This window comes from Azotobacter armeniacus, from assembly GCF_054779355.1.
The window spans coordinates 1-83,467 of the sequence record NZ_BAAGYK010000040.1 but is presented as its reverse complement, the minus strand read 5'-3'; the positions used below and the strand labels follow the sequence as shown (position 1 = coordinate 83,467).

Genomic DNA, 83,467 nt, shown 5'->3' with positions numbered 1-83,467 from the left:
TGAGCTGGCTGGCCAAAACCCCGGAGCGGGTAGTTGCCTATTTCCAGCATGCGTCGGTGCGTTATGCCACTTAGATTGGGTATTTGATTGCCGGGTTAATAACCGCTGCCGGTGAGGATGCTCCATGGCAAGAAGCCTTCATGGCTCAGCCAGAACAACGCTGAGAGTCGAGCCGAGCTCCCAGTGTGGCCTGCCTCAACGATAAGCAGTATGGCGATTCGCTCAAATTCTCCAAGCGGTTCCCGCACTGTCCGTAGATATCCTCAAATACTCCTCTCAAACTAGGGTCTCAACACACCTCAATCTGCGGATATAAGCTGCGCAGCTTGACCCTTGCACCCTGGGTGGTGAACTGCCATCGAGGTGGTTGCGGCGTTGCTGCCATGTGGCGACCTCCTTACGCATCAGCTCGAGGGAGTCGATGCGCCTATCAACATGCGTCGAGAGGTTCAAAACGGAGCAGGAAAAAATATCGGTCGGAGAGGGCGGCTCGCTGGCGAGCCACCCCCTCAAGCGAACCGCTCAGTGATGAGCAGGCTCACTCCTTGGCCTGAAGGTCCGGAACCCAGGCGGCCAGGTAGCCCTTTACATCCACGTTCTGGGTGCCCTTCACCTGGACGGTGAGGCGGCCGTCCTTGTCGGTCTTGAGCCGCTCCGCGTGGTAGCCCATGGCGTCGACGAACCACTGGTTACGGTGCTTGGCACCCATGTCGATGGTGATCGTCGTGTCCAGCGCCGGGTTGTTGCCGGCGACCACGGCCACACCTGTCTTGCGGTCATTGCCGAGACGAATGTTGCTGACCAGATCCTCACCGTTGGTGCCAGTGTTGCTGTCCTCGTAGCGAATCACCTGCTCGCCCTTGGCGAACTGCTTGCGCATATTGAGGATATTCACGATGTCGTCGCGGTACGGTGTCGGGGTCGACATGTACGGCTTCGAGGACATGAACATGTCGCCGTAGAAGACGGTCGGCACGGTGTCCTTGGTGGTCAGCAGGACGGCATACATGGCCGGGACGTTGTGGGGCGCCCACTGCTTCTCGACGCTGTTGCGGTCCATATCATACTTCTCCAGCTGGCGCAGCTCGTAGGGCTGTGTACCCCACTCGTGGCCGCCGGCCTCTTCTTCGGTCAGCGGGACGGTCACCAGGATGTTGTGCTCCTGGTCGTGGTTGTTCACGAACGACCAGTTGGGCAGGGCCGGACCGCCGTTGACCCGGTCGATCAGCGATGCCTCGAAGGCGTAGCGCAGCGGCGCCCAGTCACGGCCGAAGGAGAACATCAGGCCCGAGAAGGGACCGGCGTCCATGGCCATCTGGCCGTAGTTGTTGGACTGCTCGAAGTCGACCTGCTGGTCCACGTAGGACTCGATGTAGCTCAGGTGCTCGTTGACGTCCTCGCCGGCGAAGTAGTTGAGCCTCTGGCTGACTTCGTCGCGCAGCATATCGGTGTTGATATGGGAGGCGGCATCGATGCGGAAGCCGTCGAAGCCGAAGTCGAGCAGATACTTCTGCCAGTTCAGTTGCTCCTGCTGCACATCTTCGCGGATGGTGTCGAGGTCGTTGCCCACCAGGTACTCGAAATCGAGCACGTTGGTACCGATGTGCGACGGGTCGTTCTCGGGACCGTCGTAGCGCAGAACGCCGGCCTGGGCGTCCTCTTCCGACTTCTTCGAGTAGCCGGGCTGGGCAGCCAGGTAGTCGTCCATCAGCGGGCCGATGGGGTTGGGGGTCATGCGCAGCTCGGCCAGCATGGTTTCGCGAATCTCTTCGTCGCTGCCCGTGTAGCCGTTCTCGCGCACGAAGTCCATGAAGGTCTGGACGACGACATCGGCGCGCGGCTCTTCGTAGTACAGGAAGAGGGGCGCGTACACGGCGTCGGCTTCGCTGTCGGCGTTCTCGACTGCGAACCAGGTGTCGGCCAGCAGATAGTTGTCGACGGTGTTGATCGTGCCGTACTTGGCCGCGTCGCTCTCGGCCAGCCACTGCGGCAGGTAGTTGTCGGGATGCTGCGGACCGAAGTAGCGCCAGGGCACATTGCTCGCATCGGTGAGCACCCGGAACATGCCCTGGTACTGCGTCGTGGTCCCGTGGAAGTGGAAGTAGTCCCACTCCTTGATCACACCGTGCTCGGCCTGCCCCGGCGCTGAGCCCTTGCTGTAGGTCGAGTAGAGGTACTTGTCGATGGAGGGGTTGTTCGGGTTGCCGTACATGTCGACGCCCGTCACGGGCAGCACATGGCGTTCATTCAGGCCGATGATCTGGTTCGGGACCACGTCGACCTGGATGCGGATGTCGTTGTTGTGCAGGGCGTTGATGGCCGCCTTCAACTCGTCGGCAGTACCGTATTTGGTCGGGCCCTTGCCGTAGGCGCCGAGGTCGTAGCGGTCGGCGATCGCGTAGCCTTCGCCGTATTTGGAGTCGGAAGCAGCGCGGTAGGGGGGCGGCGACCAGACATCGGTGATACCCCACTGCGCCAACTGCGGAGCATTGTTGGCCAGGGCGTTGTAGGTCGCATTGTCGTTCGGCTGATAGAGTGCGAACGCCTGGAAGATGACATGCTCGTCGAGTTTCTCGTTGGAGACGAATACGTCACTCGACGTGGACTCCCGGACCTTGCCGTCGTACTTGTTCACCTCGACCTTCACGCCGTCCGGTCCGGTGGTGATCGCCTTGATACCAAGGAGCCCTTTTCCGCCCTTGTCCTGCTGTTTTTCCTCATCCGACTCGCCAGGCTGCGCTTCGCGCCACTTCACGCTGCCCTTGCCATCGCGCACCTGCTCGAGCGCCGTAGGGGCCGGTGCCGCAACCGCCGTGCCTGACAACAGGCCCGAAATCGCGATGCTGAGTAGGGAAACTGCAAAAAACTGGCTTGGTGATGTTCTCATATGGAGTTCGCTTTACCATGGGTGATGAGAAGTCACGACAGGGGGGCTGCCAGGGGCAACCTCCTGCTTGCCAGGGTGGCGTTGGGTGTGCTCATGTCGATACCCCTGGCTCTTCTCTGTTGAATGATCCATCAGAAGAGGACATGCGCAGTCTTGCCAGACATTGCTGCATCAACTCGGGTGCGCCTGATCCGCACGCGGTGCAGGCGCACTGCATGCACGGGGCAACACCGCACTGCGTGATGCCCATGGCATCAGCAGGGACGAGTGAAATGGCAATAGTTCAGAATGCGAACACGAAAAACGTGCCGGCATACAAAACTGGCAGTCCCGCTATCATCGGAAATTTCCGTTAGACCGGAGACTTTGCGTCGCCATCTTTCGATGGTTTTGCCTTTTTCAGTTCAGCTACCGCTCACAGAGGGAGGGTTAACCAGGTGGGCGTGAGCTGGGTAGTGCCTCTAAAGACAGCGCTGTCTTTATAAGCAGGCTAACGATAACATACAAAAATGCATTCGTTCACTAAATTGATGGCGGTTTGAGTCAGTCGAGATGTTTTCGACCTGTACGACGGCTAATTGCGCAGAAAACAGCAATTCAGAAGTGATCTTGCTCAGCCTCTGTGGACGCCCCGTTAAGTGACAGGCGGATTCGTCCGACTGTGCCCGCCCTTGGCTGGGCGGCAGGTCTTGGTGGTAGCGCTCAGGCCCCGCCAGCCTGGATGCTCGCCTGGTAGGCGGCGACGAAGTCGTCGAAGTTGCCGCTGTCCCGGCGTTCCAGTTCGGCCTGTTCCGCCAGGGAGGCGCGGGTCTCGGCCTCGAAGGCCTGACGTTCCTCCTCGCCCAGCGGGCGGGCGCGGAAGGTTTCGGCGTGGGCCAAGCTCTGGCGCAGGGCGAAGGCGCGGAAGCTTTCGCCACGTTCGCGCAGGGTCGTCAAGACCCGGGCCGAGGGAGTGAGATCGGGGTTGGCGACCTTGGCCTGCTGGGCGTGCAGGGCGCTCCGGTAGGCGTCGCCGCCGTAGGCCCGGTCGAGCAGTTCAGCGAAGGGCTGCAGGCATTCGAGCAGCTCGCCGGCCCAGGCCGCGAACGGTACCGTTTGTCCCTGGCGCTGCAGGTGCAGGCCGGGGCGGCGGCCCTCCCTGACCACCTTGAGGAAGTTGCCGGTGCAGCTGGCGCATTCTACCGGGGCCAGGCAGGGGCTGTCCTCGAGGGCGCAGAACAGCAGGAAGGCATCGAGGAAGCGCGCCTCGTCGAGGTCGATGCCCAGCGGCAGGAAAGGGTCGATGTCCAGGCAGCGCACCTCGATGTATTGCACGCCGCGGGCGACCAGCGCCTGGATCGGCCGCTCGCCGCTGCCGGTGACGCGTTTGGGGCGGATGCTCGAGTAGTACTCGTTTTCGATCTGCAGCACGTTGGTGTTCAGTTGCAGCCATTCGCCATCACGCTGGGTGCCAATCTTGGCGTAGGGCGCATAGGGGGTGGAGACCGCCCGGCGCAGGCTGTCGGTGTAGCTGGTCAGGTCGTTGTAGCAGGGGGTCAGGCCGGCCTGGGCGTTGTTCTGGTAGCCCAGGTCGCTCATCCGCAGGCTGGTCGCCCAGGGCAGGTAGAGGGTGTCGGCGTCGAACTCCTGCAGTTGGTGCGGGCGGTCACGCAGGAAGCTTCGGTCCAGCGCCGGCGAGGCGCCGAACAGGTACATCAACAGCCAGCTGTAGCGGCGGAAGTTGCGGATCAGCGCGATGTAGCGTTCGGACTGGAAGTCACGGGCGCTGCGTGTGTCGCCCTCGGCCTGCTGCAGCCGCGGCCAGAGGGATTCCGGCAGGGAGAAGTTGTAGTGGATGCCAGCGATGCACTGCATGGTCTTGCCGTAGCGCAGCGCGAGTCCCTTGCGGTAGACGTGCTTGAGCCGGCCGATGTGCGAGCTGCCGTAGCGGGCGATGGGGATGTCATCTTCCGCCGGCAGCGGGCAAGGCATCGATGGGCTCCACAGGTATTCGCCGTCGAGCTTGGCGCAGGCGAAGCGATGGATGCGCTCCAGTGCGGCGAGGGTCGCCGCCGGGTCGGTCTCGGCGGGAGTGATGAACTCCAGCAGCGCCTCGGAATAGTCGGTGGTGATCCGCGCATGGGTCAGCGCCGAGCCCAGCGCCGCCGGATGGGGCGTCTGGGCCAACTGGCCGGCGGCATCGACGCGCAGGCATTCCCGCTCGATGCCGTGCAGGCAGTGCCTGAGCAGGGACTGGTTGGCGGGCTCGCCCAGCAGGGCCAGGCGACGGGAGAGAAGCTCGCTCAAGTTCGGATTCCTCAGGCACGATCGGCCCAATATGGGGGCTGACAGGAGGCTATACAAGTATTGTTGGCCCTGGGCCGAAGGGAAAATCGCAGCGGCGGGACAAGCACATGCGCGGGGCAGGGCAGGGAGGTGGCCCCGGCGGCGACAAGAGCGTCGCGGCCCGGGCCGCTCCCGGCGGCGGAGGCCTACAGGCGGGCGAAGGTAGTCAGTGCCTTGGCCACCAGCTTGCCCGCTTGGTGCACTTCGGCCTCGATCACCTGGGTGCGCTTGCCATTGTGCTCGACCCAGGCGCGGCAGGTCAGTTCGCCCGCGCTGACTGGGCGGATGTAGTTGACCTTGCACTCCGGGGTGACGCTGTCCGGCGTGCCGTCGCCCAGGCTGTGGCTGGCCTGACCCATGGCGCTGTCGATCAGCGAGAACAGCGCGCCGCCGTGCAACTTGCCGTGCAGGTTGCGCAGGCCGTCGTGCATGGCCAGGCGCACCGTCGCCTCGCCGCCGCCGGCGGCGAGGGTCTCCAGGCCGAGCAGGCGCCCGAAGGCGCTGCTCTTGCCGACCTCTTCCGCTTGCATGCTCACGGGGTTCACTTCCTCAGGTGCTTGGCGTTGGCGAACAGCGCGGCCATGGCGTTGTTCGCCGGTGCCGGCTTGTCCTGGCCGGAATGGCGCTCGCTGCGCGGGGCATTGCCGCGCGGCTTGCCGCCGCCACGCGGGCCCTCGACCTTCTCGCCGGGGGTGTCGCCCATGCGCATCGACAGGCCGACGCGGTTGCGCGGGATATCCACCTCCATCACCTTGACCTTGACGATATCGCCGGCCTTGACCACCTCGTACGGGTCCTTGACGAATTTCTCCGACAGCGCGCTGATGTGCACCAGACCGTCCTGATGCACGCCGATGTCGACGAAGGCACCGAAGTTGGTCACGTTGGTCACTACGCCCTCGAGGATCATCCCGGGCTGGAGGTCTTTGATGCTCTCCACACCTTCCTGGAACTCGGCGGTCCTGAACTCCGGGCGCGGGTCGCGGCCGGGCTTGTCCAGTTCCTTGAGGATGTCGGTGACGGTGGGCAGGCCGAAGGTCTCGTCGGTGAATCTGGCAGGATCGAGACGCTTGAGGAAGCTCGAATCGCCGATCAGCGAACGGATATCGCGGCCGGTATCGGCGGCGATGAGCTTGACCACCGGATAAGCCTCCGGGTGCACCGCCGAGGCGTCCAGCGGGTTGTCGCCGTTCATCACCCGCAGGAAGCCGGCGGCCAGCTCGAAGGTCTTGTCGCCCAGGCGCGGCACCTTCTTCAGCTCGGCGCGGGTCTTGAAGGCGCCGTTGGCGTCGCGGTAGGCGACGATGTTGCCCGCCAGGGTGGCATTGAGGCCGGAGATGCGCGCCAGCAGAGCGGCCGAGGCGGTGTTGACATCGACGCCGACGGCGTTCACGCAGTCCTCGACCACCGCGTCCAGCGAGCGCGCCAGCTGCAGCTGGGAGACGTCGTGCTGGTACTGGCCGACGCCGATGGCCTTGGGCTCGATCTTCACCAGCTCGGCCAGCGGGTCCTGCAGGCGCCGGCCGATGCTGACGGCGCCGCGCAGCGATACATCCAGCTCGGGGAACTCTCGGGCGGCCAGCTCGGAGGCCGAATACACGGAAGCGCCGGCCTCGCTGACCATGATCTTGGTGAGCTTCAGGGTCGGGTGCTTCTTGATCAGCTCGCCGGCCAGCTTGTCGCTCTCGCGGCTGGCGGTGCCGTTGCCGATGGCGATCAGTTCCACCGCATGCCTGGCGCACAGCCTGGCGAGGGTCGCCAGGGTTCCGTCCCAGTCGTGGCGCGGCGCGTGGGGGTAGACGGTGGCAGTGTCCAAGAGCTTGCCGGTGGCATCCACCACAGCCACCTTGCAGCCGGTGCGCAGGCCTGGGTCGAGGGCCAGGGTCACCCGTGGGCCAGCCGGGGCGGCGAGCAGCAGATCGTGCAGGTTGCGGGCGAACACCGAGATGGCCTCGGTTTCGGCCGCCTCGCGCAGCTCGCCGAAGAGGTCGGTTTCCAGGTGGGTGTAGAGCTTGACCTTCCAGGTCCAGCGCACCACCTCGGCCAGCCACCTGTCGGCGGCGCGGCCGCGGTTGTCGATGCCGAAGCGCTCGCCGATCATGCCTTCGCAGGGGTGCATGGCGCCCGGCAGCTCCTCGCCGACCTTGAGGGCGACGCTCAGCACGCCCTCGTTGCGTCCGCGGAAGATCGCCAGGGCGCGGTGCGAGGGCACACTCTTGAGCGGCTCGTCGTGCTCGAAGTAGTCGCTGAACTTGGCGCCTTCGGTTTCCTTGCCGGCGACCAGGCGCGCGCTGAGGGTGGCGTCCTGCTTGAGGAAGCCGCGCAGGCGCTCGAGCAGGGTGGCGTCCTCGGCGAAGCGTTCCATGAGGATGTACTTGGCGCCCTCCAGCACCGCCTTGATGTCGGCGAAACCCTTCTCGGCATCGACGAAGCGCGCCGCTTCGCTTTCCGGGTTCAGTTCAGGGTTGCCGAACAGCGCGTCGGCCAGCTCGCCGAGGCCGGCCTCCAGGGCGATCTGGCCCTTGGTGCGGCGCTTCTGCTTGTACGGGAGGTAGAGGTCTTCCAGGCGCGTCTTGGTGTCGGCCAGCCTGATCTCGCGCTCCAGCTCCGGGGTCAGCTTGCCCTGTTCCTCAATGCTGGCGAGGATCGCCGTGCGACGCTCTTCCAGCTCGCGCAGGTAGCGCAGGCGCTCTTCCAGGGTGCGCAGCTGGGTGTCGTCAAGGCTGCCCGTCACTTCTTTTCGATAGCGGGCGATGAAGGGCACGGTGGCGCCCTCGTCGAGCAGCGCCACGGCGGCGGCGACCTGTTGCGGGCGGACGCCGAGTTCCTCGGCGATGCGGGCGTTGATGCTGTCCATATGACTTCCTGCTTGGGCGGGGGAAGGTGGCCGGCAGCGGCCACAGGGGAGCGCGATTATAACCGTGGCCCAAACGGGGAGCCGAAAGTTACGCAGCGATGACAGCCTGATGGCCTGCCTGGCGGTTTCGATCAGGCAATTTTGGTATCCGAGGTTTTGTTATTGCGTTGTTGCCGCCCCCTGCTGCGACTGGACTTTCGCGGCAATGACGTAGGCGGGAAGCGACGATGAATGGCCTTAGTCATGAGTAGGTGTCATTTTTCCGACTTTCTCTGGAGCATTACAGTGAAATATGCTGTGCTAGCAAAATGCTGGCATTGGGTATTTTAATGCTCCGCTATTTTATTGACGAATTTCGCTTCGAATAATTGTCATGCGAATCCGCAGCACAGGGTGTGCAGTAAGGAGTCCTTGTTTGAGTCTTTTCTCCCTGTCCATCCCGCATCTATGGGAAGAGTGGGCGCAGATGCGTTGCGGCGGTCTGTACTGGCTGGTCTGCGAGCAAGCGGACGAGGTCGACAGATTGTGCCTTCAGGTATTGGCCGGCATGAGGTGCAGCCAGCGTGTCGTCTTGCTGGTGTGTGGCCGAAGGCCGGATGCGATCCATGCCGCTCTCGACGATCACGAGGGGCCGGGTGAGCTGATTCCCTACGAATTCGCGGAGCCTCGCGCAAAGGCGGCTCTGAACACGATGCCGCGGGATCTGCAGCGCCTGCTCGCCCCGCGCGGAGTGTTGCTGATGCTGGTGGTGCCCTCTTCAGTCTGGAGCGAGTTCGGCGACCGGGAGCTCCATGACTGGTGTCGCCGGCTGCGTGAGTGGCTGGATCGCCGGGCCTGCACTCTGCTGGTCGTCAACTCCGGCAAGTCACAATCCATCGCTTCCCGCCTGTTGGCGTGCAACGATTCCCTGGCAGGTTTGGCGCAGCTCTATCACGGACGCGGCGGGATTCGCTATCTCCTGCATTTCTGGCGCAATGCGCTGGGCGTGCGAGCTGGCGGCGAGGTCGGTTTCGAGCGCGTGGGTGACCGCTTCGTCTGTCGACCGGAGACAGAGCAGGGCGGCTCGGGGCCGACAGCCAGCGACCAGCATCACTATCTGGCGCCGCGGGCCGTGCTGGAGGGGGCGCCGCCGCTTTCCGAGCACTGGCGGCTGTTCGACGATGTCGCTGTCCTGCTGGCTGCGGCCATGCGCTCTACCGCGTCCAGTGTCGTTCTCGGCATTGGCAGCAACGAGCAGGTCAGCGAACTGGCCCGCCATGTGTACGCGCTGCGCCGACAGCGGGGCAAGGCCCTGAAGCTGGTGGTGCGTGAGCTGGCACCCTGCCTGCGTTATCTGGACGAGCAGTTGCTGCTGATCTGCGGGGCTTCTTTGATCGTGCCGCACGGAGTCGGACTGTCGCGCTTTTTGACCATGCTTGACAGCGTGCAGGGACAGACATGGACACGCACCTTGCCAACCGATTTCGAGGGTGCGCTCGACTACCTGCGGCCACCGAGCCTCCGCGGCCTGTTGCCGACCCCGAAGTTCGTCGCCGTGGTGCGGGATATCATCGAGCAGGCTCCGGGCCGGGAGGTGAGCCATCTTCTCCTGCGCCTGCGGGTGGCAGCGGGGTTGGACCTGTCCCAGGTGCTCGGTCAGTGCCGTCTGCGCCGGTACGGGGACATGGCCTGCGTGGCGGGCGGCGATCTCTATCTGTTTCTTTTCGCCTGCCGGCCGAATGCGTTGGACAGTGCCTTGGGCAACATCTTTCGCCTGTCCTGGCGCGAGCTGTTCGCCAGCCATGAGATTCTCGACGGGGTGCAGGGCATTTCCCCGGATGTCGTGGCCAACGACTGCACGGTCCTGCCATCCGTACCTGTACGGGGCGGGGCGCAGTCGGCCGCCACCGGCCCGGTCCGTCTGGCGCCGGTCCGGGTCAGTCTCGGCAAGCCGGCGGCTGCGCCATGAGCTCGTCGCAGCACTTTCAGCTGTTGATTGCCGGCGCCGTGCTGGGCATGGCGCTCGGTCTGCTGCTGCCGCACGCCTGGCGGGTCCTGGGGCGGGTGGTCGGGCGCCTGCTGCCGTCCCGGCATTTCAAGGCCCATCCTCGGCGGCGACGTGCCGAGCCACCTAAAAGAACCTCCTCATGAGCAGCTCCGAGTCGATGGAGCGTTGGTCGGCAGTGGAGCGCTGTCCCGGCCTGGGTGTCTGGAATCTCTATTTCCTCGGCAAGTTCATTTTATTGTGGGCGGGGGCGCTGAACTTCCAGCTGCTCCCGAACCTGTTGTTTGCCGCCGTCCTGCTCCTGCCGCTGCCGCGCTGGGTCCGGTATCTGCGTACCGCGCTGGCGGTGCCGGCGGCCGTGGCGCTGTTTTATCACGACACCTGGTTGCCGCCCTTCCGGCGCCTGCTCGAAGCGCCGGGCGTGCTGGACTTCTCCGCCGACTATCTGCTCGAGCTGGCGGAGCGCTTCATCGACTGGCAATGGCTGGGGGGAGCGCTGCTCCTGGTGTTCGCCTACCTGCTGCTGGCGCCCTGGCTGCGCTTCACCACGTTGTCGGTGGCCGGCCTGCTCTGGTTGTCGATCCTGGCCCTGCCGCTGCCGGCCCCGCGGATTTTCGGTGACCCGCCGGTCATCCAGGCGCCAGCCGGTGCCGCGACGGCTGCCGGCAAGAATGCGGCGGTCGCGCACGACGCTCCCGATAATGTCACGCTGGAATCCTACCTGAGCGACTTCTATCGCAGTGAGGCGGCACGGCACGTGCGTTTCGAGCCGGCGGAGAGGGGCGGTCCGTTCGATCTGCTGGTGATCAATGTCTGTTCGCTGTCCTGGGACGACCTGCGGACCGTGGGGCTGAACGAGCATCCCCTGTTCAGGCGCATGGATATCCAGTTCGACAATTTCAACTCTGCCGCTTCCTACAGCGGACCGGCCGCGATCCGCCTGCTGCGCGCCAACTGCGGACAGAACTCCCATGCCGGGCTGTACCAGCCGGCTGGCGACCAGTGCCTGTTGTTCGACAACCTTGCCCATCTCGGTTTTTCCAACGAACTGGCCCTTAACCACAACGGTCGCTTCGACGGTTTCCTCGAGGAGATTCGCAGCCAGGGGCGGCTGCCGGCACCGCTGTTCGGCGCCGAGCGCTTCCAGCGCTCGCTGGTCGCTTTCGACAGTTCGCCGATCTGGCGCGATCGCGAGGTGCTGGAGCGCTGGTGGCGCCAGCGCCAGGAGAGCGCCGCCGAGCGCGTATCGCTGTTCTACAACACCATTACCCTGCATGACGGCAATCGTGTGGTGCAGGCGGATGGCTCGACCCGTTCGGCCGATTATTCCGAGCGTGCCCGGCGCCTGCTGGACGATTTGAATGCCTTCATCGACCGCCTGGAGAGCAGCGGTCGGCGGGTGGTACTGGCCCTGGTTCCCGAGCATGGGGCCGCCTTGCACGGCGACCGCCTACAGATCGCCGGCATGCGCGAGATCCCGGCGCCGTCGATCACTCATGTGCCGGTTGGCGTCAAGCTGATCGGCCTGCCGCTGGCCGAGAGAAAAGAGCCGCTGCAGATTGCCACTCCCAGCAGCTACCTGGCGCTCGCCGAACTGATCGCCCGCCTGCAGGCCGGGCCGACGGAAGGGCAAAACGCCTACGACCTGGCGAACCTGACACGTGATCTGCCGCAGACCGCCTGGGTTGCCGAGAGTACTGGCGGCGTGGTGCTCGATTACGCCGGAACCTACTACCTGCGCACCCGGGAAGGTGGGCAATGGGCACCCTATCCGCAGGACAAGGGCCGATGAAAGAGGCAAGCAGGCACGGAAACGACATTGCCGCCGTACGGACGGCGCTTGGCCTGGACGATTTCGCCTATACCGACCTGGCGGTCCGGCGCGAACTGGGTCTCGCCCAGGCGCGCTGGCCGTTTTTGACTGAGTCTTTCGCACCGCGCATCGATCATGGGCGCGGCGCGCAGGGCGACGGCGCGTCCCGACCCAGGCGACTGGCGATGCAGGGGCTGCGCGGCGGTTGTGGCGTCACCGTACTGGTCGCCGCGCTCGGGCACGCGTTGCAGAGTCTGGGGCAGCGCGTGCTGATGGTGGACATGAGCCCGGAAAACCTGTTGGGCCAGCATTGCAACCTGCCGACGGAGGAGCCCGGTGGCTGGGCGCGCTCGGCCTTCGACCGCCAGCCCTGGACGGAAAGCGCATGGCGCGTGCTGCCCGGTCTGCACATCATGCCCTACGGGCGCCTGCGGGAGGTCGAGCAGGAACGCTTGGAACTGTTCCTGCGGAGGGCGCCGCATTTCTGGTCGAAACGCCTGACGGGACTGGCTTGGCAATTCGACTGGGTGATCTTCGACCTGCCGCAGCGCTTGCCCGGTCATGCCCACATCGACGAGTGCGATCTGCGCCTGCGGGTCCTGGACGCCGATCCGGCCTGTCACCTGCTGCTGCAGCGGCGGGACATCGGCGACGAGTGGCTGTTGGTCAACCGTTTCGATCCGACCCGTTCCCTGCAGCGCGACCTCATGCTGCTCTGGCAGAGCAGGCTCGAGGCCTGCCTGATACCGCAGTACGTGCACGATGACGAGGCCATGCGCGAGGCCCTGGCGCACAAGTCGCCATTGGGGGTGCATGCGCCACACAGCCTGGCTGCCGAGGATGTGCTCAGCCTGGCGACCTGGTGCCTGGCCCGTGGTGCCCGGCACGAGCGGCAGGCAGCGGCAATGGCGATGGACGAGGCCATGGCCGGCGCATGATTCGAACGCAAGCCTCAAGCGGATTTCCGGGCACGCAGCGACGCCTTCTGGGCATCCTGCCATGGTCCTATGCCGAGCTGCGTCTGCGGCGTGGCGCCGGCCCGACGATCGCCGCCCTGTGCAGCCTGCTCATCGCCCTGGCCTGGCTCCTGCTGCGCCTGGAGTCGCCGGTCTGGCAGCGCCTGATGCATCGCCATGCCGAACTCTATCCCCAACTGGCCGGAAAGCGGCTGACCTTCGGCGATCCGCTGCGCTATGTCGTGCAGACGCTCTGGCTGCTGCTCTGGCATCCCGGCAGGGCCGGCAAGGGCTGGCTGTTCGCCGGCTGGCGGAGCCTGGGCAGCGGCTGGGCGGCGGCGATGGGGCAGAGCGCCCGGCTGGCGCAGCGCCTGACGGCATTCCCTTGGTCGCGTTTCGAAGGCTGGTTGGAGCGCTTGCCGCTGTCCCTGCGCCGCGCCCTGCTACTGGCGCTGGGACTGGCGGCCGGACTGATGGCCCTGGTGTGCATCACCGCGCCGTTCGGCCTGATGGCGCAGACGGTGTTCGTCCTGCTGCTGTGGGGCGTGGCCATGCTGGCGAGGTGCCTGCCAGGGCGTTTTGCCGCGTTCCTGCTGATCCTGCTGTCGGCGATCGCCTCATGCCGCTACATCTGGTGGCGCTATACCTCGACCCTGAACTGGGATACGTCCCTGGATCTGTTCTGCGGCCTGGTCCTGCTGGTGGCGGAAACCTATTCCTGGCTGGTGCTGATGCTCGGCTACCTGCAGACCTGCTGGCCGCTCGGCCGCCGTCCCGTACCCCTGCCGGCCGACACGGCGCAGTGGCCACGGGTGGATCTGCTGATTCCCACCTACAACGAGAGCCTCGCGGTCGTGCGCAACACCCTGTACGCCGCCCTGGCGCTGGACTGGCCGCAGGACCGTCTGAACATCTACATCCTCGATGACGGGCGGCGCGAGGCGTTTCGCCGCTTTGCGGACGAGGTCGGGGTCGGCTATATCGTTCGTCCCGACAATCGTCACGCCAAGGCCGGCAACCTCAATCATGCGCTCCGGCGCATCGACGGCGAGCTGATCGCCATCTTCGACTGCGACCACGTGCCGGTACGCTCCTTCCTGCAGCTCAGCGTGGGCTGGTTCCTGCGCGATCCCAAGCTGGCGCTGGTGCAGACTCCGCACCGCTTCTTCTCGCCCGACCCGTTCGAGCGCAACCTCGGCACTTTCCGTTGGCGGCCCAACGAGGGCGAGTTGTTCTACGGGCTGGTGCAGGATGGCAACGACCTCTGGAACGCGGCCTTCTTCTGCGGCTCCTGTGCGGTGTTGCGCCGTTCCGCGCTGGAGGAGATCGGCGGTTTCGCCGTGGAGACGGTCACCGAGGATGCCCACACGGCGCTGCGCCTGCATCGCCACGGCTGGAACTCCGCCTATCTGCGCATTCCCCTGGCGGCCGGCCTGGCCACCGAAAGCCTGTCCGCCCACGTCGGCCAGCGCATCCGCTGGGCACGCGGCATGGCGCAGATCTTCCGTACCGACAACCCGCTGCTGGGCAAGGGACTGAGCCTGCTCCAGCGGATCTGCTATGCCAACGCCATGCTGCACTTCCTGTCGGGGCTGCCGCGGCTGGTGTTCCTGACCGCGCCGCTGGCCTTCCTGCTGCTGCATGCCTACATCATCTACGCGCCGGCGTCGATGATCCTGCTCTACGTGCTGCCGCACATGACCCATGCCAGCCTGGCCAACTCGCGCATGCAGGGGCCATTCCGCCACAGCTTCTGGAGCGAGGTGTACGAGACGGTGCTGGCCTGGTACATCGCCTGGCCGACCACCCTGGCGCTCATCGACCCGAGCAAGGGCAAATTCAACGTTACCGCCAAGGGCGGCCTGATGGAGGACAGCCAGTTCGACTGGCGGATCGCCCGACCCTACCTGATCCTCGCCCTGCTCAATGTCTGCGGGCTGGGGTTCGCCGCCTGGCGCCTGGCCTACGGGCCGGCCACTGAGATCGCCACCGTGCTCGTCAGCTCGCTGTGGGTGATCTACAACCTGCTGATCATCGGCGGTGCCGTGGCCGTCGCCGCCGAGGTGCGGCAGGTCCGCGAAAACCACCGCGTGCAGGTCCGCCAGTCTGCGGCCCTGCGTCTGGCGGACGGGCATCTGTATGCCTGCGAGCTGATCGACTACTCCAGCGGCGGGGCGGGGCTGGAGCTGCCCCGGGAGCTGCCCCTGGAGTCAGGCGCCCGAGTCTGGCTGTTGCTGCGGCGCGGCACCCGCGAATTCGCCTTCAAGGGGCGGATCGGCCGTTGTGCCGGGCTGCAGGTCGGAGTGCGCTTCGAAGCTCTTACCCAGCAGCAGCAGATCGATCTGGTGCAATGCACCTTTGCCCGTGCCGATGCCTGGCTGGACTGGAATGCCCAGCATATGGAGGAGCGCCCGCTGCGCAATCTCATCGATGTGCTGAGCCTGGGCGGGCGCGGCTACATGCGCCTGCTGGAGCATTTCCCGCGCTGGCTGCGAGAGCCGTTCCTGCGCCTGGGCGCCCTGTTGCGCTGGCTGGTCAGTTTCCTGCCGCGCAGCGTCGTCGTTTCCCCTCGACAAAGCCTGCGAGCCGTACCTTCGCCATGAGTCTATCGATCAAGCCCTGGATGGCTATCCTTTCCCTGTCCATCGCTCCGCTGGCGATTGCCGCTCCCCAGGCCGTCGCCGCTCCAGCCGCTACCGTGCAACCTGTCACCGCGATGGACGAATTGCCGCCGCCCTCCTGGCAAAGCCGGCGTTCGTTCGGCGATCTCGGCCGCGCCGACGATCTCATGCTGCTGGGCATCCGCAACACCGAGCGGATCGATTTCTCCATGCGGCGCGACCGTCTGGCCAGTGAAGCCGTCCTGGAGCTCGAATACACGCCATCACCGTCCCTGCTGGCCAACCTGTCGCACCTGCGCGTCTACCTCAACGAGCGGCTGATGGGTGTGCTGCCGGTCGCCCAGGACCGGCCAGGCCAGCCGCTGCGCAATACGCTGAGTCTCGATCCGCGCCTGGTCGCCGACTTCAACCGCTTGCGCCTGGAGTTCGTCGGCCACTATGCGGACCTCTGCGAGGACCCGGCGAACAGCGCGCTGTGGCTGAACGTCAGCCGCGCCAGCGAGATCCGGCTGCACGAGCAGGCCCTGCACACCCGGAACGATTTGGCGCGCTTTCCAGCGCCCTTCTTCGACGCGCGCGACAATACGCGCCTCGACCTGTCGATGACGTTCGCCGCGGCGCCTACGCTCGGCGAGCAGCAGGCCGCGGCCATCCTCGCCTCCTACTTCGGCAGCCTGAGCGGCTGGCGGGGCACGCGCTTTCCCGTCCTGTTCGATCGGCTGCCGCATGCCGCCAGTGATCGGCAGCCCCCGCTGGGCGTAGTCTTCGCCACCAATGACCGGCGCCCGTCGTTTCTTGCCGATCTCGAGCATTTCCCGCCGGTGGCGGGCCCGCAGATCGAATCGATCGATCACCCGGACAACCCTTATGGCAAGTTGCTCCTGATCCTCGGGCGCGACGAGGCGGATCTGCGGCGCGCCGTCACCGCCCTGGCCCTCGGGACTCCGCTGCTGCGCGGCGCGCGCGTGACCATCGGCGAGCTGCCGCCGCTGGCACCGCGCAAGCCCTACGATGCGCCGAACTGGATACCGACCGACCGACCGGTGCGCTTCGCCGAACTGCTGGAGTACGAGCGGCAACTGCAGGTCAGCGGCCTGCAGCCGGACCCCATCACGCTCTCTCTCAATCTGCCGCCGGATCTGTTCGTCTGGCGCAACCAGGGCATCCCGCTACGGGTCAACTTCCGTTACAACGCGCCGGGCAACAACGACGACTCGCGGCTCAACATCCATCTCAACGACCAGTTCATCGCCAGCCTGGAACTGCGCAGTCACGACCGGCAAAGTGGCTTCGATATCTTGCGTCTTGCCTTGCACGAAGAGACAGGAGGCGCCCGCGAGAAGCTCCTGGTGCCGGCGCTCAAGGTGGGGGACCGCAACCGCCTGAGCTTCGACTTCGATTTCGCCGCCACGCTGGCCAGCGCGCAGCGCGACCGCTGTCAGACCGTGCTGCCGGTCAATGTGCATGGCGTCGTCGACGAGGATTCGAGCATCGACCTGTCCGGCAGCCATCACTACATGGCCATGCCCGACCTTTCTGCTTTCGCCCGCAGTGGCTTCCCCTTCAGCCGCATGGCCGACCTTTCCGAAACCCTGGTGCTGGTGCCGGCCCGGGCCGGCGAGCAGCAGGTGTCGACGCTGCTCGAAACCCTGGCGGGGCTGGGAGCGCAGATCGGCTACCCGGCCTTCGGCGTACGACTGGTCGACGACTGGCAGGCGGCGAGTGGCGTGGATGCGGACCTGCTGATCATCGGCCAGTGGCCGCAAGCCCTGCGCGACGGGATGGATCTCAGCCTGCGCCTGGCCGCTCCCCACGCCCGTCTGCTGGTCGGCCAGCCGGCGCCGGCGGTACGCAGCGCCGCGCTGCCGGTGATCCGCGCGGCCCCGCAGGCCCGGCTCGAGGTCGCCGCCGAGGCGCCCATCGCCGCGCTGGTCGGGATGCAGTCGCCGATCCATCCGCAACGCAGCATCGTCGCCCTGCTGGCCTCGACCGCGGACGACCATGCCCTGCTGCGGCAGACGCTGGCCGATCCCGGCAAGCGCGAGGCGCTGGACGGCTCGGTGGCGCTGATCCGCAGCAGCGGGGTCAGCAGCCAGTTCGTCGGCGAGCCCTATTACATCGGCCATCTGCCCTGGTGGCTGTTGCTGTGGTTCCACCTGTCCGGGCATCCGCTGCTGCTGGCTTCGCTGGCGGTGTTGTGCGTGTTGTTCGGTGCGTTTCTCGCTTGGCGCCTGCTGCGGGCGATCGGGCGCCGTCGTCTGGGAGAGGGGTAACGGCATGCGGTGTCTTTTGCTGTGTCTGGCACTGGCCTGTCTGCCGCTGCGCGGCTGGGCCGCCGGCTGTGACTGGCCGGCCTGGGAAAGCTTTCGCCGGACGCTGGTCAGCGAGGACGGGCGGACCATCGACCGCTCCTCGCCGCGCTTTGTCACCACATCGGAGGGACAAGCCTATGGGCTGTTCTTCGCCCTGGTGGCGAACGATCGGGACAGCTTCGCCCGCCTGCTGCGCTGGACACAGAGCAATCTTGCCGCCGGCGACCTGGACAACCATTTGCCGGCCTGGCTGTGGGGACGTGGGGATGATGGGCAGTGGGGCGTGCTGGATCGCAACAATGCCAGCGATGCCGATCTGTGGCTGGCCTATGCCCTGATCGAGGCGGGGCGCCTGTGGGAGGTGCCGGCCTATACCCGCCAGGGACAGGCGCTGCTCTGGCGCAGCGCCGCCCAGACCGTGCGCAAGCTGCCGGGACTCGGCCTGATGCTGTTGCCCGGCGATTACGGTTTCGACGATGCCGAGGGCTGGCGGCTCAATCCCAGTTACCTGCCGCCGCAATTGTTCGACCGCTTCGCAGAGTTCGCGCCGATCTGGGCCGAGCTGGCTGCCGGCAGCCGCCGTCTGTTGCTCGAAAGCGCTCCCGGGGGACTTGCGCCCGACTGGTTGCAGTGGCGCCGCGACACGGGCTGGGCGCCCGATCCGGAGCATGGCACGGAAGGCGACTACGATGCGATCCGCGTCTATCTGTGGGTCGGCATGCTGGCCAAGGATTCGCCCGGACGGGCCGAGTTGCTGAACCACTTCGCGCCCATGGCTCGGCTCACCGCTGAGCGAGGCCTGCCGCCCGAGCGCATCGACACGCGCAGCGGCGCGGCCGAGGGCCAGGGGCCGGCTGGCTTCTCCGCGGCTCTGCTGCCGCTGCTGGCCCAGCTGTCGCCGCCGGCGCTGGCCGCGCAGCGTGACCGCCTGGAGCGGCAGCCGGTGGCGGCGGAGGCTTACTACGATCAGGTCCTGAGCCTGTTCGGCCAGGGTTGGGACGCGCGTCGCTACCGCTTCGACAAGGTGGGGCGGCTGTTGCCGTACTGGCTGACGCAATCATGCGCAAACTGAAAGACGTATTCCTGATCTGCGGACTGCTGCCGGGCCTGGCGCTCGCCCAGCCAAACATTGCCACGGGAGGCAGCCAGCGCGACCGGCTGCTCGAACAGATCCTCCTTGGCGAGGCGCTCAACCGCGACGATCTGGTCGACAGCTCGCTGGCCCGCCTGCAGCAGATGGCGCCCGACAGCCCCGAGGCCCTGGCGGCGCAGGCGCGCCTGGTGATCCGCCGTGGCGATCCGCGCACGGCCGGTCGCCTGCTCAACCGGTTGTATCTGCAGGCGCCGGATTCCGCGGAGTGGCGGCAGATCCGCGTATTGCTCAAGCTGGCCATGCCCGGCGGGCAGAAGGAGTTGCAGGACGCCAGGCTGCTGGCCGAGAAGTCGTTGCCCGAGGCTGTGCAGGCCTATGAGCGGGTGCTCGATGAACAACTGCCGAGTCTGGAGCTGGCGCTGGAGTACTGGCGCCTGCGCAGTCGCATGGGGGGCCAGCGGCCACTGGCCATTGCCAACCTGGAAACCCTGGCGCGCAAGTATCCGGGGCATGCCGGCCTGCATCGGCAACTGGCCGACTTGCTGTTCTCCGAGGATCGTCCGCGCGAGGCCCTGGCTCTGCTGCATGCCCTGGCGCAGGATCCGGTGGCCAGCCCAGTCGCCGCCCAGCGGGAGTTCCAGTACCTCAACGAGCTGCCGCTCGGCAAGCAGAGTGTGGAGGGATGGCAGACATTCATTACGCTCTACCCGCTCTCGGCCCTGCTGGACGAGGCGCGGATAATTCTCGCCCACCAGCAGCAGAAGCTCGCCGATCCTGCCTGGCAGACGGGCCTGCGTGGCCAGGCCCTGCTTGACAAGGGGTTGAATGCCGAGGCCGAGGCCGAGCTGCGGCGCGCCCTGCGCCACCTGCCGGAGGAGGCGGGCCTGCACGGTGCGCTGGGGCTGGCGCTGATGCGCCAGGGACGCCAGAGCGAGGCGCTGGCCGCCTTCACCGCAGCGCGGCGGTTCGAACAGGACATCCGGGTCATCAGCAAATGGCAAAGCCTGCTCGTCGCGGCGCAGTACTGGGCCTGGGTGGAGCGGGCCGAGCAGGCGCGCGAAGCCGGCAACCCGGCCCAGGCCCGGGAGCTCTACGCCCGGGCTCGCCGACAGCAGCCCCGGGAGCCGGCCGCCATGCTCGGCCTGGCCGAGCTGGCCCGGGCCGAGGGCAAGGTGGAGGAGGCCGAGCGGCTCCTGCTGCGGGTCCAGCGCCTGGCGCCGGACAACGATGAAGCGCTGAGGGGCCTGTTGCGCCTGTATCAGGCCCAATCGCCCGAGCGTGCCACGGCCTTCCTGGAAAGCCTGCTGCCCGCTCGCCAGCAAGCGTTCGCCACGCAGCTGCGCGACCTGCGCCTGGCCCTGCTGCAGTCGCAGATCGAGGCGGCCGCCCGGCGCGGCGACCTGCCGGAGACCGTTCGCCTGCTCGCCGCCGCCCGTCAGCTGGCGCCGGACGATCCCTGGCTTGCCCACCGCCTGGCCGAAAATCTGGTCGAGCAGGGGCAGGTCGGCCAAGCCGAGGCGGTGTTTCGCGACCTGCTCGGCCGTCAGGGGCTCAATCCCCAGGCCCGCTATGCCCATGCCTTGCACCTGGCCGCGACCGGGCGCGACGGCGCGGCGCTGGAAAGCCTGCAGGCGATCCCGCTGGTCGCCTGGAACGAAGAAGTGCGCCTGCTGGCCCGGCAACTACGACGTCGCCAACTGCAGGCCCACGCCGAGTCGTTGCGCGCCGCCGGCCACGAACCGGCGGCGGTCGCCCTGCTGGAAAGCCAGAAGGACCTTGCCGACGACGACCTGCTGCGCCTGGCCGGCTGGGCGCAGGAGCGCGGCGATCATGAGCGCGCACTGGGCTACTTCCAGCGGGCCGAGACGGCCAGCCCCGGCAATGCGCTGGCCCGTCTCGGGCGGCTCGAGAGTTGGATCGCCCTGGGCCGGCTCGAACAGGTGCGCGGCGAATTGCAGGCGTCCGCCCCGGCGTTCGTGGCCGGCGAACGCGACGCCCAGCGGCGCCTGGCCAATGCCTGGGGCGCGGCTGGCGAGCAGGCGCATGCCCGGGTGCTGTTCAACCGCCTCGTGGCCGGGTCGAGCGAGCCGGAGCCGCTGCTCCTGCGCGATGCCGCGCGCCAGCATGTGCAGGCGGCGCCGCAGCAGGCCCTCGACCTGTATGCCAGGGCGCTGCGCGATGCCGGCGAGCTGCCCACTGCCAAGGCATCGCCCCGCGACGACCGCGCCTTGACCCTGGCCAGTCGCCCGCAGGACGGTGACGATTGGCTCAAGCGCAGCCTGCGCAGCGAGGTCGAGTCCCTGTACCTGAAGCAGACCCCGATCGTGCGCCTGCAGCATGATTTCGGCTGGCGCAACGACGACAACGTCACCCCCGGGCTTTCCGACATGGACATGGATACCGTCATGCTCCAGCTCGACCTGCCGCTGGCTGGTGGGCGTGGCTTCCTGCGCGTCGATGAAGTGAACCTGGATGTTGGCCGGTTCGATACCGACGCTGACGGCCGGCACACCGAGTCCTTCGGTAGCTGCGCGCTTCCAGGGTTGGAAGGATGCCGCGCCGATCGGCAGCGGGCGCGCGGCACCGCCGTGGCGCTCGGCTGGCGCGGCGAGCGCCTGGCCTTCGACATTGGCCGTTCACCGCAGGGCTTCGAAATCGAGAACTGGCTGGGCGGGACGAGCTACGACTGGGACTATGCCGGCCTCGGCTGGACGCTGACCGCCTCGCGTCGGCCGCTGTCCAATTCGCTGCTCTCTTATGCCGGTACCGAAGACCCCCGCACCGGCATCCGCTGGGGCGGCGTTACTGCCAATGGCGTCGGCCTCGGCCTGAGCTACGACCAGGGCGGCAGCCACGGTGTATGGGCCGATTTCGGCCTGCATTGGTTACGCGGCAAGAACGTCGAGGACAATCTACGCACCCGACTGATGAGCGGCTATTACTACAAGGCCATCGAGAATGTCGACGAACGCTTGCGGTTGGGCCTGAACGTCATGTACTGGCATTACGAGAGGGACCTCAGCGACTATACCCTGGGGCAGGGCGGCTACTTCAGTCCGCAGCAGTACACCTCACTGGCCATGCCGGTCAATTACGCCTGGCGCAATGCCGACTGGTCGGTGGCCCTGGAAGGGGCGGTGAGCTGGTCGCGAACCGTCACCGACGACAGCGAGGTTTACCCGCTCGAGCGCCTGATCGCCGGGCCGCTGAGCCGGGCAGGGCGCGCGATCGACCGGGAAACCCTGGACCGGCTCAATACCCGGGCCGGCGACAGCAGCAGTTCCGTCGGTTATCGGCTCGGCTCCCTGGTCGAGCGACGGGTCAGCGATCATCTGGTTCTCGGCGGTGCGTTCAGCTGGCAGCAGGCCCGTGATTACGCACCGAGCTATGCCCAGATCTACCTGCGCTACCTGTTCGATCCCTGGCAGGGGGCGCTGCCGCTCGGTGGGGATGCGCTGGTGCCCTACAGCGAATTCAAGTGAGGGGCCTGTCAGGTAAAATCTGCTAACAATGGTCAGCCGACCAGCCCCGGCGGCTGCGTCATAATAGCGCACGATCGTTGCCAGGAGTCCCGATGAACAGCACAGCCAGTGCCACGCCGGAAGGCGAAAAGATCCTCGTCGTCGATGACGACCCCCGCCTGCGGCACCTGCTGGAGCGCTTTCTCAACGAGCAGGGCTACCGCGTGCGGGCGGTGGAGAACATCGAGCAGATGGACCGCCTGCTCGGTCGCGAACACTTCAACCTGGTGGTGCTCGACCTGATGCTGCCCGGTGAGGACGGTCTGTCCGCCTGCCGCCGTCTGCGCGAGAGCGACAATCAGGTGTCGATCATCATGCTTACCGCCAAGGGCGACGAGAGCAGCCGTATCCAGGGGCTGGAGCAGGGTGCCGACGACTACCTGGCCAAGCCGTTCAACCCCCGTGAGCTGCTGGCACGGATCAAGGCCGTGCTGCGCCGCCAGGCACCGGTGGTGCCGGGCGCGCCGGCCAGCGAGGACGAGATCGTCAGCTTCGGCGACTACCGGCTGTCCCTGGCCACCCGCGAGCTGATGAAGGGCGACCAGGTGCAGATGCTCACCACTGGCGAGTTCGCCGTGCTCAAGGCGCTGGTCCAGCATGCCCGCGAGCCGTTGACCCGCGACAAGCTGATGAATCTCGCCCGCGGCCGCGAATGGGATGCCCTGGAGCGCTCCATCGACGTGCAGATCTCGCGCCTGCGCCGGCTGATCGAACCGGACCCGTCCAAGCCGCGCTACATCCAGACCGTGTGGGGCGTCGGCTACGTGTTCGTCCCGGACGGCAACAAGCCCTGACCGATCCCGCCCTCACTGGCCGCTCAAGCGGCGCAGCCGGCCAGCCAGGCGGCGCCGGCCCTCGGCCGGCAGCCTGAGCCGCCCCCCCCCTGTTCGAGCGTCCCGCTGGTGGTGTCCCGATGAAAACCCCGCTCTGGTTCCCGCAAAGCTTCTTCGCCCGCACCCTCTGGCTGGTGCTGCTGGTGGTGCTGTTTTCCAAGGCGTTGACCCTGGTCTACCTGATGATAAACGAGGACGTGCTGGTGGATCGCCAGTACAGTCACGGCGCTGCGCTGACCCTGCGCGCCTACTGGGCCGCGGACGAGCGCGACCGCCCACGCATCGCCGAGGCGGCCGACCTGAGGCTGGGCGCGCCGGAAAACGTGCCGCTCGGCGAACACCACTGGCCGTACAGTGAGATCTTCCAGCGCCAGATGCAGGACGAGTTGGGGGCGGAGACCCAGGTGCGGATGCGCGCCCAGCCGAAGCTGGCGCTTTGGGTCTATGCGCCCAACCTGGGGCCGGACTGGGTGCGGATACCCATGTATCCGCACCCGCTGAGCGGCCAGCGGATCTGGAGCGTGCTCGGCTGGTTCCTCGGCATCGGTCTGCTCTCCACCGCTGCCGCCTGGATCTTCGTCCGCCACCTTAGCGCGCCGCTCAAGCTGCTGGTGTTCGCCGCCCGGCAGATCGGCCAGGGGCGCAGCGTGCGCCTGCCGGTCAGCGACACACCGAGCGAGATGACCGAGTTGTACCGTGCCTTCAACCAGATGGCCGCCGACGTCGAGCAGGCCAGCCGCGAACGCGAGCTGATGCTGGCCGGGGTGTCCCACGACCTGCGCACCCCGCTGACCCGCCTGCGCCTGTCCCTGGAGCTGCTCGGCAGCGACCCCGAGCTGACCGAGGACATGGTGCGCGACATCGAGGACATGGACGCCATCCTCGACCAGTTCCTCGCCTTCATCCGCGACGGCCGCGACGAGCCGGTGGAGCAGCTCGAGCTGGGCGAGCTGGTGCAGGAGGTGGTGGCGCCGTTCAACCAGAAGGGCGAGACGGTGCGCCTGGCCCTGCAGCCAATCCCGCCGTTCCCGCTGCGCCGGGTATCGATCAAGCGCCTGCTGGGCAACCTGGTGCTGAACGCCCTGCGCCACGGCGGCGAGCAGGTCGAGGTCGCCGCCTACGTGGCCGGCGATCAGGGCGCGCCCTACGTGGTGCTCAGCGTGCTCGATCGCGGTGCCGGCATCGATCCGGCCGAGATGGGCGAGATCTTCAATCCCTTCACCCGTGGCGACCGAGCCCGTGGTGGAGCCGGAACCGGCCTGGGCCTGGCCATCGTCAAGCGTATCGCCGCCCAGCACGGCGGCAGCGTGGAGCTGCGCAACCGCCTGGGCGGCGGCCTGGAGGCGCGGGTCTGCCTGCCGCTGGGGCTGATGCTGCCACGCGATGCGGTATGAAGGCCGTTCGCCAGGGCAGCACGGAGCAGGTTCTCCGGGGCTTGCGATGACACCCCTGTAGGGGCCGATGGATGGGCTCGAGGACCCGGCCCGGCCTTCCCTTGCCGGGCGTTGCCTGTTTCTGGCTCAGCCCTTGCCGCGGGTTCGCGTCAGCCCGTGTTCGGCGTTTTTTTCCAGGTATTCGATGATTATCCCCGCGACGTCCTTGCCGGTGGTGGTCTCGATGCCTTCCAGGCCGGGAGAGGAGTTCACCTCCATCACCAACGGGCCGTGATTGGAGCGCAGGATGTCCACGCCGGCGACGTTGAGGCCCATGATCCGGGCCGCGCGGATGGCGGTGGAGCGCTCCTCCGGGGTGATCTTGACCAGGCTGGCGGTGCCGCCGCGGTGCAGGTTGGAGCGGAACTCGCCGGGCTTGGCCTGGCGTTTCATCGCGGCGATGACCTTCTCGCCGACCACGAAGCAGCGGATGTCGGCGCCGCCGGCCTCCTGGATGTACTCCTGGACCATGATGTTCTGCTCCATCCCCATGAACGCCTCGATCACCGACTCGGCGGCCTTCTGCGTTTCGCAGAGCACTACACCAATGCCCTGGGTGCCCTCCAGCAGCTTGATCACCAGCGGCGTGCCGCCGACCATCGCGATCAGGTCGGGGATGTCGTCCGGCGAGTGGGCGAAGCCGGTCACCGGCAGGCCGATGCCCTTGCGCGAGAGCAGTTGCAGCGAGCGCAGCTTGTCCCGCGAGCGGCTGATCGCCACCGATTCGTTGAGCGGGAACACGCCGATCATCTCGAACTGGCGCAGCACCGCGCAGCCGTAGAAGGTCACCGAGGCGCCGATGCGCGGGATCACCGCATCGAAGCCCTCTAGCGGACGACCGCGGTAGTGGATCTGCGGCTTGTGGCTGGCGATGTTCATGTAGGCGCGCAAGGTGTCGATCACGACCACCTGATGGCCACGCTGCACGCCGGCCTCCACCAGGCGGCGGGTCGAGTACAGGCGTGGGTTGCGCGACAGCACGGCGATTTTCATTGGGCACCACGAAGCTTGGGGAGAAGGGGTTTGTCCTGCACGTAGGCCAGCGCCGGGTTGACCACCAGCTGGCCATCGACCAGGGCTTTCGAACCGAGCAGTACGCGGTAGCGCATGGCCTTGCGGCAAGTCAGGGTGAATTCCACCGGCCAGGCACGATCACCGAGCGCCAGGGTGGTGAGGATGACGTAGCGGGTCTGGGTCTGGCCGTTGGAGCTCTTGATGGTCTTGACGGCCACCAGGGGCGCCTGGCAATGGCGATGGCGCAGTTGCACCAAGGTGCCGAGGTGGGCGGTGAAGCGCACCCAGAGGTGTCCGTCGCGCTTGAACTGCACCACCTCGGTGGCATGCAGGGTCGAGGTGCTGGCGCCGGTGTCGATTTTTGCCCGCAATCCGGCGACGCCCAGATCGGGCAGATCGATCCATTCGCGCAGTCCGATCACCGAAAGTTGGTCGAATGTCTTCAAGAAGGCGGCGCTCCACAGTCGGTGTGAGGCATTCTAATCGGCACGACCGACAACCGCACCTGTCTGCGCCGGCCTTGGGCGGCCGGCCAAATTGGCATGGGAGAGGTGATCTATAAGCATGAACGAGAAAGATGACGAAAAGGTTCGCCTGGACAAGTGGCTCTGGGCGGCGCGTTTCTACAAGACCCGGGCGCTGGCCAAGGAGGCCATCGAGGGCGGCAAGGTGCATTGCCGCGGCGAGCGCTGCAAGCCCTCGAAGGAGCCGAAGGTTGGCGACGAACTGACGATCCGTACCGGTTTCGACGAGCGCGCCGTGGTGATCCGCGCGCTCAGCGCGGTGCGCCGCGGCGCCCCCGAGGCGCAGCAGCTCTACGAGGAGACCGCCGAGAGCCAGGCCCGCCGCGAGGAGGCCGCGGCCCTGCGCAAGGCAGGCGCCCTCGGTCTGGAGACGTCCGGGCGGCCGAGCAAGAAGCAGCGCCGGCAGATTTTCCAGTTCCGCGAGGAGCGCTGACGACCGTCCGTCTCGTCGAGAAGCTGGCTGCGGGCAGAGCGGCCGCCAGAGCCGGACGGGCGGGCCGATGAGACGCAGGAGCCGGGCAGAGGCCTGGCTCCTGAGTATGTCGCACGCTTCGGAGTCCGCTTCAAGCCTTCAGAACAGCGAGATCGGGTACTGGACGATCAGCCGGTTCTCGTCGTAGCTGTTGTTGCTGCCCCAGTCGGCGCGCCGGCTGGCGTTGCGCCACTTGACGGAGAGGCTTTTCAGTGTGCCGCTCTGCACCACGTAGGCCAGCTCGCTCTCCCGCGCCCATTCCTCGCCGTCGCTGACCGTCGCGGTGTGCACGTTCTTGCCGCTGATGTAGCGGTTCATGAGGGTCAGTCCCGGCACGCCCAGGGCGGCGAAGTTGTAGTCGTGGCGCAGCTGCCAGGACTCCTCGCGGGCGTTGTCGAAGGTGGTGGTGAAGCCGTCGTTGGGCAGCATGCCGCCGCTGGTGCCGTTGACCCGCATCCAGCGGTCGTCGCCGGTGAGGCGCTGGAAGGCGAAGGTGAAGGTGTTGGCGCCGGTCTTGAGGGCGAACAGGCCGGTCAGGGTCCGGTTGTCCAGGTCGCCGGCCCTGGCCTGGCCATCCTCCTCGCCGTCGAACAGGCCCACCCGCGAGGAGAGCGACCAGTCCTTGCTCAGCGGCTGCAGGTGGCGGATCTCGAAGTAGCGCTGCTTGTAGATGTCCTCGAGCTGGCCGAACCAGGCGCCGACGGTGGTCCGGTTGTCGTTGAAGCTGTATTCGACGCCGCCGAAGTTGTAGCGGTCGGAGGTGGCGCCGGACACGCCGTTCATCGACATGTCCTCCATGCTGGAGTCGTTGCGCGGGCTGTTCTCGCGCATTTGGCCGGCATGGAGGGTCAGGTTCTTGATTTCCTTCACCGTCAGCATGCCGCCGCGGAAAGTCTGCGGCAGCAGGCGGCCGTCGTTGGAGTTGAGGATCGGCAGCACCGGGCTCCATTCGCCGACCTTCAGCTCGCTTTCGGAAAAACGCAGCTTGCCGGCCACTGCCAGGCGGCCGAAGTCGTCGGCCGGTTTGCCGTCCTTGCCGACGGGGAGCAACTCGGTGCCGCCGGTGCCCTTGCCGCCGTCGAGCTTGATCGCCCACAAGCCGAGCACATCGATGCCGAAGCCGACGGGCCCTTCGGTATAGCCCGACTTGAGATCGAGGATGAAACCCTGGGCCCATTCCTCTCGCTTGGCCTGGGTGGCGCGGTCGACCATGTTGCGCTGCATGTAGTAGTTGCGCAGGGTCAGGGTACCCTTGGCGTCGTCGACGAAGGCCGCCTGGGCGTTGGGCAGGAAGCCCGTGAGGCCGAGTGCCAGGGCAAGGGAGGCGGACGGACGGAGCGGAAAGTGTTGGGTGCTGTTCTTCATTGTTGTTGTTACCGGTGAAGATTCGGTGGAAAAGGCGCAAAAAGGCCCCCCTCCGCGGGCGCGGATGCGTTGGGCGAAAGGGGGAAAGCCCGGCGACGGTTGCCGGGGCTGGCAGATCAGGCGAGCGGCGTTCCCGGCGGCGTGCCGGAGGTGTGGGAGTGCGGCGGAATACGGACGTGCGTGCGGAGCGAAGTGGTCATGCGGTGTTCCCGTTCGTTGTTGTCGTTGTCGTCACGGAAGCCGGGGGCGGACGCCCCCGGGTGAAGCCATGGTGCGCAGATGCCCGCTCCCTGTCGGGGGCGCGGGGGCTGCTTACAGCGCCTCGCGGCTCGGCTGGCCGTCGATCAGGCGCAGGATGCCCAGCGGGTTGGCGTTCTGCAGGGCCTCCGGCAGCAGCGCGTCCGGGTAGTTCTGGTAGCACACCGGGCGCAGGAAGCGGTCGATCGCCAGGCTGCCCACCGAGGTGCCGCGGGCGTCCGAGGTGGCCGGGTAGGGGCCGCCGTGGACCATCGCGTCGCACACCTCCACGCCGGTCGGGTAGCCGTTGACCAACAGGCGCCCGGCCTTCTGCTCGAGCACCGGCACCAGGGAAGCGAAGGCGGACAGGTCCGCCGGCTCGGCGATCAGGGTGGCGGTGAGCTGGCCGTGCAGGCCGTGCAGGGCGCGGACCAGCTCGGCCGCATCGGCCACCTCGACGACCACGGTGGTCGGTCCGAAGACCTCCTCCTGCAGCAGCTCGTCGCCTTCCAGCAGCAGGCTGACGTCGGCCTGGAACAGCTGCGGTCTGGCCTGGTTGCCTTCCTGCTGCTGGCCGGCCAGGAGCCTGACCTTGGGATGGGCGTGCAGGGCGGCGAGGCCCTTCTCGTAGCTCTTCAGGGTGCCGGGGTTGAGCATGGTCTGCGGGCCCTGGTCGGCCATGGCGGCGGCGAAGGCTTCCAGGAAGGCGGAGAACTCCGCCGAGCGCAGGCCGACGATCAGCCCGGGGTTGGTGCAGAACTGCCCGCAGCCCAGGGTCACCGAGGCGGTCAGCTCCCGGGCGATCTGCTCGCCGCGCTGCTTGAGCGCTGCGGGCAGCAGCAGCACCGGGTTGATGCTCGACATCTCGGCGAACACCGGGATCGGCTGCGGCCGGGCGGCGGCCATGTCGCAGAGCGCGCGGCCGCCCTTGAGCGAGCCGGTGAAGCCGACTGCTTGGATCGCCGGGTGCTTGACCAGCGCCTCGCCGACCCCGTTGCCGTAGATCATGTTGAACACCCCGGGCGGCATGCCGGTCTTTTCGGCGGCGCGCAGGATGGCGTCGGCTATGCACTCGGCGGTGGCCATGTGGCCGCTGTGGGCCTTGAACACCACCGGGCAGCCGGCGGCCAGGGCGGCGGCGGTGTCGCCGCCGGCGGTGGAGAAGGCCAGCGGGAAGTTGCTGGCGCCGAACACCGCGACCGGGCCGACGCCGATGCGGCACTGGCGCAGGTCGACGCGCGGCAGGGGCTTGCGCTCGGGCAGAGCGCGGTCGATGCGTGCGCCGTGGAGCTCGCCGCGGCGCAGGACCTGGGCGAACAGGCGCATCTGGTTGCTGGTGCGGCCGCGCTCGCCCTGGATGCGCGTGGCGGGCAGGGCGGTCTCGCGGCCGACCAGGGCGACGAAGTCGTCGCCGAGGGCGTCGAGCTCGGCGGCGATGGCCTCGAGGAACGCGGCGCGGCGGGCGGCGGGCAGGGCGCGGTAGGCCGGGTAGGCAGCGGCGGCGGCCTCGGCGGCGGCGTTCACCTCGGCGGGGGTGGCCTGGTAAAAGTCGTAGGATAACTTCTCGCCGGTGGTCGCGTCGAGGCTGTGGACGATGACGTCGCCTTCGCTGCTGCGGGTTCCTGCGATGTAGTTCTTGCCTTCGATCCGCATTGCTTTAACTCCTCTGGCCATAAGGATTTGGCGGTTGTTGACGGGGTGCCCGGGCAATCGTCCGGTTGGAATGTCAGGGCGGAGCGGGGCAACTGTAACGCTTCGGGTGTTGAATGTCATCATATGACGCGATCAGTTGTCGCGTCTGTCGGGGTGCGCGCGACGGCCGGGGCGGCAAGGCCTCCGTGGCGGGAATGATGTCGGGCCATGGGGCGGTCGCCAGATCAGCCGGCTGGATGCCATGGCGAAAGGGCGGGTGGCGGCAGCGAAGGGTTGTGGCTGCGTGTCGCCCGCCCGGGGGAGGGCTCGACGGGGATGCCTTCTGGGCTGTCCGGCTGGCGTCCGGGTACGAGGGCGTGTGGCCGGGTCATTGTGTCGCGGCTGAGGTGCTAGGTTGGCGACAGGCGGGGAAGGCATCCGGAATAGCCAATAAAGGCAGGCTGCTGGCACGTTGCTGGAGTATCGCCAGCGGAGCGGGCGTCATCGACGGCAGTTGCGAAAACAGGGCGGTATTGTCATACAACTTAGGCGTATGATGACGTCTCCGGAACACTGCCGAAACCGAGCATCGAGATGAGCAACGAAAGCACACTGCCGCGCCCGCGGCGCAAGAACCGCAGCCTTGCCCAGGAACTGGTAGCCGAGCTGACCCGGCAGATCCGGGAAGGGCAGATCAAGTGCGGCGAGAAGCTGCCGACCGAGTCGGAAATCATGGAAGCCCACGGGGTGAGCCGCACCGTGGTGCGCGAGGCTATCTCGCGCCTGCAGGCCTCCGGCACGGTGGAGACGCGCCACGGCATCGGCACCTTCGTGCTGGACACGCCGAGCACCAGCGGCTTTCGCATCGACCCGGCGACCATCGTCACCCTGCGTGACGTGATGGCCATCCTCGAGCTGCGCGTCAGCCTCGAGGTGGAGTGCGCCGGCCTGGCCGCGCGCCGGCGCAGCGCCGAGCAACTGGCCGCCATGCGCGCGGCGCTGGACACCTTCAACCGCGCCAGCCAGGCCAGCGATGCGGTCGCCAGCGACTTCCAGTTCCACATGCAGATCGCCCTGGCCACCGGCAACCGCTATTTCACCGACATCATGAGCCACTTCGGCACCAGCATCATTCCGCGCACCCGCCTGGATTCGGCGCACATCGCCCATGCCGACCAGCAGCAGTATCACGCGCGGTTGCGACGCGAGCACGAGGAGATCTACGAGGCGATCGCCCGCCAGGATGCCGACGCAGCCCGCGCCGCCATGCGCCTGCACCTGACCAACAGCCGCGAACGTCTGCGCCAGGCCCACGAGGAGGCCGAATCCCAGCAGGCCGGTTCCGAGCCGGCCTGATTCCCGCCCCGGCGTACGGATCGCGGTCCGCGCCGGCCTGGTCCTTCGCCATCCTCCCCTTGCAGCGCAGGGCGCCCGGACCGAAGCCGGCGTGGCGTGTGCAAGCCTCCATCGTCATGCGATGACCTGTTTTCGCGACTGCTCGCCGGCCGCGCCGGTACCGGCTTCTCGCCGCGCATCGCGGAAATCCCCGGCGACGGCCTGCGATGCCGCGAGTATCCGCTCCCGCTCCCGCTCAGGCAGACATGGCCGCGCGCCGCCGCGGTTTCGCTCCTGCTCACGGCATTCCTTGTGAAAAGATACGATGACTTCTTGTTGGATTCGAGAGGCTGGGTTGTTCCGTAAAGCAGCCGCAGGCACTCAGTAAATCAATGATTTACAAATAAATTTATCGAAACATAGTGGTTTTTGGTTTTTCGAGAGACGCTGCCAGGCGCCGGAGATGCTGAAAAAGGCACGGAGAGGGGCTAGTTTTTACGGGAGTCATACGATAACTTATTTCTAAGCCCGGTCGCCGACCGGAGACTCCCACCTCACCAAGCAGGGTGCTCGACCAATGACTCCACAAGAACTCAAGTCCATCCTCTCCTCCGGGCTGCTGTCCTTCCCGGTCACCGACTTCGATGCCGCCGGCAACTTCAACGCCGAGTCCTACGCCCGCCGCCTGGAGTGGCTGGCCCCCTACGGCGCCAGTGCGCTGTTCGCCGCCGGCGGCACCGGCGAGTTCTTCTCGCTGGACATCAATGAGTACCCGCAGATCATCAAAACCGCGGTGGACACCTGTGCCGGCAGCGTGCCGATCCTCGCCGGCGTCGGCGGTCCGACCCGCCAGGCCATCCACATGGCCCGGGAGGCCGAGCGTCTGGGCGCCAAGGGCCTGCTGATCCTGCCGCACTACCTGACAGAAGCCAGCCAGGAGGGCGTCGCCGCCCACGTCGAGGCGATCTGCAAGTCGGTGAAGATCGGCGTGGTGGTCTACAACCGCAACGTCTGCCGGCTGACCCCGAGCCTGCTGGAGCAGCTCGCCGAGCGCTGCCCGAACCTGATCGGCTACAAGGACGGCCTGGGCGACATCGAGCTGATGGTGTCGATCCGCCGCCGCCTGGGCGAGCGCTTCACCTATCTGGGTGGCCTGCCGACCGCCGAAGTCTTCGCCGCGGCCTACAAGGCCCTGGGCGTGCCGGTCTATTCCTCGGCGGTGTTCAACTTCATCCCGCGCACCGCCATGGAGTTCTACAAGGCCATCGCCGCTGATGACCACGAGACCGTGGGCAAGATCATCGACGACTTCTTCCTGCCGCTGCTGGAGATCCGCAATCGCCGCGCCGGCTATGCGGTGAGCATGGTCAAGGCCGGGGCGAAGATCGTCGGCCACGACGCAGGCCCGGTGCGCGCGCCCTTGACCGACCTGCTGCCCGACGAGTACGAACGCCTCGCCGCGCTGATCAGGAAGCTCGGCCCGCAGTAAGCCGGGTTATTCCTGCAGTGGCCTCGCCCGGCCGTGTCGACAGCATGACGAGCGGCCGGTCGTGAGTCCGCGCCCTGCACGAGCAGGGCGCTCCACGTTACAACACAACAATTTGTGGAGCCCAACATCATGCAAGCCATCAAGCAAACCCGCGTGCGTTACCTGATCCTGCTCATGCTGTTCCTGGTGACGACGATCAACTACGCCGACCGCGCCACCATTTCCATCGCCGGCTCCAGCATGCAGAAGGATCTCGGCTTCGACGCCGTGACCCTCGGCTACATTTTCTCCGCCTTCGGCTGGGCCTACGTCCTGGGGCAGATCCCCGGCGGCTGGCTGCTCGACCGCTTCGGCTCCAAGCGCGTCTACGCAGGGAGCATCTTCACCTGGTCGCTGTTCACCCTGCTGCAGGGCTTCGTCGACACCGTGCCGGTGGCCTGGGCGGTGACCACCATGTTCATGCTGCGCTTTCTGGTCGGCTTCGCCGAGGCGCCGTCGTTCCCCGGCAACGCGCGCATCGTCGCCGCCTGGTTCCCCACCGCCGAGCGCGGCACGGCCTCGGCGGTGTTCAACTCCGCGCAGTATTTCGCCACCGCGCTGTTCGCTCCGCTGATGGGCTGGATCGTCCACAAGTTCGGCTGGGAGCACGTGTTCATCATGATGGGCGTGCTGGGCATCGTCTTCTCCGGCGTCTGGCTGAAGACCATCTACAACCCCAAGGAACACCCGCGCATCAATCCGGCCGAGCTGGAGCACATCGAGCAGAACGGCGGCCTGGTCGACATGGACAGCGCCCGCAAGTCGGGCAGCCAGGGACCGCGCTGGGACTACATCCGCCAGCTGCTGACCAACCGCATGCTGGTCGGCGTCTACCTCGGCCAGTACTGCATCAACGGCATCACCTACTTCTTCCTCACCTGGTTCCCGGTGTACCTGGTGCAGGAGCGCGGCATGTCGATCCTCAAGGCCGGCTTCATCGCCTCGCTGCCGGCCCTCTGCGGCTTCATCGGCGGCGTGCTCGGCGGGGTACTCTCCGACTGGCTGCTGCGTCGCGGCCACTCGCTGACCCTGGCGCGCAAGCTGCCGATCGTCACTGGCCTGCTGCTCTCCACCAGCATGGTGTTCTGCAACTACGTCCAGGCGGAGTGGATGGTGGTCGGCTTCATGACCCTGGCCTTCTTCGGCAAGGGCCTTGGCGCGCTGGGCTGGGCGGTGGTGGCGGACACTTCGCCGAAGCAGATCGCCGGTCTGTCGGGCGGCCTGTTCAACACCTTCGGCAACATCGCCTCGATCACCACGCCGATCGTCATCGGCTACATCATCAGCGCCACCGGCTCGTTCAAGTGGGCGCTGGTGTACGTCGGCGCCAACGCGCTGGTGGCGGTGTTCAGCTACCTGGTGATCGTCGGCCGCATCCAGCGCGTCGAACTCAAGGACGGTCCGACCCAGGGCGGCTCCGCTCGCAACGAAGAGGCCCCGGCCGCTCCGCTCGGTCCCCAGGGTAGCGCGGCGTCCGCCTGAAATCTGTATGAGGGTAGTGTCATGTTGATCGAACATCAGGATTCGCCGCGCTACATCCGCCTGCACGCGGACGACAACGTCGGCGTGGTGGTCAACGACCAGGGCGTGGCGGCCGGCAGCCGCTTCACCGACGGCCTGGAAGCCGTCGAAAACATCCCGCAGAGCCACAAGGTGGCGCTGACGGACCTCGCCGAAGGGGCCGAGGTGGTGCGTTACGGCCAGGTCATCGGCTACGCCCTGCAGCCGATTCCCCGCGGCAGCTGGGTGACCGAGGCGCACCTGCGCATGCCGGAGCCGCCGGCGCTCGACAACCTGCCGCGGGCGACCCAGGTCGCCGCGCCGCTCGAGCCGCTGGAGGGCTTCACCTTCGAGGGCTTCCGCAACCCCGACGGCAGCGTCGGCACGCGCAACCTGCTCGGCGTCAGCACCACCGTGCAGTGCGTGGCCGGGGTGCTCGAGCATTGCGTCGAGCGGGCGCGCAAGGAGCTGCTGCCGAAATACCCCAACGTCGACGACGTGATCGCCCTGACCCACAGCTACGGCTGCGGCGTGGCGATCAACGCGCCGGATGCGGTGATCCCGATCCGCACCCTGTTCAACCTCGCCCGCAACCCCAACCTCGGCGGCCAGGCGCTGGTCATCGGCCTGGGCTGCGAGAAGCTGCAGCCGGTCCAGCTGATGCCTGGCGATGCGCTGACCAGCGGGATGAGCGAGCAGCAGTGGCTGTACCGCCTGCAGGAGTCGGGCAACGGCTTCGCCGGGATGGTCGAGCAGATCCTCGGCCTGATCGAGGCGCGCCTCGAGGTCCTGAACGAGCGGCGCCGCGAGACCTGTTCGGCCTCCGAACTGGTGGTCGGCATGCAGTGCGGCGGCAGCGACGCCTTCTCCGGGATCACCGCCAACCCGGCGCTGGGCGTCGCCGCGGACCTCCTGGTGCGCGCCGGCGCCACCGTGATGTTCTCGGAGAACACCGAGGTGCGCGACGGCATCCACCTGCTTACCCCGCGGGCGGCGACGCCCGAGGTGGCCGACGCGCTGATCCGCGAGATGGACTGGTACGACCGCTACCTGGAGCGGGGGATGGCCGACCGCAGCGCCAACACCACCCCCGGCAACAAGAAGGGCGGGCTGAACAACATCGTCGAGAAGGCCATGGGCTCGATCGCCAAGTCCGGCTCCAGCCCCATCGCCGGTGTGGTCCCGCCGGGCGAGAAGGTCAGGGGCAGGGGCCTGCAGTTCTGCGCCACCCCGGCCAGCGACTTCATCTGCGGCACCCTGCAGCTGGCCGCCGGGATGAACCTGCACATCTTCACCACCGGGCGCGGCACGCCCTATGGCCTGGCGATGGTGCCGGTGATCAAGGTGGCCACTCGCACCGAGCTGGCCGAGCGCTGGCCGGACCTGATCGACGTGGACGCAGGGCGGGTGACCTCCGGGCGGCTCTCGCTGGAGGCGCTGGGCTGGGAGATCTTCCGCCTCTACCTGGACGTGGCCAGCGGCCGCACGCGCACCTGGGCCGAGCGGCACCGCCTGCACAACGATCTGGTGCTGTTCAATCCGGCGCCGGTAACCTGAGGTCGTCCGACGATCGAAGCCATCGAGGAATCTGCCATGAAGGGACTGAAGGTGCTGCAGGTCGGCGCCCTGAGCGAGCGGTTCAACCGGCGCATGGCCGAGGAGTACGGCGCCGAGGCGTACTGGAAGCACGCCGACGGCGCGGCCTTTCTGGCCGGGCGCGGTGCGGAGTTCGAGGTGCTGGTCACCTCGGCGCGCTTCGGCTGCACGGCGGCGATGCTCGAGGCGCTGCCCAGCCTGCGCGCCATCTGCAGCTTCGGCGTGGGCTACGACGCCATCCCGCTGGAGCCGGTGCGCCGGCGCGGCATCCGCCTCAGCAACACGCCGGACGTGCTCAACGAGTGCGTCGCCGACCTGGCCATGGGCCTGCTGATCGACGGCGCACGACGGATCGCCGAGGCCGACCGCTTCGTCCGCGCCGGCCAGTGGCTGATCGGCAACTTCCCGCTGGGCACCCGGGTCAGCGGCAAGCGCCTGGGCATCGTCGGCCTGGGCCGCATCGGCCAGGCGCTGGCGCGGCGCTCCAGCGGCTTCGACATGCAGGTGCGCTACCACAACCGCCGGCCGCTGGCCGGCTGCCCCTACGGCTACGCGGCTTCTCTGGTGGAGCTGGCGCAGTGGGCCGACTTCCTGGTGCTGACCTGCCCGGGGGGACCTTCGACCCATCACCTGATCGATGCCGGGGTGCTTGCGGCGCTGGGTCCGAAGGGCCTCTTGGTCAACGTGGCGCGCGGCTCGGTGGTCGACGAGGCGGCGCTGGTCGCGGCGCTCGCCGAAGGCCGGCTCGGCGCTGCGGCCCTCGATGTCTTCGAGCGCGAGCCGCAGGTGCCGGCGGCGCTGCTGGACATGCCCAACGTGGTGCTGCTGCCGCACGTCGGCAGCGGCACCGAGGAAACCCGCCTGCAGATGGAGGAGCTGGTCATCGCCAACCTGCAGGCGTTCATCGACAAGGGAGAGCTGCTGACGCCGGTCTGACAACTCTTCGCACCGGTTATGGCGCTGCTCTGGGCGGCAGTTCCATAAGGCGCGGTGTCGCCACAAGCGGCGCCGCGCGACCCTCGCACATTTGCTGATTCCTGCAGTAGGGCGCACCACGAGTGCGCCTTTTTTTTTATGGTGCTCCGCGGGAGCGGAAGAGGGCGAAGGCCTTGCCGCCTCGAGGGACGCACCAGGAAGGAAATGACCGGCGGCTCGCCGGTGACTCCCCGTTTTTCCATCCGCTCGAGAGAACAACATGGACAAGGATCTACCGCCTGATTTCATTGAAAAAATAAGAGACATAGTCGGCGCAGGGGGGCTGATCGAAGACGGCGAACAGATGCGCAGTTATCTGACCGACTGGCGCAATGCCTTTCGCGGCAAGGCTGCCCTGGTCGTGCGGCCCGCCACGACCGAGGAGGTCGCTGCGGTCGTCCGGCTGTGCCATGCGGCGGAGGTTTCCCTGGTCCCGCAAGGCGGCAATACCGGTCTGTGCGGCGGTTCCATGCCGGACGATTCCGGCACGCAGGTGGTGCTGTCGCTGACCCGCATGGCCCGCATCCGTGAAGTGGATCCGGCCAACGCGACCGTCACCGTCGAGGCGGGCGTCGTCCTGCAGCGGCTGCAGGAGGCCGCTGCCGAGGCCGGATGCCTGTTCCCCCTGTCGCTGGGCGCCGAAGGCAGCTGCACGGTCGGGGGGAATCTTGCGACCAATGCCGGCGGCACGGCGGTCCTGCGCTACGGCAACATGCGCGACCTGGTGCTTGGGCTGGAAGTGGTCCTGCCGGACGGCAGCGTCTGGAACGGTTTGCGCGGTCTGCGCAAGGACAATACCGGTTACGACCTCAAGCACCTGTTCATCGGTTCCGAGGGCACGCTCGGCGTCATCACCGCGGCCGTGCTCAAGCTGTTCCCGGCCTTGCGCAGCCAGGCCACCGCCTGGGTCGCGCTGCCGTCTCCGCAGGCCGCGCTGGCGCTGATCGGCATCATGCGCGACCTGGGCGGCGACCGCCTGACCGGCTTCGAGATGATGTCCCGGCAAAGCGTCGAGTTCGTGCTGCGGCACGTCGCCGGCTGTACGGACCCCTTTGCGCAGGTTCATCCCTGGTATGTCCTGATCGAGCTCGGCGACACCCTGCCCGATGCCGCCCTGGGCGACGTCCTGGAGACCGCGCTCGGCGAGGCCTTCGAGCAGGGGCTGGTGCTGGATGCGGCGATCGCCACCAGCGAGGCCCGGGTGGCCGCGCTGTGGCATCTGCGCGAGGGCATTTCCGAGGCGTAGAACCATGAGGGGCCGAGCCTCAAGCACGACATCAGCGTTCCGGTCAGCAGCATCCCCGCCTTCATCGAACGGGTCGATACGGCCCTGCAGGACGGGTTTCCCGGTGACCGCATCGTCTGTTACGGCCATGTCGGCGACGGCAACCTACATTACAACATCAGCAAGCCGGTCGGTGCCGACGATGCCTCGTTCAAGGCCTGCGCCGACGCCATCATGCACGCCGTCTATGAAGTGGTGGCGGCCTTCAATGGCAGCATCAGTGCCGAACATGGACTGGGACAATCCAAGCATCGTGCTGCGGCGCTCTACAAGGATGCGGTAGAGCTGAACCTGATGAAATCGATCAAGCGACTTCTCGACCCCAGGAGGCTGATGAATCCGGGCAAGGTCTTCGTTCCCTGAAGCAGTCGCGGACAAGCGACTGTCCCGATTTTCAATCGGTGCTGAACGGAGGCGCCGACTTCGCCCGGATGCCGGGGTGTCGTGCACTGGCGGCACGTGGATCGGCGGCTGTTGCCGTTCGGGACAGGCGTGCGCCTTGGCAGCTTGCACCTGCCGCCCGTTGCCGGCGGCCCTGAGTCCGCGTCGTCCTTTCCTCCCGGACGGCATCGCCAGCTGCGCCGGCTCGAACCGGCCGGGCAGGCCCATGCGGACTTATCATCGTATGACATGCCGCTTGACGGTTGATCCTCTCGCCACCTTTGCCGCGGCGTACGGGCAAGTGCCAGGGGCTGGCCGGCAATGCGGCGGGCAGGGCGCCGTGCGAGGGGGTACGATGCCTCCAGGTGAGCGGTGGGCGTCGAGGCATCCCGCATTCGCCGCTCGACCGCTCGCCGAATTACGTTGACAAGGGCGAGACGTGCTGTCGATAATTCGGAAAAGTCATACGACGACGTATGAATATTGAACAATAACAATCGGAGCGGTTCCCAGCCATGCCTCATCCTGCTCACAGTCCCGTCCTCGATCGTCTCCTGCTCACCGGCGCGGCCGGCAACCTGGGGAAGGTCCTGCGGGAAAGCCTGCGTCCCTACGCCCGCATCCTCCGCCTGTCCGACATCAGTCCGATGGCGCCGGCCGCCGGCGACCACGAGGAGGTGATCACCTGCGACCTGGCGGACAAGGCCGCGGTCCATGCCCTCGTCGAGGGCGTCGACGCCATCGTCCACTTCGGCGGCCTGTCGGTGGAGCGGCGTTTCGAGGAAATCCTCGAGGCCAATATCCGCGGCACCTTCCACATCTACGAGGCGGCACGCCGGCACGGCGTCCGCCGTGTGGTGTTCGCCAGCTCCAACCATGTCATCGGCTTCTACAAGCAGAGCGAGACGCTCGACGCCTGCGCCGTCCACCGCCCCGACGGCTACTATGGCCTGTCCAAGGCCTACGGCGAGGACATGGCCAGCTTCTACTTCGACCGCTACGGCATCGAGACGGTGAGCATCCGCATCGGTTCCTCCTTCGACGTGGCGCAGAACCGCCGCATGCTCAGCACCTGGCTGAGCTATCGCGACCTCACCGACCTCATCGGCCGCGCGCTGTTCACCCCGAATGTCGGCCACACCATCGTCTACGGCGCCTCGAACAACCGCGACCAGTGGTGGGACAACCGCCTGGCCGCACACCTGGGCTTCGCGCCGCAGGACAGCTCGGAGATCTTCCGCGCCAAGGTAGAGGCCCAGCCGGCCCCGGCCCCGGACGATCCGGTGGCGGTCTACCAGGGCGGCGCCTTCACCGCGGCCGGCCCGTTCGACGACTGATCCGCCCGCGCCTGCGCCCATAACGACAAGAGACCGCGCCGCCATGCAAGCCGAACTCGTGCTCGACGCCCGCAACGGCACCGGTGAAAGTCCGGTGTGGAGCGTGGCCGAACAGGCCCTCTACTGGGTCGACATTCCCGCCCGCCGGCTGCACCGCTGGCGCCCGGCGGACAACGCCACGGCGAGCTGGGAGGCCGACGAGATGCTCGCCTGCATCGCCCGCCACCCGGCGGGCGGCTGGCTGGCCGGCCTGGAGAGCGGCCTGTTCCACCTGCAGCCCGGCGCCGACGGCCGTCTGGCCGGAGCCCGCCTGGCCGACATTCGCCATGCCCTGCCCGGGATGCGCTGCAACGACGGGCGCTGCGACCGCCAGGGGCGCTTCTGGGTCGGCAGCATGCACCAGGACATGGCCGCCGGGCACTGCGCCGGCGTGCTCTACCGCTTCGTCGGCGAGGCCGGCGGCGCACCGCTGCTGACCTGGCTGGACGGCCTCGTCGTCCCCAACGGCCTGGGCTTCAGCCCCGACGGGCGGACGATGTACCTGTCCGACTCGCATCCCTCGGTACAGGCCATCTGGGCTTTCGATTACGACCCGGACGACGGCGTCCCGCACAACCGCCGGCTGTTCGTCGACATGCGCCAGCATCCCGGCCGTCCCGACGGCGCGGCGGTGGACGAAGACGGCGGCTACTGGATCTGCGCCAACGACGCCGGCCTGGTCCACCGCTTCACTCCCGACGGCCGCCTCGACCGCTCGCTGGCCGTGCCGGTGAAGAAGCCGGCGATGTGCGCCTTCGGCGGCCCCGGCCTCGACACCCTGTTCGTCACCTCGATCCGCCCGCAGGGCGTCGACCTCGCCGACCAGCCCCTGGCCGGCGGGGTGTTCGCCCTGCAACCCGGCGTTCGCGGCCTGGAGGAGCCCGCCTTCCGGGGCTGAACCGGCCACGGCGGTTCCACCAGCCTCTCCAACAAGAACAACCAGGAGATTCGCTCCATGATCCACAAATACAACAAATTGCTGCTCGCCCTCCCGCTCGCCTTCTGCCTGCCCGGCCTGGCCAGCGCCCTGACCCTGCGCGCCTCGGACACCCACCCGGCCGGCTACCCCACGGTGGTCGCCGTGGAGCGCATGGGCAAGAAGCTCGAACAGGCCACCGACGGCGAGCTGAAGGTCCAGATGTTCGCCGGCGGCGTGCTCGGCACCGAGAAGGCGGTGATCGAGCAGACCCAGCTCGGCGCCGTCCAGCTGGCGCGCATCAGCCTCGGCGTGGTGGGGCCGGTGGTGCCGGACGTCAACGTGTTCAACCTGCCCTTCGTGTTCCGCGACGAGGCGCACATGCGCAAGGTCATCGACGGCGAGATCGGCCAGGAAATTCTCGACAAGGTGACCAACTCCAACTTCAACCTGGTCGCCCTGGGCTGGATGGACGGCGGCACCCGCAACCTCTACACCAAGAAGCCGGTGCGCAGGATCGAAGACCTCAAGGGCATGAAGATCCGCATGCAGGGCAACCCGCTTTTCCTCGACGCCATGAACGCCATGGGCGGCAACGGCATCAGCATGGATGCCGGGGAAATCTTCAGCGCCCTGCAGACCGGGGTGATCGACGGCGCCGAGAACAACCCGCCGACCATGTTCTCCCACAACCATTACAAGGTCGCGCCCTACTACAGCCTGACCGGTCACCTGATGGTTCCCGAGCTGCTGGTGATGTCCAAGCGCACCTGGAACAAGCTCGAGCCCGAGCAGCAGGCGCTGCTGAAGAAGTTCGCCCGCGAGGCGCAGATGGAAGAGCGCGAGCTGTGGGACGCCAAGGTCACCGAGAGCGTGGCCGGACTCAAGGCCGCCGGCGTGGAGCTCATCGAGGTCGATCAGAAGCCCTTCCGCGAGGCCACCGCCGGCGTGCGCGCCCAGTACGGCAAGCCCTATGCGGAACTCGTCCAGCGTATCGAGGCCGTCCAATGAACACCCTGACGACCACCCGCGCCGCCAAGGCGAAAACCCTTCCGGAGCTCGCCATGAAAGAGGCATTGCTACGCGCCGGCGACCGGCTCTACAGCCTGTGCATCTGGACCGCCGGCCTGTCGGTGGCGGCGATCGCCCTCATCATTCCACTGGGCATCTTCACCCGCTACGTGCTCGGCAGCGGCTCGTACTGGCCCGAGCCCGTGGCGGTCCTGCTGATGGTGCTGTTCACCTTCATCGGCGCCGCCGCCAGCTACCGGGCCTGGGCGCACATGGCGGTGGAGATGCTCACCAAGCGGATGCCGCCGGCCCTCCGGCACTACGCCTCGGTCGTAGTGCAGCTGCTGATGGCGCTCATCAGCCTGTTCATGCTGCTCTGGGGCACCTCCCTGTGCATGGAGACCTGGGAGCAGTTCTCCAGCTCGCTGCCCGGCCTGCGGGTCGGCCTGACCTACGCCCCGATCCCGCTCGGCGGACTCATCACCCTGATCTTCGTCGTCGAGCGCGCCCTGTTCGGCGACCAGAGCCGGCGTGCCGTAGTGCGCCTGGATCACGAGGACATCGACTGCGAGGAGGCCCTCTGATGGACGCGCTCATCCTGCTGGGCAGCTTCGCCCTGCTGATCCTGATCGGCATGCCGGTGGCCTATGCCCTCGGCCTGGCCGCGCTGATCGGCGCCTGGTGGATCGACATCCCCTTCGACGCGCTGATGATCCAGATCGCCGGCAGCGTGGACAAGTTCTCCCTGCTGGCCATCCCCTTCTTCGTGCTGGCCGGCGCGATCATGGCCGAAGGCGGCATGTCCCGCCGCCTGGTGGCCTTCGCCGGGGTGCTGGTGGGCTTCATCCGCGGCGGCCTGTCGCTGGTCAACGTGCTGGCCTCGACCTTCTTCGGCGCCATTTCCGGCTCCTCGGTGGCCGACACCGCCTCGATCGGTTCGGTGCTGATCCCGGAGATGGAGCGCAAGGGCTACCCGCGCGAGTTCTCCACCGCGGTCACTGTCGGCGGCTCGGTGCAGGCGCTGCTCACGCCGCCCAGCCACAACTCCGTGCTCTACTCCCTGGCGGCCGGCGGCACGGTGTCGATCGGTTCGCTGTTCATCGCCGGCATCGGCCCGGGCCTGCTGCTCAGCGTGGTGATGATGGGCATGTGCCTGATGTTCGCCCGCAAGCGCAACTACCCCAAGGGCGAGGTCATCCCGCTGCGCCAGGCGCTGAAGATCTGCGTCGAGGCGATCTGGGGCCTGATGACCATGGCGATCATCCTCGGCGGCATCATGAGCGGGGTGTTCACCGCCACCGAGTCGGCGGCCGTCGCCGTGCTCTGGGCGTTCTTCGTGACCATGTTCGTCTACCGCGACTACAGGTGGCGCGACCTGCCCACGCTGATGCACCGCACCGTGCGCACCGTGTCCATCGTGATGGTGCTGATCGCCTTCGCCGGCGCCTTCGGCTACATCATGACCCTGATGCAGATTCCCTCGCAGATCACCGGGCTGTTCATGACCCTGTCGGACAACCGCTACGTGATCCTCATGTGCATCAACTTCATGCTGCTGGCCCTCGGCACGCTGATGGACATGGGACCGCTGATCCTGATCCTGACGCCGATCCTGATGCCGGTGATCGCCGCCATCGGCGTCGATCCGGTGCACTTCGGCATGATCATGCTGGTCAACCTCGGCATCGGCCTGATCACCCCGCCAGTCGGCGCGGTGCTCTTCGTCGGCGCGGCGATCGGCAAGGTCAGCATCGAGAACACGGTGAAGGCGCTGCTGCCGTTCTACATCGCGCTGTTCGCCGTGCTGCTGGCGGTCACCTACATCCCGGCCATCTCCCTCTGGCTGCCGAGCGTGGTGCTGTAAGCGCACCACCTGTTCCAGCCCATGCCCGCCTTTCGGCGGGCATTTTCATGTCTACGTTCCCGGAGGTCCCCATGCTGATCCTGCAAGACCGCCTGACCCGCCTGACCCTGGCTCCGGAGATCGGCGGCAGCCTGGCCGGCTGGCAGGCGCTGGATTCCGGCTGGCCCCTGCTGCGTCCCGCGACGGCCGACGACCTCGCCAGCGGCAGTCCACGCCGGCTGGCCTGCTATCCGCTGGTGCCCTGGTCGAACCGCATCGACCGCGGCGGCTTCGCCAATCCGGACGGCTGGCTGGCGCTCGCGCCCAACAGTCCGGGCGAGCCCCTGCCGATCCACGGCAGCGCCTGGCAGCAGCCCTGGAGGGTCCTCGAGCAGGGGGCGCAGCACGCCCACCTGGCGCTGGACAGCGCCAGCCCCTTTCCCTACCGCGCCGAGCAGCGCATCGATCTGGACGAGGGCCGGCTCGACCTGGTGCTGGAGGTGCAGCACCTGGGCAGCGCGCCGGCCTGGTACGGCCTCGGCCTGCACCCCTATCTGCCGCGCACTCCGGCCACCCGCCTGCAGGCGCAGGCGAGCGGCGTCTGGCACGAGCCCGGCCACCGGCTGCCCGAGCGCTGCATCGTCCTGCCGGCGGAATGGGACTTCAGGGAGCCGCGCGCCCTGCCGGAGGAAACGCTCGACCATGCCTTCGACGGCTGGGACGGGTGTTGCCGCATCCTCCAGGCGGATGCCGGCTACGCGCTGGAGTGCCGGGCCGAGGGTGCCGGGCTGTTTCTGCTCTACACCCCGCAGGGGCGGGATTTCTTCTGCTTCGAGCCGGTCAGCCACCCGGTCAATGCCCACCACCTGCCGGGACGGCCCGGACTCAGGCTGCTGGCGTCCAGGCAGCGCCTGCGCCTGGGCTGGTCGATGCACTACCGGGCCGTCGGGCCTGGCGGCCGATGAGCGGATGGCCGGTTACGGACGGCCAGTCGCGGACGGCCAGTCACGGGTGGCACGGGGCGGCCGCGGGCGTTTTCATGGTGCTGTAGGCGATCCGCGGGATGCCGCCCAGGTGGCGCTCGAGCAGGACGGCGAGGGATTCGCCGGGCGTCAGGTAGGCGTCGCCGAAGTCCCCGCCCAGGTTGCAGGGGTGGGCGATCACCTCCAGGGTGCCCTGCGCCGGCAGGGGCTGGTCGCGCAGGTCGGCCGGGGTGCAGACGTATTCGGCGCAGCGCCCGGCCAGCTGGCGCAGGCGCCGGTTGAGCAGGGTCTTGAACAGCCGCTTGGCCGGGCTGAAGTTGCCTCCCAGGTTGCGGGCCAGGCGCAGCGGCACGCCCCGGGCGGCGGCGAAGCGCGCCAGTTGCTCGCCGATCGGCCAGATGTTGTGCACGTGCTGGTGGGAGTCCAGGTGGCTGGGCCGCACCCCGTGGTGCAGACAATGCTGCCATTGCGCTTCCAGCTCCTCGTCGATCGCCGTGCGCGCGGCCCGGCTCAGCCACAGGCGATGGCGCGGCAGGCGCAGCCGGAATTCGCCGGCCGTGTCGCAGAAGCAGGGCAGGTGGGCGATGGCGCTGCTCAGCGGGCGGCCGTAGGTGAGGTTGACGTGCAGGCCGACCCGGCCGTGCAGGCCCTCGGCATGGATCAGCGCGCAGGCCTGGGCGAACGCCGGCATGTTCGCCATCAGGGTCGCCGAGCTGATCAGGCCGCAGCGGAAGGCGCGGACGATGACGGCGTTCTCTTCGCGGTCCAGGCCGAAGTCGTCGGCGTTGATGATCACTCGGCTGGGCATGGGCGTTCTCCGGCACTCGGGGAGGAGGGGGCCGCGATGCCCGGGTGCCGGGCCTTGACGGTGCTCAAGAGGCGATGGGCCAGGCCCAGGGCGATCCCGCCGGGCCGCCAGGAATAGAGGCTCCAGCGCAGCTGCAGGAGCTCCCCGGTCATGCGTTCGTGCAGCTGATGGCTGGAGTCCCGCAGGCTGACCCGTGAAGCATCGATGTACTGCCAGCCTTCCTCCAGTCCCCAGCGAACCCATTCGTCCAGCAGCAGGCGACCGCTGCCGAGTTCGGCGTATTCCGGCAGGAAGGCCAGGTTGTAGTCGTACAGCCGGCCGCGCTCCAGAAGCCCGAGGCGGTAGCTGATGCAACGGCCCTGGTGTTCGAGCAGGACGATGCGCACCAGGCCGGCCGCGGCGAGATCGGCGAAGGCCTCGCGTATCCACTGCCGGCGCCGTTCGCCGGAGAAGATGCCGACGCCCTGCTCGCCCTTCCAACTGGCCTGCTCGACTGCGGCGATGGCCGCCAGTGCGGCGTCGATGCTCGCGCCGTCCGGCGTCAGGCGGCGCACCCGGGCATCGCAGGCGGCCGTGCGCTTGCGCGCCCGGCGCAGCTTGTAGCGCAGGGCGCCGGACGGCTCGTGCCGGTCGTCCTCGTCGATCGCCTGTACCGGTACCCGGCAGGTCGGGCGCCGTTCGTGGGTCGAGCTGGCCGTGGCCCAGTGTTCGAGCAGCGCTTCCTGCTCGCCGCCTTCCACCAGTTCGTGCAGTTGCAGGAGGGCATGCGGCAGGTGCCGGTGGATGGCCGCCCACGCTTGGCGCTGGCCTTCCTCGTCGAGCCGGCAGAGCAAGGCGATGCGGTCGCTGAGCGGATGGCCGAGATGGCGCAGCACCGTCCAGCGCAGGCCGAAGCGGCGCTCACGGGCGTGGACCAGCGGCAGGCACAGGCGCAGCTCGTGGCCCGCCCAGGCCAGCAGCACATGCAGCTTTTGTCCCGGTTCGAGGGCGCGCTCGGCGGCCTGCAGCCAGCCGAGGTGGTTGAACGGGGTGGCCTGCGGTACCAGGGCGTGGAGCCTGGCGTAGTCCTCACGGGGAAAGTCGACGGCGGAAAGGGTGGTCGTCCATTGAAAGCGATAGTCCATGATGAGGTCCGTCCTCGATGGTTTCCCGCTTGGCATGCTGTAAAGCAGCGTAGCAGCTGCCCGGGTGGACGGGCCTGCGGATTGAATAACGCTGATACGTTTCCCGCCTCCCGCTGCGCGGATTGCTGTCTATAGTCCTGAGCGGACCTGCTAGGGAAAGGTCTCATACGGTGGCCGCGTTGCTTTCTTCCGGGCCACCTTCATGCTGCGTCAGGCAGGATGCGCAAGATGACTCTTCAAAAACCCTTCGACCTCGACTCCACCATGCTCATCTATGGCGGCTATCGCATCGCGGTGGTCCGCTCCCTGGAGGATATCGGGCCTTTCCTGGATGACTGGGAGGCGCTGGCCCGCTCGGCTGCCGAACCCAATGTGTTCTATTCGCCTTGGGCCCTGCTGCCGGCCCTCGAGCATCTGGCCGGCGACAAGCGCTTTGCGCTGCTGTTCCTGATCCGCCCGAGCGGGCCCGGGCTCGGGGACAAGCCGGTTCTGGACGGCTTTTTCCCGCTGCTCGAGCCGGCCGGTTGTATCCTGCTGCCCCTGAGGGTGGCGAGAATGTTCCGCCACCGTTACTGCTTCTCGGTGGCGCCCCTGGTGCGCCAGGGGTGCGAGCCGGCGGTCATGCGCGCCTTCCTGCGCTGGCTGCACGCACACCGACGCCAGTACTCGCTGCTGTTACTGCGCGATGCGCCCGCCGACGGCCCGCTGGCTGCGGCCTTGCGCGCTGCCCTGGGCGACGAGGGCCTGCACTTCGACGAGGGCGCCCGGCGCTCGCGCGCGCTGATCGTGCCTGGGGACGATGCCGAGCGTTACCTGGAGCGGGCCGTATCGGGGAAGCGGCGCAAGGAATACCGGAGGCTGAGTCGTCGCCTGGCCGAACTGGGCGATCTGCGCCTGCGGGTGCTGCAGGCCCATGGCGAGGATCTCGAGGCCTGGCTGTCGGCCTTCATCGAGCTGGAGTCGAAGGGCTGGAAGGGCCAGTCGCGCTCGGCCCTGGGCTGCCGGCCGGCCTGTCGTCGCTACTTCGAGGAGGTCACCACGGCCGCCTATGCGCGTGGCCAGCTGAGGATGCTCGAGCTGTCCCTGGACGGCCGGCCGCTGGCGATGCTCTGCGATTTCCTCGCCCCGCCGGGGGCCTTTTCCTTCAAGGTCGCCTTCGACGAGGAGTATGCCCGGTATTCCCCCGGCGTGCTCCTCGAGCTCGAGTGCATCCGCCTGGTGCACGAGCTGAAGGCGCAGGGCGTCCAGTGGATGGATTCCTGCGCGGCACCGGAGAATGGCTTGAGCAACCGCCTGTGGCTGGAGCGCAAGCCGCTGTGCACTTTCGTGCTCAGCAGCGGCGCGCCGCTGGCCGATCTCTGGGCCGACCTGTATCCCTACGGGAAACGCCTGAAGGGCTGGTGGATGCGATACCAGGAGAGGCTGCCGGACTGGCGGCCGAGCTGGTCGCGCACGGCCGGCGGTTGATGGCTGAAGCGCAGGCAGCCGAACAGCGTGAATACCCGGGTCTGCCAGCCGAGCGGCTGGAAGCCCAGATGTTCGAGCAGCTTGCGGGCGCGCGCGTTGCGCGCATCGACCACCGCCCGGGCGCGCTGGTGGCCGGCCGCGTGCAGTAGCTCCCAGAGGCGTTCCTGGCCGCCGAGCATCAGCGCGCTGCCCCGGTGGCCGGGGGCGACCTCCACGGCGAACAGGTAGACGCTCGGCGCCGTGACGGGAAACCAGCAGCGATAATAGTGGCGGTCGTAGTAGTCGCGGTCGCTGTACCAGAGAAAGGCGCAGACATTGCCCTCGCCATCCAGGGCGGCCAGGCCCTGCACGCCCTCCTGTTCGAGGAGGTCGTCGATCACCGTCCGGTGCTGGGGGAAGTAGCGCTCGAAGGCCGGCAGCAGCTCCCGGCTGATCGGGGGGTAGCTCCAGTGGTGCTGGCGTTGCAGCCGGGGAGGCTCCAGGGCCAGGTCGCGCTCGAGCCAGAGCAGCCGCCGCTGATCGTACAGGTAGCGTGCGCAGAGCAGGCGCAGGCTACCGAGCAGACCCTTGCGCCTGATCTTGACCTTCAGATCCCAAGGGCTCATGGTTCCGCCCATGCGAGGACGAAGAGGGTTTCGCCCGGCAGGCTGAAGCGCCATGGCTGCTCCGCGCAGTCGAGGGTGCCCTCGCCGGGCTCCGCCGTCGCGCTCAGCAAGTGCAGGCGAGGCGGATCCTGACCGTGGCAGGTCAGCAGTTTGCCGCGTAGCCGTACTTCCTGACGCCGTGGCGTCTTGTTCACGCCGAACAGGACCACCCGGGAGCCCGAGCGCATGGCCAGGACGTCCACCTCGAAGGCGTCGTTGTCCAGGCGCAGGACCTGCTCCTGCCAGTGCTGCTGCATGAACGCCATGGCCTGGCCGACCGGCTTGAGGACGTAGCGGCCGTCGTCGGCCAGGCCGATCATGCCCTTGAAGTGGTTCTCGTTGTCCGTGGCGGGAAACCAGTCGAGCAGCTCCAGCAGGCCGTCCTGGGCCGAATTGATCGCCACCGAGGCCCACCAGAGCGCGGCGAGCCCGGTTTCCTGCTCATAGGGGCTGACGCTGTTGCCGCTGGACAGGTTGGTCTGCCCCAGCAGCAGCGCCTTGCGCGGCCGGCCGCGCGCGTCCAGGCCGACCAGTTGCGCGGCCTGGCGCACGCCGTCGCGGTAGGCGCGGGTGGCGCGCAGATCGCGGACCATCCATTCGTGCCAGGAAAGGGCGTCGATCCACTCGCCGTGCTCGTCCAGCAGCCGCCGCGCCCAGTCCAGGCCGCGCCGCGCATGGGCGCCATTGGTGCTCGGACCGTTGATCAGGCGCGAGGAGGCCGGCATGGCGAGGCGTACCCCGGCCTCGCGGGCGCCGGGATGCTGGCGGACCAGCGGGGCCATGCGGGCGAAATAGGCGGCGAAACTGGCGTAGTCGGGGTAGTTGAGGTTGGGCTCGTCGGCCAGGGCCAGGTAGTGGGTGCCTTTCCCGCCAAGGGCGATGATGCCCTCGAGCCAGGCCTTGAGCCCGCCGCGGCTCATGTCGTTGACGGCGAGCCGCGGCCGCCGGCCGCTCCGTGACAGCAGGGTGATGTCGGTGCGGATGCCGTACTGGTTCAGGTACAGGGGACGGAACCGCTCCTCGCGCCGCGGGTTGCGGGTCATGGCGTCGACGAAGCTGTAGTAGCTGGCGGCGCGCGGCGCCAGCCGGGCGAGCAGCTCGGGCGCCTCGGGCGGCGTGTAGGGCAGGGCCACGCCGAGTCTGGGCGTCGGGCCGAGGACCTCGCCGTGCAGCTCGAGCCCGACCTGGCCGGGAGGCAGCCCGGGATCGAACAGGTGCTCGGGGCGCTGGGCGAACAGGTTGGCGCTGCCGTCCAGCCAGAAGGCGGCCTTGCCGCGGCCGCGCAGGCGCAGGCTCCAGAGCTGCTCCTCGTCGGCCACGGGCAGCTCGACGCGGTCGCTCTGCGTGTAGTGGCCGTCGCGGGACAGCGGTAGGTACAGGCTGTGGCCGTCGCTCAGGCGTTCGGCATACAGACCGTCGACGCCGCCGTGGTATTTGCCGGCGAGCACCGCGCGCTCGCCGGCGCGCACGCGGAAGTACAGGCGCGTGTCGGCCGGCAGTTCGGCGCAGAAGTGCAGCTTGACCGGCTCGAACAGCGCGGCGGTGTCTTCGGCATGCCGGATTCGGTAGCGGCGGAAGCTGTAGCCGGGGATTTCCAGGCGCTGGTCGCCGTCTTCGGGGCGCAGCGCCCAGTGCTGCCGGCCACGGGTTTCCTCGGCGGCGATGTCGCGCTGGGCCAGCAGACGCCCGTCGCCGGCCTGCAGATAAAGGTGCTCGGCGTTGGCCTCGGCCTGCCAGGCCGGCTGCCACTCCACCTGCAGGCTGTCGCCCCGCGGGGGGCGCAGGTACAGTGCGCCGTCGCGGATGCCGGGCCATTCCTGCGCCTGCACGCCCGGCAGCAGCGCGCCGAGCAGCAGGCCGCCGAACAGTATGCGCCAGCCGTTCATGTTGCCGGCCCCTGTTGCGCGCGCAGCAGGCGAAGGTCGCTGGGCAGGATCAGCAGGGTCTGGCCGATGCCGATGCCGCTGACCCGCCAGTAGAGCAGCAGCATGGCCAGGGCGAGGGCACTGTAGGCGACCGACGAGGCGATCGAGGCGCCGACGATACCCCAGTGGGGAATCAGCAGCACCGCCAGCAGCAGGTTCAGCGCTGCGGCGCCGCCGGCGAACACGGAAAGGGTGCCGGGCCGCTCCTTGCCGAGCAGGTCCAGGTGCAGGATGCTCGAGTAGCACAGGCTGAATATGCCGGGCAGCAGGGCCAGCAGGGCCGGGTAGGCCGGCCGGAAGGCGCTGCCGAACAGCAGCACGATCAGCCACTCGCCGATCAGCGCCATGCCCAGGCAGGCGACGAGCATCGCGGTGCCGGTCAGGCGCAGCGCCAGCGGGGTGAGCTGCTCGATGCCTTCACCCTGCTGCAGCAGGCGCTTCATCAGCGGCGTGGTGACCGCTTCGGGGACGATGAACAGCAGCTCGGCGGCGGCGGTGGCCATGGCGTAGTAGCCCAGCGCCTGGCTGTCGAGCAGCAGGCCGATGAGCAGGTAGTCGGCGCGCATCAGTATCTGCTGGAACAGCACGTCGGGATGGCTCCGGCTGCCGAAGCGCAGCAGCTCGCCCTGGCTGCCCGGGTCCCAGGCCAGGCGGATGCTGTGGTAGCGGGCGAGCAGGCAGAGGCCGGCCACCACCACCAGGCCCAGGCCGACGAGCCAGCTGACCAGCGCGGCGCTCAGCGCCGCGTGCGGCCACATCCAGAACAGGGCGAGGAACAGCAGCAGTGGCGTCAGCGACTCCAAGAGGCGCAGGCCGTTGAAGGCGCCGACCTGGCCGTCGGCATTGTGTAGGGTGAGCAGGGCGCTCTTCAGCACGTACAGCGGCACGGCCAGGAGCAGCAGCCAGGCGAAGGGGCCGAGCTGGTGCATGATCTGCAGATCCGCGCCGAACGCCCGCAGCAGCTCGACGCCGAGCAGGGTGGCCAGCGCTGAGGCCAGGCAGCCGTAGAGCAGCATCAGCGTCAGCAGCAGCCCCATCGGATGCTGGCGCGCGGCCTGATAGCCGACGGCGGTGTTCAGCCCGCCGCTGGTGACCGCGCCGATCAGCTCCGGCAGGGCGACGAGCAGGGCGAACAGGCCGCGATCGGCAGGGCCGAGGATGCGCGCCAGCAGCACGTTGCGCAGCAGGCGCAGGGCGAGCATCGCCAGCTTGGTGCCGACGCTGAGGATCAACTGGCGGATATAGTCATTGGACTTCATTCCTGTATTCCTGCCGGGCGCTGGCCGGCGATGCCGGCGGCTGGGCGCCGCTGGCGGCGGGCGCCTTGCAGGATGCGCCAGCCGAGCAGGGCGGGCTGGCAGGCGACCTGATGGCTGACGCCGATGCGCGGCAGCGACAGCGATGCCGCCTGCCGGCTGTGATGCAGGCCGGGATGGGTGCCCAGCGCCTGGCTGTAGCCCTGCCGCTTGAGCGCGGCGCAGACCCGCGCGTCATGGTCGCCATTGGGGTAGCAGTAGACCGGCAGTGGTGCTTGGCAGTGCGCGCCGATGGCTTCGTGCGAGCGCCGCAGCTCGGCCGTCAGGCTGGCGTCGTCGAGGCCGGTAAGTATCACATGGCTGGCGCCGTGCGGGCCGAAGCGTATCAGCCCCGAGGCCTCCATCGCCTGCACCTGTTGCCAGTCCAGGGCGTGCGGCTCGAGCGGGCTCGGGCAGCTGTCGGCGAGCACCTGCAGGGTGGTCGCCGGCAAGCCTTTCAGCTGCTGCAGGAACTGCTCGAGGGCCTGGCTGCGCAGGTGTTCGGAGCGCGCCGAGTAAAGTTCTCCCGGCAGGCTCAGGTGTCGCCGCAGCAGTGTGACGAGCCGTTCGCGAGCCTCCTCGCCGAAACTGCCCCAGAGGGTTTCGCCGATGGCTTCCCACCAGAAGCGCCGCTGGCTGCCGATGAAGTCGGTGGAGAGGAAGATGCTCGCCGACAGCCCATGTTCCTGTAGCAGCGGGAAGGCATGCAGGGCGTTGTCGCGCCAGCCGTCGTCGAAGGTCAGAGCCAGGCGCGGCGGCCCGTTCGCTGGGCTCGCAGGGTCGAGCAGCTCGGCGAGCGGCACGCAGTCGAAGTGATGCTTGAGCCAGTGCAGCAGGTTCTCGAAGGCCGGTTTGCCGATGCACAGGGCGTTGCGGTGCGGCAGGGCCGCCTGCGCATCCTCTGCCAGGACCCGATGCAGCATCAGGATGGTGCCGGTCCCGCGCAGCAGGTGCTGTCTCGCGGGAGTATTGAGGCAGAGCCAGCCGGTGCCGGCCTTGAGCAGCTGCTTGAGTGGCATGATGCCTCCTTATCGATTCTGTTGTGGATTCCAGTGCTGATAGCTTTGCCCGCTGAGGAACTGCCAGATGCCAGCGCTTATCGCTGCCAAGGTCACCAGTACGTAGGCGGCCAGGTGGAAGGGTTTCGGCAGGCGCTGGCGCTGGCCGAGCAGGCCGATCAGCGCCAGCTCGTAGCCAGCGAGCTGGGCGATCAGGGCTAGGCGGTAGAAGTCGCCGGCGTTCCACAGCCCGACATTGCTCAGCAGCAGGGGAATCAGCAGGACGGGCGCGAGCCGGCGGACGAGCTTGTGAGTGAACAGGCCGAGGGCAAGCAGGCCGTGGCGTCGCGGGTCGAGCAGCTCGCGCCGGCGTGCCAGGCTGCGCAGGCCCCGGGTAGTGATCCGGCAGCGGCGGCGGAACTGGTTATCGGCACTCTCCACGCCGAGGTCGGTGACCCGGGCGGCTTCCGCGAAGACGATGCGCTGTCCGGCCACCGGCGCGCAGGTGGTCAGGAAGAAGTCGTCGGTGACATCCGTCGGCACCGTCTGGAACAAGCTTCGGCGCAGGGTCTGCAGGCCGCCGTCGGCTGAGGCCAGGCAGCCGGCGCGGCTTTCCAGGCGGCGCAGCCAGGACTCGTAGCCGTGATACAGTCGGTCGCCGATGGCCAGCGCCTTGCCCGCGGCGGGGATGGTTACGTTGCCGACGGTGGCGCCGACCCGCGGATCGGCGAAAGGCGCGACCAGCTGGCGCAGGGTGTCGCCGGTCCACAGGGTGTCGGCATCGCTGAACACCAGGATCTCGCCGTCGGCCACCGCTACCGCGCTGTTCAGTGCCCCGGCCTTGCCGCTGCGCGGCAGGTCCAGCACCCGTATGTCGTCACCGGCATGGGCCTGGGCGACCTGCCGGGCCAGCGCCACGGTGGCGTCGCCGGAGCCGTCGCTGGCGACGATGATCTGCCGTAGCTCGCGCGGGTAGGCGTCGTCCAGCAGCGAGTGCAACTTGGCCTCGATGTGCAGCTCTTCGTTGTAGGCGGCGACAATCACGCTGACCCGCGGCAGCCGTTTCAGCTCGATGGGTTGCACCGCGGGCTGGAACCGGGCGTGCACGGCCAGCAGGGCGGGGTAGCCCAGGTAGGCGAAGAGCGGCAGGAACAGGCACAGCCAGAAGATCGCTTCAGCCACGGGAAGGCCTCCGTGCAGTCAGATCGATCAGCCCCATCAGCAGGGCGATGCCGGCGACGTGCAGGCGCAGCCAATGCAGCACCGCGAGGCGCATCGCCAGCAGTGGGCGCTGCCTGGTGTAGCGATGGCGCAGGCTCAGCAGGCCGGCCGGCAGCCAGCCCAGCACGAAGGCGCCGAGGGCGACGGCCGGCTGGTCGAGCAACAGGCAGAGCAGCGCCAGCGCGTCGAGCGCCCAGTGCCCGGCCGCCAGCAGTGGGAAGCGCAGCAGACGCAGGCTGGCGCGGTCCTTGCGTAGTAGCTGTGCCTGGCTGTTCTGCCGCCAGAGCTCCTTGCCCAGCCATTCGCCCCAGCTGCCTTCGAAGCCCCAGTTCAGTACCGTCGGCCGGGGTAGGCTGAGCAGGCGCGCGCCGGCCTGGTCGAGACGCAGGCCGAGGTCCTTGTCCTCGCCGCTGCGCAGGCTTTCATCGAAGCCGCCGACTCGCTCGAACCACTCTCGCTCCAGGCACAGGTTGGCGGTCGGCAACCAGTCCAGCAGCGCCGGCCGGTCGCGCTCGGCGGCCAGCCGCTGCAGCCAGGCGCGGGCGTACCAAGGGGCCTGGGGGGGCGCCTGGTGGACCAGGCCGAGCACGTCGGCACGGTCCTCGTCGCGTACCGCACGCCAGGTGGTCAGCCAGTCCGGGGGCACCTCCATGTCTGCGTCGAGGAAGGCCAGGCAGTCGCCGCTGGCCGCCGCGGCGCCACGGTTGCGCAGGGCGCCGATGCTCACCCCGGGACAGTCCAGCACCTGCGCGCCGAGGCGGCGGGCCAGGTCCTGGCTGCCGTCGCGGGAGCCGTTGTCCGGGACGATCAGTTCATATTCGAGGCCGGCGTGTTCGGCGGCGCGGCGCGCGGCTTCGAGGGTGCGGCCGAGGCGCTCGGCCTCGTCGAGGGTCGGAACGATGATGGAGATTCGCTTCATGACTGTGCTCCGGCGGAGTCGTCGTCGGCCTGCAGGCGCAACAGGCTGGCTATCCCGAGCATCACCCAGAGGTACTTGTGGCTCGGCACGCTGAGGAAGAACAGGAAGCAGCCGAGCGCCAGACACGACAGGCCGAAATGGGTGGCCAGCGCCGCCCGTTCGGGATCGCCGCGGTTCAGCCAGTGGCGGCGGGCGACTTGGCAGTTGCGCAGGCTGAGCAGCAGCAGGCCGGCGAACAGCAGGCCACCGGGCAGGCCGACCTCGCTGAACATGCCCAGGTAGGTGTTGTGCGCTTCGCGGAACAGCTCTTCCGGCTGCGGCCGGTTGGCGAAGGCGATGGCGTAGCCGGTCTTGGCGAATTGCAGGGGGAAGGTGCCGGGGCCGCTGCCGAGCAGCGGGTGTTCGGCGATTATCTGGCTGCCTACCACCAGGTAGGCGCTGCGCCGGGCCAGGGAGGGGTCGGCGTAGGCATTGACCCCGGACTTCAGGCTGGCGAGGACCTCCAGACGCTGGATGAAGCTTTCCGGCAGCAATGCGGGGCTCAGCGGCAGGCCGACCGCCAGGGCCAGGATCAGCCAGCCGAGGTGGCGGGTCAGCAGGTGTTTGACATGGTCGCGATAGTGCCAGGCGGCCATGGCGGCGGTCAGCAGCACCACCAGCAGGCCGGAGCGCGAGCCGGTGCGGCCGAGGCCGGCCAGCAGCAGCACCAGCTGCGCCAGCCAGAACAGCCGCTGCGGCCAGCGCGGCGCGCGCACCACCAGCAGCAGTGCGAGCGGGAAGGCGACGCTGATCAGCAGGGCGAAGTAGTTGGGGTCAGCGAGCAGGCCGATGGCCCGGCTGGCCGGCTGGTGGCTGGTGGAGACCAGGGCGACCACGCAGGTGCTGGCCACCGACAGCACCACCACGCGGGCCAGCGTCGGCAGGTCGAGGTCGCGGCCGAACAGCACGCTGAGGACGAACAGCACCAGGCCGACGGCGAATTGGCGCAGGTGCTGCAGCGACAGGCCGAGGTGGCTGCTGAACGCCAGGCTGAGCAGGTAGCAGGCGAGAAAGGCCGAGAGCACTGGCCACAGGCTGCTGCGCAGGCGCTGTGCCGGCAGCTGGCGCAGCAGCAGCTGCAGCCCGGCGATGGCGATCAATGCCAGGCCGAGCAGCTTGTTCAGGGGGAGGCCGCCGCCCTCGCTACCGCCGGCGGCAGTGGGGCTGAACAGGCCCTCGAAGGGCACCAGGGCGACCATCACCAGCAGGCCCCAGACCGGGTGGCGGTAGAGCGCGGCCAGAACGACAAAGGCGGGAAGCGCCAACGGTGCCAGATAGGGATAGGGGCTGGCCAGCAGCAGCAGGCAGGCCAGGCCGAGTATCAGAACCAGGGGCAGAACCAGGGGCATCGCATCATCCTCCGACCGCGTTGCGGTACAGCTGACGCCATTGCTCGGCCTGGGCTGGCAGATGGTAGTGGTGGAGCTGGGCGAGCCTGGCCTGTTCGGTCAGCGCCCGGCGCAGCGCCTTGTCGAGCAGCAGGCGCCCGACCTGCAAGGTCAGCCCGATGATTTCGCCGGGTGGGCTGAGCAGGCCGGAAACCTCGTGGTCGAGCACGTCGGGAATGCCGCCCACGGCGAAGGCGGCCACCGGCACGCCGGCCTGCATGGCTTCCAGCAGGACCATCGGCGTGCCTTCGCTGCGCGAGCTGATGACCAGCACGTCGAGGGCGCGCAGCCAGGCCGGCAGGTCCGTCCGGTAGCCGGGCAGGGCGATGCGCTCCCGCAGCCCGGCGGTGTCGATGGACTGCTGCAGGGCGTCGCGCTGCGGCCCCTCGCCGAGCAGCACGGCGTGCAGGCGGGGATCGCGGCGGCACAGCGCGATGGCCAGCTCGACGAACAGATCCGGTCCCTTTTCCTCACTGAGGCGCCCAATGAAGCCGATCAGAGGTGCGGCGGGGGCCGCAGGCGGACGCAGGTAGACGACTTCGGGGGCGGGCGGCAGGCCGTTGGGCAGCACGTGCAGCTTGCCGGCGCCCACGCCGGCCTGGCGGTGCTGGTGGGCGATGCTGTCGGCCACGCAGACCACCGCGCGTACCTGCGGGGTACGGCACAGCCGCAGGCTGAGCCAGGTGTAGAAGCGCTGCTTGCGGCTGCGCGGGGTGAAACCGTGCTGGGTGACGATCAGCGGCAGGCCGAGGCACAACGCGCTCAGCCAGCCGTAGACCAGGCCCTTGAAGCCGTGGCCGTTGAGCAGCGTCGGCCGCTCGTCCGGGTGCCCCAGCTGGCGCAGCAGGCTGCCCAGGCCGGTGCAGCGGGTCAGCTCCACGCCGGCCTCGCGAAAACGCCGGGCCAGCGGCTCCGGGCCGTCGATGAGGAGCACCCGATGCTCGCCGGGGGCGTACTGGCAATGTTCCAGGAGCATCCGCTCGAGGCCGTAGAAGCCGCTGCTGCTGAGCAGGTGGGCGATCCGCAGCGGCGCCTCCTTCTGGCGGGCGCTCAGTCGCTGGCCCAGTGTCGAATCCATGGCAGGCTCCCGGGTTTGTGTGGATTGGGTAGGGCGGTGGGCTGCTCGGCATTGATGGTCATCAGTACGGGTAGGCCGAGCTGCTGCTGCAACTGATCGGGATGCTTGAAGCGATGGTCGAAGAACTCGCGGATGTAGCCCACGGCGATGGCCAGCAGCAGGGCGGTGAGCAGGCCGAGGGGGATGATCTGCAAGGGCTTGGGAAAGCTCGCCTCGGTGGGCTCGAAGGGACGGCTGAGGACCTTGGCATTGGACAGGCCGCCATCCAGCAGGCTGCGGCTGCGGCTTTCCTCGTAGCGCTGGGTGTAGGTGAAGAAGGCCTGGTGCAGGGCCTCGATCTCGGTGTTGAGCTGGCGCAGGCTGCTCTGCGCGTCCTGCAGTTCGCGGATGCGGCCCTGGTACTCCTCGATCCGCGCGGTCTTCTGGGCGATCACCCCGGAGATGATGTCCAGCTCCTTGCGGCGCTCGCTGATGCGATTGCCGATCACCTGGAGGAACTGCTGGCGGGTCCGGCTGATCTGCGCATAGAGGTTCCGCATCGGCGCGCTGTTCGGGTGGTAGATGTCGGTCTCGGCGCCGTATTGGCCGATCTGGTCGATCAGCCGGTCGCCCAGCTGGCGGATCTCGCGGTCCTCGAAGGCGGCGTTGTTGATGGTGCTGGCGAAGGTGTAGGGAAAGCTGTAGTTGGTCAGCCTGGCCTTGCGGGCCACGGCCAGGCTGTTCTGCAGGTAGTCGACCCAGCGCTGGCTCTCCAGCAGGCGGTCGCGGTAGTGGTTGAGGGCCTGCTCTTCCTGGTTGATGGCGTTGAGGCGGAAGGTGATTTCCTCGTCGGGCTTGGCCGAGTGGATCCGCCCGAGTAGGGCCTGCCGCTGGCCTTCGAGACCGCTCAGCTGGTCCTGGTACTGGGTCTTTTTCTGTTCGTAGAAGGCTTCCGGCAGGTCGTTGGAGTGCAGGGCGTGACGCCGCATCAGGTAGGTGTCGAGCAGGCGGTTGACGAGCAGGGTGCCGAGGGCCGGCTCGCCGGCCCGGTAGTGTACGGCGATGACATTGGAGCCGGGCAGTGGGACGATCTCGAGATCCGCCAGGGTGGCCAGGGTCAGCTCGTCCAGGCGGCTGTCGCGGGGCGGCTCGACCGCGAAGCCGAGGGCGTTGCGCAGGGGGGCGATCAGGTAGTCGCGCAGCGGGTTGAGCAGCAGCCGCCGCAGCAGGCCTTCCTCTTCGGCGAAGTGGCCCTCCTGGCGCAGCTTGTCGAGGGTTTCCCGGATCAGTTCGGGCGAGCGCAGGATGCTGCTTTCGGTTTCCATGTCGGCCAGGGTCGGCGGCAGGAACTTGTCGGTTTCCTGCTGCAGGGTGGCGCTGTTGGCCTCGGTCTGCGCCACCTTCTTCGACTGCACCATGACTTCCGCGGTGATGTCGAACGACTGGCTGAGCAGCAGCGGCAGCAGCAGGGCGAAGGCGGCGAAGGCGAGGAACACCCGCTTGATCAGCCGTCGGTTGGTGTACAGCGTGGAGAAAAATATATACAGGTGGTTTTCACGCTTGAGGATGTTCATCGCTAGTCGTTCTCATCCTTGTTGTCGACCTGATAGGAGAAGCCGAAGTTGAAGCCGCTGAAGAGCATCAAGTCCGCCAGTTGGCGGACGGTGTCGCCAGCGCTGGTGAGGCCGCTGCGCGGCACGAAGAGCAGGTCGTCCGGCTGCAGGTAGGCCACGCTGTCGGCGTTGTTCTTGAGCAGCTCCTCGATGTCGTAGGTGCGCGACACCACCTGGTCGCCCTGGCGGTGCAGGACCAGCACCGATTCCAGGTTGGCGGTGACGGGGTTGTGCCCGCGCGCCAGGGTCAGCGCCTCGAGCACCGAGATCGGTCGGCGCACGGGATAGGCGCCGGGCTGGATGACCTCGCCCAGCACGTACACCTCGTTGGCGGCGGTGGCCTTGAGCAGCACGTCGACCTGGATCGGTCCCACTTCCTTGAGGTAGCGCTCGTTCAGCTGCCGTTCGAGCTCGTCGCGGCTCATGCCGACGAGCTGCATGCTGCCGAGCATCGGGAAGGTGGCGCGGCCGTCGGCGCCGACGGTGATTTCCCGGCTCATCCCGCTGTTCGGGCTGAACAGGGTGTCGCGCAGGTGTTGCGCGCGGGTCTGCGCCTTGGCCACGGAGACGGTGATCAGCGGCGTGCGGAGGGTCTCCTGGTAGCGCTCGATCATCAGCGCCTGGGCTTCCTCGACGGTCAGCCCGGCGACCTTCAGGCTGCCGACGTACTCCAGGTTGACGGTGCCGTCGGGCATCACCGTCTTGATGCCGGTCAGGCCCTTGGCAGTGGCGAACTGGATCTCCAGCTGGTCGCCGGACTGAATGCGGTAGGCGCTGGGCGAGTCCATCTCGATGTGGAAGATCACGTCGAGCACGTCCTGCGGGCGCAGCACCTGGGTCACCGGGATCAGTTCGCTCTGCGTGGCCTGCTCCTCGGGGGCGGTGAGGATATATGCAGGAATCGAGCGTTGGCTGCTGCAGCCGGCCAGGGCCAGGAGGGCGAGCAGGGAAAATATTGACTTCTTCATGGTGGCATACGTCCTGTAAGTGTGATCCGTGATCAAAGAAGCTTGTAGAGCCACTTCGGCATATAGAACTTGCGGGCGTTGAACACGCTGCCCAGCAGCTTGGCGTTGGCCTGCCGCAGGCGCTGCACGGCGGCTTGGGCGACTTCCCAGCGGGTCTCTTCGGCGCGGACCACCAGCACCACGCCGTCGGCCATGGCGGCCAGGGTCAGGCCGCTGGTGCCGCTGTAGACGGCCTCGGCGTCGATCACCACGAAACGGTAGCGGACGGCCAGGCAGTCCAGCAGGTACTGCAGGTCTTCGGCGGTGAAGCGGCCGACTGCCTGCGAAGGCTGGCCGAGCGGCAGCAGGTCGAAGGGCAGCTCGGGATGGCGCTGGATGCAGTGCCTGAACTTGCCCTCGGGGTGCGGGCTGTTCAGCAGCTCGAACAGGCCCGCGTCGGCCGCCATGCCCAGGCGCGAGCTGAGGCCGGTGGCCGACGGGCTGGCATCGACCAGCAGGAGCTTGCCCTTGGCCGAGTGGGCCAGTTGCCTGGCCATGCTCAGGGCGCTGGTGGTGGTGCCGCAGCCGCTGGTCGGGGCGATCAGCAGCAGGGTTCGGCAGGTCTGGTCGAGTATCGTGGTCGCCAGGTTGACTTCGCTGGGGCTGAGAACGCGCTGGTCCTGCTCCAGCAATAGCGTGGTTTGCTCGGAACGGAGCATGGTCATGGGGCTGACTCCTGATGCGTGCGCTGCCTCGGGGAATGAAGGTTCAGCTGGCGCCGTGGCCGTAGAAGACTTCGATGGGGGTTTTCACGAGGATCCACAGGTCCAGCAGGGGACCCTGTCGGCGGATGTAGGTCATGTCGAGCTCGACCCGGTTGTCGAAGTCGACGTCGCTGCGTCCGGAGATCTGCCAGAGGCCGGTCATGCCCGGATAGATGCTCAGCCGGCTGAGATGGTGCTCGTGGTAGCGGCTGGCGTTGAACGAGGTGGGCCGCGGGCCGACCAGGCGCATCTCGCCGCGCATCACGTTGATCAGGTTGGGCAGCTCGTCCAGGCTGGTGCGGCGCAGCCAGCGGCCGATCGGGGTCACCCGCGGGTCGGCGTCGATCTTGAAGTCGATGGAGTTGGGGCCGTGCTTGTTCAGGTGGCGCAGCGACTCCTTCAGGGCCTCGGCATCGGCCACCATGCTGCGGAATTTGAACATGCCGAAGCGGCGCCCGCGAAAGCCGGTGCGCTGCTGGACGAACAGCACGGGGCCCGGACTGCCCAGCTTGATCAGCAGGGCGATGCCCAGGAGCAGGGGGGAGAGCAGGAGCAGCAGAAGCAGGGCGGCGAGCGCCTCGCTGAAGCGCTTGGTGCGGGACAGGGTCCAGGGGCAACCGCCCTGGCGTTTGCTGAGCCAGCCGCGGTTGTGTATCCAGAGTGCATTCTGGATCTTCTCTCGTTGCGAGGGGTTGGTGCGTTTTTCCTTGAGGCTGTACTGTCCGTCCTTAGCGAAGCTTGGCTGTTGGAATGAGTTTTCCGGGGCATTCATTGCGCATTACCTCATGCGACAGTTCCCCGTTCGCGGCGGCGGATGAGGTCGCCGCGGCATCGGGGCTGCCGATCCTGTAGTAGTGGCAAAACCAGGCGACGAAGCGCGCGAGGCCTTCTTCGAGGCTTACCTGGGGCTGAAAGCCGATGTCCCGTTGCAATTCCGAGACGTCGGCATAAGTGTCGAGCACGTCCCCGGGCTGCAAAGGCAGCAATTCTCGCAGGGCCTTGCGGCCCAGATGCCTTTCCAAGGTATCGATGTAGTGGGTGAGGGCGATCGGTCGATGCCCGCCGATGTTGTACAGGCGCCAAGGCGCCATGCTGCTTTCCGCCCGGGGCCGTTCATGGTCCCAGAGCGGATCGGGCTGGGGCGGCTGCGGTAGAAGCCGCACCAGACCTTCGACGATATCGTCGATGTAGGTGAAATCGCGCCGGTGCCGGCCATGGTTGAACAGGCGCAGCGGTCGCCCTTCGACGATGGCTTGGGCGAACTGGATCGGCGACATGTCCGGCCGGCCCCAGGGGCCGTAGACGGTGAAGAAGCGCAGGCCGGTGGCGGGAATGTCGAACAGGTGGCTGTAGCTGTGTGCTATCAGTTCGTTGGCCTTCTTGCTCGCGGCGTACAGCGACAGTGGGTGGTCGACGTTGTCCTGCACCGAATAGGGGGTGTGTTGGTTGGCGCCGTACACCGAGCTGGACGAGGCGTAGATCAGATGCTGCACCGGCTGCTGGCGGCAGCCTTCGAGAATGTTCAGGAAGCCTGTCAGGTTGCTCTGCACATAGGCGTGCGGATCGCTCAGCGAGTGGCGCACGCCGGCCTGGGCGGCCAGATGCACCACAGCCTCTGGGCGCTGTTGGGCGAACAGTTCGGCGATGCCGGCGGCATCGCCGAGATCCAGCCGCCACAGCGGAAAGTCGCCGGCTTCGTGGCGCACCCAGCGCACTCGGTCTTCCTTCAGGGCCGGGTCGTAGTACTCGTTGAAGTTGTCCAGGCCGATGACCTGATGGCCGTCGAGCAGCAGTCGGCGCACGCAGTGGGCACCGATGAAGCCGGCGGCGCCGGTGACCAGGATCTTCATTGCACCCCCGTCTGTGGATCGACGTGCGGCAGGCCGATGCCCAGGTAGCGCAGGCCGGCGGCGGCCATCTGCAGGGGGCTGTAGAGGTTGCGCCCGTCGATGACCAGGCGGTCGCGCAGCTTGTGCGCGAGCAGTTCGAAGTCGACCACCCGGAAGGCCTTCCACTCGGTGCAGATGACCAGCGCATCGGCGTCTTGCAGGGTGTCGTCGCGGGTGGCGCAGAGTAGCAGGTCGTCGCGGTAGCCATACAGGCGCCGGCACTCGGACATGGCCTCGGGGTCGAAGGCGCGCACCGTCGCGCCTTCGCGCCACAGCGCCTCCATCAGGGAGCGGCTGGGTGCCTCGCGCATGTCGTCGGTATTCGGCTTGAAGGCCAGCCCCCAGAGGGCGATGGACTTGCCGGCCAGTCCTGCGGGGTAGAGCCTCTGCAGCTTATGGAACAGCACCAGGCGCTGCGCCTCATTCACCTCCTGGACGCTCTGCAGCAGGCGCAGTGGCTGGCCGCTGGCGGTGGCGATGTGCAGCAGGGCGCGCAGATCCTTGGGAAAGCAGGAGCCGCCGAAGCCGCAGCCGGGGTAGATGAAGTGATAGCCGATGCGCGGATCGGAGCCGATGCCCCGGCGTACCGCCTCGATGTCGGCGCCCAGGCGTTCGGCCAGGTTAGCCAGCTCGTTCATCAGGCTGATACGCGTGGCCAGCATGGCGTTGGCCGCGTACTTGGTCAGTTCTGCGCTGCGGTTGTCCATGAAGATCAGCTTGTCGCGGTTGCGACAGAAGGGCGCGTAGAGTTCGGCAAGCTGGGCGTGGGCCAGCTCGTCGTCGCTGCCAACGATGATGCGGTCGGGACGGATGCAGTCGTTGACCGCGCTGCCCTCCTTGAGGAATTCCGGATTGGAGACTACCCGGACCGCGAGCTGGCCCTTGCCCAGGCGATCGAGCTCGGCACGGGCGACCGCCTCCACCTGTCTGGCCGTACCCACCGGCACGGTGGACTTGATCACCAGGGTGCGGTCGGTCTGCATGTGGCTGGCGATCTCGCGGGTCACCCCCAGCACGTGCTGCAGGTCGGCGGAGCCGTCCTCGTCGGACGGGGTGCCGACGGCGATGAAGATCAGCTGGCCGTGGATCACCGCATCGCTGGCCTGGGTACTGAAGGACAACCGGCCTTCGCGCAGGTTGTCGTCAATCATGGCGGAAAGGCCGGGCTCCTGGATGGGCGGTACCGCCCGCTGCAGCTGCTTGATCTTCAGTTCATCGATGTCGACGCAGAGAACGCGGTGGCCGACGTCGGCCAGAGCGGCGGCTTGAACCAGCCCGACATATCCGGTACCGAAAACGCTCACGTCCATGTTGGCGTGCCTCGTTGAGGAGAATGCGTTGATGGTGATACAGGTATAGGCGGTCGGGCGAGGACACTGTCAAGCAAGGGGATTGCTGTCCAATTGGCACTGTTGTAGCGCCATAATGATGGCCATCCGGATCCTGTAACTTATTCAATTCCTTATATTTTTAAGAACGGTTTGAGTATTGGTTAGGAGCGGGAAATTATCATTTGGGCCCGACGAGTGGTACCGTATGGGCAGGATAAGTATTGCCGAAAAATTTGGAGGATTCGGGCTTTTTTCCTAGAATTTTCCTGCGAGTCGACCGTATGGCGGTTTTTCGACTCCATGGACTGGCTGTATGCCAGCTCTGTTCCTCGCATGGCAGCCGATATGCCCGATTTCGATTTCACCCAACGCTTTCTCTTTGACGACACCGACGTTCGCGGTGAACTGGCCGACCTGCGCGGCAGCTATGCCGAGGTCCTGGCCAAGCACCCCTATCCCGAACCGGTCGCCCAACTGCTCGGCGAAATGCTCGCCGCCGCCGCGCTGCTGGCCGGCACCCTCAAGTTCGACGGCTTGCTGGTGCTGCAGGCCCGCTCTGCAGGGGCCGTGCCCCTGCTCATGGTGGAGTGCTCCAGCGACCGTGAGGTCCGCGGCATCGCCCGCTATCACGCCGAGCAGGTATCCGCCGGCGCCGGGCTGTGCGAGCTGATGCCCGAGGGCCTGCTGACCCTGACCGTCGATCCCGCCCAAGGGCAGCGCTACCAGGGCATCGTGGCCCTGCAGGGCGACAGCCTGGCGGACTGCCTGTCCAGCTATTTCGCCAGTTCGGAACAGCTGCCGACGCGCTTCTGGCTCAATGCCGACGGCCGCCGCGCCCGTGGTTTCCTGCTTCAGCAACTGCCCGGCGACCGCCTGAAGGATGCCGAGGCGCGCGCGGCCAGCTGGGAGCACCTGGTCACCCTGGCCGATACCCTGACCGCCGAGGAGCTGCTCGGGCTGGACAACGAAACCCTGCTGCGCCGCCTCTATCACCAGGAGGCCGTGCGTTTGTTCGAGCCGCTGCTGTTGCGCTTTTGCTGCAGCTGTTCGCGCGAGCGCTCGGCCAACGCCCTGTCCAGTCTGGGGCATGAAGATGCCGAGCAGCTGCTGCGTGAGCGCAGTGGTCTGGTGGTGGTCGATTGCCAGTTCTGCAACCAGCGCTACGAGTTCGATGCTACCGACATCGCCCAGCTGTTCGCCGGCGGCGGCAGCGAGGCGCCCTCGGCGACCCGGCATTGACTGGTCTGCGGGCCGGGAGCCGCCGGCCCTGAGCGAGGCGGTTTTCCCGGGAAAGGGCTTGCCCCGGCGCAGCCATGGCCCCAACTTCTCTCCAAAAGCATGGCACGATGGAACCTTTGCCAGACTAGCGGCTCCTACTGTGTTGTCAGCTTTTCTGGTACGATCACCGCACTTTTTTTATCTTTTTCTTGTAGCCCGAGCGGATGTCGCGCTACAAAAACGTATGGAGGAATCGGCCTCCGGCCGATCGGACGCACATGACGCAAGCTACTCAAGCCGTGTTTACCGACATCAGCGCTGCACAACTGATTGAAGAGGCCATCCGCCGAGGAGAGGGCGAGCTGGCCGCCAACGGTTCGCTGGTGGTGCGGACCGGCCATCGCACCGGGCGATCCCCGAGCGACCGCTTTATCGTCGAGGAGCCGGGCACTCAGCACAAGATTGCCTGGGGCAGCATCAACCGTCCATTCCCCAATGATAAGTTCGATGCCCTCTGGCTACGCGTCGAAGCCTACCTCGCCAACCGTGAGCGCTTTGTTTCGCACGTCCATGTAGGTGCTGACCTCGGGCACTACCTGGCAGTCAAGATGACTACCGAGACCGCCTGGCACAACCTGTTCGGCCGCTGCCTGTTCATCAATCCGGAAAAGTTCAACCCCTCCAGCAAGAGCGAATGGCAGATCCTCAACGCGCCTTACTTCGAGTGCGTGCCAGAGCGTGACGGCACCGCCTCCGACGGCTGCGTGATCATCAACTTCGCGGCCAAGAAGGTCCTGCTGGCTGGCATGCAGTACGCCGGCGAGATGAAGAAGGCCATGTTCTCCGTGCAGAACTTCCTGCTGCCGGAGGTCGACGTGCTGCCGATGCACTGCGCCGCCAACATGGGCGAAGAGGGCGACGTGACCCTGTTCTTCGGCCTGTCCGGCACCGGCAAGACCACCCTCTCCGCCGACCCGAGCCGCTACCTGATCGGTGACGACGAGCACGGCTGGGGCGTAGGCTCCGTGTTCAACATCGAGGGCGGCTGCTATGCCAAGTGCATCGACCTGTCCGAGAAGAACGAGCCGGTGATCTGGAAGGCCATCCAGTTCGGCGCCGTGCTGGAAAACGTGGTGCTCGACGAACGTTCGCGCCTGCCCGACTACGCCGACAGCAGCCTGACCCAGAACAGCCGCGCCGCCTATCCGCGCGAGCTGATCGAGAAGCGCGTGCCGGACAACCGCGCCGGCGAGCCCAACGCGGTGATCTTCCTCACCTGCGACCTCACCGGCGTGCTGCCCCCGGTGTCCATCCTCGACAACGAACAGGCGGCCTACCACTTCCTGTCCGGCTACACCGCGCTGGTCGGTTCCACCGAGATGGGCTCCGGCGGCGGCATCAAGTCGACTTTCTCCACCTGCTTCGGTGCGCCCTTCTTCCCGCGTCCGGCCGGCGAATACGCCGAGCTGCTGATCAAGCGCATCCAGGGCTACGACTCCAAGGTGTACCTGGTCAACACTGGCTGGACCGGCGGCGGCTACGGCGTCGGCAAGCGCTTCAACATCCCGACCACCCGCGGCGTGATCACGGCAATCCAGACCGGCGCCCTGATCGGTGTCGAGACCGAGCGTCTGCCGATCCTCAACCTGGACGTGCCGAAGGAGGTGCCAGGGGTCGACACCCGGCTGCTTAACCCGCGCAATACCTGGGCCGACAAGGCCGCCTACGACGAGGCGGCGCATGCCCTGGCCCGGCAGTTCATCGACAACTTCAAGAAGTTCGATGTCTCTGACGCCATCCGCAACGCCGGTCCGCTGCTGTAAGCCGCTGCGCCTCATGAAAAAGCCGCCTTCGGGCGGCTTTTTCATGGCCGCCTCGACCATTGCTGCCTGTTATGCTCAGGAGCGGCATCTCGAAGGAGTGAGGCATGGAACAGGGCGGTTTGCAGCTCTTGGGCTATCTGCTGGCGCTGATCCAGGCGCTGGGGGTGGCTGCGGCCATCCATGCGGTGTTCACCGTGCGCACCGCTCAGGGTGCCATCGCCTGGGCCATCTCCTTGCTGTTCATGCCCTATCTCACCCTGCTGCCCTACCTGGTGTTCGGCCGCAGCCGCTTCGATGCCTATATTCAGGCGCGGCGCCAGGCCGACCTGCAGATGCACCAGGCGCTGGCCGAGCTGGACTGGCGCCCTTGGGTCGAGGAGGCCCAGGCGGCCCACGGCAGCGAGGCCTCGCAGAACCTCCAGGTGCTGGCGCGCCTCGGTCGCCAGCCGCCCCCTCTGGGAAACAACCGGGTGCGGCTGCTGATCGACGGCCAGGCCGCCTTCGCGGCGATCTTCGAGGCCATCGCCCAGGCGCGCAAGGTGATACTGGTGCAGTTCTTCATCGTCCGCGACGACCGCCTCGGCCGGCGCCTGCAGAGCCTGCTGCTGGAGCGGGCGGCCAACGGCGTGCAAGTGTTCTTCCTCTACGACCGTATCGGCTGCCACGCCCTGCCGCGCCACTATGTGCAGCGCCTGCGCGAGGGCGGGGTGGCGATGCATGCCTTCTCGGTCTCCGCGCACAGCGGCCTGCTCAACCGCTTCCAGCTGAATTTCCGCAATCACCGCAAGCTGGTGGTGGTCGACGGCCTGCACGGCTTTCTCGGCGGGCTGAATGTCGGCGATGAGTACCTCGGGCGCAATCCGCACCTCTCGCCCTGGCGCGATACCCATGTGGAGCTGAGCGGTCCCGTGCTGGCCTGCCTGCAGGAGTCCTTCGCCGAGGACTGGTTCTGGGTCACCCGGCAGCTGCCGCCGCTGCTGCTGCCAGAGCGCTACCCCGCCGGCGAGGTGCTCTGCCAACTGGTCAGCAGCGGCCCGGCCGATTCCCAGGAAACCGGCTCGCTGCAATTTGTCGTGGCGATCAATGCGGCACGTCGGCGGATCTGGCTGGCCAGTCCCTATTTCGTTCCCGACGAGTCGGTATTCGCCGCCCTGCGCCTGGCGGTGCTGCGCGGGCTCGAGGTGCGCCTGCTGCTGCCGGCGCGGGCCGATCACCGGGTGGTCTATGCCGCCTCCAGCCTGTATGCCTTCGAGGCGCTCGAGGTGGGCATCCGGGTGTTCCGCTACCAGCCGGGCTTCATGCACCAGAAGGTGCTGCTGATCGACGCCGATACCGCGGCGGTGGGCAGCGCCAACCTGGACAACCGTTCATTCCGACTGAATTTCGAGCTGACCCTGTTCACCGTCGATCCCGCTTTCGCCGGGGAGGTGGAGCGTATGCTGCGAGAGGATTTCAGCCACTCCCGCGAGCTGGACCAGGAGGAGAGTCGCCGGACGCACCGCCTGAAGCGCCTGGGCATGCGTGTGGCGCGGCTGATTTCGCCGATACTCTGAGCACGAAAAAGCCCACCATGGGGCGGGCTTTTTCTGGGTCGAGGTCAGCGCTGGTTCAGTCGTCGTGACGATGGCGCTTGTAGTGCTTGTGCTTGTGCTTGTGGTGGCCGCGGTGCTTGCCGTTGTCGTGGTAGTGGTGGTGGTGCTCGACATAACGGCGGTTGCCGCTGCTGCTGCGGCGGCCGCGGTCGTCGTCATCGTCTCCGTAGGCATTGCCCAGGGCGCCGCCGCCGGCACCGCCGAGTGCGGCACCGATCATGCCACCGGTACGACCGCCAACCTGATTGCCGATGGCGTTGCCGCCGGCCGCACCGAGCCCGCCGCCGATGGCCGCTTCGGTCCGGCTGCGGCGGTCGGCGCCGATCCCGGCGCCGGCTGCACCGCCGATCCCCGAGCCGATCACCGCACCGGTGGAGCCGCCCAAGGCGCCACCGACTGCTGAACCCAGTGTGCCGCCCAGTGCGCCGCCGACAGCTGCCTCGGTGTTGCCGCCAGCGAATGCCGAGCCGCTGGCCAAGCCGAAGGAGAGCAGGAGTATGGATGCGTACTTCATGACGAGGGTACCTCAGTGGAGATGACGAGGCGATCCTCGCCGCCATGAGGGCTTCTTGCAAGCATTTTTTACTGGCCTGCAGATCTTTTTATTGCTTTGTAACTCATTGTTTGTTAAGGGGAACTTTGCTGAAGCGAAACGGTCGACCTAGTTCTGAGCATTGCCTTTGCGGTCCCTTCTGCTAGCCCCTGATCGCTGTGCCCCTCATGCTGGCTCGGTACTTTCCTGGGCGCTCAGCAAAGCCCCTCGCACAATGCCGGATAATTCTCCACGGCGCTGAATTCCTCGGTGTCTTTCGGTCCCTGTCGGCTGTCTGGCTGGCGCACTGCCAGCAGGTGGGAGATGCCGTAGCGCCGGGCGCTGCGCAGGACCGGCAGGCTGTCGTCGATGAACAGGCTGCGCGCCGGCGCGAAGCCGAAGTCCCGCTGCAGGGCGAACCAGAACTGCTGGTCCTCCTTGGGAAAGCCGTAGTCGTGGGAGCTGATCAGGCGGTCGAAGTACGCCGTCAGCTCGACCCGCTCCAGCTTCAGCGACAGCGAATCGCGGTGTGCGTTGGTGATCAGCGCGACGCGCTTGCCGGCTGCACGCAGGGACGCGAGGAAGCGGTCGGCGTCCGGACGCAGGGCAATCAGGTGGGCGACCTCGCGCTTGAGCTCGACAATCGACAGCTTCAGCTCGGCGCTCCAGAAGTCCAGACAGTACCAGGTCAGCCGGCCGGCATGTTCGCGGAACAGTGGCAGCAGTTCCTGCTCGGCCATGGCGCGGCTGATGCCGTGGTGTTCGGCATAGCGCCGTGGCAGGTGCTCCAGCCAGAAATGATTGTCGAAGTGCAGATCTAGCAGGGTACCATCCATGTCGAGCAGGACGGTATCGATTTCGCTCCAGGGTAGCGGGGGCATGGCGGCTCTTGTCGGGTGGAGGCTTCGGGAAGCGTTGCATGCGGAGGGCCTGCGCGCCATCGGCCAAGGGCGAGCCGTGCCGCAAGCCGGAGTATGATAACCAGCGACAGGGCTCCAGAAGAACGTCAATCGAGCCACCCATCCAGTCGAGGAATGACTATGCGCCAGAAACCCACCGTACTCGCTCGAGCGATCGTCGCCACCAGCCGCCTGTTTCGCGTCGAGGAATTGCAGCTGCGCTTCACCAATGGTGTCGAGCGCACGTACGAGCGTCTGGTGGGTACCGGCAGCGGCTACGGCGCGGTGATGATCGTCGCGCTGATCGACGAGCAGCACGCCCTGCTGGTGGAGGAGTACTGCGCCGGCACCGACGATTATCAGCTGTCCCTGCCCAAGGGGCTGATCGAGCCGGGCGAGGACGTGCTGGTGGCAGCCAACCGCGAGCTGAAGGAGGAGGCTGGCTACGGCGCCCACCACCTGGAGTACCTCACCGAGCTGTCCCTGTCGCCTGGCTACATGACCCAGAGGATCCAGGTGGTGCTGGCCCGTGATCTCTATCCGAAGCGTCTGCCGGGCGACGAGCCGGAGCCGATGCGGGTCGAGCGGGTCAACCTGCGCGAGCTGTCCGGCCTGGTCCGGCACGAGCAATTCAGCGAGGGACGGGCCCTGGCCGCGCTCTATCTGGCACGCGATCTGCTGATCCAGCGGGGAGTCCTGGACCTGTGAGCCCTGTCCCGTTCGCCCCGCTGATCGATCTGGTGCGTCAAGCCGGCGCCGCCATCTTGCCGTACTGGCATATGGATATCGAGGTGCGCGAGAAGGACGACGCCTCGCCGGTGACCGCCGCCGACCTGGCCGCACATCGCGTCCTCAGCGCCGGATTGCAGGCGCTCGAGCCGGCGATTCCGGTGCTTTCCGAAGAAGACTGCGCGATACCCGTTGCCGAGCGTGCCGGCTGGCGCCGCTGGTGGCTGGTCGACCCGCTGGACGGCACCAAGGAGTTCATCGCTGGAAGCCCGGAGTTCACCGTTAACGTGGCGCTGATCGAGGAGGGTCGGGTGCTGTTGGGGGTGGTCGGGGTGCCGGCGACCGGCTGCTGCTATTTCGGCGGTGCCGGACTCGGTGCCTGGCGCAGCGAGGGGCCGGGCTTGCAGCAGCCGATCGGCGTGCGCTGCGCGCCGGGCGAGGCCTTCACCGTGGTCGCCAGCCGGCGGCACAGCAGCCCGGCCCAAGAGCGCCTGCTGCAGGGCCTCGGCGCACGCTTCGGCAACCTGCAGCTGGCCAGTGTCGGCAGTTCGCTGAAGTTCTGCCTGCTCGCCGAAGGCCGGGCCGACTGCTATCCGCGCCTGGCGCCCACCTCGCAGTGGGACACCGCCGCCGCCCAGGGCGTGCTCGAAGGCGCTGGCGGCGAGGTGCTGGATCTGCAGGGGCGGGCGCTGAGCTACGCGGCGCGGGCCGACTACCTCAACCCATCGTTCCTGGCCCTGCCGCTGGCGGCCGGCTGGCGCGACGGGCTGCTCGCTCTGGCGCGGACGCTGGAGTGAGCGGAGCCACCGGTGGGGGACGGGGCGGTCGCCCTCGCCGGCGTGGAGCTTTCTCTCAGTCGAGCATGTCGCTGAAGCGCTCGTCCTTCGGGTAGACGATCGGCTGCTCGAAGCCCGGTACGCGAATCTGCTTGTCGTCGATCTGCAGGTCATGCTCGTCGATCATGTCCATGCCGAAGTGGTAGATGATGTCGAACTGGCCCTTGAGCGCCTGGCGCTCGTAGGCCTGGGCGGCCTCGCGGGTGGCCTGGCGACGGCTGAGGTAGTCGGCGAAGGCGGCCTCGCCGTGGCGCTTGCACAGCATCCGTTCGACGACATGGGGCGCGAGCACGTAGCCGGTGGCGTTGTTGCCGCCGAAGCCCTTGGAGTTGATGAAGCAGACATCCAGGGCCTGTGCGCCGACGGCCAGATCCTGGGTGAAGATGCGCAGATTATTGCAGTGCACGTCATCGGCGACCGCATCGATGGTCTTGATGCCGGGGATCATCCCGTAATGGAAGGAGCCGAGGGCGGAGATCAACTGGTCACCGCTGGCCGGACCGAGGGAGTGGCCGACGAAGGCCTTCACCGCCGCGATCGGCCAGGATTCGATGCCGAAGGTGGCGGCGACGCGGTCGAGCAGTTCGGATTCGGTGACCCGGTTGGCCGGGGTGCTGGAGCCGTGGGCATGGACGAAGCTGCGCTGGCGCACGCCGTCCAGGCCGACCAGCTGGGCGGCGCTGGCCACCGCCCTGGCCAGGGTCAGGTAGTTGCCGGGACCCGGGGCGGAAATCGAGCGCTTGAAGCCGTCGGCGTTGACAAACACGTCGGGTACCGCGCCGTGGATGTCGGCACCCAGTTCGAGAGCCAGTTCGTCGTCCATCAGCACGATGAACTGGCCGGATTCGGCGAGGGTGAACCCGCAGTTGGTGCCGAACGGGCGGCTGGCACGGCGGAAGTCGACCTCGTCGCGGCCCTCGATGTGACGCAAGCCCTCCTCGGTGGCCAGCGCGCCCATGGCGTTGTAGCCGTCGATGCATTCGAGAGTCAGCGGCGCCTCGCTGCTGCCGACGATGACCACCCGCGAGCGCCCGCTGGCGATGCAGTCGATGCCCTTCTGCAAGTTGTAGAGGAAGGTGGCGCAGGCGCCGGTGACGCTGCCGGTGGTGCCGACGCTGCCCAGCACGTAGGCGTTGATGAAGTCGGCGGGCATGCTGTTGAGGCCCAGCGGCAGCTGCTTGGCGCTGGCCCGTCCGCCCTTCAGGCGGGCCTGCATGAAGCCGGCATAACCGTTCTCGTCGATCTGGCTCATGATGCAGCCGGCGAACACCGCGATCTGGTCGGGGGCGACGTGCCTGAGGATGGTCTGCCAGTCGATGCCGAGGGAGCGCAGGGCATCGGTGACGCCGACCACGGTCAGCTGCAGGCCGCGGGGGTGGAAGCGCGACTGGTAGAGCTCGGCCGGGTCGAAGCCGGTCGGTAGCTGGCCGGCCGACTTGACCGCCAGTTCCCGGAAGCTGTCGACCTTGATCTCGCAGCTGCCCTGGATGGTCACCTGCACCTGGTTGCTTCCCAGCAGCTCGACGCTCCAGCTGGCCGGCAGCGGTTCGGGCAGCTGCTTGTGGCTAGTGGTGAAGCGGATCGGCTGGTCGCTGGCGTCCAGCGTCAAGCTCTTGTGGCAGTGGGTGGCGTCCACGTCCAGGTATTGCTTCTCGATGCGCCGGATCAGGGTGGCGGCGAGAATCTGCTCGCCGTGGCGGCGCTCGATCTCGGCCGGGGTAAGGGGGGTGCCATCGCTGCCGCGGTACTCGCCGTCGACCACGCTCACCAGCTTCATCATCACGGCCAATCCGGCGAGGGTTTCCTGGCGGGTCTGGGGGTCAAGGGACTCGATGACGGTGCGGCGGAAACCGTGGTGGAAGGAGCTGCGCCCGGCTGAGTTGTAACCACCAAAACCAACGATGACAGGTAAGCGAGACATAGCTCGGAAAACTCCTCACGCAAGAGAACTGCAGGGGCCGGGGGTTGGGGCCGGTCACTGCCAGATTGCCGATTCGCTGCGCGGTCCGAGGCCCGGCCCTGGCGGATCGGTCACGCTGAAGCGGAATTTGGGATGTCCATGTTGACGTGATCGCCAATGGTCGAGTCACGATTACCTCAGGTCGCTCGTCGCTCGGCTTTCGCGGCGGCCAGGGGCGGGGGCATCGATGGGGTCGATCTTAGCCGATTGTGGCCTTGACTGCAGAGGGGGAAGGCGACGACCGCCAGTCGGCTGGACGGCGGTCGTCGGGACGTCACAGGCCGGCGGCGGCGCGCAGGGCATCGGCCTTGTCGGTGCGCTCCCAGGTAAAGGTGGTGAAGGTGTCGTCGCCGACGGTCATCTCGAACGGCGTGCGGCCGAAGTGGCCGTAGGCGGCGGTCGGCCGGTACATCGGGTGCAGCAGATCGAGCATCTTGGTGATCGCATACGGACGCAGGTCGAAGTGCTCGCGGACCAACTGGATGATCTTGCTGTCGGCGATCCTGCCGGTGCCGAAGGTGTTCAGCGAGATGGAGGTCGGCTGGGCCACGCCGATGGCATAGGACACCTGGATCTCGCAGCGCTCGGCGAGGCCGGCGGCGACGATGTTCTTGGCCACGTAGCGGCCGGCGTAGGCGGCCGAGCGGTCGACCTTGGACGGGTCCTTGCCGGAGAAGGCGCCGCCGCCGTGGCGGGCCATGCCGCCATAGGAGTCGACGATGATCTTGCGCCCGGTCAGGCCGCAGTCGCCCACCGGGCCGCCGATGACGAACTTGCCGGTCGGGTTGATGTGGAACTGGGTGTCCTTGTGCAGCAGCTCGGCCGGCAGGGTGTGCTTGATGATCAACTCCATCACCGCTTCCTGCAGGTCGGCCTGGCTGATCTCCGGATTGTGCTGGGTGGACAGCACCACGGCGTCGATGCCGGCCACCTTGCCGTTCTCGTAGCGGCAGGTGACCTGACTCTTTGCGTCCGGACGCAGCCAGGGCAAGAGGCCAGACTTGCGTGCCTCGGCCTGGCGCTCGACCAGGCGGTGGGAGAAGCAGATCGGCGCCGGCATCAGCACGTCGGTCTCGTTGCTGGCGTAGCCGAACATCAGGCCCTGGTCGCCGGCACCCTGGTCTTCCGGCTTGGCGCGGTCGACGCCCTGGTTGATGTCCACCGACTGCTTGCCGATGATGTTGACGATGCCGCAGGTGCCGCCGTCGAAGCCAACGTCGGAGCTGTCGTAGCCGATGTCGACGATCACGTCGCGCACCAGCTGCTCGAGGTCGACCCAGGCGGAGGTGGTGATTTCGCCGGCGACGATGGCCACGCCGGTCTTCACCAGGGTCTCGCAGGCCACGCGGGCATGCTTGTCCTCGGCGATGATGGCATCGAGCACGGCATCGGAGATCTGGTCGGCGATCTTGTCCGGATGGCCTTCGGACACGGACTCGGAGGTGAAAAGGGAATATTCGCTCATCTATCGGTTCCTGTTGTTTACCGGTGGCTGAGTTGGCCTCGCGGCCGTGTCATGCAGGGTTCAAGGGGTTCAATGTCGGTCGCCCACGCCTGTCGGCGCCTTGGCGAAGTGCCGCACCTGGATCTGGAATCCATTGCGCAGGCCGATGTACAGGCTTTCGCCGGGTTCCAGGCCGGCCTCCGCGGCCCAGCGCGCCAGCTCGTCCTGGTCGAAGCCGAGCCAGAGGTCGCCGCAGGCTTCGCGGGCCCAGGCCTGGTCGTGGCGGCACAGTTCGGTCAGCAGCAGGCTGCCGCCCGCCCTGACCAGCCCGGCCAGCCGCTTCAGTGCCTCGGCCGGCGCGGCGAAGTGGTGCAGCACCATGTTCAGCACCACGCAGTCGGCGCGCTCCTGGGCGTCCTGCAGCGCATCGGCGAGTTTCAGCTCGACGTTCTCCAGGCGTTCCCGGGCGCAGCGCTGGCGAGCCAGCTCGAGCATCGCCGGACTATTGTCCATGGCCGTCACCCTGGCGAAGCGCCGAGCCAGCTCCGGTAGCAAGGCGCCGTCGCCGGGGCCGACCTCCAGCGCGCTGGCGGTGTCGGCGAAGCCCAGGGCGTCGAGCAGGGCCAGCAGGCTGTCGCGGTACTGCGGCAGGCCGGCGATCAGGTCCTGCTGGGCCTGGAACTTGTCCGCCATGCGGCTGAAGAAGTCGCGGCTGACCGCGGCGCGCTGGGCATGCACCTCGGCGATGCGCGCCCCGATGGCGGCCTCCAGCTCCAGCGCGTCGACCTCCGCCAGCAGCGCCGCACGCAGCACGCAGCCGAAGCCGGCGGCGGCCGGCAGGGCGCGGCGGTAGAAGATCGCGTTGCCCTCGCGGCGCGTCGCCACCAGCCCGGCCTGGGCCAGCACCTTGAGGTGGTGACTGATGCCTGACTGGCCGATAGCGAAGATCTGCGCCAGCTCCAGCACACCGAAGGAGTCGCTGGCCAACACGCGCAGCACCTTGAGGCGCAGCGCATCGCCGCCGGCCTTGCAGAGGGCAGCCAACTCGTCGCAGTCGTCGTCGCGGCGGAGGGTAGGGACGCGCAGGTTCATGGGGCGGGCAGTCTAGTCGGTCGATTTTCGCTCAGCAAGGCTGTATCAAAAAGTTTTGATATTGGCTCCGCCATGGATTGTCCGCGGTGGGGCGGGAATGTCCGCTGCGCTTCGTCAGGAACACTGGCAGGCGAGGGTGCAGGTTCGCCGCACGCTGCTAATCTGCCGGGTTGCAGTCAGTTCGACCATCCGCGATTGCCGCTGCCCATGCGGCTGGGCGAAAATGGCCGACTTTTTCGATTCAGTACTCCCAGGAGATTCAGCGATGCCCAGCCGTCGTGAGCGAGCCAATGCCATTCGTGCCCTCAGCATGGATGCCGTGCAGAAAGCCAACAGCGGCCACCCCGGCGCCCCGATGGGCATGGCGGATATCGCCGAAGTGCTGTGGCGCGACTATCTCAGCCATAACCCGGGCAATCCGCAGTGGGCCGATCGCGACCGCTTCGTGCTGTCCAACGGCCACGGCTCGATGCTGATCTATTCGCTGCTGCACCTGACCGGCTACGACCTGAGCATCGACGACCTGATGGGCTTTCGTCAGCTCGGCAGCCGCACCCCGGGCCACCCGGAATACGGCTACACCGCTGGTGTCGAGACCACCACCGGCCCGCTCGGCCAGGGCCTCGCCAACGCCGTCGGCATGGCCGTGGCGGAGAAGGTGCTGGCCGCGCAGTTCAATCGTCCCGGGCACCGCATCGTCGACCACCACACCTACGTGTTCCTCGGCGATGGCTGCCTCATGGAAGGCATCTCCCACGAGGTCTGCTCGCTGGCCGGCACCCTGGGGCTGAACAAGCTGATCGCCTTCTACGACGACAACGGCATCTCCATCGATGGCGAGGTGGACGGCTGGTTCACCGACGACACCCCGGCGCGCTTCGAGGCCTACGGCTGGCTGGTGATCCGCAACGTCGACGGCCATGATGCCGACGAGATCAAGACCGCCATCGAGACTGCGCGCAAGAGCGAGCGGCCGACCCTGATCTGCTGCAAGACCGTGATCGGCTTCGGCTCGCCGAACAAGCAGGGCAAGGAAGAGTGCCACGGCGCCGCGCTTGGCGTCGAGGAAGTCGCCCTGACCCGTGCCACACTGGGCTGGAAGTACGCCCCGTTCGAGATTCCCGCCGAGCTCTACGCCCAGTGGGATGCCAGGGTCGCCGGCGCCGCCCGCGAGGCCGAGTGGAACCGCCGCTTCGCTGCTTACCAGGCCGAGTTTCCGCAGCTGGCCGCGGAGTTCCAGCGGCGGATCCGCGGCGAGCTGCCAGAAGACTTCGCCGCGAAGGCGGCCGAGCACATCGCCGAGGTCGCCGCCAAGGGCGAAACCGTCGCCAGCCGCAAGGCCAGCCAGAACGCGCTGAACGCCTTCGGGCCCTTGCTGCCGGAACTCCTCGGCGGCTCGGCGGACCTCACCGGCTCCAACCTGACCCTGTGGAAGGGCTGCAAGGCCCTGAAAGCGGACGACACTTCCGGCAACTACCTGTACTACGGCGTGCGCGAGTTCGGCATGAGCGCGATCATGAACGGCATCGCCCTGCACGGCGGCTTCATTCCCTACGGCGCCACCTTCCTGGTGTTCATGGAATACGCCTGCAACGCCGTGCGCATGGCCGCGCTGATGAAGCAGCGCGTGCTGTTCGTCTACACCCACGACTCCATCGGCCTCGGCGAGGACGGCCCGACCCACCAGCCGATCGAGCAGTTGGCCAGCCTGCGTAGCACGCCGAACCTCGACGCCTGGCGTCCGTGCGACGCGGTGGAGTCCGCGGTGGCCTGGAAATGCGCCGTCGAGCGCCAGGATGGCCCGAGCGCCCTGGTGTTCAGCCGCCAGAGCCTGCCGCACCTGGCGCGCGATGCCTGGCAAGTGGCCGATATCGCCCGCGGCGGCTACGTGCTCAGGGACTGCGCCGGCGAGCCGGAGCTGATCCTCATCGCCACCGGCTCGGAAGTCATCCTGGCCGTGCAGGCCTTCGACAGGCTGACCGAGCAGGGCCGCCGCGTGCGCGTCGTCTCCATGCCCTCGACCAGCGTGTTCGACCGCCAGGACGCCGTCTGGAAGCAGGCCGTGCTGCCGCTTGAGGTTGGCGCGCGGATCGCCATCGAGGCCGCCCACACCGATTTCTGGTACAAGTACGTGGGCCTGGAAGGACGCATCATCGGCATGACCACCTTTGGTGAATCCGCCCCGGCCGGCGTGCTCTTCGAGCACTTCGGCTTCACCCTCGACAACGTGCTGGCCATCGCCGAGGAACTGCTCGAAGATTGATGCCGACGAACGGTGGATGACCGCGGTCATCCACCTTATGCAGCCCGATCTTCCGTAGGGAGAAAAATCCGCGCAGCGGTTTTTCACCTGCTCATCCCGGCAAAGAGCGCTCATGTCCATCCGTCCCTACAAAATCGCCCTCAACGGCTACGGCCGCATCGGCCGCTGCGTTCTGCGTGCCCACTATGAGCGGGGTGCGGCGGCGGAGTTCCGCATTGTCGCCCTCAACGACCTGGCCGACCAGGCGAGCATCGAATACCTGACCCGCTTCGATTCCACCCACGGCCGCTTCCCCGGCGAGGTGCGGGTGGAGGGCGACCGGCTGTGCCTGAATGGCGATGCGCTGCAGGTGCTGCGCGCTTCGACTCCCGAAGCCGTCGACTGGCGCGCCCTCGGCATCGACCTGGTGCTGGAGTGCTCCGGCGTCTATCACAGCCGCGCCGACGGCGAGCGCTTCCTGCGCGCCGGCGCGCCGCGGGTGCTGTTCTCTCAGCCGATGGCCAGCGAGCGCGACGTCGACGCCACCATCGTCTACGGGGTCAACCAGCAGCGCCTGCAGGGCGGCGAGAAACTGGTCTCCAATGCCTCTTGCACCACCAACTGCAGCGTGCCGCTGCTAAAGCTGCTGAACGAGGCGGTGGGGCTGGAGTACATCTCCATTACCACCATTCATTCGGCGATGAATGACCAGCCGGTCATCGATGCCTATCATCACGAGGATCTGCGCCGCACGCGCTCGGCCTTCCAGTCGGTGATCCCGGTGTCGACTGGCCTGGCCCGCGGCATCGAGCGCCTGCTTCCGGAACTTTCCGGGCGCATTCAGGCCAAAGCCGTGCGCGTGCCGACGCTCAACGTCTCCTGTCTCGACATCACCTTGCAGACCGCCCGCGACACCTCGGCTGAGGAGGTCAACCGCGTGCTGCGCCAGGCTGCCGAGCAGGGCCCGCTCAAGGGCCTGCTGGACTACACCGAGCTGCCCCACGCCAGTTGCGATTTCAACCATGATCCCCATTCGGCCATCGTCGATGGTAGCCAGACCCGTGTTTCCGGCCCCCGGCTGGTCAACCTGCTGGCCTGGTTCGACAACGAGTGGGGTTTCGCCAACCGCATGCTCGACGTCGCCGGTCACTGGCTGAGCGTCGCCGCAGCAAGACAATAAAATTCTCTGCTCCCTGTGGAAGGACCGACCGCATGACCGTGTTGAAGATGACCGACCTCGACCTCAAGGGTAAGCGCGTACTCATCCGCGAAGACCTCAACGTGCCGGTGAAGGACGGTGTGGTGAAGAGCGATGCCCGTATCCTCGCTTCGCTGCCGACCATCAAGCTGGCGCTGGAAAAGGGCGCGGCGGTAATGCTCTGCTCGCACCTGGGTCGTCCGACCGAAGGCGAATACTCCGAGGAGAACAGCCTCAAGCCGGTTGCCGACTACCTCGCCAAGGCCCTCGGCCGCGAGGTGCCGCTGCTCAAGGACTACCTGGACGGCGTGAGCGTGCAGCCGGGCGAGCTGGTGCTGTTCGAGAACGTGCGCTTCAACAAGGGCGAGAAGAAGAACAGCGATGAGCTGGCGCAGAAGTATGCCGCCCTCTGCGACGTGTTCGTCATGGATGCCTTCGGCACCGCCCACCGCGCCGAAGGTTCGACCCACGGCGTCGCCAAGTTCGCCAAGGTCGCCTGCGCCGGTCCCCTGCTGGCTACCGAACTGGAGGCGCTGGGCAAGGCGCTGGACAACCCGCAGCGTCCGATGGCCGCCATCGTCGCCGGCTCCAAGGTGTCCACCAAGCTCGACGTGCTCAACTCCCTGAGCCAGCTCTGCGACCAGCTGATCGTCGGCGGCGGCATCGCCAATACCTTCCTCGCCGCGGCCGGCCACAAGGTCGGCAAGTCGCTCTATGAGGCCGATCTGGTTGACACCGCCAAGGCCATCGCCGCCAAGGTCAGCGTGCCGTTGCCGGTGGACGTGGTGGTCGCCAAGGCCTTTGCCGAAGACGCCGCCGCCACCGTCAAGGCGATTGGTGAGGTGGCCGACGACGACATGATCCTCGACATCGGCCCGCAGACCGCCGCGCAGTTCGCCGAGCTGCTCAAGTCCTGCAAGACCATTCTGTGGAACGGCCCGGTCGGGGTATTCGAATTCGACCAGTTCGGCAACGGCACCCGGGTCCTGGCCCAGGCCATCGCCGACGGCGATGCCTTTTCCATCGCCGGCGGTGGCGACACCCTGGCGGCCATCGACAAGTACGGCGTGGCCGAGAAAATCTCCTACATTTCCACCGGGGGCGGTGCTTTCCTCGAGTTCGTCGAGGGCAAGGTGCTGCCGGCCGTGGCGGTGCTGGAAGAACGCGCGAAGTGACGTTCACCCCTCTCCCGCTGGTGGGAGAGGGGGCGGGGGGAGAGGGCTGTCCGCGGCCCCCCCCTCCCTGGCCTCTCCCCGTGGGGGAGAGGGAAGACAACTTGAACCCGGCCCGCCCCTGCGTCAGGCTGGGTACCGATCGAACGACCCTGACTGGGAGTACACAAGATGGCACTTATCAGCATGCGTCAGCTGCTGGACCACGCCGCCGAATTCGGCTATGGCGTGCCGGCCTTCAACGTCAACAACCTCGAGCAGATGCGCGCCATCATGGAAGCGGCCGACAAGACCGACTCGCCGGTGATAGTCCAGGCTTCCGCCGGCGCGCGCAAATACGCCGGTGCACCCTTCCTGCGCCACCTGATCCTCGCCGCCATCGAGGAATTCCCGCACATCCCGGTGTGCATGCATCAGGACCACGGCACCAGTCCGGACGTCTGCCAGCGCTCGATCCAGCTGGGCTTCAGCTCGGTGATGATGGACGGCTCGCTGAAGGAAGACGGCAAGACCCCGGCTGACTATGACTACAACGTGCGCGTGACCAGGCAGACCGTGGCTTTTGCCCATGCCTGCGGCGTGTCGGTGGAGGGCGAGCTGGGTTGCCTGGGCAGCCTGGAAACCGGCCAGGCCGGCGAGGAGGATGGCGTCGGCGCCGAGGGCACCCTCGATCACAGCCAGATGCTCACCGATCCGGAGGAGGCCGCGCGCTTCGTCCAGGAGACCCAGGTCGATGCCTTGGCCATCGCCATCGGCACCAGCCACGGCGCCTACAAGTTCACCAAGCCACCGACTGGCGACATCCTCGCCATCGAGCGCATCAAGGAAATCCACAAGCGCATCCCCGACACCCACCTGGTGATGCACGGCTCGAGCTCGGTGCCGCAGGACTGGCTGAAGGTGATCAACGAATACGGCGGCGACATCAAGGAAACCTACGGCGTGCCGGTCGAGGAAATCGTCGAGGGCATCAAGTACGGCGTGCGCAAGGTCAACATCGACACTGACCTGCGCCTGGCCTCCACCGGCGCGATCCGCCGCTTCATGGGCCAGAACCCCAGCGAGTTCGACCCACGCAAGTACCTGGCCAAGACCGTCGAGGCCATGCGCGACATCTGCATCGCCCGCTACGAAGCCTTTGGCACCGCCGGCCACGCCTCGAAGATCAAGCCGATTTCCCTGGAAGGCATGTACCAGCGCTACGCCAAGGGCGAGCTGGCCGCCAAGGTCAACTAAGCGCCGGGACACGATCTGCTGCGTGTCGGCCATGGCCTTCCCGGCTCCGGCACGCAGGATCGTGAGCCGTCTCCGGGATGTTCTGCCTCCTGTCAACAGGCCTGCTTCGCCCAGCGTGAAGCGGGCCTGTTGCGTTCTGCTCCCCACCTGGATTGCCGATGCAGCACGCCATGCGGGCCGCAGCCTTCCAACCGGCAGGCCCGTTTCTTTATTTTTCCGAAGGGCTCGGCTAGCGTTAACAGAGCCTGCCATGCGGGTGTTGGGGGCAGGCCAAAGAGCGGCTCATGCAGGACAGGCTGACGAAGTTCGCAATCTTCTCGGCCCTTGGAGCTGCGCCTTCTTCATTTCGAAGCACCGGCGAGGCCACCATGGGAAACCTGCAACAGCATGACCATATCGCTCGATTGCGACGCAAACTGCAGCAAACGAGCGTCGCCCAAACCCTTCACCTGCTGCTGGTGAGAGCCCTCAACCAACTGATCCTGTTCAAGATCCTGCGCGGCGTCCGGCTGCTCAAGGTCGATCCGGCGTTTCTCGTCTGCCCGGCCAGCTACACGCCGGGCTTTCTTGATGAGCAGCAGCTGCGCCACTTCGCCCGCGACCCAGAGAATGCGCTCGACGACAGTTTTCTCAACGAAGCCATGGTCAAGGGCGATCGCTGCTACGCGATTCTCGATGGCGACAATCTGGCTGCCTACGGCTGGTACTCGCGCCTGCCGACCCGTATCGACCCACCGGACATGCTGCTCGATTTCGATCCGGCTTATGTCTACATGTACAAGGGCCTGACCAAGCCCGGCTATCGCGGCCAGCGGCTGCATGCCATCGGCATGAACCGGGCTTTGCAGTGCTATCTGGAGGAGGGCGCGCGCGGGATCGTTTCCTATGTCGAGTCGACCAACTTCGACTCGCTCAAATCCTGCTTTCGCCTCGGCTACCAGGCATTCGGCTCGATCTGCCTGCTGCGCCTCTTCGGCCACAACCTGCCTCTGTGCAGCCCGGGCTGCCGTCGCTACCGATTCGCCCTGCGCGAGGCAGCGGTGAGAAGCGATGGTTGGGGTGCACGCAAGGCGTGAGGGCGCCGCCCAGGCCAGTATTGCCTGCAGCGGCTCGTGCCAGCGACAGCGAGTGCCGAGGGGGCGGATTGAGCAAGCGTCAGGCCTGAGCGGAATGCGCCTGAAACCACTACGGGCCGGGTAGAATGGGTCCCCATCCTCCGCCTGCCTGCCGCCCATGCCTCCACGCGAATACCTCACCGCCTATCCCGCGCAGTTGCAGGACCAGGTGCGCCGCCTGATTGCCGACGACCGCCTGGGCGAGTATCCGGAAAAGCGCTATCCGCAGCGCCATGCGGTGCAGAGCGACAAGGCGCTGTATGCCTACACCATGGACCTCAAGCAGCAGTACCTGCGCAACGCGCCGGGCATCGACAAGGTGCTCTACGACAGCAAGCTGGA

The 83,467-nt window shown here is 67.2% G+C and carries 62 protein-coding genes, 2 pseudogenes and 1 riboswitch; of the genes and pseudogenes, 35 read left to right on the top strand and 29 right to left on the bottom strand.

The features are described from left to right. Positions 1-538: 538 nt before the first annotated feature. The 4 genes from ACYVD0_RS09620 to ACYVD0_RS09605 all read right to left on the bottom strand — a co-directional run bounded on the left by ACYVD0_RS09620 (position 539) and on the right by ACYVD0_RS09605 (position 8,069). On the bottom strand, positions 539-2,755 hold the full coding sequence (locus ACYVD0_RS09620) for a glycoside hydrolase family 70 protein (RefSeq protein ID WP_460426622.1): 2,217 nt from the start codon (positions 2,753-2,755) through the stop codon (positions 539-541). A 452-nt stretch (positions 2,756-3,207) separates the two neighbouring features. Continuing rightward, a riboswitch (cyclic di-GMP riboswitch) is annotated at positions 3,208-3,292 on the bottom strand. Positions 3,293-3,589: 297 nt separating this feature from the next. Further along, on the bottom strand, positions 3,590-5,173 hold the full coding sequence (gene gshA, locus ACYVD0_RS09615; protein WP_460426621.1) for a glutamate--cysteine ligase: 1,584 nt from the start codon (positions 5,171-5,173) through the stop codon (positions 3,590-3,592). A gap of 185 nt (positions 5,174-5,358) precedes the next feature. Next, positions 5,359-5,748, bottom strand: a complete 390-nt coding sequence (locus ACYVD0_RS09610) for a PaaI family thioesterase (protein WP_460426620.1) — start codon at positions 5,746-5,748, stop codon at positions 5,359-5,361. 5 nt (positions 5,749-5,753) lie between these two features. Further along, the gene (locus tag ACYVD0_RS09605; protein WP_460426619.1) at positions 5,754-8,069 is read right to left on the bottom strand and encodes a Tex family protein; all 2,316 of its coding nucleotides are present in this window, start codon (positions 8,067-8,069) and stop codon (positions 5,754-5,756) included. Positions 8,070-8,484: 415 nt separating this feature from the next. Between ACYVD0_RS09605 and bcsE the strand changes: the two genes are divergently transcribed. The 10 genes from bcsE to ACYVD0_RS09555 all read left to right on the top strand — a co-directional run bounded on the left by bcsE (position 8,485) and on the right by ACYVD0_RS09555 (position 24,596). Beyond that, positions 8,485-10,017: a cellulose biosynthesis protein BcsE gene (gene bcsE / locus ACYVD0_RS09600; protein ID WP_460426618.1), complete on the top strand. Its 1,533-nt coding sequence runs from the start codon at positions 8,485-8,487 to the stop codon at positions 10,015-10,017. Next, on the top strand, positions 10,014-10,199 hold the full coding sequence (locus tag ACYVD0_RS09595) for a hypothetical protein (RefSeq protein WP_460426617.1): 186 nt from the start codon (positions 10,014-10,016) through the stop codon (positions 10,197-10,199). Before bcsE ends, ACYVD0_RS09595 begins: the two co-directional genes overlap by 4 nt. Beyond that, on the top strand, positions 10,196-11,845 hold the full coding sequence (gene bcsG / locus ACYVD0_RS09590; RefSeq protein ID WP_460426616.1) for a cellulose biosynthesis protein BcsG: 1,650 nt from the start codon (positions 10,196-10,198) through the stop codon (positions 11,843-11,845). Before ACYVD0_RS09595 ends, bcsG begins: the two co-directional genes overlap by 4 nt. Further along, positions 11,842-12,804: a cellulose biosynthesis protein BcsQ gene (gene bcsQ / locus ACYVD0_RS09585; protein WP_460426615.1), complete on the top strand. Its 963-nt coding sequence runs from the start codon at positions 11,842-11,844 to the stop codon at positions 12,802-12,804. The genes bcsG and bcsQ overlap by 4 nt, the downstream gene beginning before the upstream one ends. After that, entirely contained in the window at positions 12,801-15,425 is a 2,625-nt protein-coding gene (bcsA, locus tag ACYVD0_RS09580; protein ID WP_460426614.1) for a glycosyltransferase family protein, read from the top strand. Before bcsQ ends, bcsA begins: the two co-directional genes overlap by 4 nt. Next, entirely contained in the window at positions 15,422-17,716 is a 2,295-nt protein-coding gene (gene bcsB, locus ACYVD0_RS09575; RefSeq protein ID WP_460426613.1) for a cellulose biosynthesis cyclic di-GMP-binding regulatory protein BcsB, read from the top strand. The genes bcsA and bcsB overlap by 4 nt, the downstream gene beginning before the upstream one ends. A gap of 4 nt (positions 17,717-17,720) precedes the next feature. Then, entirely contained in the window at positions 17,721-18,827 is a 1,107-nt protein-coding gene (bcsZ, locus tag ACYVD0_RS09570) for an endoglucanase (RefSeq protein WP_460426612.1), read from the top strand. Further along, entirely contained in the window at positions 18,815-22,330 is a 3,516-nt protein-coding gene (bcsC, locus tag ACYVD0_RS09565) for a cellulose synthase complex outer membrane protein BcsC (protein ID WP_460426611.1), read from the top strand. Before bcsZ ends, bcsC begins: the two co-directional genes overlap by 13 nt. Positions 22,331-22,422: 92 nt before the next feature. Continuing rightward, the gene (gene ompR, locus ACYVD0_RS09560) at positions 22,423-23,163 is read left to right on the top strand and encodes a two-component system response regulator OmpR (RefSeq protein WP_460426610.1); all 741 of its coding nucleotides are present in this window, start codon (positions 22,423-22,425) and stop codon (positions 23,161-23,163) included. Positions 23,164-23,282: 119 nt separating this feature from the next. After that, positions 23,283-24,596: a two-component system sensor histidine kinase family protein gene (locus tag ACYVD0_RS09555; protein ID WP_460426609.1), complete on the top strand. Its 1,314-nt coding sequence runs from the start codon at positions 23,283-23,285 to the stop codon at positions 24,594-24,596. Between the two features lie 126 nt (positions 24,597-24,722). Here ACYVD0_RS09555 and rimK read toward each other — a convergent pair whose 3' ends face one another. After that, positions 24,723-25,628, bottom strand: a complete 906-nt coding sequence (gene rimK, locus ACYVD0_RS09550) for a 30S ribosomal protein S6--L-glutamate ligase (protein WP_460426608.1) — start codon at positions 25,626-25,628, stop codon at positions 24,723-24,725. Then, complete coding sequence (gene rimB, locus ACYVD0_RS09545; protein ID WP_460426607.1) at positions 25,625-26,095, bottom strand: ATP-dependent zinc protease family protein; 471 nt, start codon at positions 26,093-26,095, stop codon at positions 25,625-25,627. The genes rimK and rimB overlap by 4 nt, the downstream gene beginning before the upstream one ends. A 118-nt stretch (positions 26,096-26,213) precedes the next feature. Here rimB and ACYVD0_RS09540 point away from each other — a divergent pair, with 118 nt between their 5' ends. Next, complete coding sequence (locus ACYVD0_RS09540) at positions 26,214-26,606, top strand: RNA-binding S4 domain-containing protein (RefSeq protein ID WP_460426606.1); 393 nt, start codon at positions 26,214-26,216, stop codon at positions 26,604-26,606. A gap of 138 nt (positions 26,607-26,744) precedes the next feature. On the opposite strand, the gene ACYVD0_RS09535 is transcribed toward ACYVD0_RS09540, so the two are convergent. Both ACYVD0_RS09535 and ACYVD0_RS09530 read right to left on the bottom strand, forming a co-directional pair. Then, the gene (locus ACYVD0_RS09535; protein WP_460426605.1) at positions 26,745-28,010 is read right to left on the bottom strand and encodes an OprD family porin; all 1,266 of its coding nucleotides are present in this window, start codon (positions 28,008-28,010) and stop codon (positions 26,745-26,747) included. A gap of 312 nt (positions 28,011-28,322) precedes the next feature. After that, complete coding sequence (locus ACYVD0_RS09530) at positions 28,323-29,900, bottom strand: aldehyde dehydrogenase (NADP(+)) (RefSeq protein ID WP_460426604.1); 1,578 nt, start codon at positions 29,898-29,900, stop codon at positions 28,323-28,325. Positions 29,901-30,473: 573 nt separating this feature from the next. Here ACYVD0_RS09530 and ACYVD0_RS09525 point away from each other — a divergent pair. The 12 genes and pseudogenes from ACYVD0_RS09525 to ACYVD0_RS09470 all read left to right on the top strand — a co-directional run bounded on the left by ACYVD0_RS09525 (position 30,474) and on the right by ACYVD0_RS09470 (position 44,590). Beyond that, the gene (locus ACYVD0_RS09525; protein ID WP_460426603.1) at positions 30,474-31,235 is read left to right on the top strand and encodes a FadR/GntR family transcriptional regulator; all 762 of its coding nucleotides are present in this window, start codon (positions 30,474-30,476) and stop codon (positions 31,233-31,235) included. 556 nt (positions 31,236-31,791) lie between these two features. After that, on the top strand, positions 31,792-32,703 hold the full coding sequence (gene kdgD / locus ACYVD0_RS09520; protein WP_460426602.1) for a 5-dehydro-4-deoxyglucarate dehydratase: 912 nt from the start codon (positions 31,792-31,794) through the stop codon (positions 32,701-32,703). A 129-nt stretch (positions 32,704-32,832) separates the two neighbouring features. Beyond that, entirely contained in the window at positions 32,833-34,224 is a 1,392-nt protein-coding gene (locus ACYVD0_RS09515) for an MFS transporter (protein ID WP_460426601.1), read from the top strand. A 21-nt stretch (positions 34,225-34,245) separates the two neighbouring features. Beyond that, the gene (gene garD / locus ACYVD0_RS09510) at positions 34,246-35,799 is read left to right on the top strand and encodes a galactarate dehydratase (RefSeq protein ID WP_460426600.1); all 1,554 of its coding nucleotides are present in this window, start codon (positions 34,246-34,248) and stop codon (positions 35,797-35,799) included. Positions 35,800-35,835: 36 nt separating this feature from the next. Then, positions 35,836-36,774: a 2-hydroxyacid dehydrogenase gene (locus ACYVD0_RS09505; protein WP_460426599.1), complete on the top strand. Its 939-nt coding sequence runs from the start codon at positions 35,836-35,838 to the stop codon at positions 36,772-36,774. Positions 36,775-37,033: 259 nt separating this feature from the next. After that, positions 37,034-38,461 (top strand): annotated as a pseudogene (locus ACYVD0_RS09500) (FAD-binding oxidoreductase). 533 nt (positions 38,462-38,994) lie between these two features. Beyond that, positions 38,995-39,816 (top strand): NAD-dependent epimerase/dehydratase family protein, encoded by an 822-nt coding sequence (locus tag ACYVD0_RS09495; protein WP_460426598.1) that lies wholly within the window; start codon positions 38,995-38,997, stop codon positions 39,814-39,816. Between the two features lie 43 nt (positions 39,817-39,859). After that, positions 39,860-40,753, top strand: a complete 894-nt coding sequence (locus ACYVD0_RS09490) for an SMP-30/gluconolactonase/LRE family protein (RefSeq protein ID WP_460426597.1) — start codon at positions 39,860-39,862, stop codon at positions 40,751-40,753. Between the two features lie 57 nt (positions 40,754-40,810). After that, positions 40,811-41,782: a TRAP transporter substrate-binding protein gene (locus tag ACYVD0_RS09485; protein WP_460426596.1), complete on the top strand. Its 972-nt coding sequence runs from the start codon at positions 40,811-40,813 to the stop codon at positions 41,780-41,782. Between the two features lie 53 nt (positions 41,783-41,835). Further along, a complete protein-coding gene (locus tag ACYVD0_RS09480) occupies positions 41,836-42,366 on the top strand; it encodes a TRAP transporter small permease (RefSeq protein ID WP_460426623.1) in 531 nt (176 codons plus the stop codon). Then, positions 42,366-43,646, top strand: a complete 1,281-nt coding sequence (locus ACYVD0_RS09475; protein WP_460426595.1) for a TRAP transporter large permease — start codon at positions 42,366-42,368, stop codon at positions 43,644-43,646. Before ACYVD0_RS09480 ends, ACYVD0_RS09475 begins: the two co-directional genes overlap by 1 nt. Before the next feature lie 71 nt (positions 43,647-43,717). Continuing rightward, the gene (locus tag ACYVD0_RS09470; protein ID WP_460426594.1) at positions 43,718-44,590 is read left to right on the top strand and encodes an aldose 1-epimerase; all 873 of its coding nucleotides are present in this window, start codon (positions 43,718-43,720) and stop codon (positions 44,588-44,590) included. A 40-nt stretch (positions 44,591-44,630) separates the two neighbouring features. On the opposite strand, the gene ACYVD0_RS09465 is transcribed toward ACYVD0_RS09470, so the two are convergent. Together ACYVD0_RS09465 and ACYVD0_RS09460 are read right to left on the bottom strand one after the other, a co-directional pair. Then, the gene (locus ACYVD0_RS09465; RefSeq protein ID WP_460426593.1) at positions 44,631-45,416 is read right to left on the bottom strand and encodes a ChbG/HpnK family deacetylase; all 786 of its coding nucleotides are present in this window, start codon (positions 45,414-45,416) and stop codon (positions 44,631-44,633) included. Continuing rightward, complete coding sequence (locus ACYVD0_RS09460; RefSeq protein ID WP_460426592.1) at positions 45,401-46,540, bottom strand: GNAT family N-acetyltransferase; 1,140 nt, start codon at positions 46,538-46,540, stop codon at positions 45,401-45,403. The genes ACYVD0_RS09465 and ACYVD0_RS09460 overlap by 16 nt, the downstream gene beginning before the upstream one ends. Positions 46,541-46,768: 228 nt before the next feature. Between ACYVD0_RS09460 and ACYVD0_RS09455 the strand changes: the two genes are divergently transcribed. Next, positions 46,769-48,007, top strand: a complete 1,239-nt coding sequence (locus ACYVD0_RS09455; protein ID WP_460426591.1) for a GNAT family N-acetyltransferase — start codon at positions 46,769-46,771, stop codon at positions 48,005-48,007. On the opposite strand, the gene ACYVD0_RS09450 is transcribed toward ACYVD0_RS09455, so the two are convergent. Genes ACYVD0_RS09450 through ACYVD0_RS09385 form a run of 14 tightly spaced genes read right to left on the bottom strand, consistent with a single transcriptional unit; the run spans position 47,917 to position 64,016 of the window. Further along, positions 47,917-48,612, bottom strand: a complete 696-nt coding sequence (locus ACYVD0_RS09450) for a GNAT family N-acetyltransferase (RefSeq protein ID WP_460426590.1) — start codon at positions 48,610-48,612, stop codon at positions 47,917-47,919. The two genes, ACYVD0_RS09455 and ACYVD0_RS09450, sit on opposite strands and share 91 nt — an antisense overlap. Continuing rightward, positions 48,609-50,537, bottom strand: coding sequence for a hypothetical protein (locus ACYVD0_RS09445; protein ID WP_460426589.1), 1,929 nt, complete (start codon positions 50,535-50,537; stop codon positions 48,609-48,611). Before ACYVD0_RS09445 ends, ACYVD0_RS09450 begins: the two co-directional genes overlap by 4 nt. Further along, the gene (locus ACYVD0_RS09440; RefSeq protein WP_460426588.1) at positions 50,534-51,835 is read right to left on the bottom strand and encodes a lipopolysaccharide biosynthesis protein; all 1,302 of its coding nucleotides are present in this window, start codon (positions 51,833-51,835) and stop codon (positions 50,534-50,536) included. The genes ACYVD0_RS09445 and ACYVD0_RS09440 overlap by 4 nt, the downstream gene beginning before the upstream one ends. Beyond that, the gene (locus ACYVD0_RS09435) at positions 51,832-52,890 is read right to left on the bottom strand and encodes a polysaccharide deacetylase family protein (RefSeq protein WP_460426587.1); all 1,059 of its coding nucleotides are present in this window, start codon (positions 52,888-52,890) and stop codon (positions 51,832-51,834) included. The genes ACYVD0_RS09440 and ACYVD0_RS09435 overlap by 4 nt, the downstream gene beginning before the upstream one ends. Before the next feature lie 9 nt (positions 52,891-52,899). Next, positions 52,900-54,051: a glycosyltransferase family 2 protein gene (locus tag ACYVD0_RS09430; RefSeq protein WP_460426586.1), complete on the bottom strand. Its 1,152-nt coding sequence runs from the start codon at positions 54,049-54,051 to the stop codon at positions 52,900-52,902. After that, positions 54,044-55,009 (bottom strand): glycosyltransferase family protein, encoded by a 966-nt coding sequence (locus ACYVD0_RS09425; protein ID WP_460426585.1) that lies wholly within the window; start codon positions 55,007-55,009, stop codon positions 54,044-54,046. The genes ACYVD0_RS09430 and ACYVD0_RS09425 overlap by 8 nt, the downstream gene beginning before the upstream one ends. Next, positions 55,006-56,397 carry an O-antigen ligase family protein gene (locus ACYVD0_RS09420; protein WP_460426584.1) on the bottom strand — a complete coding sequence of 464 codons (1,392 nt, stop codon included), beginning with the start codon at positions 56,395-56,397 and terminating at the stop codon, positions 55,006-55,008. The genes ACYVD0_RS09425 and ACYVD0_RS09420 overlap by 4 nt, the downstream gene beginning before the upstream one ends. A gap of 4 nt (positions 56,398-56,401) precedes the next feature. Then, the gene (locus tag ACYVD0_RS09415) at positions 56,402-57,514 is read right to left on the bottom strand and encodes a glycosyltransferase family 4 protein (protein ID WP_460426583.1); all 1,113 of its coding nucleotides are present in this window, start codon (positions 57,512-57,514) and stop codon (positions 56,402-56,404) included. Beyond that, the gene (locus tag ACYVD0_RS09410) at positions 57,487-59,067 is read right to left on the bottom strand and encodes a GumC family protein (RefSeq protein ID WP_460426582.1); all 1,581 of its coding nucleotides are present in this window, start codon (positions 59,065-59,067) and stop codon (positions 57,487-57,489) included. The genes ACYVD0_RS09415 and ACYVD0_RS09410 overlap by 28 nt, the downstream gene beginning before the upstream one ends. Positions 59,068-59,069: 2 nt before the next feature. After that, a complete protein-coding gene (locus tag ACYVD0_RS09405) occupies positions 59,070-60,074 on the bottom strand; it encodes a polysaccharide biosynthesis/export family protein (protein ID WP_460426581.1) in 1,005 nt (334 codons plus the stop codon). A gap of 32 nt (positions 60,075-60,106) precedes the next feature. Then, complete coding sequence (locus tag ACYVD0_RS09400) at positions 60,107-60,778, bottom strand: CpsD/CapB family tyrosine-protein kinase (protein ID WP_460426580.1); 672 nt, start codon at positions 60,776-60,778, stop codon at positions 60,107-60,109. Positions 60,779-60,821: 43 nt separating this feature from the next. After that, complete coding sequence (locus ACYVD0_RS09395; RefSeq protein ID WP_460426579.1) at positions 60,822-61,589, bottom strand: sugar transferase; 768 nt, start codon at positions 61,587-61,589, stop codon at positions 60,822-60,824. Then, complete coding sequence (locus ACYVD0_RS09390; protein ID WP_460426578.1) at positions 61,546-62,667, bottom strand: NAD-dependent epimerase; 1,122 nt, start codon at positions 62,665-62,667, stop codon at positions 61,546-61,548. Before ACYVD0_RS09390 ends, ACYVD0_RS09395 begins: the two co-directional genes overlap by 44 nt. Next, positions 62,664-64,016: a UDP-glucose dehydrogenase family protein gene (locus ACYVD0_RS09385; RefSeq protein WP_460426577.1), complete on the bottom strand. Its 1,353-nt coding sequence runs from the start codon at positions 64,014-64,016 to the stop codon at positions 62,664-62,666. The genes ACYVD0_RS09390 and ACYVD0_RS09385 overlap by 4 nt, the downstream gene beginning before the upstream one ends. Positions 64,017-64,382: 366 nt before the next feature. Here ACYVD0_RS09385 and hslO point away from each other — a divergent pair, with 366 nt between their 5' ends. The 3 genes from hslO to cls all read left to right on the top strand — a co-directional run bounded on the left by hslO (position 64,383) and on the right by cls (position 68,631). Beyond that, positions 64,383-65,276 carry an Hsp33 family molecular chaperone HslO gene (gene hslO, locus ACYVD0_RS09380; RefSeq protein ID WP_460426576.1) on the top strand — a complete coding sequence of 298 codons (894 nt, stop codon included), beginning with the start codon at positions 64,383-64,385 and terminating at the stop codon, positions 65,274-65,276. 257 nt (positions 65,277-65,533) lie between these two features. Then, positions 65,534-67,078 carry a phosphoenolpyruvate carboxykinase (ATP) gene (locus ACYVD0_RS09375; protein ID WP_460426575.1) on the top strand — a complete coding sequence of 515 codons (1,545 nt, stop codon included), beginning with the start codon at positions 65,534-65,536 and terminating at the stop codon, positions 67,076-67,078. Between the two features lie 104 nt (positions 67,079-67,182). After that, positions 67,183-68,631: a cardiolipin synthase gene (gene cls, locus ACYVD0_RS09370; protein WP_460426574.1), complete on the top strand. Its 1,449-nt coding sequence runs from the start codon at positions 67,183-67,185 to the stop codon at positions 68,629-68,631. 55 nt (positions 68,632-68,686) lie between these two features. Here cls and ACYVD0_RS09365 read toward each other — a convergent pair whose 3' ends face one another. Together ACYVD0_RS09365 and yrfG are read right to left on the bottom strand one after the other, a co-directional pair. Then, complete coding sequence (locus tag ACYVD0_RS09365; RefSeq protein ID WP_460426573.1) at positions 68,687-69,184, bottom strand: hypothetical protein; 498 nt, start codon at positions 69,182-69,184, stop codon at positions 68,687-68,689. 233 nt (positions 69,185-69,417) lie between these two features. Further along, positions 69,418-70,083: an HAD family hydrolase gene (gene yrfG, locus ACYVD0_RS09360; protein WP_460426572.1), complete on the bottom strand. Its 666-nt coding sequence runs from the start codon at positions 70,081-70,083 to the stop codon at positions 69,418-69,420. Positions 70,084-70,242: 159 nt separating this feature from the next. Between yrfG and nudE the strand changes: the two genes are divergently transcribed. Together nudE and cysQ are read left to right on the top strand one after the other, a co-directional pair. Beyond that, entirely contained in the window at positions 70,243-70,809 is a 567-nt protein-coding gene (gene nudE, locus ACYVD0_RS09355) for an ADP compounds hydrolase NudE (RefSeq protein WP_460426571.1), read from the top strand. Beyond that, positions 70,806-71,627: a 3'(2'),5'-bisphosphate nucleotidase CysQ family protein gene (gene cysQ, locus ACYVD0_RS09350; protein ID WP_460426570.1), complete on the top strand. Its 822-nt coding sequence runs from the start codon at positions 70,806-70,808 to the stop codon at positions 71,625-71,627. Before nudE ends, cysQ begins: the two co-directional genes overlap by 4 nt. A 55-nt stretch (positions 71,628-71,682) precedes the next feature. Here the strand turns inward: cysQ and ACYVD0_RS09345 are convergent, their stop codons facing one another. The 3 genes from ACYVD0_RS09345 to ACYVD0_RS09335 all read right to left on the bottom strand — a co-directional run bounded on the left by ACYVD0_RS09345 (position 71,683) and on the right by ACYVD0_RS09335 (position 76,162). Continuing rightward, positions 71,683-73,587, bottom strand: coding sequence for a beta-ketoacyl synthase (locus ACYVD0_RS09345; protein WP_460426569.1), 1,905 nt, complete (start codon positions 73,585-73,587; stop codon positions 71,683-71,685). A 313-nt stretch (positions 73,588-73,900) separates the two neighbouring features. Then, positions 73,901-75,091, bottom strand: coding sequence for a methionine adenosyltransferase (gene metK / locus ACYVD0_RS09340; RefSeq protein ID WP_460426568.1), 1,191 nt, complete (start codon positions 75,089-75,091; stop codon positions 73,901-73,903). A 69-nt stretch (positions 75,092-75,160) separates the two neighbouring features. Continuing rightward, complete coding sequence (locus ACYVD0_RS09335; protein WP_460426567.1) at positions 75,161-76,162, bottom strand: ArsR/SmtB family transcription factor; 1,002 nt, start codon at positions 76,160-76,162, stop codon at positions 75,161-75,163. A gap of 265 nt (positions 76,163-76,427) precedes the next feature. Here ACYVD0_RS09335 and tkt point away from each other — a divergent pair, with 265 nt between their 5' ends. The 6 genes and pseudogenes from tkt to ACYVD0_RS09305 all read left to right on the top strand — a co-directional run. Next, positions 76,428-78,425 carry a transketolase family protein gene (gene tkt / locus ACYVD0_RS09330; RefSeq protein ID WP_460426566.1) on the top strand — a complete coding sequence of 666 codons (1,998 nt, stop codon included), beginning with the start codon at positions 76,428-76,430 and terminating at the stop codon, positions 78,423-78,425. 112 nt (positions 78,426-78,537) lie between these two features. Then, positions 78,538-79,584, top strand: a complete 1,047-nt coding sequence (epd, locus tag ACYVD0_RS09325) for an erythrose-4-phosphate dehydrogenase (RefSeq protein ID WP_460426565.1) — start codon at positions 78,538-78,540, stop codon at positions 79,582-79,584. A 32-nt stretch (positions 79,585-79,616) separates the two neighbouring features. After that, a complete protein-coding gene (locus ACYVD0_RS09320) occupies positions 79,617-80,777 on the top strand; it encodes a phosphoglycerate kinase (protein ID WP_460426564.1) in 1,161 nt (386 codons plus the stop codon). Between the two features lie 168 nt (positions 80,778-80,945). Next, entirely contained in the window at positions 80,946-82,010 is a 1,065-nt protein-coding gene (fba, locus tag ACYVD0_RS09315; protein WP_460426563.1) for a class II fructose-bisphosphate aldolase, read from the top strand. A 368-nt stretch (positions 82,011-82,378) separates the two neighbouring features. Then, positions 82,379-83,086 (top strand): protein kinase family protein, encoded by a 708-nt coding sequence (locus ACYVD0_RS09310; protein ID WP_460426562.1) that lies wholly within the window; start codon positions 82,379-82,381, stop codon positions 83,084-83,086. A gap of 157 nt (positions 83,087-83,243) precedes the next feature. Beyond that, positions 83,244-83,467 (top strand): annotated as a pseudogene (locus ACYVD0_RS09305) (metal-dependent hydrolase); the annotation flags it as partial.

Bases quoted from the DNA above. Each gene is read 5' to 3' on its own strand.
- bcsC (WP_460426611.1), top strand. From the start codon at position 18,815: ATGCGCAAACTGAAAGACGTATTCCTGATCTGCGGACTGCTGCCGGGC.
- garD (WP_460426600.1), top strand. From the start codon at position 34,246: ATGTTGATCGAACATCAGGATTCGCCGCGCTACATCCGCCTGCACGCG.
- ACYVD0_RS09540 (WP_460426606.1), top strand. From the start codon at position 26,214: ATGAACGAGAAAGATGACGAAAAGGTTCGCCTGGACAAGTGGCTCTGG.
- ACYVD0_RS09450 (WP_460426590.1), bottom strand. From the start codon at position 48,612: ATGAGCCCTTGGGATCTGAAGGTCAAGATCAGGCGCAAGGGTCTGCTC.
- epd (WP_460426565.1), top strand. From the start codon at position 78,538: ATGTCCATCCGTCCCTACAAAATCGCCCTCAACGGCTACGGCCGCATC.
- ACYVD0_RS09425 (WP_460426585.1), bottom strand. From the start codon at position 55,009: ATGAAGCGAATCTCCATCATCGTTCCGACCCTCGACGAGGCCGAGCGC.
- ACYVD0_RS09375 (WP_460426575.1), top strand. From the start codon at position 65,534: ATGACGCAAGCTACTCAAGCCGTGTTTACCGACATCAGCGCTGCACAA.
- tkt (WP_460426566.1), top strand. From the start codon at position 76,428: ATGCCCAGCCGTCGTGAGCGAGCCAATGCCATTCGTGCCCTCAGCATG.
- ACYVD0_RS09395 (WP_460426579.1), bottom strand. From the start codon at position 61,589: ATGAATGCCCCGGAAAACTCATTCCAACAGCCAAGCTTCGCTAAGGAC.
- ACYVD0_RS09465 (WP_460426593.1), bottom strand. From the start codon at position 45,416: ATGCCCAGCCGAGTGATCATCAACGCCGACGACTTCGGCCTGGACCGC.
- ACYVD0_RS09530 (WP_460426604.1), bottom strand. From the start codon at position 29,900: ATGCGGATCGAAGGCAAGAACTACATCGCAGGAACCCGCAGCAGCGAA.
- kdgD (WP_460426602.1), top strand. From the start codon at position 31,792: ATGACTCCACAAGAACTCAAGTCCATCCTCTCCTCCGGGCTGCTGTCC.
- ACYVD0_RS09405 (WP_460426581.1), bottom strand. From the start codon at position 60,074: ATGAAGAAGTCAATATTTTCCCTGCTCGCCCTCCTGGCCCTGGCCGGC.
- ACYVD0_RS09440 (WP_460426588.1), bottom strand. From the start codon at position 51,835: ATGAAGTCCAATGACTATATCCGCCAGTTGATCCTCAGCGTCGGCACC.
- ACYVD0_RS09515 (WP_460426601.1), top strand. From the start codon at position 32,833: ATGCAAGCCATCAAGCAAACCCGCGTGCGTTACCTGATCCTGCTCATG.
- ACYVD0_RS09595 (WP_460426617.1), top strand. From the start codon at position 10,014: ATGAGCTCGTCGCAGCACTTTCAGCTGTTGATTGCCGGCGCCGTGCTG.
- ACYVD0_RS09535 (WP_460426605.1), bottom strand. From the start codon at position 28,010: ATGAAGAACAGCACCCAACACTTTCCGCTCCGTCCGTCCGCCTCCCTT.
- fba (WP_460426563.1), top strand. From the start codon at position 80,946: ATGGCACTTATCAGCATGCGTCAGCTGCTGGACCACGCCGCCGAATTC.
- ACYVD0_RS09320 (WP_460426564.1), top strand. From the start codon at position 79,617: ATGACCGTGTTGAAGATGACCGACCTCGACCTCAAGGGTAAGCGCGTA.
- ACYVD0_RS09410 (WP_460426582.1), bottom strand. From the start codon at position 59,067: ATGAACATCCTCAAGCGTGAAAACCACCTGTATATATTTTTCTCCACG.
- ACYVD0_RS09505 (WP_460426599.1), top strand. From the start codon at position 35,836: ATGAAGGGACTGAAGGTGCTGCAGGTCGGCGCCCTGAGCGAGCGGTTC.
- ACYVD0_RS09365 (WP_460426573.1), bottom strand. From the start codon at position 69,184: ATGAAGTACGCATCCATACTCCTGCTCTCCTTCGGCTTGGCCAGCGGC.
- ACYVD0_RS09475 (WP_460426595.1), top strand. From the start codon at position 42,366: ATGGACGCGCTCATCCTGCTGGGCAGCTTCGCCCTGCTGATCCTGATC.
- ACYVD0_RS09605 (WP_460426619.1), bottom strand. From the start codon at position 8,069: ATGGACAGCATCAACGCCCGCATCGCCGAGGAACTCGGCGTCCGCCCG.
- bcsQ (WP_460426615.1), top strand. From the start codon at position 11,842: ATGAAAGAGGCAAGCAGGCACGGAAACGACATTGCCGCCGTACGGACG.
- ACYVD0_RS09420 (WP_460426584.1), bottom strand. From the start codon at position 56,397: ATGCCCCTGGTTCTGCCCCTGGTTCTGATACTCGGCCTGGCCTGCCTG.
- ACYVD0_RS09445 (WP_460426589.1), bottom strand. From the start codon at position 50,537: ATGAACGGCTGGCGCATACTGTTCGGCGGCCTGCTGCTCGGCGCGCTG.
- ACYVD0_RS09435 (WP_460426587.1), bottom strand. From the start codon at position 52,890: ATGCCACTCAAGCAGCTGCTCAAGGCCGGCACCGGCTGGCTCTGCCTC.
- ACYVD0_RS09400 (WP_460426580.1), bottom strand. From the start codon at position 60,778: ATGACCATGCTCCGTTCCGAGCAAACCACGCTATTGCTGGAGCAGGAC.
- ompR (WP_460426610.1), top strand. From the start codon at position 22,423: ATGAACAGCACAGCCAGTGCCACGCCGGAAGGCGAAAAGATCCTCGTC.
- ACYVD0_RS09495 (WP_460426598.1), top strand. From the start codon at position 38,995: ATGCCTCATCCTGCTCACAGTCCCGTCCTCGATCGTCTCCTGCTCACC.
- ACYVD0_RS09555 (WP_460426609.1), top strand. From the start codon at position 23,283: ATGAAAACCCCGCTCTGGTTCCCGCAAAGCTTCTTCGCCCGCACCCTC.
- ACYVD0_RS09345 (WP_460426569.1), bottom strand. From the start codon at position 73,587: ATGTCTCGCTTACCTGTCATCGTTGGTTTTGGTGGTTACAACTCAGCC.
- ACYVD0_RS09470 (WP_460426594.1), top strand. From the start codon at position 43,718: ATGCTGATCCTGCAAGACCGCCTGACCCGCCTGACCCTGGCTCCGGAG.
- ACYVD0_RS09310 (WP_460426562.1), top strand. From the start codon at position 82,379: ATGGGAAACCTGCAACAGCATGACCATATCGCTCGATTGCGACGCAAA.
- ACYVD0_RS09335 (WP_460426567.1), bottom strand. From the start codon at position 76,162: ATGAACCTGCGCGTCCCTACCCTCCGCCGCGACGACGACTGCGACGAG.
- ACYVD0_RS09460 (WP_460426592.1), bottom strand. From the start codon at position 46,540: ATGGACTATCGCTTTCAATGGACGACCACCCTTTCCGCCGTCGACTTT.
- yrfG (WP_460426572.1), bottom strand. From the start codon at position 70,083: ATGCCCCCGCTACCCTGGAGCGAAATCGATACCGTCCTGCTCGACATG.
- ACYVD0_RS09485 (WP_460426596.1), top strand. From the start codon at position 40,811: ATGATCCACAAATACAACAAATTGCTGCTCGCCCTCCCGCTCGCCTTC.
- ACYVD0_RS09490 (WP_460426597.1), top strand. From the start codon at position 39,860: ATGCAAGCCGAACTCGTGCTCGACGCCCGCAACGGCACCGGTGAAAGT.
- metK (WP_460426568.1), bottom strand. From the start codon at position 75,091: ATGAGCGAATATTCCCTTTTCACCTCCGAGTCCGTGTCCGAAGGCCAT.
- ACYVD0_RS09390 (WP_460426578.1), bottom strand. From the start codon at position 62,667: ATGAAGATCCTGGTCACCGGCGCCGCCGGCTTCATCGGTGCCCACTGC.
- ACYVD0_RS09455 (WP_460426591.1), top strand. From the start codon at position 46,769: ATGACTCTTCAAAAACCCTTCGACCTCGACTCCACCATGCTCATCTAT.
- ACYVD0_RS09415 (WP_460426583.1), bottom strand. From the start codon at position 57,514: ATGGATTCGACACTGGGCCAGCGACTGAGCGCCCGCCAGAAGGAGGCG.
- ACYVD0_RS09480 (WP_460426623.1), top strand. From the start codon at position 41,836: ATGAAAGAGGCATTGCTACGCGCCGGCGACCGGCTCTACAGCCTGTGC.
- hslO (WP_460426576.1), top strand. From the start codon at position 64,383: ATGCCCGATTTCGATTTCACCCAACGCTTTCTCTTTGACGACACCGAC.
- bcsA (WP_460426614.1), top strand. From the start codon at position 12,801: ATGATTCGAACGCAAGCCTCAAGCGGATTTCCGGGCACGCAGCGACGC.
- rimK (WP_460426608.1), bottom strand. From the start codon at position 25,628: ATGAAAATCGCCGTGCTGTCGCGCAACCCACGCCTGTACTCGACCCGC.
- bcsZ (WP_460426612.1), top strand. From the start codon at position 17,721: ATGCGGTGTCTTTTGCTGTGTCTGGCACTGGCCTGTCTGCCGCTGCGC.
- ACYVD0_RS09525 (WP_460426603.1), top strand. From the start codon at position 30,474: ATGAGCAACGAAAGCACACTGCCGCGCCCGCGGCGCAAGAACCGCAGC.
- nudE (WP_460426571.1), top strand. From the start codon at position 70,243: ATGCGCCAGAAACCCACCGTACTCGCTCGAGCGATCGTCGCCACCAGC.
- bcsB (WP_460426613.1), top strand. From the start codon at position 15,422: ATGAGTCTATCGATCAAGCCCTGGATGGCTATCCTTTCCCTGTCCATC.
- ACYVD0_RS09385 (WP_460426577.1), bottom strand. From the start codon at position 64,016: ATGGACGTGAGCGTTTTCGGTACCGGATATGTCGGGCTGGTTCAAGCC.
- cls (WP_460426574.1), top strand. From the start codon at position 67,183: ATGGAACAGGGCGGTTTGCAGCTCTTGGGCTATCTGCTGGCGCTGATC.
- bcsG (WP_460426616.1), top strand. From the start codon at position 10,196: ATGAGCAGCTCCGAGTCGATGGAGCGTTGGTCGGCAGTGGAGCGCTGT.